A 114,658-nucleotide genomic window follows, 5' to 3' on the forward strand; every position below is an offset into this window, starting at 1 on the left:
CGGCTCCACGGCCGGTGACGCCGCGGCGGGCGCGGGGAGGACGGCCATCACGGCCCGGACGGCCCGGACGGCCCGGACGGCGCGGACGACCGGGGCGACCGGGGCGACCGGGGCGACTGGGACGAGCGGCAACGGAGGTTCGGCCGGTGCGCCGGGCGAGGCCGACGGGGCCAGGAGGGCCGGGGCCGACGGGGCGGGAGGGCGCGGCACGCACACGCTGCACGGCCTGCTCGGGCTGGCGCTGCGGCGCAACCCCAGGCGGGCCCATCTGCTGGTCTCCCAGGTTCTCGGCAAACACGTGCCGCAGCGCCCGGACATCGTCCACGGGGCCGGGCTCGGCCTGGGCCGCCGGGTGCGGCGGCTGCTCGGCGAGGAGGCGGCCCCGCGCGCCGTCGTCCTCGGTTACGCCGAGACGGCCACCGGGCTCGGGCACAGTGTCGCCGACGGGCTGGAGCCGGCGGCGTATCTGCACTCCACCAGACGGCCGGTTCCGGGCGTCGTACCGGTCGGTGGCTTCGAGGAGGAGCACAGCCACGCGACCTCCCATCTGCTGCTGCCGGAGGACCCGGACCTGCTCGGCGGGGACGGGCCCCTGGTGCTCGTCGACGACGAGTTCTCCACCGGCCGCACGGTGCTCAACACCGTCAGGGCGCTGCACCAGCGGTTCCCGCGCGACCGGTACGTGGTGGTCGCCCTCGTCGACCTGCGGACCGCCGAACACCGGGACGCCCTGCGGAAGGCCGCGGCCGACCTGGGAGCCCGGGTGGACCTCGTGACGCTGGCCTCCGGAACGGTCCGGCTGCCGGAGGACGTCCTGGAGCGGGGGCAGGCGCTGGTGGCGCGGTACGAGGTGGCCTCCCCGGCGGCCGGGGCCGAGGCGGTTCGCGCGCCGGCGACCGGCGTGCCGGCCGGCGGTGCGCGGCCCCCGGGGGGCGCAGTCCTGGACGATGGCTCCGCCACGGCTGCCGCGGCCACTGCCGCCGGGGTCTCCGCCACCACGAACACAGCTGCCGTCGCCGTCTCCGACACGACCGCTGTAACGACCGTCCCCGGGAACGGTGTTGGTGCCCCTGCCCGGGTGACGCCCGCCCCCGGGGGGCCTCCGGCGGCAGTACGGCGAGTGGAGCTCGGCTGGCCGGACGGGCTGCCGGACGGCGGGCGGCACGGCTTCACGTCCGAGCACCGGACGCGCCTGGAGTCGGCGCTGCCGGCGATGGCGGGCCGGATCGCGGAGGCGCTCACGGCGGCCGGCGACGCGGCTCCCGCCGCGCCGGACGCCGTTGCCGCCGTACCGGGATCCGGCCCGGCCGTACCGGGGAAGCCCGTCTCCGTTCCGGCGCAGGGCGGCCAGACACCCGGACATGCCTCCGCACCCGGGGCTACGGCCGCACCGGGGCCGGACTCCGTTCCGGGGCACGCCGCCCTCGTTCCCGGGCGGGCCCCCGTACCGGGGCACGACGCCGACGCCGACGCCGACGCCGACGCCGACGCCGCTCCGGCCGGGCGGGCGGAGCCGGGTGCTCCGGGGCGCGTACTCGTCCTGGGTTGCGAGGAGTTGATGTACGCGCCGCTGCGGCTCGCCCAGGCGCTGCAGCGCGCGCTCGGCGAGCGGACCGAGGTGCGGTACTCGACGACCACCCGCTCGCCCGTCCTCGCCGTCGACGACCCGGGCTACGCCATCCGCACCCGGATCGTCTTCCCCGCGCACGACGCGCCGGCCGACGGCCCGGGGGAGCGGTACGCCTACAACGTCGCGCCCGGCACCGACCCGTCCCGCCGCTTCGACGCCGTCGTGGCGGTCGTCGACTCGGCCGCCGACACGCCACAGTTGCACGCACCGGGCGGACTGCTGACCGAACTGGCCCGCCACACCGACCGGGTGCTGCTGGCCGCCGTCCCCTCCTACGTGCCGCGCCCGCACCCGGCCCCGGCGGGGGACGCGGCCGGGCCCGTCGCGGGCACCAGGGCGCCGGGGGCTTCCTTCCCGGCCGCGTCCGGGCCGGAGAGGCCCGGCAGGACCGTGCGGGCCGCTGTCCCGGCGGCACGGCCGGCCCGCGCCCCGGAGCCCCCGGACACGGGCCGCCAGGGGGCGACCCCGGGTTCCGGCTCGGCGGAGGCCCCCGCTTCCGGCCTGCGGAGGACCGGGGACCACGGCCCGGGGACGAACCCGCGCCCGGGCGGGGGGCCGCGCACGGTGCTTCCCGGGCCGCTGCGCGGGCCCGCCTTCTCCTCCTACCGGCCGGACGAGGTCGGCTGGCTGCTCCAGGACCTCTCGGACGTCCCCCTCGAAGCCCCCGTCGAGGAGCGGGAGGAGGCCGTCCAGCGCGGCGGCGCGCACTACGCCGAGTCGCTGCCGGTCGAGTACCAGCCCGGCGAGGACTACCAGCGGCTGTTCCGCTCCGCCCTCGACACGTCCGCGGCGCGGATCGCCCGTGCCGTCGGCGCCGTCACCGAGACGCTGCTCGCCGAGCGCGCGGCCCGGGGCACCGGCCGTCCCGTCCTGGTCTCGCTCGCCCGCGCCGGCACCCCCGTCGGCGTCCTGATGCGCCGCTGGGCGCTCCACGCGCACGGGCTCGACCTGCCGCACTACGCCGTCTCCATCGTGCGCGGCCGGGGCATCGACACCACCGCGCTGCGCTGGCTCGCCGAACACCACGACCCGGCGGACGCCGTCTTCGTCGACGGCTGGACGGGCAAGGGCGCCATCACCCGTGAACTCGCCGCCGCCGTCGAGGACTTCACCCGCACCACCGGCATCACGGGCTTCGATCCGGAGATCGCCGTGCTGGCCGACCCGGGCGGCTGCGTCCGCACGTACGGCACGCGCGAGGACTTCCTCATCCCCTCCGCCTGCCTCAACTCCACGGTCTCCGGGCTGGTCTCGCGGACGGTGCTGCGCGCGGACCTGGTCGGGCCGGACGACTTCCACGGCGCCAAGTTCTACCGGGAGCTGGCCGGGTCCGACGTCTCCGGGGACTTCCTCGACGCCGTCTCCTCCCGCTTCGGCGAGGTCGCCGGGCAGGCCGCGGAGGACGCGGCGCACCTGCTGTCGGCCGGCGGCCGGGCGCCGACCTGGGAGGGCTGGGCGGCGGTCGAACGGATCAGCGAGGAGTACGGCGTCCACGACGTGAACCTCGTCAAACCCGGGGTCGGGGAGACGACACGCGTGCTGCTGCGCCGGGTTCCCTGGCGGGTCCTCGCGCGGCGGGGCGCGGGCGCGGACCTGGACCACATCCGGCTGCTGGCCGAGCAGCGCGGGGTGCCGGTGGAGGAGGTCGGCGACCTGCCGTACAGCTGCGTCGGACTGATCCACCCGCGCTACACGCGCGGCGCGACGGGCGCGGACGGCAAGGCGGTGACGTCCGCGTGAGCCCCGACGAGACCGCCGGGCCGGACGGAACCACGGACCCGGACAGAACCACGAGGCAGAGCACGGTCATGAGCCAGGACGAGACCTTGAGCACCGGCAGCACCCCCGGCGCGGGAGGGCACGCGAGCCCGCGCCGGACCGCGGGCCGCGCCGACGGCACCCCGGACACGGGCCGGCGCCCCGGCTCGGACGGACGGGTGAGCACCGGCGGAACGCCGACGCCCCGCACCGCCTTCCACACTGCCTCCCCCACTGCCCCCCGCCCGGCCTCGCACCCGGCCCGGGCGAGGCCCGCCGGCGCTCGGACGCCCGGCCCGGCGGGGGCACGGCCTCCGGCCGACGCGTCCCCGGACGCGGCCACCGCGCCCCCGGCCGAGACGTCCCCGTCCGGCCCCGTCCTCGTCGCCAGCGACCTCGACCGCACCCTGATCTACTCCGCGGCCGCCCTCGCCCTCGACATGGCGGACGCCCTCGCCCCGCGCCTCCTCTGCGTCGAGGTGTACGAGCGCAAGCCGCTCTCCTACCTCACCGAGACGGCCGCCGGGCTCCTCGAACACCTGGCGCGCGAGGCCGTGTTCGTCCCGTCCACCACCCGCACCCGGGCGCAGTACGGGCGCATCCGCCTCCCCGGGCCCCCGGCCCCGTACGCCGTCTGCGCCAACGGCGGGCACCTGCTCGTCGACGGGGAGTCCGACCCGGCCTGGCAGCGCCGGGTGCGCCGCTCGCTCGACGAGGGCTGTGCCCCCCTCGCATCCGTCCGCGAGCACCTGCTGCGCTCGGCCGACCCGGAGTGGCTGCTCAAGGAGCGGGTCGCCGAGGACCTCTTCGCGTACCTGGTCGTCGATCGCGCACTGCTGCCCGACACCTGGGTCAAGGACCTCGCGGACTGGGCCGACGGGCAGGGCTGGACGGTCTCGCTCCAGGGCCGCAAGATCTACGCCGTGCCGAAGCCGCTCACCAAGAGCGCGGCCGTCGCGGAGGTGGCGCGGCGCACCGGCGCCTCCCGGGTGCTCACCGCGGGCGACTCCCTCCTCGACGCCGACCTGCTGCACGCGGGCGACGAGGGCTGGCGGCCCGGCCACGGCGAACTGGCCGACACCGGCTGGACCGCGCCGCACGTCACGGCACTCACCGAGCGGGGGGTGGCGGCGGGGGAGGCGATTCTGCGGTCCCTGGTGCGGGCGGTGGCGGCGTGACCGAGGATGGCGCCATGGCTGATACGAACACCACCACGGGGGCGGCGGCGCGCGAGGCGGGGACGCGCAGCCCGCTGGACCCCGACCAGACCACCCCGCTCACACCCGGGCTCTACGACTACGTCCTGCGGCACAACCCGCAGCTGGACCCGGTGCGCCGGGAACTCGTCGACACCACGTACGAGAAACTGGGCGGCCGCGCCCGGATGCAGATCTCCGAGGAGCAGGGGCCGCTGCTGGCCTTTCTGGCGAAGCTGGTCGGGGCCCGGCTGATCGTCGAGGTCGGCACGTTCACGGGGATGTCGGCGCTGTGGATGGCGGAGGCCCTGCCGGCCGGCGGCAAGGTGATCACCTGCGACATCTCGGAGGAGTGGACGGCGTACGGGCGCGAAGCGTGGGCCAGGGCGGGCGTCGCGGACCGCATCGACCTGCGCATCGGCCCGGCCCTGGACACCCTGCGCGCCCTGCCCGCCGAGCCGGGGATCGACATGGCGTTCATCGACGCGGACAAGGAGAACAACGGCCGCTACTGGGAGGAGCTGGTGCCGCGGCTGCGTCCGGGCGGTCTGATCGTCGTGGACAACGTCTTCTTCCACGGCGAGGTGACGGACCCGCGGGCCACCGGCGGGGGCGGCGCCACCCGGGAGTTCAACGAACAGGTGCTGGCCGACGACCGGGTGGACTCGGTGATGCTGACGGTCGCCGACGGCCTGACCCTGGCCCGCAAGCGCTGAGCCGCGGCCGGCCCCGGCCGGGGCGGACGCCCTGCCTGGACGGCCGCTGCGGCCGGGCGGGCCCCGGGACCGCGGACTGCCGTGTCGCGCCGACTCCCGCCCCGGGCCGGGCCGTTCCCGGGCGGGTCCGGCCCCGGCGGAGTTCCGGCCGGCGCGGTCGTCACGGTGCCGACCGCGCCGGGACCGCTCGGCCCGGAGCCGGCCGCAGCGGCGTCCGCGGGTCCCGCCGCGCCGGGACCGCTCGGCGACGGAAAGCGCCGGGCGCGGAGCCGGGCGCGGCGGCAAGGTCCGGACCGGGCGGGTGCGTGCCGAGAGGGCCGACCCGGGCAGACCGGGTCGGCATGCTCCGCCGGGCGTCAGCCGCAGCAGCCGCCACCGCAGCAGCCGCCACCGCCGCCACCGGCAGGGGCGGCAGGGGCGGCAGGGACGGAACCGGAGGACGTGCCTCCGACCGCCACGGTGGAGAGCAGCTTGACGGTGTCCTCGTGGCCTTCCGGGCAGACGGCCGGGGCGGAGGACTCGGCCATCGGACGGCTCAGCTCAAAGGTGTCGCCGCAGGACCGGCAGCGGTACTCGTAACGGGGCATGCGGCCAGATTAACCGCCCGCCGGACGCGGTGGGCGGGCCCCGGGTTCGCCGTCGGCCGTATCCCCGGCCCGAGACCCGTCCCCTGCCCTGCCGGCCGGGTGTCCGGCGGCTCCCCGGCCGCGACGGGCCAATGGCCGAGCACCCGTCACGGGCTCTTGCCGCACGGGCGACCGCGGGGGCGGTCACTCAGGGTTCGGCCTGCCGCCCACCGTGCCGGCACCCTGTCGTCCGGTCCGCCGCTCCGAAAGCCTGCCGGCCGGCTCGCCACCCGCACCCCGCCGCCCCGGCCCGCCGCCGGAGGCGCCTCAGCGTCCGGCGCCCAGTTCCTCGCGGATGTCGCCCACGACGCGCGCGACCGTGCGCCGCACCGCCTCCGTCTCCAGCAGGAAGTGCCACCAGTCCGGGTGCCGCCCCTCCAGCCCGTCCACCGCACGGTCCAGCCGGGCGACCGCGTCGTCCAGGGGGCGCGCGTGCCGGGGGTCGGGGGTGTCGCGGCCGGCCATCGCCAGCCGCTGCGCGTCGCGGATGGCGAAGCGGGTGCGTTCGATCTCCTGGGACGGGTCGGCGGAGACCTCGTCCAGCCGGCGCAGCCGGTCACCGGCCGCCGAGACGGCCTCGTCGGCGTCGTTCAGCAGGGCCCGCACCGTGCTGAGCCGGGCCGTGGCGTCCGGCCAGCGCTGCTCGCGCCGGGCCCCCTGCGCCTCGCGCAGCTTCTCCCCGGCCTGCGCGACGGCGCGGGCGGCTTCCTCCGGCACCGGCTGGAGGTCCTGCCAGCAGGCGGCGCTGTAGCGGCGGCGGAGCTCGCTGAGGACCGGGCCGACGCCTTCCGTGCGGGTGACGATCGCCTCGGCGCGGGTGCGCAGGGTGACCAGGCGCCGGTCGATCTCGGCGGCCCGGGCGGGCAGTTGCTCGGCCTCGCTCCGTATCGCCTCGGCCTTGCGCAGCACGTCGTCCGCGCGCCGCAGCGTGTCCTGCACGCCGTGCTGCCCGGCACCCTGGTTCAGCTTGGTCAGCTCGGGGGAGAGGGCGGCGAGACGGGCGGCCAGGTCATCGGCCCGGAGGCCGGCGGCCCGTACGGAGTCGAGGGCTCCAGTGGCGGCGAGCAGGGCCTGCCGGGCGCGTTCGACGGCGGGAGCGAGCCGGGCGAGCTGGGTCTCGGCCTTGTCGAGCAGCGGGGCCAGACCGCTCGCGAAGCGGTCGAGCTCCGCCTTCGCCCGCCGGAGGTCGTCCTGTGCCCGGTCGAGATCGGCGCGGGCGCGGGAGGCGGTGGCCGAGTCCAGGTCGTCGCGGTCGAGGTCGTGGGCGTCGACGGCGGTGATGTAGCGGTGGCTGACCTCGTCGATGCGCTGCCCGAGGGCCTGGAAGTCGGCGGCCGCGCGCCGGGCGGGCGCGGAGCTGTCCACGGCGGCGATGGTCTCGATGGAGATGCGCAGCTCGCGCTGGGCGGAGTCGAGCTCGTAGAAGGCGTCGGCGGCGGCGTCCTTGGCGGCCTGCGCCCGCGCGCGCTGGTCGTCGCGCCCGCCGCCGAACCAGCGCCGGGTGCCGCCGCCGGAGAAGGCGAGCGGCGCGGCGGCAGCCAGGAGGGGAAGGAGCGGAAGCGGCAGCAGGACGAGCCCGAGGAGCGGCCGGAGCGGCCGGACCGGGCCGCTGCCGGGCGGAAGGCGGCGGTCCGTCGCCGGCCGCCCGTACGGCTGCGCAGATCTCGCCGTCACATCCCTCTCCCGTGCCGCGTCCGCCCCCTCCGGCAGATCACTGCCGGGTAGGGACATTGTCCCACCAGGGATGAACGAATACACGGCCCGAATCGTTCGCGATCTTGCGCGGCCGGCCAGCGACTCGGCCGTGCGGACGGCGATGCCGCCGTTGCCGCCGCGGACGGTGATCAGATACTCGCTCGCGGTGTCGCAGAGCGCCGCGATGTCCGTGTCCCCGTTGGCGCCTCGGCGTCGGCCCGGTAAGCGCCGCGCGGCAGGACCCGTAGCCGCTGGTGACGCGCACCCGGTCCGGCACCCGCGCAACCCGGGCTCCACCGCCCGTTGCGGGCCCGCCCGGGGCTTCGGCCCCCTACCGTCATGTTTAGGGGCAGAAGCCATCGGCCATGTAGTCTGTCCCATCGTTCCCGAGGGCGCATAGCTCAGTGGTAGAGCGCTGCTCTTACAAAGCAGATGTCGGCGGTTCGAACCCGTCTGCGCCCACCAGCCCCCGCGCACCACGAAGGCCCAGGCCATCCGGCAGAGAACCGGAACCCTGGGCCTTGTCCGTGCCCCCGCTGAGAGGGGCCGGAAGAGGCGGCGTGCCACTTACGTGCCAGATGGGCCGCCTTGATCTTGCACCTTCCTGATCTGCCGGTCGACGTGATCGGCGATCTCGTGGTCCCGGCCGTTGACCAGATGCTGGTAGATCAGCGCGGCCCGCACCGACGAGTGCCCCATCCGGTGCATCAGCTCGCGCGTGGTCGCGCCGCCGGTAGCCGCCAGGGTGTTGCCGGTGTGCCGGAGATCGTGGAAATGCACGTCACGCAAGCCGGTCTCCGCCAGGGCACGCAGCCAGAGGCGGCGGAAGTTGTTGCGCCGCAGGACGCCGCCACGCGGCCCGACGAAGACGAGCCCGTTCCGGCCGGCCTGCGCGTGCTCGGACAGATGGGCTTGCAGCTCCCCGACGAGGGAGGCCGGGAAGGCGACCGTACGAATGCCCGCGGCGCTCTTCGGTGCCTTGACGAGCAAGCCGTCCGTCCGAGTCTCGGCGGCGGCCCGGCGGACGGAGACGACGCGGCGCTCCAGGTCCACGTCATGGCGCTGGAGCGCGGCCAGCTCACCGAACCGGAGCGACGTGAACGCGGCCAGGAGGACCAGCATTCGGTAACGGGCGGGCACGGCGTCGGCCAGGTGGAACACCTCGGCGACCGTCAGGAAGGGACGCTCAGCCGTCTTGGTGACGCCAGCGCCCTTGATCCGGCACGGGTTGCGCTGGATCAGCCCGTCGTCCACGGCCGTATTCATGATCGCGCGAAGGATCTGGTACGCCTTGACCACGGTCGGCTCACCAACGCCGCCGTCGAGCAGAGCGGTACGCCAACGCCGGATCTGCGCCGTGTTGATGTCGCCGATGTTCACGTCGCGGAACGTCGGCAGGATGTGCAGCCGCAGAGCGCTGCCGTTGCGTTCCCGCGTCGTCGCGGCGTAGTCGCGTTCCTTGAACCACGCCTCGGCGTAGGTCCCGAACGGGATCTTGTCGTCAGGGTTCTGCCAGCGACCTTCGATGATCTCGGCTTCCTTGCGGACCAGCCAGCGGTCGGCGTCCGTCTGCGTCGCGAAGGTCTCCGGCGCGGTGCGGAGAACCCCGTCGGGGTCCCGGAAGCGAGCCTGAAAGCGCCCTGACGGCAGCTTGCGGATGGAGCCGAACCGGCGCTTCCTGCCCTTGCTGTTCGCCATCAGGCCACCGCCCGGAGCGCGGTCCCACGGCTCGCGGTGATCGGCTGCACGGTGTTGGTCGTGACGTACGACTCCAACGCGCTTGCCGGTATCCGCACATGACGGCCGACCTTGACGAACACGATGCGGCGCTCCGCGATCAGGCGGCGCGGGAAGCGCTCCGAGGTTCCGAGGTACTCGGCGACTTCGGGAACGCTCATCAGTCGGTCCTTCATGCTGCGGCTCCTTCCAGTGCGAGTTGGTCAAGCAGTGCTTCGCGCGCGGTTTCGCGGTTGAGCTGTAGGCCCCGGGCGATGGTGGCCGCCAGGACGGATTCGCCCGGGGTGTGGCCGTGGCCGGCGTATTGCCAGTCGGCGAGAACGAGCACGGTGTCCGGCGTGGAGGCGTCGAGGTTCAGGACGGCGCGCTCCTGGGCGGCGCGGAAGTCGGCGCGCTCCTGGCGCAGGGCGCCGAGGGTGGTCGAGTAGCGGCGCGACTTTGTCGAGAAGTGGCCACGAAAGCCGATCATGTGCGCCCAAGCCCACAGGCGGCGGTCGGGGTAGAGGGGATCGAGCGCCTTGCAGGCCGCGACGAGCCGCCGGGCGTGGTCGGGTGCGCCGTGGCGTTCGAGTTCGGCGAGTTCGCCGATGCGGCGGTCCGGGGTGCCGGTGTTCTCGGCGGCCTTGGTGGCGTACTTGGCGACGTACGAGGCGACGGCCTGTTCGGTGATGTCGGAGCCGTCGCCGAACGCCTTGACCGGCCGCACGTCGAGCTGTGTCCCCCAGCGGAACGTACGGGCCGGTTCGTCCTCGGCGGCCGGGACACTGACGCTGGTGTAGGAGTGGCGGGCGGCGGCGCGGATCGCGTCGGCCAGGAGGTCCACGGTCGCCCAGGACGGCGGCGGGGAGTCGGGCCCGTCCGGACCGTCGAGGCGCATCACGGCGTGGAAGTGGACCGCGCCGCGCTTCTGGAACTCGGCGACCTTGCCGAAGGAGACCCGCAGGACCTCGGCGAGGGCGCGTTGGGAAAGGCCGGCCCGCGCGGCCAGCTCCCGGCGGAGCCGAGTGGTGAAGCGCTGCCACAGCTGCCCGGCGTGGTTGTTGAAGAGGACCGTCCCGGCGTAGTCGTACGTCTCTGGGTCGAGGGCGGAGCCCAACGCCGGATCATCGGCAGCGTGCCGGAGGCCGCAGCGGCAGACGCCCCGGTCGGGCCGGTTGTGTACCGGGCCGAACGACGGGGCGGTGAGGGTGAGGAAGACCCGGGGGTGTTCGCGGACGGTGGCGGGGATGTCGCGGCGGTCGTCACCGGCCAGGCCCGCGCGGATGAGGTGGTACGTGTCGCCCGCGTACGTCCAGGCGCAGGACGGGCAGCGGGAGGCCCGGCGGTTGCCGCAGGCGACGCGGAGCCGTCCGCCCGGTTCGTGCTCGGTCGAGTAGTGGTGCAGGGTCTCACCGGTCACCTTGTCCTTGGTCAGCGTCCAGCCCCGCAGGTGGATCGGGTCGGAGCAGCCTCCGGTGCGGCGGATCTGGTCCTGCCAGCGGTGGAAGTCGGAAGCCGAAGCCACCCTCAGCAGGTCGCCGAGGGTGGTCGGGTCGAGCTGGGCGTCAGGCACGAGCGCCCTCCGGCAGCCGGGCGAGGCGGCGGGTGCCGGTGCCCTGGCAAGCCGGGCAGTGCGCGGTGATGGTGCGCAGCCGACCGTGCCGGTCCCGGCCGCCGAGGGTGATGGCGACGGAGGCGAAGCCGTCGCAGGCCGGGCAGATCCTCGGCGCGGGCGGGGTGCGGTGGGCCATGATGGTGGTTCCTTTCGATTGCGGTTGGAAGGGACGGCCCCGGGTGGCGGCGTGCTTGGCGGCTTGTGCGCCACCCGGTGGCCGGTCAGCGGCGGTTCTGCTGCGACATGAGCGAGCGGAGCACCAGGGCGCACACGGCGACCGACGAGGCGGTGACGGCGACCGCGAGGAGCATCGAGACCAGGACCGTGCCGACGACCAGGACCACGGCCGTTCCGCCGCCGATGACGGTGAGCAGGGCGCCCGGGGTGAGCTGGACGGTGGGCCGGGCCGGTGCCGAGGGAGGCTCGGCGGCCGGGGCGACCGGGGCGAGCGTGTGGGCCGGGGTGTGCCGCTCGACGGCGGTCGGCTCGACCGGGAGCGGGATCACAGCGCCGGTCGGCGTCGGGTTGGTCGGGATCTTCGGACGGAACACGGCGGAACTCCTCACTTGATGGCGGTGTCGATGACCGGGGCGAGCAGGCTGTCCGCGATGAGGTAGCCGCCGAGGAGCAGCACCAGGACCAGCCAGAGAGGCGGGCGGATGAGCTTGCAGCCGAGGTAGCCCACGGCGATGAGGGCGAGCCAGAGCGGAACGTCCATGACGAGGGCTCCTATCGGATCGTGCAGCGGTGGGTGCGGGCGGCGAGCTGGGCGGCGCTCTGGCTGGAGTAGTCGGAGGACCAACCGCACCGGTCGTTGGTGCACACGGCGGCGTGCTTGGTGCGGCCGTGCCGGTCGCGGTGGGTGCCGATCTGCACGAAGCCGATCCGCATCAGGGCGTGGAAGAAGTCGCGGGCAGGCATGGGTTCAGTCCTTCAGTCGGTCGGCGAGGTGCTGGGGCGTGCGGATCGCTCACGGTCGTCGACTTCGTCGCGCAGAAGACGGGCCATGATCGGATGGCCGGTGGCGTCCATTTCGTTGGCGGCGTCGCGGAGTTCAGCGGGCGTCGACTCGTGTCCGGGCATGGGGTCCTCTCAAGCGAGTTGGGCGGCGATGGCGTCGGCCAGCGGCGGCGGGACGCCGAGCCGGGCTCGCAGGGTGTCGGTGTCGATCCGGTCGCCGGTTCGGGTTCGGTGTTCGTCGGCGACCTTGCGGGCGTGCTCGACGAGCGCGGCCGGGACCGGGACCGGGGACGGCTCCGGCGCCGAGGCGGACAGGGCCGGGACAGGCTCGGGGCTCTCGACTGCTTCCGGCTCCGGCTCCGGCTCCGGCTCGGGCTCGGGATCCGGCCTTGATGCGAGGTCCGGCACACGCTCGACATCGGCGACCTCGGCCGGTTCGGCAGCCGCGGTTTCCTGCCGCTCGTTCACCGGACCCGGCGAATGGACCAGGAGCGTGCCGCCGAGGAAGGCCAGCGCTGGCCACCCGGCGACGAGGATGCGCAGCCAATCGGGCACATTCCCGAGGTCGAGAAGGCCGGCCGTTGCCACGTTGGCGCCCAGGGAGGCAGCCAGGGCGACGGCGAACCAGAACCAGGCGGCTCCCACGGGCTCACCGGCCGGGCGGAGTGAGCGGAGCCGTCGCCAGGCAGCGACCAGGAGCAGGTCGACGCTGATCGGGTAGGCCCAGGCTTTCCAGCCGTCCTGTCCGGCAGCGGCGGCGAGGTCGTGGAGGTGAGCGAAGGACAGGGCACCGGCGATCACGGCTTGGACCAGTACGGCGTCGAGCCGGAGCTTGGCCAGCATCGTCGGTCTCCTTCCTGCTGGTAGATCGGGTAGCGGAGTTGGTGGAGCGGTCCGCCGACTGATGGGGGAGCGAGGCTCAGGCCGCAGCCGGGGCGGCCTCGATGGCCGGTTCAGGGACCGGCGCCAGAGGTGACAGGACGGGCCGGAACTGGGCGAGTTCGGGCACGTTCGGGGTCAGGTGGGCGTGCCGGTTGCAGGCGTTGACGGCCTGCCGCAGGGAGGTGTGCGGAGTCCGGATACGGCCCCAGCCGCCGGAGGAGTCGCCCGCCACGGCGATTCCGGGGGTCTCGGGTGAGATCTGGATCGTGGCGAGGACAGCATCCGGAGCGATGTCACCGAAGGCCATGTTCGCCGAGGGCTCGTCGTTGACGCGGTGGGCCGTACGGCCGGTGAGTTGGGCCCGGAGCATCGTGATGCCCTTACCGAGTTCGGAGCCGAAACGCTGCCCGCAGATCTCCAGGTAGATGCCGGCCGCGCGGCCGAGCTGGGCGAGCCGCGCGAGCGCGGTGATGATGCGGTCCCGGCGCTTCTCCTCCTCCTTAGTGCTGAACAGGGCGAGTTCGGCGACCTCGTCGACAAGCAGCACGACCGGAACCGGGCGCAGATGCTTGGGCAGGTCCCAGATGTCGGCGGCGATCTCCGCGTCCGGCACATCGGCGGTGATGCGCTGTTCGGCGCGGATGAGCTGGTAGACGGCTTCCATTCGGGACACCAGCGCATCGAGGAGTTCGGCGGCGGTGTCGGGGTTGTCGGCCAGTGCGGAGAACCGGCGAGCCAGCGGGAACAGCTCGACTCCCTGCTTACAGTCGATGCCGACGAGGGCAACAGGCTGTGTGGCCAGTTCTGCGACCAGGTTGCGTTGGTACACGGACTTGCCGGACTCGGTGGCCCCGATGGTCAGGGCGTGCGGAACGGTGCGGTAGTCGCGGTAGTGGACGGCTCCGTCCTCCCGCAGGGCGACCGGGACCCGCGTCGGCGTGCGGTCGACCCTGGCGGGCATCTGAACCCGCTTGAGCACGTCGTATCCGGTCATGCGCAGTTCGACCACACCGGAGCGCAGCTCACGCGAGGTCACGCCGTACATGCCGAACGAGTGCCGCAGCCGGTCGCAGGAGGCGGCGACCTCGAAGGCGTCCTGACTCGGGCGCAGGCCCAGCCGAAGGACCAGGCCGGTACGGGTCGGGCGGAGCCGCAGGATGCGCGGGGTCCGGGAGTTCGGCACCGGCCGGTTGGCGATCCGGGCCAGGGCCAGGCGCCAGCGGGACGGCGGAACGGTCAGCCCGCACGCCTCCATGACCGAGCTGTAGCGGAAGACGACCCGCAGCACCGCGAGGGCGATACCGAAGGACAGCCAGTACCAGGCGGGACGCCGCCACCGCAGAACCAGAGCGGTGGCGACGACCAGCAGCAGCGCGACCGTGAAGTCGGTCATGATCAGGCCGCCTTCGCCTTCGCGGCGACCAGGGAGGTGACCGCGACGGCGCGGAAGCTGATCCCGTGGCGGGCCTGCCCGTTGAAGGTGTTCTCCCACGGCCGGGCGACCAGACCGGTCAGGGCGACCGGGGTACCCATCTCCAGCTCACCGGAGATTCCCGTCTCCGGGACGGCCACGGTCAGGATCTCCGCGTCGCCGTTGGCCGCGAACATCACGCCGACGGTCATCATCGTCGCGCCGGTCTCGGCATCGGTGGCGATCTCGCCCGTGCGGCGGTCGCGGATCTTCGGCTGCGGGGGCTGGGCCACCATCACGGCGGCGGCGGAGGTGTCCACGGGAATCTGACGCATCGTCTTGTCTCCTGAGTGATGGGTTTCTGTCCGGCGTCCGGCCGGTGAGATCAGGAGACCGCGAGAGGGCATGGACGCATCACGGTCCGTATGGACGTTTGGGGACGTCTGAGTTATCGTCAAAACGTCCCCATCGTCCTACGGGAAGGCCCTGTGATGGCGAACGAGCGTCTGCGCGCGGCGATTTCAGCGAAGGGCGAGACCATCCAGTCCGTGGCCCAGCATGTGGGAGTGGACCCCAAGAGCGTCGAGCGGTGGATCACCACGAACCGCACACCGCACCGGGGACACCGCTGGAAGGCCGCGAGCTTCCTGGGGGCCGATGAGGTCTACCTCTGGCCGAGCGTCGAGAAGCAGGCGGAGACGGCGAGCACGTCAGAACTGATCACGTACTACCCGCACCGGGGAGCCGTCCCGGCGGCGCTGTGGTCGTCCCTGATCGAGAAGGCCACGGACCAGGTCGGCATCCTCGTTTACGCGGGACTGTTCCTGTTCGACAGTCACCCGGACCTTCCGGACCAGCTCGCCGAGAAGGCGAAGGCCGGCGCACAGGTCCGCATCCTGCTCGGAGACCCGGACTCGGAGGCGGTCCGCCAGCGTGGCGAGGAGGAGGGGATCGGCGACGACTTGGCGGCCCGAGCCCGGATCACCCGCCGCTACCTCCAGCCCGCGATGTCGACACCCGGCGTCGAGGTCCGGCTACACGACACGATCCTCTACAACTCGCTCTACCGGTTCGATGACGACATGTTGGTGAACCCGCACGTTCTCGGAGCTCCCGCCGGGCAGAACCCGGTGATGCACTTCCGCTACATCCCCGGCGCCCGGACGTTCCGGCACTACATGCGGAGCTTCGACTACGCATGGGAGCGCGGCCGGGAGGCGTGACGCGACCCAGGCCGGGGACGTGCGACGCTGAAGACATGGCCCGCGTCGACTACTACAACGATCCGAACGCCCCAAAGGCGAACAGCCTTGTCCCCTCAGTGACCGCCGTAGCGCGCAACGAGGCCGGGGAAGTCCTGCTGATCCACAAGACCGACAACGACCTCTGGGCCCTGCCCGGCGGCGGGGTCGACCTGGGGGAGTCGGCGCCAGATGCCGCCGTGCGCGAGACCAAGGAAGAGACCGGATACGACGTCGAATTGACCGGACTGGTCGGCTTGTACACGAACCCCGGGCACGTCATGGCGTACGACGACGGCGAGGTCCGACAGCAGTTCTCGATCTGCTTCCGCGCCCGCATCGTCGGCGGGGAGTTGCGAACCAGCAGCGAAAGCAAGGAAGTCGCGTTCGTGCCGCCGGGCAGGCTGGACGGACTGAACATCCACCCGTCGATGCGCCTGCGGATCGACCACGGCCTGGCCGAGCGGTCCGAGCCCTACATCGGCTGAGCGGCCATCCGGGCATGGGTGCGCTCGACAGCGGCCCCGAGGTACGGCCGTGCCTTGCTGATCGCGTTGTGCACTTCGCTGCCCGGTTCGTAGCGGACCAGGATCTCGTCGATCCGCCGGTCGAAGTCGAAGGACTCTCCGGCCGGCCCCGTCGTCATGTCGGCGAAGATGAGGGCATCGAGGACGGGGGAGTCCTCCCGCTCGTAGACCGCCAGCTCTGCGGAGAGCCCGCGCTGCTCGGCTTCGTAGACAGCACCCGAGTGGTGAGCGACCAGGCGCACGAGCCGGGAAGGCGCACCCAGCGACTCCAGGTGCCGAGCACCGTCGAGGGGATGAAACCCGGTCTCGCGCAGCTCCGGGGCATAGCCGATGTCGTGCAGCCAAGCGGCAGCGACGAGGAGATCCCGGTCGTCCTCGGACACAGCCGCGGTTGCCTCACGGGCCCGAGCTGCCACAGCCTGAGTGTGCAGCCAGCGGTTCCCGAGCGGGGGCAACAGGGACTCGGCGAGCGCGGCCGCTCCCTGGGGCGTGTCGAGTGCAGAAGGCATGAATCGCACGGTAGCCGAGACGAGTGTCGAGCCGACAGCCCAGGAACTGTGGACCCTGGATCTTGGCGCGGTAGAACTTTCCCTACTCCATCAAGGCCCGCGCACGGCGCGGGCGCGCGCCGCCTTTTCGGCGCGGCCCGCCTCCTGTCTCCGCCCCGGCTGGCCGCGCCCGGCGGCGCGCTGGCGGCTGCGGGCATGGGATGGGGGAGAAACCCTCTGTGGCTGGGGCGGCCGGCTCCACGGCTTTAGGCAGCCACTTTGGGGCGAGCCTCTAAGATCATGGCCCCAACGTCGTGCTTTACCGGGCAGGTCCACAGACTGCCCGACGCGCCACCAGCTTACGGGGCCATGATCACTCGCCCCAAAGCAGCTCCAGCCCAAAGCCGCTCCACCGACCTACGCGGCTAGTGGCCACGTTGCTGTCCTGGAAAGGCATGGCTGTCACTGCTCCAGCCCCCAATCGCGCACTCGCTGAAGTTCGCGTTTTACATCCTTAGCTACTCTAATTGCCGCCCGCAGCTCATCGTCTGAGACTTCCTCGCTGTGTGCGTGCACTAGCTTATTTCGCGTGTCGAGAAGAGAATGCAGCTGCTCCATCGTTTCGCGTGATACCGGTGCTCGGCGCTCGTAGTGGCGGAAGATTGTTCCTAGTGAGACCGGGCTCTTTCCGTCATCATCTTCAAGTGGCGCAAAACCCCGCATGAAGCGTTCAACATCGGACCATTGGTCAATAACTTCAGTAACGAGAAGGGCCCTCTCCGGCACAGACTCTGTTCTCTGCTCGCGTTGATAATTAATGACGAATATTGTGATCGAAATAGCCGCTATGAGGGGGATGATGCTGTTGGGTGTGCCCATTGCTTGTGCGATCACTGTGATCACTGCGATCGCAGTGATCGCGGATGCTGCAACTACTATAGGGGTCAATTTATCGATACTGCGGCGACTTTTGGGGAGTCGCTTCCAAGAGCTCGACTCGGCAGAGGCTACAACATCGCTTCGGGAAACCAGGTTCGCGCCGCGGGCGTCGGCGTAAATATTAGCTCTGATTTCCAACTCAGTGCGCCATTCTTCCGCGAGTGCATCAATTGCTGCACGAGCGTCTTCGCTGAGTCGGTCGTCACCCTCGGATGTATTCATTGCATTCACCTTCGCCCCGCGAGAAATGTGAAGATGCCAATCAATACCGATGCGGTGAAACCTATGGAGCCGGTTGGGGTTCCGATGTTTTCCCCGAAGACTCCTGCCATCGCGGCTGCTATGTACGGAACGACTGAGATCGATGTCTTCCACTTGGAAACTCTCGGTTGAATGTGGCCGCGTCGTCCAACCAGGTCTGCTTCTTGGATCATGCTGCTTGTGACCATGGGTGCCCCGGGACCCAGGTGAACGCTGGCTTCGATGCGCTCAGCCTCGCGCAGCACGTCTTCGCCGTACCTCTGGACGCATGCCTCAAGCGCCTGCCTGGCGTCGGGGACGAGCGAAGAGCTCCCGGCTACCTGGATGTCAAGATCATCGGATGCCACACCATCACACTATCGACCCTGAAGGTCATGCAACAAACCCTTCCCTGGGTGGACTTACAGGGCAGGAATCGGACGACGCCCGTGTGCCACACTCGTGCCAGATCGAACGGACAACCACGGTTACTCGGGGTCCGTGGTGGTGCAGAGGGCCGCCGGTGGGCTTGGCGCCGTCGCCTGCTCGGTGACCAGGCAAAACCCGTCGGTGAGCGGCGCCAGGCTTACAAAGCAGATGTCGGCGGTTCGAACCCGTCTGCGCCCACCAGCCCAAGCTCACGCGTCCCTGTTCTCTCGTCCGTGGAGCCTTCGCCCCAAGCCGCTGAGGCCCGGCACCCTGAAGTCGCGGAAGGGCCCGCTTCAGGGAGGGAAGCCGCTGAGGCGGTCTTCTCCGGCCGCCCGGATGCGGCCGCCCGCCGACTGGGTGACAGTGGTGGAAGTGCCCGTCCCCAGAGATCAGGGAGACCCACGATGATCCAGAAGCTTCACGACAAGGGCCTGCGCAGCGAACACGCTTACACCGCGGGCTTTGTGTCCATCGGCCTCTCCGTCGCCGCCTGGGCGGCATCACTCGCAGCAGAACCAGGGCGCGGACTCGATCGCGCCGACCGATGGGGCATCTTCGTCGGCGAATGGGCCCCCACGTTCTTCGGCCTCGGGGTGGCGCTCTCCCAGTACGAGCAGCAGGACGGCTCCCTTGCTGCCGAGATGCGCAGCCTTCAGGAAAGGGAACGGCAAACCGTGTAATGCGGCCGCCCGGTCCGACGCGTTTTGCGTGACGGGTACGGGTGCGGGTACCGCGATTCCGCGGCGGGTGACCTGAGCGCGTGCCGTATCCGTACCGGACCGAGCCGCCGGCCCCGCCCGGCGGGGCGCGTGAAGGGTGGCCGGCTCTGGACCGCCCAACGTACCGGACCGCTGGTGACCAGCGTGGAACGTTCTGCGGACGGGTGCCGGGCCCGTGCAGCAGAGGTGGGCGGTTCCCCTCCGCCTGTGCCCGTCAGTACGGAGCCCCCGTCGATTGCGGCGGGGGCTCCGTCATGCCGTGGCGGCGGGATTCCGCCCGTGTCACCTTCCGTGCCGGCTCACGGGACAGCTCCTTCGGCGCGTGTGTGCCGCGACCGCGGCCGGTGGCCGCCCCCGGACGGCGGGTCCGGACCGCATCCGCCCCCGGGGAGCCCGGCTCGTTCCCACCGTGCACATGCACAATCCGGCGCCCCGATCCGGCTTCCCCGCTCCATCGACCGCGCCGCGGCGGCTCCCGCAGACTGCCCGGAACATCCCGCCGAAACCTTCTGAGCAGGAGCCCGGGTCATGACGTCGTACACCAAGCATTTCATCGGCGGGGAGTGGACCCCGTCCGGGGGCACCGAGACGATCGATGTGGTCAATCCCGCCGACGAGCAGGTGATCGGTTCGATACCGGCCGGCACCGCCGAGGACGTGGACCGCGCCGTGCGGGCCGCCGCCCAGGCGTTCGAGAGCTGGTCCCGGACCTCACCGTCGGTGCGCTCCGCGCACCTGCTCCGGATCCAGCAGGTACTGGAGGCGCGGGGCGAGGAGATCGCGCGGCTCGTGGCCGGCGAGGTCGGCACCCCGGTGCAGGAGAGCCGGGTGCTCCAGGCCGGGCTGCCCGCGTTCACCTTCGGGCAGGCGGCCGACCTGGCGTCCGGTTTCGACTACGGGCCGGCAGAGGTCGGCAACTCGCAGGTCGTGCGGGAGCCGGTGGGCGTGGTCGGCTGCATCACCCCGTGGAACTTCCCGCTCCACCAGGTCTCCCTCAAGGTGGCGCTCGCCCTGGCCGCCGGCTGCACCGTCGTTCTCAAGCCGTCCGAGGTCGCGCCGCTCTCCGCGCTGCTGCTGGCCGAGATCGCCGAGGAGGTCGGGCTGCCCGCCGGGGTCCTCAACGTGGTGACCGGGTACGGGCCCGTCGTCGGTGAGGCCCTGGTGGCCCACCCCGAGGTGTCGATGGTGTCGTTCACCGGCTCGACCCGCGCCGGCCGCCGGGTAGCGGCGCTCGCGGCCGACACGGTGAAGAAGGTGGCGCTCGAACTCGGCGGCAAGTCGCCCAACATCATCCTCGACGACGCCGATCTGCGGGCCGCGGTCACCGACGGCGTCGCCAAGTGCTACCTCAACTCCGGGCAGACCTGTATCGCTCTCACCCGCATGCTCGTCCCGCGCGACAAGCTGGAGGAGGCCGGCCGGATCGCCGCCGAGGTCGCGAGCGGCTACCACGTGGGCGACCCGCAGGCGGAGGAGACGCAGATCGGCCCGATGGCCAATGACGCCCAGCTCAAGCGGGTACGGGACTACATCGCCGCCGGGATCGCCGAGGGCGCCACGCTGCTCACCGGCGGGCCCGACGCCCCGCTGGAGGGCCCCGGCTATTTCGTCGCGCCCACGGTGTTCAGCGATGTCAGCAATGACATGACCATCGCCCGGGAAGAGATCTTTGGTCCCGTGCTGTCCCTCATTCCCTACGACACCGAGGAGGAGGCCGTCGCCATCGCCAACGACACGCCTTACGGCCTGGCCGGCGGCGTGTGGTCGGGCGATCCCGAGCGGGCGAAGTCGGTCGCCCGCCGGATCCGGGCCGGCATGGTCGACGTCAACGGCGGCGCCTTCAACCCGCTGGCGCCCTTCGGTGGCTACAAGCAGTCGGGCGTCGGCCGCGAGGCCGGGCGGATGGGCTTCGAGGAGTTCCTGGAGACCAAGGCCATCCAGCTCTGACACCCGGGGGGCGCTCCGGCGCCCGCCGGGAGCGTGATGTCCGTACGCACGCCGGGACACGAACCCGGAGGTGCGGCGGGCGCAGGGTCCGGACCGCAGCCGGACCGAGGGACGCACGCCGGCGCCGCAGCCGGCGCAGCATCCGGCCGGGGACCCACCGGGGATCCCGGTCGTACCGAGCAGGCACCTGCCGGGCCGCCGGGGGACGGCGGTGGCCCGGCAGGTGCCGGAGGGCAGCCGTCACGCGGCAGCCGCAGAGAGAGGACGCGCAATGTACGACTTCATCATCGTGGGTGCGGGATCGGCCGGCTGCGTACTCGCCGCGCGGCTCAGCGAGGATCCGGACGCCCGGGTGCTGCTGCTGGAGGCCGGAGGGCCCGACGACGCGCAGGAGATCCACATCCCGGCGGCCTTCGGCAAGCTCTTCCGCACCAAGTACGACTGGGACTACCTGACCGAGCCCGAGCCGGGCCTGGGGAACCGCCGCCGCTATCTGCCGCGCGGCCGCATGCTCGGCGGCTCGTCGTCCATGAACGCCATGATCTACATCCGGGGCAACCGGCGGGACTACGACGGCTGGGCCGCCGCCGGGGCCGAGGGCTGGAGCTGGGAGGACGTTGTGCCGTACTTCCTGCGCTCCGAGGACCACCACGCCGGCGCATCGGAGTGGCACGGGGCGGGCGGGCCCCTCCCGGTCAACCCGGGCCGCTCCCGGAACCCGCTGATCGACGCGTTCGTCGCGGCGGCGAAGGAGGCCGGCCACCCGTACAACCCCGACTTCAACGGCCCCGAGCAGGACGGCGTCGGCTACTACGAACTCACCCAGCGGGGCGGCCTGCGGTGCAGCACCGCCGCCGCCTATCTGCGCCCCGCCCTGGACCGGCCCAATCTGGAGGTGCGCACCGGCGTCCAGTGCAACCGGATCCTCCTCGACGGCGACCGGGCCGCCGGGGTCGAGATCGACCTGGGCGGCGTCACCGAGGAACTGCGGTGCGCGCGGGAGGTCGTCCTCTGCGCCGGGGCCTACAACTCGCCGCAGCTCCTCATGCTCTCCGGCATCGGCCCCGCCGGCGAGCTCACCGCCCACGGCATCACCCCGCGGACCGACCTGCCGGTCGGCGAGAACCTCCAGGACCACCCGCACCTGGCCGTCGTCCACCTCACCGACACCGAGTCCCTGCTGACCGCCGAGACCCCGGACAACGTGCGGCTGCTGGAGACCGAGGGACGCGGACCCCTGACCTCCAACGTCGGCGAGGGCGGCGGCTTCTTCCGCACCACCGCCGGCCTCGACGCCCCGGACGTGCAGATCCACGCCGTCCCCGCGCTGTTCCACCAGGAAGGACTGGGAGCGATCACCGACCACGGCTTCCACCTCGGCGCCGTGCTGCTCGCCCCCACCAGCCGCGGCAGGGTCCAGCTCCGCTCCGCCCTGCCCAGCGCCAAACCGCGCATCCTGCACAACTACCTGACCACGGAGGAGGACCGGGCGACGGCCGTCCGCGCGCTGCGCCTGGTCATGGACATCGCCGGCCGGCCCGCGATGCGGGCGCACCACCGGGCGGACTTCCTCGCCCCCGACCCCGGCTGCGGCGACGACGACCTCCTCGCCTACGCGCGGCGCGAGCTGCAGACGCTGTACCACCCCGCCGGCACCTGCGCGATCGGGCCGGTCGTCGACCCGGAACTGCGCGTGCACGGGGTGACGGGGCTGCGGGTGGCCGACGCCTCCGTCATGCCGACCGTCGTCCGCGGCAACACCAACGCCCCCACGATCATGATCGCCGAGCGGGCGGCCGATCTGATCCGCGGCACCGCGGGCCCGGCCGGTGCGGCCACGTCCGCGGACGGCGCCGACGCGGCGGTGCACGTGGTCCGTACCGTGCCCCAGGGGCAGCCCGCCGATTCCCCCGCGCCCGTCCGTTCCGTGCGTCTGGTCGATCCGGCGTGACGCCGCCCCCCTTCCCGGCCCGCGGGGCCGCCCAAGCCGCCCGGCGGGGGCCGGTGATCGCACGACCTCTCGCCACGACCGGCACCCGTGGTTACTCTGCGAGTGGCCCGCCTTCCGGAACCGGGCCACGGCCCGACGCGGCGGGAGCCCTTATGACCGTCATCTCCCACGACTCAGGAGTGCACCGGCTGGCCGACGTCCTGCTGCCCGGGGTCGACCGGTTCGCCGGCCTGCTCGCCGACCGGATCGCGGTCGAGGAGGAGGCGTACCACGAAGGCGTGCCCGTCCCGTACGGCGAACTCCGCACGGCCTGCGCCGAGAACCTGCACTCCATGATCACCCAACTCGGCCGGGACACCCTGGACCTGCGGGTCCCCCGGGACACCGGCCGCTTCAAGGCCGAGCGCGGCGTGCCGCTGTCGGCGGTCACCCACGCCTACCGGCTCGCCGGCCGCTTCCTCTGGGAACGCGTCCTCGACGAGGCCGGGGACTCCGTTCCCCGGGAGATGCCGTACGCGGCCTCGGCGGTGTGGACGGTCAGCGATGCCTTCACCGACGCCGTGACCGGCGCGTACCGCGAGACCATGGCGGAGCGGGCCCACTGCGACCGCCAGGTGCGGAGCCTGCTGCTGGCGGCGCTCCTCGACGGCCGGCTGGACGAGGGCGCGCACCTGTGGGAGTGCGCCGAGGCACTGCGCCTGCCGGCCCGCGGCATCTTCGCCGTGGTGAGCTGCGAGAAGGCGCCGCCGTCGGCCGCCGGGCCCGGTCCCCGCCGCCTGCCCGCCGGCCGGCCGCCGCACGGCACGGCGGGCGCGGGCGGCGCGGGCGGCGCGGGCGGAGCCGGAACGGTGGAAGGAACCCTGCGCGCCCTCGGCGTCGCCTCGGTCTGGCGGCCGGAGGGCGATGCCCTGGTGGGACTGCTCTCCCTGGGGTCACCGCAGGCCCTGCCCGAGGTCGCCGGTCTCCTCCGGCGGCGCGGCACCGGCCGGGCCGGGGTGAGCGCCCTGTTCCACGGCCTGGAGCACGCGCCGGCCGCGCTCCGCCAGGCACGCCTGGCCTGTGCCTGCGCCGCGCCCGGCACCCGGGAGGTGTCCTTGTACGGCGACTCCCCGGTCGGGCTGATGGTCGTCAGCGCCCCCGACTCGGCCGAGCACGCCGTGCGGGAGGTGCTGAGCCCGGTCCTGGACCTGCCCGCGCACGAGCGGGAGGTACTGCTGGAGACCCTGGCCCAGTGGTTCGCCGTCGGCGGCTCCTCCACCGAGACGGCCGCCCGGATGTTCTGCCATCGCAACACCGTCACCCACCGGCTGCGCCGCGTACAGGAACTCACCGGCCGGTCCCCGGCCGACCCGGTGGGTGCCAGCGAGATCCATCTCGCTCTGGAGGCACGGCGGTTGCTGGCCGGACTGCCGAGCGGGCCGCCGGCGGTGGCGGTGGCGGATCCCGCCGGTTCCCTGCGTTCCGCGGATCCCGCCGGCCCGGCGGGTGCGGCCGGCCCGGCGGGAGCCGCGGGGCCGGTCGGTCCGGTCGGTCCGGGTTCGGTCAGTCCGATCCGTCCGGTCGGCTCGGACCGTTCCGGTCGGTCTCCGGGTCCGGCGGGGCGCTGACGCCCGGCCCGCGGGCGGGCCGGGACGCGGTACCCCGGAGGCAGATGTTCTTCCATGGGCTGCCGGGCTGCCGGGCTGCCGGGCTGCCGGGCTGCCGGGCTGCCGGGCTGCCGGGCTGCCGGGCTGCCGGGCCGCCGGGCCGCCGGGCCGCCCTGGGGCTGCCGGGCCGCGGGGCTGCGGGGCCGCCGGGGGCGACCGTCTCCCGGCCGGCCGGTCACCGCCGTGCCGGTCGGAGGCCGCCGGGCCCCGTGGCTCCCGGGCGGTGCGGGCGGCCGCCATCCGCGTGGGCGGCCCGTACGGGAGCGGTTCCGTACCCCGAGTTCCGTACCGCGGGCCCGAGCCGGTCCAGTCCGGGCCGCCCTCCGGCATCCGCGTGTGCCGCGCCGCGGCCCCGCGTGTCAGCCCCCTGCTCGTCCACCTCCCACACCACCGTGAACATCCCGAGCGAAAGAAGGCCCCGTCATGCCCACCCTCTCCGTCAACGGCACCACGCTCGCCTACGACGACGTCGGTCCGCGCGACGCCACCGCCCTCGTCTTCAGCCACTCCCTCTTCTTCGACCGGACGATGTTCCGCCACCAGGTCGAGCGTTTCTCCCGGGAGTACCGCGTCATCACCTACGACCACCGCGGACAGGGCGGGAGCGCGCCGTCCGCCGCCGCGTCCCTCGACATGGAGACCCTGTCCGAGGACGCGGCAGCGCTCATCGAGGCGCTCGGCGCCGGCCCCTGCCACGTCGTCGGGAACTCCCTCGGCGGCTTCATCGCCCTCCGGCTGGCGGCCCGCCGCCCCGATCTCGTACGCTCCGCGGCCGCGCTGGGATCCTCGGCGGAGGAGGAGCACAAGATTGCCGAATTCGACCCGCTGGTCCAGGAACTGCGGGCCAACGGCACGCGCAAGGTCGTGGACGCGGTCATGTACATCATGCTCGGTGACGCGACGCTGGCCGACCCGGAGAAGAAGGAGCTGCGCGAGCACTGGCGCGGGTACATCGAGCGGCTTCCGCCGTCCATCGGGGACGCCGCTCACGCGGTGGTGCACCGCAGGAGCGTGCTGGACGAGCTGAGCCGGGCGCGGGTGCCGGTCCTCGCCGTCGCGGGCGAGGAGGACCACGCGTACCCTCCGCCGCTCTCCGAGCGGATCGCGGAGACGGCGCCGGACGGCCGCTGCGCGGTGGTGCCGCGGGCCGGTCACTCGGTGGCGCTGGAACAGCCGGACCCGGTCAACGCGCATCTCGCCGCGCACTTCGCCGCGGTGGACGGCGCGTCCGGCCCGGGCGGCCGTCCGGGCGGCGTTACGCGCCGCCGTCGACCGGGCCCGCTCCGGCGCCGGTCAGGATGCGGACCTCCGCCTCGGTGAAGTCCGCGCCGCCCCGTTCGCGGGTGTCGAGGACCGACCCGAGCCAGCCCAGCAGGAAGCCGAGCGGTATCGAGACCACCCCGGGGTTGCTGATGGGGAAGAGCGCGAAGTCCGCGTCGGGCAGCAGCGAGGTCGGGGCACCCGACAGGGCGGGGGAGAACACCACCAGCAGCACGGAGGAGCCCAGGCCGCCGTAGATGCTGCACAGCGCGCCCTTCGTGGTGAAGCCCCGCCAGTACAGGCCGTACAGCAGGGCGGGCAGGATCGCGGACGCGGCGATGGCGAAGGCGAGGCCCACCAGGAAGGTGATGTTCAGGCCCTGCGCGAACAGCGACAGGCCGGTGGCGGTGAGGCCGATCAGCACCACCGCCGTTCTGGCCACCAGCAGTTCGCTTTTCTCCGACGCCTTTCCGCCGCGCAGGCCGATCTGGTAGAGATCGTGCGCCACCGCGGTCGCGGCGGCGAGGACCACGCCGGCGACCACGGCCAGGATGGTGGTGAAGGCGACGCAGGTGATCAGGGTGAGCAGGAAGGGGCCGCCGAGGAACTCGGCGAGCAGCAGCGTGGCGGAGTTTCCCGAGGCGCTGTCGGCCGTGACGGTGTTCCGCCCCAGCAGCGCCACCGCGCCGAACCCGATGAGCCCCGCCGTCAGGCAGAAGGCGCAGGTCAGCAGAGTCGCCCACAGGACCGAGCCGCGGGCCGCGCGGGCCGTCGGCACGGCTCCGAGCCGCATCAGCAGGTGCGGCAGCCCCGCGGCCCCCAGCACGACCGCCAACTGCAGGCTCAGCGCGTCGAGTTTGCTCACGCCGTTGTCCCCGTACCGCACGCCGGGCGCCAGGAAGTCAGCCCCCAGGCCGCTGTGCTCGGCGGCCCGGCGCAGCAGGCCGCCCGGATTCCAGCCGACCTCCGCCATGACGAGCAGGGCCAGCAGCCCGCCCCCGCCCAGCAGCAGGACGGCCTTCACGAGCTGCACGACGGTGGTCGCCCGCATCCCGCCGATCACCACATACGTGACCATGAGCAGGCCGAGCACGGCGACCACGATCTGCTGGGCCCCGGGGCCGGACAGGCCCAGGATCGGCGCGGCCAGCGCCCCGGCGCCGACGAGCTGGGCGACCAGGTAGACCAGGCAGACGGTCACGGTGGCGACGCCCGCCGCCCGGTGCACACGGCGTGGCCGCAGCCGCCGGGCCAGGCTGTCGCCGATCGTGAACCGCCCGGTGCTGTGGAACGGTTCGGCGATCAGCAGCGCGATGAGGATCCAGGCGACGATCGGCCCCAGCAGGTACGGGAGGCCGTCGTACCCGGTCAGGGCGACCAGACCGGGCGTGCCGAGCAGGGTCGCCGCCGACATGTAGCCGCCGAAGAGGGCGACGCCGTTCCCGGCCGGGCTGAGCCGACCGTCGCTGACGTAGAAGTCGCCCGGGGTGACCCGGTCCGTCGTCACCCAGATCGCCAGGAACAGCGCGCAGGAGACGAAGGTCGCGAAGACGGTCAGGACGGGGAAGGAGCCGGAGTCGGCCACGTTGAGCGCAGTGGTCACCGGACCTCCCCCTGACCCTGGTGGAAGGCGCGCAGCCGGTCGGCGTCCGGGTCGAGTTCGGTCCGGGCGTACCGGGTGTACCAGAGGGCGGCCCAGACGGCGGTGGCGCACTGGGCCAGACCGAGGAGGAGGCCCACGTTGAGCGGTCCCGCGACCTGCGTGCCCATCAGATCTCGGGCGTGGTTCGCCAGGAGCGCGGTGAGCAGGTAGAGGGCCGTGACGGTTCCGGTCACCCGGAACAGCGGGCGCCGGCGGGCGGCCCGCAGCCGGGCCATCCGCGGATCGGCCTGGAGCTGCTCGTACACCGACGGGCGGCCGTGGCGGCCCGCCTCGCCCACGGGGGCGAACGCGCCGGCCGGGCCGAAGCCGCCGGGGCCGTACGCGGTGCCCGGGCCGTACGCGGGTTCACCAGGACCGGAAGTGCCGCCGCGGGCGGAGCCGCCGCTGTGGGCGCCCCCGTCCCCGCCGCCGTACCCGCCGCCCGGTCCGTGACCGCCGTCGCGGGGTCCGCCGCCCGGTCCGGACGCGCTGTCGTAGGGTCCGCCGCCCGGTCCGGACGCGCTGTCGTAGGGTCCGCCGCCCGGTCCGGACGCGCCGCCGCGCCAGTCCTCCGCGCCGCTCCCGCTCCGGCCCGCGGACCCGCCGCGTCGGGGCGGCGGAAAGGCCGCCGTCACGCCTCTCTCCCCCGCGGCGCGGCGGTACGGGTGGCGGCCGGGCGCGACTCCGGGCGCCCGCCGACGAGGTCCGCCTTCAGCACACCGTCCGCGTACCGCTTGCGCAGCTCCTTCTTGTCGAACTTGCCGACCGAGGTCTTGGGCACCTCCGCCAGCACGACCCAGCGCTCCGGGAGCTGCCACGCCGCGACCTTCCCGGCGAGGAAGCCGCGCAGCTCCTCGGGCCCGGCCGTGCCGCCCTCCCGGAGCACGACCGTGGCCAGGGGACGCTCGCCCCACTTGTCGTCGGGGACACCGACCACGGCGGCCTCGGCCACGCCGGGGTGCGCCATGAGGTGGTTCTCCAGCTCGACGGAGGAGATCCACTCCCCGCCGGACTTGATCACGTCCTTGACCCGGTCGGTGAGGGTGAGGAAGCCGTCCGGGGTGATCGTTCCCACATCGCCGGTGCGCAGCCAGCCGTCGTGGAACTTCTCCGGGTCGTCGTCGAGGTAGTACGAGCCGGTGATCCACGGGCCGCGGACCTCCAGCTCGCCGACGCTCTTCCCGTCCCAGGGCAGCTCGGACCCGTCCAGGCCGGTCAGCCGCGCCTCCACCGGAGCCGGGAACCGGCCCTGGCTGAGCCGGTGGCGCCAGGCCTCCTCGCCCTCGGCCCCCTCCGGCTCACGGGCCAGCGCGCCCAGCGGCGACACCTCGGTCATGCCCCAGGCGTGCAGCAGCCGGATGCCCAGCTCCTCCTCGTAGGTGCGCATCAGCGAGGGCGGGCAGGAGGAACCGCCCACGACGGCCTCCTCCATGCTGGAGATGTCGGCCTCGGGGTGCTGCTGGACGTGCGTGGCCAGGCCCTGCCACACCGTGGGCACACCGGCTCCCTTGTTCGGCCGGGAGGCGGCGATGAACTCCGCGAGGGGCGCCGGGGCCAGGAACCGGTCCGGCATGGCGAGCGAGGCGCCGGTCAGGAACGCCGCGTACGGCAGGCCCCAGGCCTGGGCGTGGAACTGCGGGACGATGACCAGGAGGCGGTCCCGGCCGGAGATGTCCATGGTGTCGGGCAGGCTGATGCCCAGGGAGTGCAGGTACAGCGACCGGTGGCTGTAGACGACGCCTTTGGGGTGACCCGTGGTGCCGGAGGTGTAGCACATGCCCGCCGCCCGGCGCTCGTCCAGGTCCGGCCAGTCATAGGTCCCGGGCAGGCCCTCCAGCAGCCGCGCGTAGTCGTGCACGGTCACCCCGGCGCCGGACAGGGCCGAGGTGTCCCCCTCGCCGTTGACGACGACATGCCGCACGGTGCGCATCTCCGGCAGCAGCGGGGCGAAGACCGGCAGCAGCGAGGCGTCGACGATGACGACGGTGTCCTCCGCGTGGTTGGCGATATACGTGAGCTGCTCGGGGAAGAGACGGATGTTCAGCGGGTGGATCACGGCGCCCATGGCGGGCACGGCGAGATATGCCTCCACGTGCTCCTGGTTGTTCCACATGAAGGTGGCGACCCGGTCGCCCTCCCGCACGCCGAGGGCGGACAGGGCGTGGGCGAGCCGGGCCGCGTTCCGGCCCACCTGCGCATACGTGGCGCTCCTGGTGCCGGTCCCGGTGGCAGTGGCGGTGGCAGTGATCACCTCGCTGCCGCCGTGCAGTCGCGTGCCGTTCTCCAGCAGCCTGCGGATCAGCAGCGGGACGTCCTGCATGGTGCTGGTGACGAGGGGATTGGGCATGTCCGTGGGAATCCTCGGCTCGGTGGTGTCGAATCGTGCGGTGGCGTCACGCGGCGTCACGCGTCCGCCGGGGTGGGTGGCGTGATCCTGCGTTCCGGGCCCGCGGCCGCGTAGCTCCAGGGAGAGGTCTGACTTCGGAGGTCTCCATCCGGAGATGTCTGCCGGCGGGGCTCCGGGTGACGATGTCGTCAGCGGAGGAGAGGGCGGTGCTCGCTCCTGGTCCGTTCCACGGGGAGCGACTTAGCATGAAAAATGTGGCAGTCAACAAGCGGAATCCGCCGTCGCCGGATCTTCTGTTCGAGCTCACCGAGGGCTACAGCCAGGTCCTCGCGCTGCTCGACCAGTCGCTCGCGATGCGCCGGATCGCCGATGACGTGCCCGAGCTCAGCGGCGTCGACGTGGCCTGGGTGGGCGAACCCGAGGGCGACGGCCAGATCGTGCTGGGCCACTGTGTGAACACGCGGACGCCCGCCGTGAACGGCCTGGTCGTCCCGGCGGGCTGCGGACTCGGCGGACAGGTCATGATCCGGCGCCGCCCGCTGTGGGTCAGCGACTACCGCCACTCCGACACCATCACCCACCACTTCAACGCCCAGGCCGAGACGGAGGGGCTGGGCGCCATGATCGCCGTGCCGGTGTCCCACGAGGGCCGCCTGCTGGGCGTCCTCTACGGGGCCAACCGGGAGACCGCCCCGTTCGGCGACCGGACGGCGGAGGCCCTCCAGCAGGCCGCCAGCCGGGCCGCGGCCGCCGCCGTGGTCGCGGAGCGGGCCCGCCACGCGGCCGAGGTGGCGGTCCACGAGGAACGGCGCCGGCTCGCCCTGGAGCTCCACGACACCGTGGGGGCCATGCTGTTCTCCATCGGCGCCGGCATCCGCACCCTCGTCGACGAACTCCCGGCGGAGGACGCCCGGCACGCCCGCCTCAGCGACTTGGAGGACCAGGCCCTCCAGGCCACCGCCGCGCTGCGCGGCTCCCTCGACATGCTGAGCGCGCCACCGGAGCAGGTCGCCCTCGGCGTCACGCTGCGCGGTGACTGCCGTGCCTTCCAGGAGCGCACGGGGATCATCGCCCGGCTCATCACCGTGACCGAGGTGCCCGGCCTGTCGTCCGCACAGATCAAGGCGCTGGCCGACGTCACCCGGGAGGCGCTGCTCAACGTCGAGAAGCACGCGCGGGCCCGCTCCGTCGTGGTCAGCGTCTTCACGCTGTCCGGGGGCGTGTGCGTGACCATCGCCGACGACGGCGTCGGGTTCCCGCCGGGCGGGCGGGGCTCCGGCGGCCTCGGGCTGTCCACCATGTCGGAACGCCTGGAGCGGCTCGGCGGCCGGGCCCACTTCGGCCGCAACGAGGACGGCGGCGTCACCGTCCGGGCGTGGGTGCCGGCGTGAGCGATCCCACTGTCCGGGTGCTCGTCGTGGACGACCACCCGATCGTCCGCGACGGGGTCGCCCTCGTCCTGGGCACCACCTCCTGGATCACCGTCTCCGGCTACGCCGGCTCCGGACGCGAGGCGGTCGTCGAGGTCGAGCGGCTGAAGCCGGACGTCGTCCTGCTCGACCTGCGCCTCCCCGACATGCTCGCCCCCGAGGTGATCCGCGAACTGCGCTCCCGTGTCCCCGGCGTCAAAGTGGTGATCTTCACCGCCTATCCGGAGCACGCCGCGCTGGAGGACGCGCTGGAGGCCGGGGCGCACGCCGTCGTCGTCAAGGACGCGGAACGGTCCGACCTCGTGGACGTCATCCGCCGGGTCAACGCCGGTGAACGGGTCGTGCGGACCAGCCCCGACCGCCTCCTGGAGGTCCTGCTGGCCGGCCGTCTCCAGAAGAGCGGACTGACCCGCCGCGAGTACGAGATCCTGCGCAGGGTGGCGATGGGCGAGACCAACCCGGAGATCGCCGGCGCCCTCGGACTGACCCGCAACACGGTCAAGACCTATCTTCAGCGGACCCTGGAGAAGCTGGGCGCGCGCAACCGGATCGAGGCGCTGGCCCGCGCCAGTGAGCGGGGGATCCTCTAGCGCGGGGCCTCCCTACCCGGTGACCCGGCCGCGCCCGTCCGCGGACGCCGATCGCCTGCGCGGTCGTGCGCCTGCGGGCGAGATCCCTGATCTCCTCCGGCAGCGCGGCGGCGGCCGGCAGCCGTGGCAGCAGCTCCGGTTCACGCGTCACGGCGCGGAGGACGAGCGCGGCGGTCACCTCGTGGGCGGGACGGTGCACGCCGCACCGCGGAGTCTCAGACGGTACGGTTCGGCGCCCCCGGTCGCGACACCTTTCCCGGGCACCGCCCCGCCCCCTGCCGCACCGCGGAGTCTCAGCGGAAGACCTTGGCGAGGCGGAGCAGTCCCTCGCGGATCTCCTCCGGGGTGTGGGTCGTGAACGACATCCGCAGCGTCGCCGGGTCCGGCGGGCCCGCGTGGAACGGGGCCCCGGGAACGTAGGCGACGTCGTGGGCCACGGCTTCGCGGAGGAGGGCCGTCGCGTCGTGGCCGCCGGGGAGCCGGACCCAGAGGAACATGCCGCCCCCGGGACGGTTCCAGGTGCTGCCGTCCGGAAGGGCGGAGGGCAGCCCGTCGAGCAGGGCGTCGCGGCGGGTGCGGTAGGCGGCGCGGACACGCGCCAGATGGGCGTCCAGATCGGCGTCGGCCAGGTAACGCGCCGCGGCCGCCTGGTCGACGGTGGAGGAGTGCAGGTCGAGGGCCTGCTTGGCGATCACGCAGGCGCGGCGCAGCGCCGCGGGGGCGCGAAGCCAGCCGAGCCGCAGACCCGGAGCCATGATCTTGGAGAAGCTGCCGAGCAGGACGGTGCGGTCGGCGGCCGCGCCGAGGGACGCGATCCACGGCACGGAGCTGCCCTCGAACCGCAGCTCGCCATAGGGGTCGTCCTCCACGATCCACAGGCCGTGGCGCCGCGCGGTGTCCGCGACGGCCTGCCGGCGCCCGGCGGGCAGCGTGCGGCCGGTGGGGTTCTGGAAGGTGGGGACGAGGTAGAGCGCCTTCGGCCGCTCGCGGGCCACCCGTTCCTCCAGCGCGTCCGGGTCGACGCCGTCCTCGTCGGAGGGCACCGGTACCACCCGCGCGCCCGCGAGGCCGAAGCACTGCAGTGCCGCCAGGTAGGTGGGGTCCTCGACGAGCACGGTGTCCCCGGGCTCCAGCAGTGTCGTCGCGAGGAGCGTCAGCGCCTGCTGGGAACCGGCCGTGATCAGCAGGTCGTCCGGCCCGGTCGGCAGTCCGCGGACTCCGAGCCGGTCCGCGACGGCCGCGCGCAGCGCCGGGTCGCCCTCGGTCGTCGAGTACTGCAGGACGCGCTGCGGCGCCTCGGCCAGGACGTGGTCGTAGGCGGCCCGCAGCCCTTCGGCGTCGAAGAGCTCCGGCGCCGGCAGCCCGCCCGCGAACGAGATCACCTCGGGCCGTGCGGTGAGCGCGAGGATCTCGCGCACGGGCGACGAGCCGACCGACGCGGCGCGGCGGGCGAGGGCGGGAGGCGGGGCGGGGGACCGGGCTGCTCGGCTCGTCATGGCCGAAGCGTAGGGGGGATCGGTGTGGTGTACAGCTACTTTCCGGTATGTGGACGGCTTCCGGTTTCCGGCCCCTGGCCCGGGGCCGTCGCCGGCTCCGGCTCGGGTCCGCGGCGGCTCTCGGTCGCCACCGGTGTCCGGGTTGCCGCCCGGCGTCCGCCCGGCGACCGGCCCGGCGCCCGGTGCGGGCGCTCCCGCCGCGGGCGGGACCCTTGCCGGGAAAGGGGCCCGGAAGACCCATGTGCCGGGTGGGCGCGCGGGCTACGGTCGCGCGGGTGGGGGAGAGAACGAGTGGTCGAAACCCCGAGGAGGAGACGGTCCCGGTGAACCGCCGACGTGATCTGCCGCTGGTGTACTCCTGCTCCGGCTGCTCCAGCGCCGCCCAGATGACGAACTGGCTCGCCGTTCAGCTCGACCGGCGCGGGATCGCCGAGATGTCCTGCATCGCGGGTGTCGGCGGTGACGTGCCGAGTCTGGTGCGGAAGGCCACGAGCGGGCGCCCCGTCATCGCCATCGACGGCTGCGTGCTGCAGTGCGCCCGGAACTGCCTCGCACGGCACGGGGTGACGCCCACCGTGCACCACCTGCTCAGCGACGACGGGGTGCGCAAGAGGCTCGGTGAGGACTTCGACCCCGAGCAGGCCGAGCGGGTGCTGGCCGGGCTCGTCACCCGGCTCGCTCCGGCACCGGCGGAAGAGAGGGAATGCGATGCGTACGGTGCGGAAGCCGGCCGGTAGCGCCGGGACGGGCCGGACGGGGAACCCGGGGGCCGTGGTGCCGCGGGACGCGGACCCCGCGGCCACGGCCCGCACGGGTACGGCCCCGGAGGGCCGGGCCCGGACAGGGCCGGGCCCGTCGGACCCGGCCAAGGCGGCGGGCTCCACGGCGAGGCCGGACAGGACCGGGCCGGAGGGAGCGGCGCCGGGCAGGGCGAAGCCGACGGCGGCCCGGCCGGCCCCGGCCGGTTCCGTCCCCGCGCGCCACGGGCCGCGGCCCCGGCGGAAGAAGCGCGGGCAGTGGGTGCCGCCGCAGCACGGCGCGTGGGCGATGCTCCTGCTGCCGTATCTGGCCGGGCTGCTCACGGCCGGATACGCCTGGCCGGACCTGCCGCTGCTGGTCGCGTGGATCGCCGGCTATCTGCTGTCGTACTTCGCCCTGCTCGCCGTGAAGACGCGCCGCCCCGCCCGCTATCGCGACCAGCTCCTCGCCTACGGGCTGACGGCCCTGGCCGCCGGAGCCGTGGTCCTCGCCGCACGACCCCAACTCGTCTTTTACGCACCCGTGTTCGCGCTGGCGCTCGGCGTCAACGGGTTCTTCGCCTCCCGCCACGACGACCGCGCCCTGGTGAACGGACTGGTCTCCGCCGCGGCCGCGACGCTGATCCTGCCCGTCGTGGTGAGTGTCGCGGGCGGCTCCCCGTGGGAAGCTGGCGGGACGTTCACCGTCGTCCTGCTCTACCTCGCCGGGACCGTCCTCTTCGTCAAGAGCTGCATCCGCGAGCGGGGCAACCGGGCGATGTACTCCGCCTCCGCCGCCTTCCATGCGATCGCCCTGGCGGTGGCGGCCTGGATCGCCCCCGTGCACGCCGTGGTGTTCGGCTGGTACCTGCTCCGTGCCGTCGCCCTGCCCCGGCGCCGGATGACGCCGTTCCGGCTCGGCCTGGTGGAGATCGCCGGCTCGCTGCTGATCCTGCTCTCGGTGGCCCTGGCGGCCTGACGGCCGGCACCGGGGCCGCGGCGGTGCGCCTTCGCGTACGGACCCGCGGCGGGCGGGCCGGGTGAGGCGCCCGGTGGCGGAGGAACCCGGGAGGCGGACCGGCGGACCGGCGGACCGGCGGTCAGGGCTGGGGAGCTGCCGCGCGGTCCAGGTCCATGCTCAGGTCCAGGTGCGGGAGGTGGTGCCCGAAGCGCTCGCGTTTGGCGACGAGGTACGCCAGATTCTCCTCGCGCGGCGGTATCAGCAGCGGGACCTGCTCGGCGATCCCGATGCCGTGCCGGAGCAGGGCGTCGCGCTTGAGCGGGTTGTTCGACATCAGGCGGACGGAGCGGACGCCGAGGTCCTGCAGCATCTCCGCCGCCGCCCGGTAGTCGCGGGCATCGGCCGGGAGGCCGAGGGCGAGGTTCGCCTCCATGGTGTCGAGGCCCTCCGCCTGCAGGGCCATCGCCTTGAGTTTGGCCAGCAGGCCGATGCCGCGGCCCTCGTGTCCCCGGAGGTAGATGAGCACACCCCTGCCCTCGGCCACGATGGCGCGGAGCGCGGCGGAGAGCTGGTCACCGCACTCGCAGTGCTTCGAGCCGAAGGCGTCTCCCGTCAGGCACTCCGAATGCAGGCGGGTGAGGGCGCCCTCGCCCTCGATATCGCCGTGGACCAGCGCTATTTGCTCGTCGCCGCGAATGCGGTCCAGGTAGCCGACGGCGAGGAATTCGCCGTGCTCGGTGGAAAGCTGGACCTGTGCCACACGTTCGACACCGGGAGCGAGAGCACTGTCGCGGTATGCGACATCACTGTCTGTCATGGCTCGATCCTATCGGTAAGACCCTGGCGGTGGAATCGGAAACGGTGAGAAAGTATCAACTGGTTTTGTTGTTCGTCACGTTCGGTCGTTGGATTCGTGATTTCCGCGTAGGCTGCTCGCGTTGACGGCACGCGGTGTCCGTTCCGTGCGGTGCGGGTCCGTCCCGGACCGGGGTTCCGCCGCGGCCGTGTGGTGCCGGAGGAATACTGAAAGGGCCGGGAAACATGAGTGGTTCGAGGACGGGGCTGCCCGCTTCGGGACTGTTGCCGCTGGACACGACGGAGGACGTGGGGAACCGGGGCGCGGCCGTCGCCGTGCTCCCCGTCGGGAGCTTCGAGCAGCACGGACGCTTCCTTCCCCTGGTCACGGACACGGTGGTGGCCTGTGCCGTCGCCCAGGAGATCGCGGCCGCGCACCCGGTGCGGCTCCTGCCGCCGGTGACGGTCTCCTGCTCGCACGAGCACGCCGACTGGCCCGGCACGGTGAGCATTTCCGCCGCCACGCTGTACGCCGTGGTGAAGGACATCGCGGAATCGCTGCGCCGTTCCGGGGTCACCCGGCTGGTACTTGTCAATGGGCACGGCGGAAATTATGTGCTGCGCAACGTCGTTCAGGAGTCGGCCGGCAGCGGCACCCGCATGGCGCTTTTCCCCGGCCCGGGCGACTGGGACGCCGCACGGGAGAGGGCGGGGATGGAGACCTCCTCGCGCAGCGATATGCATGCGGGCGAACTCGAGACCTCCATCCTTCTGCATGCTCATCCGGAGCTCGTGCGCCCCGGTTATGAGAGTTCTGATTGGCTCTCCGATGACCGTCAGCATTTGCTCACTCTCGGTATGCGGCCTTATACCGGTTCCGGTGTGATCGGCCGGCCCTCAAGGGCTTCGGCGGAGAAGGGGAAGAAATTGCTGGCCGGGCTTGTGGATTCCTTCGGTGAATACCTTTCGGTGCTGGCTTCCGGGGAATGGGCCGCCGAGCCGCCGAGTCCGGCGCAGCCCCGGCCCGGTTCCGGGGAACGGTCCGGTGACGGCGCCGGGGCCGGGCGGGGGGCGCTGTGACGGCGGCAGGCGCGGACCGCGGCGCGGAGCGGGGCGGAGAGCCGGGCGCGGGCGCGGGTGTGGGCGCGGGTGTGCTGGACGCATCAGAAGCCTGGCAGCGGTTGTGCGGTGTCCGGAGTGAGGCGGACGCCGAAGCCGCCGGACTGGTCGCGGACGCGGACGGCCTGCGCCGGTGGCCGCACGCCTCGCCCGGCGCGGCCCTCCTCGCCGAGCGCTATCTGCCGCTCTGCCTCGCCGGTCCCCGCTTCACCTTCGCGCAACTGGGGCAGAGCCTGGACGGGTTCATCGCCAGCCGCACCGGCGACGCCGACTACGTCACCGGCGAGGAGGACCGCGCCCACCTGCACCGCCTGCGCGCGCTCGCCGACGCCGTGGTCGTCGGCGCCGGCACCGCCGCCGCGGACGATCCCCGGCTGACGGTCCGCGCCTGCGCGGGCCGCAACCCGGTGCGCGTCGTCCTCGACCCGCACCGCCGCGTGCCACCGGGGCTCCGGGTGTTCACCGACGGCGAGGCGCCCACCCTGTGGGTGGTGGGCGGCGACGGGGAGCACGGGGAGTACGGGGGGCACGGGGAGCACGGCCATCCCGGCGGCGGCGGCCAAGTGGATGTGCTCGTCCTCCCCGACAGCGCCGCGTTCGCCCCCCGCCGCCTGGTGCACGAGCTGGCGCGGCGCGGGCTCGGCCGTGTCCTGGTCGAGGGCGGCGGCGTCACCGTGTCGCGGTTCCTCCACGAGCGCGCGCTGCACCGGCTCTATGTGACCGTGGCGCCGGTCCTGCTCGGCGACGGCGTCCCCGGTCTCCGCTTCACCGGCCCGGAACTGATGCGCGACGCGCTCCGCCCGCCGGTCCGGCGCGCCGTCCTCGGCGAGGACACGCTCTTCGAACTCGACCTGCGGGCGCCGCAGTCCGGCCAGCCACTGGGCCAGCAGCACTCCGACACCGGGCAGGCTCGCGGCGAAGGACAGCAGCCCGTAGACGACGGCGACCGTCAGGCCCTGGGCGGCGCCCAGACCCGCGGCACCGAACGCCCATGCGGTGGCGCCCTCACGGGGACCCCAGCCCGCGACGTTCAGCGGTAGCGCCATCGCGAGCAGCGCCAGCACCATCAGGGGCAGCAGCTCGGCCGCCGGGGCCGTCGCCCCGGCGGCCCGGGCGGCCAGCAGGAACATGCCCAGATACCCGGCCAGGACGACGGCCGACGAGACCACCACACCCGGCCAGCTGCGGCGGCTCAGCAGTCCGAGCCGCGCCTCCGTCAGCGTGGTGCGCAGGGCACGGCCCCAGCGCGAGCCGCCGGCCCGCGCCCCGCCGCCGGCGAGCGTCCCGCCGGACGCCGCACCCGCACCCGCCCCCGCGTCCGCGTCCGCCGTGCCGCCCGGCCGGAGCCGGCGCCGGAGGACGACCGGCACGATCACCGCTCCGGCCACGCAGAGCGTCAGCACGGCTTCCGGCGCCGTGACCACGCGCCAGGCGGACCGGCCTGCCTCGGCCAGGGCCGCGGACGGCTGCGCGATCAGCAGCGCCACGCCCACCGCCACCAGCACGCCCTGCCCCGCGCACCGTTCGAGGACGACCGCGCGGACGCCCCGGCCGACGTCGCCGGAGCTCCGCCCGTGCCGCACCGCGCGGTGCACGTCGCCCAGGACCCCGCCGGGCAGCGCGGCGTTGAGGAACAGCGAGCGGTAGTAGTCGGCGACCGCGTGGCCCAGCCGCAGCCGGATGCCCAGGCCCCGGGCCACCAGACACCAGCGCCAGGCACTGAACACGGTGGTCAGCAGGCCCAGGCCGAGCGCGGCCAGCAGCGTCGTGCCGTCCAGCCGGCGCAGCCCGTCCAGGAAGGCGCCGGTGCCCAGCTGCCACAGCAGGACGGCCAGGATGGCCAGTCCGCCGATCATGCCGAGGCGGCCCCGGACCGCGCGGGGGATCACGGCGTGCCGCCCGTCGGCGGGGCGGGGAGCGCCAGCAGATCGCCGTGGTGGACGACGGCCCGGAGACCGTCCGCCGCGCACAGCTCCAGCCGGTCCCGCAGATACGTATCGGCGGACTCCGCGAGCTCCGGGCGCTGTTCGACGGCCGCGCCGACCCAGCCGCGCAGCCACTCCGCCGCCAGCGCGGCACCGTAGCCGCCGGGACCCAGCCGCCACGGGCTGGCCTCGGTGCGCACGGTCAGGCCGTGGCGCGTGAAGGCGTCGGCGGCCTCCGCGACGGCGTCGGGGCCGAGGAGCCGGCGGCCGTCCACGGCGCGGCGCTGATGGGCGTTGAACGCCTCGGTGATCCGCTGGTCCAGCGGGTCGGCCGGGGTGAGCTCGACGCGCCCGGCGACCGACAGCACCAGCAGCGCCGGGCAGCCGGCGGCGGCACAGGCCGCGGCGAGCGCGTCCAGCTCCTCGCGGGTCAGCAGGTCGAGCAGGGCGGAGGCGGTGACGAGCGCGGTGCCCGCGAGGACATCGGCGGTCAGCAGGGTGGCGTCACCCTGCCGGGTCTCGACCGTGACGGGACTGCCGTCGGCGGCCGTGCGCGGCATCCGCGCGGCGGCCAGCTCCAGCAGCTCCGGGTCGTGGTCGTGGAGGATCCAGTGCTGCGGGCCGGGCAGCCGGGGGGCGAGCCAGCGGCTCATGGAGCCGGTGCCGCAGCCGAGGTCGCGGATCACCACGGGGGCGCCCGGCCCCGGGCCGGCGCCCGGCCCCGGGCCGGCGCCCGGCCCCGGCTGCCCATCCTGCTCCGGCCGTCCGGACCGGCCCCGGTCCCGGTCTCCGTCCCAGTACCGGCGCAGCGGGACGAGGAGTTGCTGGGCCCGTGCGGCGGCATCGGCGCCCTCCCGCAGGGCCAGCCATTCCGGGGCGTAGCGGGGTGTGCAGTCCCCGTCCCCGTCCCCGTCCCCGTCCCCGTGCCCGGTGCCGGGCCCGGCACCGTCCAGGCTTCCGTTGCCGGTGGGGCCCGCCGGCGCCGTGTCAGCGGCTGCTGTCGTGTCAGCAGTCGTGTCAGCGGCCGTGGTTTCGCGCACGCTCTCCGTCTCCGTCTCCGTCTCAGCAGGCATGGACCCTCCGGGGTTCCGTGCGGAGCCGGAGCTCCTCCAGCACCGCGGCCAGACTGCGCGCGGTCGTCTCCCACCCGGCCAGCGCGGTGCGCCGGCGTCGCGCGGCTCTCCGCCACCGGTCGCGCACATCCGGCTCGGAGAGCCAGCGCCGCAGGGCGGCCGTGAGCACCGCGGGTTCGTCCGGCGGGACGAGAGCGCCCGGCCGGCAGCCGTCGGGCGTGTGGCCGACGGCCTCCGGCACGCCGCCGACGGCCGTCGCCAGGACGGGCACACCGCGCCCGAGCGCCTCGGTCACCGCCATGCCGTACGTCTCGGCGTACGAGGTCAGGACGAACAGGTCGGCGGCGGCGTACCGCGCGTTCAGCGCGGCGCCGGTGCGGGGGCCGGTGAGCCGCACCCGGCTGCCGAGGCCGAGGTCGGCGATCAGCTCCCGGAGCCGGGCCACATAGCCGGGGTCGTGGTCCAGGCCGCCGACGAGTTCGCAGCTCCACGGCAGGTCGGTGACACCGGCCAGGGCCTCGACCAGCCGGTGCTGCCCCTTGCGCGGGGTCACCGAGGCCACGCAGAGCAGGCGCGGGGCGCTCGCCTCCGCGGCGCTCCCGGCGCTCCCGGTGCTCCCTGCGCCCCCGTCACGCCCGGCCTTCCCGGCCTTCCCGGCCTTCCCGGCCTTCCCGGCCTTCCCGGCCTTCCCGGCCCGCCGGCCGTCGTCCGTGCCCGGCGCCAGGGGAGCGATGTCCGCCCCGGGCGCGGCGGCGTGCACGCGGGCGGGCGCGAGCCCGTGCTGCTCCACCAGCCTGCGGGCGGCCCACTCGCTGGTGGCGACGACGGCGGACACGGCCCGCAGGGTCTCCCGCTCCCCGGCGTCCAGGGCGGCGGCCGTCTCCGGGGCGAGCCCGGTCTCGTCGCCCAGCGGAAGGTGCAGCAGCACCGCCAGGCGCAGCCGTTCGGCCTCCGGGACGACGATCTCGGGCACGGCGCAGGCCACCAGCCCGTCCAGCAGGACGAGGCCGCCGTCCGCCTGTTCCCGCAGCAACCGGGCGAGTCCGGCGCGCGCGCCGGGGCCCGGCCGGGGCCAGCCGCCGTCGACGGCCCGGGGGTGCACCTGCCAGCCGAGGCGGGGCAGATCGCGGCAGATCCGGAGGTCGTAGACGTTGCCCCCGCTCGGCGCGGAGGAGTCGGCCACGCCTCCGGGCATCACCACGTGGACCGAGCGCGCGGGCAGCGTGGCGGTGGCGGCCCCGTTCACAGCGCACGCTCGTAACTCGCCCAGGCGATATGGGATTCATGGAGGGTGACGGAGATGCCGCTCAGGCCGCGGGCGCCCTCGCCGAGGGCCCCGGCGTGCACCTTGGCGGCCAGCCGGTCGGCGATGACCTTGGCCAGGAACTCCGTGGAGGTGTTGACACCGGTGAACTCGGGCACCTCGTCGAGATTGCGGTAGTTGAACTCCCCGACGACGGCGTTCAGTTCGCGGGTGGCCAGGCCGATGTCGACGACGATGTTGTCGGCGTCCAGGTCGGTACGGCGGAAGGTGGCGTCCACGAGGAACGTCGCTCCGTGCAGACGCTGGGCGGGTCCGAAGACCTCGCCGCGGAAGCTGTGAGCGACCATCAGGTGCTCACGGACGGTGACGCTGAACAACGACCGACCTCCAGGTCCTCGGGGCTGTGCGGCCCGCTGCCGGGCTGTGCCATGCAGTACGGCCGGAGCGTAACTCCTGTTCAAAGCCGGGGACGAGGAGAATGCGGCCGTCACCGCACGGCGGCGGCGACGCCGCGCGGCGACGGCGACGGTGACGCCGGGCGCCCCGCGCGCGAGGGCGCGCGGGCGGTTGCACGGCGCGGCTCACACGGGACGGTTCACGCGGGACGCTTCACGCCGGACGGTTCACGCGGGCGTGTCGTACCGGACGCGGTGGCACAGCCCCGGCAGCTCACCGGACGCGATGCGCGCGAGCGTGGACGGCAGGTCCTCGAAGGCGCATTCGCCGGAGACGAGGGCGTCGAGGGCCGGGTCGGCGAGGAGGTCGAGCGAGAGGGCGAGCCGGTCGGCGTAGGTGCGGCGGGAGGCGCGGGCGGGCGAGACCGTCCCCACCTGGCTGCCGCGCAGCACCAGCCGGCGGGAGTGGAACGCCTCGCCGAGCGGCAGGGCGACCCGCCGGTCGCCGTACCAGCTGAGCTCCAGCACCGTGCCCTCCGGGGCGAGGAGTTCCAGGGCGCGCGTCAGCCCGGCCTCGCTGGCGCTGGCGTGGACGACGAGATCACAGTCGCCCAGGGCGTCCCCGGGGAGGGCGAACCCGGTGCCCAGCGCTTCGGCGACGGCGGCGCGCGACGGATCGGCGTCCACCAACTGGACGCGGACGCCCGGGAAACGGGCGAGCAGGGCGGCGACGGAGCAGCCGACCATACCGGCCCCGATGACGGCGATCCGGTCGCCGACCAGCGGTGCCGCGTCCCACAGGGCGTTCACCGCCGTCTCCACCGTGCCGGCCAGCACGGCGCGGGCGGCGGGGACCGTGTCCGGCACCGGGGTCACGGCGCTCGCCGGGACGACGTACCGGCTCTGGTGCGGGTAGAGGCAGAACACCGTCCGGCCGAGGAGGCGCTCCGGCCCCTCCTCGACGAGGCCGACGCTGAGATAGCCGTACTTGACGGGCCCGGGGAACTCGCCCTCCTGGAACGGTGCCCGCATCGCGGTGTGCTGGCTCTCCGGCACACCGCCGCGGAAGACCAGGCTCTCCGTGCCGCGGCTGACGCCCGAGTAGAGGGCCCGCACGACGACATCACCGCGGCCCGGCTCGGGCAGGGGGACGTCCCGTATCTCCCCGTGGCCGGGCGAGTTGAGCCAGAAGGCGCGGGCGGTGCGCGGCATCGGCGTCCTCCTGCTGAACGCTGGGGGTTCGGCTCACGTTGTTAAACGCGAGGCCGCACACGGTACGCGGCCGCCCCGACTCTGCCACAGGGTCATACCCGGGCGACCCGGCCGCGGCGGTCACGGACACAGTGGGTACGGCAAACCAGCAGATACAGCGGATACAGCGGATACAGCGGGAGGATGCGCGGTGGCCCTGAGCGACCTTTGCGAGACGAGGCTCTTGCGCCAGGAGACGACCGCGGGGGCGGGCGCGCAGATCCTTCTGCTGGTCCTCCTCGACACGGCCGTCGGACTGGGGCTCGCGGGCTGGCTGGCGGGCCTCGCCGTCACAGCCGGCACCTGGGTCCTGCTCACCCGCGCCCTGCACCGGTCCTGGCCGCCGAGGCCCTTCGGCCCGGCCAACGCCGTCACCCTGGCCCGTACGACGCTCGTCGGGGGCGTCACCGCCCTCGTCGCCGACGCCTTCACCGGGCCGGTCCCGGTGGCCGCGCTCGTCGTGCTGACGGCGGTCGCGCTGAGCCTGGACGCGGTGGACGGGCAGGTGGCCCGGCGCACGGGGACGGCCTCGCCCCTCGGGGCGCGTTTCGACATGGAGGTCGACGCCTTCCTGATCCTGGTGCTCAGCCTCTACGACGCCATGGCGCTGGGCGGCTGGGTCCTGCTGATCGGCGCCATGCGCTACGGCTTCGTCGCCGCGGCGCGGGCCATGCCGTGGCTGAACGGGCCGCTGCCGCCGAGCATGGCCCGCAAGACGGTGGCCGCGCTGCAGGGCGTACTGCTGCTCGCGGCGGCCTCCGGACTCCTTCCGTACGCGGCCGCGTACGGAACGGTGCTGGGGGCGCTGGCGCTGCTCGTGTGGTCCTTCGGCCGGGACATCGGCACGCTGTGGCGGTTCCGGGTCCGCGAGGGCGACGCCCCGGTCGGGGAGAACGGCGGCGGCGCGGCGGCGAGGGGCAGGGCCCGCAGCGGCGCCCGGCCCGTGGCCGTACGGGGCGCGGCGGCGGAGAGCGTCTGAGACCGGATTCACCGGGTTGTGATCTTCCGAGGTCAGGGCTGTAGCGGCGGATGTCCGCCATGACGCGGTAGTGGCCGCATCGTTGCGCCGACTGCCGAGCCGGGTGGAGGGGAAAGTCAGTACGTGATGACCAGACGGACGGATGGCTTGTCGATGACGTGTCCGCCGACCAGCCCCTCGTCGGGCGTTCCTGTCGGATAGGCGATGACCGACGGCGGCTGGGTGCGGTCGTCGTTCCAGGCGCGCAGCTGTACCCCGAGTCGCTCGGCCAGTTCCTGGCCGGCCGGCCCGTACCCGGCGGCGCCCAGCCGATACCGCTTGCTGCCCTGAACGTCCACCGGTTCGAGAACCAGGTACGCCAGGGAGTCGCCTTTGACCAGGGCAGGGCTCAGTGCGGGGATGGCCGGGCGATGGAGGCCGGCGGCGCCGGCGAAGGCCTCGGGGCGGACGGTGATGCGGCAGGTCGCCGGGTCCACGGCGCTGAGGCGGAGCCAGATCCCGTCGAGCGGTTCGTCCGGTGCGACGGCGGCATTGGTCCACAGGAGGTGTTCCTTCGCCTCGGCCAGGCTTTTGCGCAGGCTGGGCGCATGGATGGGCTGGTCGGCGTCCCAGTACAGCTTGACCAGGTGGTCCTCGTCGACGTAGCCCTCACGCTCGCCGTCCTGGCCGATCATCGGCAGGAAGCCGCACGTGGCCAGGGACTCCGAGCGCAGGCGGTCGGCTTCGCGGACGAAGGCGATGCTGCGGGTCAGGCCGCGCCAGCGCAGCGGAAGCACCAGGCGGCCACCGATGGCCAACTGATCCCACCACGGTGCGGGCAGGTCCCAGACGCCGACGGTGGCGATCAGCCGGTCGAACGGTGCGTATTCGGGGGCTCCGAGGGCGCCGTCGCGGGTGAGGACCCGCACGTCGCTGAAGCCGGTCGCGTCGAGCCGCTGCCGTGCGTGGGCGGCGACGTCCTCGTGGTAGTCCAGCGTGGTGACGTTCCCGGTCGGGCCGGTGAGGTGTCGCATGAGCGCGGCGTTGTAGCCGGTGCCCGCGCCGGCTTCCAGGATGTTGTCGCCCGGCTGGATGCCCAGCTGGGCGAGCATGAAGAAGACAACGTCGGGTTGTGAGGCGCAGCTGAGGGGCAGGGCGTCGGGGTCCGGGTTGTCCTTGATCGTTACGGCCTGGTTGGCGTAGGCCAGTTCCAGGGATGTCTGGGGAATGAAGTCGTGCCGGGGGACCGTGCGCATCGCGTCCTCGACCCGGGCGTCGTAGAGGCCGGGGAGGCCGGCCTTCACGATCCGGTCGACCAGGCGGTTGCGCACTTCCTGCGGAGTGCTGTGCTCAGTCATACATGTCCTTCCGGGAGGCCCCGGCTCGTCCTGGGCGGAGTGCGGGCAGAGCCTAGCTGCGTCGTGGTGGTGGGAAGTGGTGGTGAATCGGGTCAGCCGCTCAACAGCAGGCAGAGATCCCAACTCACTTCGGGCGTGGCGCACTTGGAGTTGTCGAGGCGGACCAGGTCGAGTCCCGCGGTGCCCTCCATGAGCGTGGAGCGGGCCGGTGGCCCGTGCTCTTCGATGTGCGTCGCGAGCCCGGCCCGGAGCCTTGGGAGCAGGTCGGAGAGCTGTCCGTCCTTCTCGTCCTCGGCAGCACGCCGGGCCGCCTGTGTGAGCCCCGACCACCCATGGCACAAGGAAGCATCGGTCAGCAGGGCGAGCTGCTGCGGGTCCAGCAGACATCCGGCGAGTGCCTGTTCGGCCTGCTCCTGGAGCGCGGTGTCGCCGAGCGCGCGCCCGGCGAGCTGCAGCGCACGGGCGATTCCCGGGGTGCCGTAACACCACGACGGCCGCTTCGGGACCGTGCTCGCGGTACTGCCGCGTCGCTGCTCCCGCAAGTCGATCCACTCCGGCCAGTGGGAGGAGCGCCCGTCGCCGGTCCTCCAGTCGTCCAGCCACTGGCAGATGCGAGTCATGGCGCGTTCCTGGCCGGGCACGGTGTACCCGCGCAAAGAGGAGGTGGCGAGAAGCGCGAGGGGACCGGTGATGCCGTGAGCGAGACCGAAGTTGCCGTGTCCGCCGGCCGGCCACGCGGTCCCCGCTTCGCTGATGCTCCACCAGCCAGGCAGCGTCTGCCCACCGACGGTCATGGGCTCGCAGAGCTGAACGAGGTAGGACAGGATGCCGTGCAGTTCACCGGCGTTGCCCCGGCGCAGGTGGTAGACGCCGAAGCCGGCCAGTCCGCTGATCAGGTCGAACTCGGCCGTCTGCACCGCCTGCCCGCTCTCCAGCCGGGCGCGGGCGGCTTCCAGCCGAGAGGTCGTCATGCGCCGTACATGGCCGTCGAGGGCAGACAGGAGCCGCTCGGTGGAGGGGGTGTCCGTGAAGGTGAGGACGTAGGCGACGGCTGGTGCGCCCTCGTACAGGCCCAATCCCTCGGAGCCCGCCATGATTGGCATACGGAACATGGACTCGGCGCATGCTCGCATCGCTTCCGTATCGGCCACGCCCACAAGCTGCTTAACCGCTTGTAACAGGGTGATGCCGGCGGCTCCCGAGTAGAGGGACTGCGGCCGGCCGGGCGCTGCCTCGGCCGTGGGGTTCACCGGTGCGCCCCAGACCATGCGAGGCACGCGATGGCAGTCTGGCGGGCGATGCGACGGCAGGTCTTCTCGTCGTCGCGGTTGACCCCGCGCATCCGGTTGTGGTGCATGTGCAGCAGCGACTCCAGCACCGCATCGATGTCCATACCCTCGTCCAGAAGCTCGCGGTAGCGGGCGAGGGCCTCACCGCGGCGGTGCCACGCGTCGGCGAGGGCCGCGGACCAGCCGCGTGCGGCCGGGTTTCCGGCTCGGATGAGATCGATGGCCTGGTCGGTCGCGGCGCGTTCAGCGACGGCTGATACCCGGTGTTCGGCCAGTCGGCGCAGGCCCTCGTCATCACCCAGCAGGCCGCAAGCGATGTCGACCATGCCGACGGCCGTGAGCGCGTGACCGTGGGCGCCCGGAGCTGTGGTGCCTTCGAGGGCCGTGGCTGCGACGTACGAATCGGCGACGAACACGGCTTCCGCGCCCGCCAAGGTACGACCGCTGCCGTAACGGCCGATTTCGGGGGTGTAGGTGGTGAACGCCAGGTCACTGATCACGTCGCGGTGGTGCAGTGTCGCCGCCCAAGTGCCGATGGCCTCGGTGTAGGCGCTGCGCCGGCCGGCGCTCACGGCGCGGACGCGGAGGCGGATGTGGTCCGCACCGTGCGGGGTCCGATATCGGATGAACCACCAGTCGGGGTGATCCTGCAGACGCGGGGCGAAGGTGGCCATGCCCTGGGCGATCAGCTCGTCATGGAGATCGGGGTGTGCGTACAGCTGCACGTTCACCCAGGGCGCGGCGGGTGCGGCGGGGAGGGGGCCGAGCGTGCTGTTGCGCTGCACGGGCAGGCGACCGGCGAGGGGATTGGGTGAGGGCGGCCGAGTGTTGATCATGGGCACGGCCACCTCGTGGACACGGCCGCCGATCCAGCCGAATCCGTCCTCCGGCGGTGCCTCGGTGAGTACGGCCTGCCCGTTACGGTCGAGGTGCTCACGCAGGATTGCGGCATGCGCGGGCACGTCGAGCATCAGTCGGAGGGCGCGGTCGTCGTCGCGTAGCTCGACGGGCCCTTGGCACTGCCACAGCTTCCGCCAGGAGGTGAGGGCGTCCATCCACTGGCCGCTGTCCTCCTTGGCAGGGGGAAGGCTGTCTGCGGACAGGTACCAGCGGGCCGGCGACAGGATGGTCTTGTCGTAACGCACGCGCGGCAAGAACGGCAGCCGCTCGGCTTGCGGGCCCCAGTCGAACCCGGTCCAGGCGGGGCCGAAGGCCCGGGTCAGGTGGGCGAGGAAGCGGGCAAGGAGCGGCGGCTGCTTCTCCAGCGCCATCGCGTGGAAGACCTGCGGGTCGATGACCCGGCGGCGCGAACGGCTGACGAGGTACAGGCGGTTGGCAGCGGCGGTGACGGCGAGGTCGTCGACGTCGATGACCTCGGCCTTCTCACCGGCGGGGCGGTGTTCTCCCAGGGAGATGACGCGAGGCAGGTACGCAGGGATACGCGTGATGTTCTCGATGTGGGCGTACAGGCCCGGGAAAGAGAGCTGGGCAGTGAGCGAGCCTTCGATACCGGGCGGGACTTGGCGGTACACCTCTTCGAGGCCGGAGCCGGTGGCAACCGGGGTGAACCGGGAGGTGAGCGTCCCCGCGCTTCGTGCCGGTGTGACCGTGACCGTGAAGTGGCCAGCCTGCAGGGCCTGCAGGTCGCGGGCGTGGATACGGGCGCACATCTCGACGGAGGAGGGTGCGGCATCGCTCACCGCGGGCGCCCCCGCGATCTGGTCGACCAGCTCGTCGGTGAGCACGATCTCGCGGCTGCCGGCAGTAGCTGCCTCCCATGCCGCGGCGAGCAGGCGCCCGTCCCGCTCGGACACCACCGGGCTCGCGGCAAGTCTCCGGCTGCCCGGGTACTCGGCCGGGTAGCCGAGCCCGGCCACCGGGTCGATGACGTCCTTGACCGGCACGAGGGTGCCGCTGCCGTAACGCTCCCAGAACGCGGCGTGGTAGTCCCGCCACACGCCTTGGCCGGCCGGCTGTCGCGTGAGTCGCAGCAGCGCGTCGGCGGCCCGTTCCATCTGCCGTACGACGCTGCGGGGGATCCGTACGGCGGCGTCCAGGATCAGGTCGACGGCGATCGGGCTGCGTGCCGCGGCGGAGATGTTGCGGGAGTTCCTCACGGCTGCCTCGCGCGCGATGCGCTGGTCGCGGGCGGGGGCCGTGTTGTGCTCCCGGAAGGCTTCTCGCACGGCCAGGAGACCATCGAGGATGCCGGCCGCGGAGGGCACACTGTCCGCGTCGACGGCCTTGAGCGCGCCGACGAGGTGGCCCAGCGGGTCGGTCTCGGTCATCGGGGCCCGCAGGTTCGTCAGGAGGAACTTCTGCGCCATGAGGGAGGCGAGCAGCGCACGCGCACGTGCGGGGTCGGCTTCCGGGAACACCCTGTCGAGCTCCGCGAGCAGCGCGGTGACGCGAACAGCGCGAGTGGTGTGCTCCTCGATGAGTCGTACGACGCGGCTGCGCCGGACGGAGGCGCCCCTCGGACCCCCGTGCTGGACGTGCAGTCGGTCCCCGCGGGGCATGGCCAGGGAGCTCAGAACGACGCTCAGGCGGTCCAGGAGCTCCGGGATGGACTCCAGGCGGGTACAGACGTCGTCCAGCCATTCGGTGTCTGCCCGGATGACGGCACGGTGAGCGTCGCCCCACCGCACGTGCGGCTCTCTGCCGATTCCGGCAGCCGCTACTCCAGCGAAGAGACCGAAGGGCGTCGGGCGCCCGGTGGCGCGCAGAACGTAGGAGACGGTAGCGAGGTAGGCACGTCGTATCTGCTTGGGGTGCACGGGGCGTCCGCTGCAGATGTCGTTCAGCCGCGCGGCAAGATCGCCGCTCGCTTGCCGGATCGCGTCGGCGAACACCCGTTGGCGGCAGACGTCTCGCAGCCAATCGCTCACCGCGTCCATGTCGTGTGGGTCCGGCCATGACGAGGGGAGCGCCGTCAGCGGTGCCGCGGCGGCGCGCAGCAGCGCTGCCCCTGTGTGCTGGTAGACCCTGGTGTGTTTGCCCATCGGTGCCTCCGCCGTTGTGTTCGGAAGGGTGTGGGGCCGGGGAGTGTCCCCGGCCCCACGTCAGCGGCCGTACGTCACACGGCGCTGGCGCACGAGGACGCGCAGGTGGACTTGCAGCCGTCGCCGGTGCCGCAGGCCTGCGGCAGCTGCTCGGCGTCGATCTCGGTGACGACCTCCACCTGGACGTCGAACGGGTCCTCCGCCAGAGCCGTGGTGGTCTCCGTGGTCGGCTTGGTCAGAACAGCAGTAGGAGCCATGCCTTCGTCCCTTCTGGGTGGTGATTGCTGCCGGCCGGCTGGCCGGTGTGCAGCCCTTCCCCGGCCGGCCCGGACCCGTGGGGGAACGAGCCGGATCGATGGCCAGGGAGGGGGGCTTGATGCCCGTTGAGCGGGCTACCGCGGGTGGCCGAGATACAGGGCCGTGAGGAGGCTCCCGGTCGTCACCGCGGGCAGAATGAGGATCTGGAACGTGCCGAAGCCGCACCGGCAGGCGTACCAGCGGGGGCGCCGCAGCACATGCCGGAGGCGGGCCAATGTGGTCAGTGAGGCAGCCGCCGGTTTCCCCGGGTTCACGCTGCCCCCTGTGCCTGCAGGCACCGTGGCTGTCCGGCCTGTATCGCTCTGCTGGTCATTCGGTGCTGCCTCCGCCCGGCGTGGACTGTCGTGTGGTGGAGAGTGGATGCGGCAGAGCGCCGTCGGCATGCTCACGGGGCGGTCTTCGGCTCGCGAGGGCTCAGCAGGGTGAGCCAGATGTCCTTGCCGCCATGGGGAGTGCGGGACACGCCGAACTGGTCCGCGATGACCCGGACGAGTTGGAGACCGCGGCCGTCCTCGTCCTCATCGCCGGCGCAACGGCGCTGCGGCAGCGACGGGTCGTCGTCGTGCACGCAGAGCGCCACGCCTTCGGGAGTGCGGGTGACGGTGATGAGAGCGCTGCGGCGCCCATCGCGGTCCGGCCGAGCGTGGTGCAGGACATTGGTCAGCAGCTCGGAGACGACAAGAGCCCCTGTGTCGACCAGCTTCTCCATGCCCCACAGGCGCAAGTGCGCGCTCACTATGACCCGCGCGATCCGCACCGACAGCGGCGTCACGTCGTAGTCCATCTCCAGCATGCCCGCAGTAGCGCGCGTCGTTCCGCGCACGCCGGTTGCAGCGGTGGGGTGAGCAAGGAGACTGGCCATTCCAGATCCACTTCGTTCTGGGCGAACCTCACGCGAGAGGCCCGACTGCGGTGTGTACTGGTGCGTGATCGGTCAGCAACCATTGAGTCAGGCCGAAGCCCGAACGTGCAGATGCAGAAACGGAAAGCTCGACTTTCCGTTTCAGGACCCAGGGAACCCCCGTCATGCCACGACCCGAAAAGCAGCTGACTCCCGACGCCTCGCCGCGCGACTGGTTCGGCCACGAGGTGCGGTACTGGAGGAAGAAGCGTGGCCACTCGGCGTCCTCGTTAGGCCCGTTGGTGCAGGCCAGCCCCTCCCTCATCGAGAAGGTGGAGAAGGGCCGGGCCTCGTGCCGCCGCGACCTGGCGGAGCGTTTGGACGAGGTGTTGACGACCGGCGGCGTGCTCACCCGCGCCTGGGGGATGGTGTCCGGCGAATCGGAAAAGCGCCGTCGTGAAACGGAAAAGAACGCCGGCCCCTCGATGGAGGGCACCGCTCAGGCACACCAAGGCCGCATCCTGGGCAGAGAGACTTCGTCGCCGCTGGGGAGCACCGAGCCTGTGGACCGTCGCGCCTTCCTGGCCAACAGCAGTCTGGCCGCCATCGCATCGATAGACCTCGCCGCGCTCGTCGCCTCCACCACCCCGCACGAGCCACCCACCAGGATTCGCCCTAAGGACATCACGGCAGTCCTGAGCGTGGCGGAAGACATCCACCGCCGGGACAACGCTCACGGCGGCGGAGGGCTCGTTGGCGTTCTCGCCGGCCGAGCCATGGAGTGGGCAGTCCGTCTGCTCACCGTCCCCTGCCCCGAGCAGCTCCGCGCCCCGCTCTACACCGCTGTCGCACGCCTGGGCGTCGTGGTCGGCGCATCCCGTTTCGACGCCTACGCACACGACGACGCCCGCATCGCTTTCAAGATCTCCGCAGACTGTGCCGAAGAGGCCAACGACTGGCACCTACGCGCCAAGGTGTTCTCCTTCCTCGCACGACAGGCCGTCTGGATCGGCGACCCGGACACCGGCCTCACCTACGCGGAGAAGGGCCTCGTCCGAGCCGACCGGCTCACACCGACCATCCAGGCCATGCTGCACACAGCCCGCGCTCGCGCCTTCGGAAAGATGGGCGACATCGGCGGCGCCATGGCGGCCGTCGGCGCCGCCGACGACGCCTTCGCCCGGTCCAACCCGCAGGACGATCCACCCTGGATGGCGTACTACAACGAAGCCCAGCACCATGGGGACACCGCACACGCGTTGTACGACCTGGTCCTGTTGAAGGACCAGACCCCCGGGCAGGCCAGTCGGCGCTTCGAGACCGCTATCGAAGGCCACGACGACGCATACGCCCGCTCGCGCGCAATCTCCGGTACGAAGCTGGCGAGCCTTCTGATGGCCAAGGGCGACCCGCAACAGGCCACAGTCATCGGCCACCAGGCCCTCACGGACGCCGGCCACCTGACCTCCCGGCGGGCTGCGGATGACCTGAAGGAACTCCACCGGTTCGCCGCCCGGCACCGTGGCACCCCCGAAGTGGCGTACCTGCGCGAACGAATCGGCGCTACGTTGCGGGCGTGACAATCTCGGCCCACGCTTCATCCGCGGTCTTGGCCGCAGCCTGCTCTGCGGCCGGGCTCGATCCTTCTGCCGCCGAGCCGATCCGCATCGCGGAGAACGAGATATGGCGTCTGCCGGGTCAGCGCGCCATCGTACGCATCGCGCGCCCCGGTCAGTGGGCGGCAGCCGTCCGAGAGGTGAACGTCGCACAGTGGCTGGCCGACCATGACGTCCCAGCCGTTCGCGCGCTGCCGGCCGACCAGCCGGTAGAGGTCAACGGGCACCCGGTGACGTTCTGGGAGGAACTGCCAGCGCACACGAACGGCACCGTCCGCGACGTGGTGCAGTTCCTCAAGCGGCTACATCCGCTACCCGTTCCAGACTTCCCCCTGGGCGAGCTCGACCCATTCGTCCGTGTGCCGGAAAGGATTGACGCCGCCACGTCCCTGGCCGAGGACGACCGGTCGTGGCTCCGGCAACGGCATGAGGAACTGCAACGCCAGTGGGGCCGGCGTCCTTCCGGACGTCCCGACTGCGTCGTGCATGGCGACGCGTGGGTGGGCAACGTCGCCCGGACGGCCCGCGGTCCGATCCTGCTGGACTTCGAGCGAGTGTCTGTGGGCCCACCGGAGTGGGACCTGGTCTCCACTGCGGTGAAGCTCACCACGACCGGCACCGTGAGCCTTCCCGAGTACGCAGAGTTCTGCGACGTGTACGGCGTAGATGTGACGGAGTGGCAGGGGTACGAACTGCTTTCAGGCGCTCGTGAGTTGCGTATGGCCACCTACGCAGCCCATCACGCTGCCACCCGACCGGAGTGGACGAAGGAAGCGCAGTATCGCGTGGACTGCCTTCGCGGCCGGCGTGGGCCGCGCCCGTGGAAGTGGACGGGGATCATGTAGTGCCGTGGCTTGGACGCAGTGCGGTTGGCATGGCTTCGGTTGGGCGAGATGACGGCGGGGGTGGCTTCGGCGCCGCCATATGCGCCCGAACTGACGGGGGTCGGTGCGTTGACGAGCACGGGAGCCCCGGGCCGTGGGGGCCCGGGGCTCGCCTGTGCTGACGCGGAGCCGGTGTTCACCGGTCGGTGGTCACCGTTTCGTCGGCTTGTCCGGGTCCGGGGCCGGGGCCGCGCCGGAGTCCCGGTTCGCGTCCCCGCCCGCGTCCGATTCCGCGTCCGGCGCGGACGGGGCATCGTGCTGCGGGCCGTACGACGTCAGGAAGCGGTCGCGGAAGGTGTCCATCCGCCAGACCGGGGCCTCCGGGCCGGGCTTGAGGCCCTCGTCCCACTCCCAGTCGGAGATGCGGTCCAGCACGGCCTTGTCGTGGGCGACGATCGAGATCGGCACGTCCCGGCTGGCCTCGTCACCGGCGACGGTGGGGACGGGCTGGTGGTCGCCGAGGACGACGAGCACGGTGTCCTCGTCGCCGTACTCCTCCAGGTACGAGACCAGGCTGTCCATCGAGTACTCGACGGCGCGCTGGTATTCGGTGCGCACCTGCTCGGGATCCTTCCAGACCTCCTTCGGGTCCTTCCCCTGCTCCTTCATGGCGTGGTAGACGGACCCGTCGCCGACCTCGTCCCAGCCGATCATCCGGGGAATGGGGGCCCAGGGGTTGTGGCTGGTGGCGAGGATGATCCCGGCCATCAGCGGATCGCGGTCCTTCCTGGCGTGCTCCAGCCGCTCGAAGGCGGACAGGGTGTACTGGTCGGGGACCGGAGACCAGCTGAACTTCGGTCCGTGGTAGCCGAGTTCCTTGGAGTCGTAGATGGCGTCGAAGTCGTAGAACTTGCCCTCGGGCCAGGCCCGGGTGACGCCCGGCATCATGCCGACCGTCCGCCAGGCGCCGGAGCGCTGGAAGGCGCCGGTGAGGGTGAGGCGGTCGCTCGCCGTCACGGTGCGGTACCGCCGCTGGTTGTCGACCCACAGGCCGGACCACAGGGTGGAGTGCGCCAGCCAGCTGCCGGCACCCGTGGTGGGGGAGCGGAGGAAGCCGCTCCGGGAGGAGAACCCGGCCTTCTCCAGCCGGCCGGTGTCCTCCGCGAGGGCCGCGCTCATGCGGCGTGACATCTCCGGGTTCTCGTCGATGGCCACCCGGCCGTAGCTCTCGATGAAGGCGAAGAGGACGTCCTTGCCGCGCAGGGCGGTCAGCAGTTCGTCGGGCGGGGTGTCCCGGAAGTCGTCAATGGCGGCCACCTTGGCGAACTTGCGTTCGTCCTTGATGCCCGCCTCGACCCGGTTCACCCGGTCCTTGGCGAGCCTGGCCGCGGCGCTGGAGGCCACCGGCGTGCTGCCGATCTGGAGGCCGAGCGCGGAACACGTGATCCAGACGATGGCGACGGTGAAGGTCGTACGGGTGGCCGTGGCACGGTGCCGGACCAGGAGCTCGCTCAGCCGGATCACCGCCAGCGTCATCAGCACGGGCACGGCGGCGGCCAGGGCCACCACGCCGATCACGGCCGCGACGGCGCCGGTCCCGCCGATCGTGGATTCCAGGAAGGCGTGGGCGTCCTCGAAGAGGATCCAGTCGAGCACCAGGTCGAACGGCCGGCTCAGCACCGCGTAGAAGCCGATGTCGGTGAGCTTCAGGACGAGCAGCAGGCCGAGGCCCGCCCCGGAGAGCGCCGCGACCCACCGGCGGGCCCTCGGCGGGAGGAAGAGCAGGACGGCGGCGGCGACGACCGCCTCGCCGGGGATGCGCGTGAAGGCAGAGGGCTTGAAGCGGGTGAGCCCGTTCGGCAGGACGAGGGCGGTGTAGACGAGGAGGACGGCCAGGGCCGTGACCGTGTACGCCACGGCACGGGCGGCGGCCGGGTACTTGGCGCGCAGACCGCGCAGACCGCGCGGGCCGCGGCGCTCGCCGCCGGTTGCGGCCGGGGCCCCGGCCGCGGTGCCGTCGGCGGTGTCCCCGGTCGCGTCGTCGGCGGGGCTGCCAACCGCGCTGCCAACCGCGCTGCCAACCGCGCTGCCCGGGGAGGGGTTTCCGGGATCGGCCGGACCCGGACGGGCGGCGGCGCTCCGGGCCGGAGCGGACTCCCGTGCGGCGGGGGTTTGTTCAGGGCCGCTGTCCGTGCCGCCACCGGCGGGGGTCTCGTCGCCGGCCCCGGTGGCAGCACTGCCGTCAGCACTGCCACCGGTGGCGTCGGCCGGGGCGGAGTCCCCTGCCGCGGTGGGCTCGCCCGCGGCCTCGACAGCGGCCTCGCTCCCCGTGCCGCCGCCCTGGTCGTCGCCCGCGCCGCCGCCGGTGCCGGCGTCTCGCCGGGCCGTGGGTTCCGCGGTGGGGTCCGCGGCGGGGGCGGCGGCCCGGGGCGCCGAAGGCTTCGCCGGAGCGTCACCGCCGGGGGCGGGTGCGGCAGCGGCCGGGGCGCCGCCTGTGCCGGCGCCGTCCCGCTCGTCGTCACCGCCTCCGGTGGCCGCGGTGTCCTCCGGGTCCGCGGCGCGGTCCTGGCCCGTGGGGCGGTCCTGGTCCGTGAGGGTCGTGTCGTCCGGTGCGCGCTCCCCGGAGTCGTCCGGCGCCGGGCCGTCCTCCGTGGTGGCGTTGTCCGTGTTCGGAAGCTGACGAGAGAGCGGCAACCCGAAGGTCCTTCCATGCGAAGCCCGGTAGTGGCAGGGCGGGCCGGGCCGGGAGCGGGGCCCGCCCTCATGGGTACGGCCGGCCGGCGCCAACCACTCAATCACCGGGCGGGCCGGGTGAGGAAAACCGCCGGTCATGACGGAACGGCGCGCCGCCCGCACCCCGGGCCCGGCGGACCCGTGGTCCTTCCGTACCGGGTTGCCGCCGGCGCGGCGCGGGGCGAGTCTGGAGGGAGAGGCGCGGTGGCGACCGGACCGCGCGCGGGGCGTCACGGAGAGGCGGTGACGTGGAGGACGGTACGGAAGACCTGGGGCGGCCGCGCGGCAGCGGTCACCGGACCGTGCCGCACACCGCCGACCTGCGGGTGGAGGCCTGGGCGGAGACGGTGGAGCGGTGCATCGCCGAAGCGGTGCGCGCCGCGGTGGAGAGCTTCGCGGACGTCTCCGGGGCCGTGGCCGTGGCCGAGCGCGAGTTCGAGGTCACGGCGGCGACCGATGAGGATCTGCTGGTCTCCGTCCTCGACGAGGCCGTCTACCGTCTGGACGCCGACAGCGAGATCCCGCTGGAGACCGCGGTGGGCCCGATCCGGGCCGAGGACGGCCGCCGGGCCGCCACCGTCCGCTGCCGGATGGCCGACGCCGCCCGCACACCGCTGGTCGGGGCCGTGCCCAAGGCCGTCTCGCTGCACGACCTCCGGCTGCTCGGTGACTCCGGGGGGTGGACCTGCGCGGTGACCCTCGACGTCTGAGACCGCCGCACGGGGCACGGCCGCCCGCGGGAACGGACGGGAGACGGGGAACGGACGGGAGACGGGGAACCGGCGGTGCCGCGCCACCGCCCGGCGAGGCCCCGGCCCGCGGCTGCCCGGCCGGCCCGGAACGCTCCGGCCCGGGCCGCCACCGAACCGGAGGTGAGGATGTGGAGATCGAACTGACGGAGGAGACCCCGTACCGCTTCCGGATCGAGGAGCGGGAGGCGATGCGCGTACCGGGAGTGGTCTTCGCCTCGCGCGAGCTGCTGCCGCAGGCGGCCGGTGACAAGGCCCTGGAGCAGGTCGCGAACGTGGCCACGCTGCCCGGCGTCGTCCGCGCCTCGTACGCGATGCCCGACGTGCACTGGGGCTACGGCTTCCCGATCGGCGGGGTCGCCGCCACCGACATCGACGAGGGCGGTGTCGTCTCGCCCGGCGGCGTCGGCTTCGATATCTCCTGCGGTGTGCGGCTGCTGGCCGCCGGGACCACCCGCGCGGAGCTCGACCCCGGCGCCTTCGGCCGGCTGATGGACATCCTCGGCCGCACCATCCCCCGGGGCATGGGGCGCGGCGGGCTGTGGGAGCTGCCGGACCCGGACGCGATGGACGACCTGCTGGTGGGCGGCGCCCGGTACGCCGTCGAGCACGGCCACGGCGTGCCCCGGGACCTGGAACGCTGCGAGGACTCCGGGATGCTGGAGGGCGCGGCGCCCGGCGAGGTCAGCCGGCGGGCCGTGGAGCGGGGACTGGGGCAGGTGGGCAGTCTGGGGTCCGGCAACCACTTCCTGGAGGTGCAGGCGGTCGGCCACCTCTACGATCCGGACGCGGCGGCGGCCTTCGGCCTGCGGCAGGACCAGGTCTGCGTCATGATCCACTGCGGCTCGCGCGGCCTCGGGCACCAGGTGTGCACCGACCATGTGCGGGTGATGGACCAGGCGCTGCACCGCTTCGGCATCGGCCTGCCGGACCGTCAGCTCGCCTGCGCCCCCGTGAACTCGGCGCCCGGCCGCAACTACCTGGGCGCCATGGCGGCCGCCGCCAACTACGGCCGTGCCAACCGGCAGTTGCTCTCCGAGGCGGCCCGCCGGGCCTTCACGGCCGCCCTCGGGACCGGTCTCGACCTCGTCTACGACATCTCCCACAACATGGCCAAGGTCGAGACCCATGAGGTGGACGGCGTGCGGCGCCGGCTCTGCGTCCACCGCAAGGGAGCGACCCGGGCGCTGCCCCCGGGCGACCCGGACCTGCCGGAGGACCTCGCCGGCGCCGGGCAGCCCGTGCTCGTTCCCGGCACCATGGGCACCGCCTCGTACGTCATGACGGGCCTGCCCGGCAACGAGGCCTTCCGCTCCGCCTGCCACGGCGCCGGCCGGGTGATGAGCCGCCATCAGGCGCTGCGCTCGGTGCGCGGCGAGCGGCTGCGCGCCGACCTGGAGTCGCAGGGGGTGGCCGTCCGGCCGTCCTCCTGGCGCGGACTGGCCGAGGAGACCCCGGAGGCGTACAAGGACGTGGACGTGGTCGCCGACGTCACCGAGGGCGCCGGCCTCGCCCGGCTCGTGGCCCGCCTGGTACCGCTGGGCGTCGTCAAGGGCTGACGAGCCGGCGGGCGCGTCGGCGGGCGCGCCGGCGGAGGGGCCGGCCGCGGGGGCCGGCGCGGTACGGCGGAGCCCCCCCGCCAGTGGCGGTGGCGGGGGGACTCCGGGGCCGGTCCGACACCGGTGGAGGTGGTCAGCCGGGGACGTTCAGGGTCGCCGGCCGAGGGGTGTCGGCCCGGTGCGGGGGGTGCGGGACAGCTGCCGGGCGCGGAGCCGGGGCCGGGCCCGGGCACTGCCCGCGGTCACCGACGGCCGTGGCCCCAGTGGCCGTGCCCGTGCCCGTGGCCCCGGCCGTGGCCGCGGCCGTGGCCCCAGTGCCCGCGGTGGTGTCCGCGGCCGTGGCCCCAGTGGCCGTGGCCGTGCCCGTGGCCGCCGTGCCAGCGGCCGTGGCCGTGCCGGTGTCCGCGGCCGTGGCCGTGCCCGCGGCCCCGGCCGTGCCCGCGGTCCTCGGCGTACCTGTCGTTGTCGTAGCTCTGCTCGTAGCGGTGGGACTGGCGCTCGGACTGGATGTCCGACTGGGCCAGGGCGGTGCCGGTCCCGAGGAACCCGATGGTCCCCAGCATGGCCATGGTCATGGCGGCCTTCTGCAGCATGCGCATGAAGTCTCCTCATTCTTCAGTGATGTCACCCGGTGAACCGGATGAGGTGGATAGAGGCTAACCGCCCTTTTATCTCCTTAGTTGGCGCATAGTCCGGATAGGGGTTTTTCAGTATGTCTGTTCGTTCCCGCGCTGTTCCGGGGCGCTGTTTCGGGGAGGCCGGGGCCCGCGTGGGACCCGTGCGCGGATCCGTTGCGGCAAGTCGCGGACAGACCCGCCGTCCCGTGGTTTCTTGGTCCCCGGAAAGGCGCCCGGTCGACGCTTGAGGGGGAGAGATGGGGCAGGCCCCCGCGACGGTCTTCCAAGTGGCCGTCCTGGTGCTGTTCGTGCTGCCAGGGGTCGTCTACCAGTTCCTCAGGGAGCGATGGCGCGGCCCTGTCCCGGGTGAACAAGTCTTGAGCGAGCGGGTGTTGCGGGCTCTGTCCGCCTCCGTGGTGCTGGACGCCGTGTACATGCTCGTGGCCGGGCCCGAATTGCTGCGGCTGGTCCGGGGGACTCCTGGGGAACCGGTGCGGTGGGACGATCCCGGACAGCGGGTACGCCTGGTGGGTTTCGTGGCACTGATGCTGTTCGCGGCCGTGCCCGCGGCCGCCGCCGGGGCCGTCTCGGTCTGGCAGCGCCGGCGGCTGCGTGCCCGCTACCGGGTGACGCCGACCGCCTGGGATCACATGTTCCGCGACCGCGGCTCCTGCTTCGTACGGCTGAGGATGAAGGACGGGACCTGGGTGGGGGGATGGTACGGAGGGCAGTCCTATGCCACGGCGTATCCCCAACCGAGGGAACTGTTTCTCGAGTCGGCGTGGCGCATGGATCCCGCCGGCGCGTTCACGGGGCGCGTCGCGCACAGTGCCGGACTGCACGTGCGGGCCGACGACGCGGATCTCCTGGAACTCCTCGAACCGGACCGGGGCGCGTCACGACACACGAGAGGTGGAGGAAGCCATGACCGAGCCGTCCCCGGACGAATCCGAACTGACTCCGGATGAGCGGGAACTGCTTGAGGAGCCCGGCGGTGTGCGGGGAGGCTACGTCCCGCACGACAACGTCGTGGAGCCCTCCGAGGCACCTGGGGGGCCTGCGGGCGTCTCGCCCCGGCCGGCCGGGACGGGCACCGACGATGTACCGGCGCCGCCGGGCGTGCAGCCGCCTGCTGCGGAGTGAGCCGGGGCCGCACGCCGAACTCAGCCGCGCTCACACCCCCACGTGCACGTGTCCCGCCCATACGGCCGGAATGTGCGGGTAGCGTTCGCGCGCCCGGTGGGTGGCGCGGTGCAGCGCGGTGGAGGCCGGCAGCCGGGTGTCCGGCGCGTACCGGCGACGGATCTCGCGGTAGAAGTCCTCGGCGAAGCTCACGGCGGCACGGTCGGCGAGAGGCCACAGGGTTGCCACCACCTGGGGGAACCCTGCCACTTGGAACGCCGAGGCGAGATGGATGGCCTCGTCCACGAGCGCGGGGGCGGGCCTGGCGCTGTCGCAGACGGACAGATACGCCAGTCCCGGTCTGGCCGGGGCGTGGCCCGCTCCCTTTCGCCCGGAGCCGTTTTCCGGTGAAGCGAAGGCCGCTCCGGGCCGCAGGGCCGACACGTCCGCGACGGCGAAGTCGCTGGTCTCGTGGTCGTGCAGCAGCAGACGGCTGCGGGACGGGGAGCGGAGATCGCTGACGGAATGGCAGGCGAAGTGGACCCAGGTCCGGTCCGCCAGCCGCGCGACCACGCTCCCGCGGGTGGCCTCCGGACCGCTGAGGACCTGGGCGTCCGGGAAGAGCGACTCAATGAACGCGGCCTCCGGTGCGGCGTTGCGGAGCGGGCGTCCGCCGGGCGTCTCCGGCAGGGACACGACGAGGGGACGGGGCCGGGGTTCGGCGGGCGGGATGTGCCCGGCCCGGGCCGCGGCGAGCGCTCGTACGGTCGGCGTGTAGGAGGATTCGACGCGGTCCAGAACCGTCGCCGGACACCGCTCGTGCCGGGTCTCGTGGTGTCCGGCCGCGTGGATGGGCAGGAACGACATCGGGCCCGTCGGTACCCACCACACGCGCGGTCTCCCCTCCCCGTCTCCCGGCACGGGCAGGTCGAGGGCGTCGAGAACCGGCTGCGCGACGGCGTCCCAGAGCCAGGCCAGCACCTGGGAGGCCTTTCTCTGGGCCGCGAGGTCTCCGATGTGGTTCACTTCCACCGCGTTCCGGATCGTCGAGACGTGGCCGGAAACCACCTCCCACGACGCGTCCCGCAAGGGTGTTGTGCGGATGCCGTCGTGGGTGACGAGGACGGCGTCGGATCCGCGCCGCGTGCAGTTGAGGTAGACAATCGGACCCTCGGAGGCCTGGGCGAGAAGTTCGGCACGCGACGGAGCCCGTCCGAAGTCCTCGAACCCCCGCTGTTCGCGGATGCGCCGGAGCACGCTCTCCTGCCGCTCGCGCAGGGCCCGGTGCTCGGCCCGGCGGTCCGCTTCCCGGGCGTGGTGTGATCCCGGTCCGCCGGCGGCAGGGTCCGGTTGCCCACGGAGTTCCTCCCACTCCGCCGCAAGGCCCGTGTGCCGCCGCCGGAGTTCATCGAGCCGGGAGGGGCCGCCCAAGGAGCGTGAGAGGAGAACGCCCCGCCCCCCTTCGAGGAGCCGGGCGGCCTGCTCCGGCATACCGGCGGCCACCGCGCAGGCCGCGGCGGTTCCGGCCGTGCCGCCCCAGTGGCCGAGCCGGTATTCCTGGTCCTCCCGGGCCAGGCCGGGGTCCGCCACCCGGGGCAGCAACTCGATGGCGCCCTCGAAGCCGGCCACGGCTTCGCGGTGGCGGTGGTGGTCGGCCGCGGTCTCGGCCCAGATGAGTCCGGCGGCGACGCGGGCCTCGGCACCAACCGACTCCGTGCCGGCCGCGGTGCGCGCCAGGTCCAGTGCGCGCTCCAGATCGACGGGTCGCCCGTACCTTGCGTACCGGTAGCCGAGGGCCCCTGCCAGGACGCAGGCGCTGGCGACCCGGGGAGGGTCGCCGGGCGAGAAGCCGCGCAGCGCTCGCTCGGCATGCCGGACGGCTTCGTTGACGTCGGCGATGTCTCCGCGGCGCTCAAAGCGGGCGAGGAGGGCGCTCGCCAGGTGGTTGCGCGCCAGGTGCCGGTGCGGGTGCCCGCCCGGTGATGTGCGCACGGCGTCGGAGCCGAGGGCGACGGCGCGGTCCAGGTCGTGCAGCCACCGGCTCTCCCTGGCGCGCCAGAGATACCACTGACTGAGCATCAGCACATCATCCGCCCGGCCCCGGTGGCTTCGCGGTAGGCCCTCGGCGTACCGCTCGAGAAGGCTGATGGCCTCGTCGGCGTCCGCCCGTTCCCCGAAGCGCAGATAACGGCTGTACAGGGCCGCTCCGAGTTGACGGAACGCCGGGCGGGGGTCCCTGTGGCTCTCCTCGGCGGCGCCGACCGCCGCTGCTGCCGCGTCGACGGCCCGGGTGAGGTCGGTGGCGTCGCCGAAGCGGGCGAAGCGCAGCCGCAGCGCCTGGCTGAGCACGGTGAGGGCGTCGGCGGACCGCGGCGCCCGGCTTCGTGCTGCGGCTTCCACGGCCCATTCCGCTGTGTCGACCGCCGTGTCCAGGTCCGCGGGGTCTCCGAGCCGGCCGTACCGGGTGACCAGCGCTTGTGCCAGGTGTCCCGCATGGTGGAGCCGCCGGGGGCCTGTGGCGCTTTCGGTGGCCGAACGGAGCATGGCGATTCCGCGGTCCAGCGTTTCGCTGCCCCGTTCGTAGCCGAAGCGGGCGAGCAGGGTGCGTCCTTCCGCGGCCCGGTCCTCCGCGGCCCCGGCCCCCGCTTGGCCGGGAGAGCCCCACCTTCCCCGGTCCTTCAGCCGCCGGTACCGCCACCGCGCGGACAGGGACGCCGCGACTGCGAGGACGATGACGAGGACACCTGCCGACAACGTCACGGAATCCGTGGACTCGACGTTCCGGATCGCCGTGCCGAGAAGAGTCAGCCCGGCGAGGCTCCCCCAGACGCGCTGCCGCATGTCGACGTCGCGCCCGCTCATCACCCAGGGCAGCACGGCCATCAGGCCGCCCCACGCAAGAGCCAGTTGCCACCACACTGGAGGCACCTCAGTCCTGCCGGACAACGTGCGGCGGGCACGGACGAGCGGGAGGGCCGGACCGATGACACCTCACGATGCCGGCAGTCCTCCGTCCGGTCCTGAAGGGTTCTTCGTGGAGGGCCATCTGCCCGGCGCCGCCTACGCGTGCTACGTGCCCCTGCTGCGCGGAGAAATCGCGGGCACCGTCCGAGGGCTGCTGCCCGGGGCGTCCCGTGCCGCGCCGTGGCTGCGGGCGGCGATCCTCACCCAACTGGAGACTCTCCCCGAGCTGCTGTGCGGGCTGGAGCCCATGGCGGCCCTCGGGCATCTGCACGCCGCCACGCTGACGGCGCACTACCTCTGGCCGGTGTGGTACGAGCTCGACGTCGGAACCGGGCCCCGGGCACCGGACCACCGGACGAGTGCGCAACCGTCGCCCACCGGGGAGCTGCGTACCGTCCGCGGCACCGCTGAACGGCAGGTGTCCCGACTGCTCGGGGGCTATTTCCCGGAGGCGCACGGCGTGCACACGCTGTGTGCGCGGCAGGCGGAGCACGCACGTGCCGCCGTCCCCCCGTCCGAGGCCGGTCACGGACCGGGTGCCGGCGGCTGGTTGCTCCTCGCGTCCGTCTACGCACTGCACGGTCATCCCGTCCTCCCCCGGCCCGGGCGGAGACGCCGCAGACTGTCCCGGAACAGACAGCGGGCGGCCCGTGCGGGCATGGCGTTCGAGTTCGGTGAGGCCCTTGCCCTCGCGACGGCCCTCGGCCTGCTGAGGGCCGTCGAGCCCGAGGGCTGACGCTCCCGGCGGGGCCGCACCGCCCTCACCACTCGTGCGGATTCCGCTCGTGAACCCCGGACGGTGCCCGGTGCCGTCGGCGTGCCGCGAACAGGCCCGTGAGTCCGACCAGAAGCAGGCCGGCCGGAAGAAACCACCAGCGAAAGGACAGGGCCCACTCGCCGAGCGCGGAACGCTGCCAGTAGCCCACGATGCCAAGGGCCAGCCAGCACCCCCCGATCAGCGAGGTGGTTCCGTAGCCGATCTCGGCGAGCAGCAGCATCGCTGCCAGGAGCCACATCGCGCCCAGAAGCGCCACGACGGGGGAGGCAGCCGTCGCCAGCGCCACGGTTCCGGCGACGGTGGCGATCACCACGAAGTCCTTCTTCAGGCCGGTACGGTCCCCGGAACCGACCGGGCTGCCCCGCCCGTCCCGTCGGTGGGCGCGTGCCGTCCGTCTGATCCGTTCCATGGACGCGTGCCAGCGCAGGTACTCCGCGACTCCCAGGTTCGTCCGGTGCGTGACGGATTCGCCCGCGGCCAACGGGACGTCCAGGATGGCTGTGGTGTTGATCAGCAGTTGCCGGGTCTCCCGCTCGGCCCTGGACCTCAGTTCGGCGATGGCGCGCTGCGCCTCGACGCTCAAGGCCTGCCGGTGTTCGCGGTCGAGGTCTGCCAGCACGCCCCTGCCGAGACTGCGGATGGAGTCGGTGCTCACCCGGCCGCGCACAACCGACTCGTGGAGAGCCCGACGCCACCGACGCCGCACCGGATCCGTCAGCAACTGGAGCAGCACGTCCGTCCTTCCCTCCCCTTCCGGCGGCCATGCGCGGTCAGTTCGGCCAGACCTGGGCCTTGAGGTAGCTGTTCTCGACCGTCACCGGCTCCTCGCCGTTGTGGGCGATCTGGAGTTTGATCCTGCGGTCCCTGCGCGCCTTGCCCGAGAAGGGGAAGGCCAGGAAGGTACTGCCGGCGGTGCCGACCGCCTCACCGATCGGATGGTGCTGCACGGTGTCGCCCGAGGTGTTGTCCTCGACGATGCGGGCCTGGAGCTCCCGGCCCGGGGTGAGTCCGCGGACCCGTATCGAGGCCACGCCGTTGTACTGGCAGTTGGTCGCGAAGGTGCGGCCGCCCGCGGCGTGGTGCTTGAGCGGGTCCGACCACTCCTGGTCCCAGGCGACCGAGTACCAGGTTCCGGGAACCATGGTGAATTCCCTGTGCATACCGAGACTGAGGTAGAGCGGCACGTCGTCCTCCGGGGCGTCGTTGTCCTGGCCGGGCGGGCGGGAGAGCAGGGCTTTCACGCGCGACCGGAAAGTGCTCATGGTGAAGCCGCGCGGATCGACCTTTCCCGGCTGCCACTCCAGATGCCCGATGACGGAGCGTTCGTTCCAGCCGTGCGCGCGGCAGATGGCGGCGGCCCAGCGGGCCGCGGCGTCGAGCTGGGGTTCGGGCCAGGGGTCGCGGCCGTTGCCGAGGTTGATGAGCTCGATGCCGTAGAAGTGGCGGTTGCCGTCGGTGTTGGACTCGTTGTCGGCCGGCAGGGCCCGCTCGTCGATGACGGCCCGCAGGACGTCGTCGTCCCCGGAACCGGCGTGGTTGGCCCGGCCGTTGCCGACCATGTAGAGCGTGCCGTTCTTGGCGCCGACGGTGTGGCAGAGCGGTCCGGGCAGCGAACTGTGCCCGTTGTAGCAGAGGGCCACGGACGCGTCGGTGCCGGAGGTGACGGTGTGGTGGATCATCACGCCGTACACCGGCCCCCAGGGGCCCTTGTGGTTGCGGTTGTGGGTGCGCCAGCTCCTGTACTCGACGACCTTGCAGCCTTCGGCCTTGATCGCTGCGAGTAGCCGGCTCGCGGAGAGGGGTGTGGCCATGGGCAATCCCTTTGGACAGCTCGATGGAGGGGAGCACGCCGTGGGGGCGGGACGTGCGGGGAACACAGAAGGTAGCCAACTATCATTAATATCAACGGACTTCGAGAGTCTCGGCGTGTTGGCAGAGTGGTGATGCCCGTGGTGTGCCGGTGCGGAAACACCCCGCGGGCAAAACGCCGGGAAATGGCGGGTAACGGGGCTTGACGCGGCTGACGGTGACTGAGCGTCACTCGGGCAGGCGCAGCCGGCTGACCGTCGTCAGGGGATGGCGGGTCGAACTCTGCCGCACCTCCACCGTGAGCACCGGTGGAACGGGCAGATACGGCGTGCCGTCCGTGGTCACGGCCCCGCCCGCCGGAGGGGCCGCACCGGGCGGCAGTCCCGCCAGGGCCCCGGCGAGCTGCGCGCGCACCGCCGGGGCCAGCGGGGAGGTGAGCACCGGGGTGTCGTCGCCGGGCAGGATCACCGCCAGTGCGCGCGGATGCGTGCGGGAGCCCGTCACCCCGGCGACCACCGCGTCGCGGGTGTCGGAGTGCCGCAGTTTCAGCCAGTCGCGCCGGCCGCCGCGATAGGGCCCGTCGAGCCGTTTGACGACCAGGCCCTCGACCCCGTTCGCGGTCAGCGTCTCGTACCAGAGGGCGGCCAGCTCCGGATCGGTCGTCATCGGGACCGCCTGCACCGGCGGGCCGACCGCGGCCAGCAGGTCGGTCAGCGCGGCGCGCCGCCGCCTGTACGGCAGGGGCCGGAGGTCGTCCGCGCCGGTGGCCAGCAGGTCGAAGGCCGCGTACGAGGCGGGGAGCCGCCGGGCGAGCTCCGCGGCGCGGCCGCGGCCGGCCAGGGCGCGCTTCTGCACGGCGGCGAAGTCCGTGCGCCCCGCCGTCCAGACGACGACCTCGCCGTCCAGCACCGTTCCGGCGGGCAGCGCCTCGGCCGCCGCCACCAGATCGGGGAAGGAGTCGGTGACGATCCGGCCGGAGCGGGCCTGCAGGAGGACGCGGTCCGGGTCGCGCAGCAGGACGACCCGGTGGCCGTCGAACTTGGGTTCGTACGCGAGTCCGGCTCCCCGGGGCAGCCGCTCGACCGGCCGGGCCAGCGCCACCTCCACCGGAGGGCGCAGCGCGGCCCGGCCGGCCCGGCCGCGCGAGCCGCCGGAGCCGGAGCCGTCCCCGGAGCCGGAGCCGGAGCCGTCCCCGGAGCCGGAGCCCGCGGGGCCCGTGCCGTCCCCGGCGCCGCCTCCGGGGACGGCTCGGGGCGCGGCCTCCCCGCCCCGCCCGGCTTCCGCTCCCGCCCCGCTCACGGCGCCCGCAGATCCGGCAGCGGCCGGCCGCGTTCCGGATCGAGGAGCCCGGCCAGCAGGTCCCCGTGGGCCGCCAGCCGGTCCGGCAGGTCGCCGGCGCGGAAGACGAGCTGCTCCGGGTCCGTGCAGGCGCTGATCTCCGTCCACTCCACCGGAGCCGAGACGGTCGGGGTGTCGCGGGCCCGCAGGGTGTACGGCGCGGCGGTGGTCTTCGCGGCCGCGTTCTGGCTGAAGTCGACGAAGACCTTCCCCGGCCGCAGCGAGCGGGACATCCGGTGGGTCACCAGCCCCGGCAGCGCCCGTGTCGCCTCCACCGCCAGCGCCTTGGCGTAGGAGGTGACCTCGCGCGAGGGCGCGGGCGGGTGCAGCGGGACGAGCAGGTGCAGGCCCTTGGAGCCGCTCGTCTTGGCGTGGGCGCGCAGCCCGTCCTCGGCCAGCCGCGCGCGCAGCCAGTCCGCGACGACGCAGCACTCGACGACCGTCGCCGGAGCACCCGGGTCGAGGTCCAGGACGAGCCGGTCGGCGAGGGCCGGTTCCGCCGCCCTCCACTGCGGGGTGTGCAGCTCGGTGACGAGGTTCGCCACCCAGACCAGCGTCGGCAGGTCCTGCACCAGGATCTGCCGGGCCCACTTGTCCTCCGAGCGCGGGACCTCGGCCGTCTTCACCCAGGCGGGGGCACCGGGCGGCACGTTCTTGGCGAAGAAGTGCTCGCCCCCCGCGCCGTCCGGATAGCGCAGCAGGGACAGCGGGCGGTCGCGCAGGTGGGGCAGGAGCGCCGGCGCGACGGCGGCGTAGTAGTGCAGGACCTCACCCTTGGTGAAACCGCTCGGATAGAGGACCTTCTCCAGATTGCTGAGCGCCAGCCGCCGGCCCTCCACCTCCGCGATGATCGACATAGCATGGATCATCACATGAAGGCACGAAAGGTGTGAATCGTGCGATCCATCTGGAAGGGTTCCATTTCCTTCGGCCTGGTCAGCATCCCGGTCAAGGTCTTCGGGGCGACGGAGAACCACTCGGTCTCGTTCCGCCAGGTCCACGCGGCCGACGGCGGGCGCATCCGGTACCGCAAGGTGTGCGAGCTCGACGAGGAGGAAGTCCCCACGGAGGAGATCACCAAGGCCTTCGAGGCCGCCGACGGGACGACCGTGCCGCTCAGTGACGAGGACCTCTCCGCGCTGCCGCTGCCCACCGCCCGCACCATCGAGATCCTCGCCTTCGTGCCGGCCGACACCGTGGACCCCCTCCAGCTCGACCGCTCGTACTACCTCGGTGCCGACGGCGGCGGCGCGGTGAAGCCGTACGTCCTGCTCCGCGAGGCGCTGAACCGCAGCGAGAAGGTGGCCATCGCCAAACTGGCCCTCCGCGGCCGGGAGACCCTGGCGATGCTGCGGGTCGTCGACGACACCCTCGCCCTGCACACCATGCTGTGGCCGGACGAGATCCGGCCCTCGGCCGGGGTCGCGCCCGACACCGAGGTCGGCATCCGCGACGCGGAACTCGACCTCGCCGACACCCTCATGCAGACCCTCGGCGAGCTGGATCCGGAGGAACTGCACGACGAGTACCGGGAAGCCGTCGAGGCACTCGTCGCCGCCAAGCTGGAGGGCGTCGAACCGGAGGAGGCGCGGGAACGGGTGGAGGCCGGGGGCAAGGTCATCGACCTGATGGCCGCCCTGGAGAACAGCGTCCGCGCGGCGCGGGAGGGCCGCGGCGAGCAGACCGCGGAGGCCGCGGGGGAGGGCGGAGGCGGCGGGAAGGAGGACGGCGGGGCGGAGGGGGAGCTGCGGGAGCTGCGCTCCGGGAAGGGCGCCGGGAAGGCCGGGGCCGGAGGGACGGCGGCGAAGAAGAGCGCCGCCAAGCGCGGTGGCGCGGGGGAGGAGGAAGGGCCGGGGAAGGCCGGCAAGAAGGCCGGTGGCGGCCGGAAGAGCACGGCGCGGAAGAGCGGGTCGGAGGCGAAGGACTCCCGCGGCCGGAGGAGCACGTCCGGGACGGCGAAGAAGACGGCCTCCGCCAAGAAGCGGGACCGCGCGGGCTGAGGGCCGGCCCGGCCCCGGCCGGAGTCAGCGGCCCGGGGCCGTGCGGGCGCGGCGGCGCAGACGCAGACCGAGCGCGGCGGCCGCCAGCAGCAGGGCACCGCCCGTCGCCGTCGCCGCCGTCGCCGTCCCGCCGAAGCCGCCCGCTCCGGCCTCCGCCGCCTCCCGCGACACGGTGACGCGCGTGGCGGCCGAGCGGCCCTCGGGCCCGCCGCACCGCACGCTCACCTGCTGGGCGCCGGTCCGGGCGTGGAGGTGGACCGTGGCAATGCCGAAGAGATGACCGGCCTTCAGATCACCCGGTTCGAGCCTGATGCTTCCGAAGGCGGGGGACGAGGCCGTGCCGGTGCGGCTCTCACACCCCGTGGCCCGCAGCCGGAGCGTGCCGCCCGGCGCGACGGTGGACGGCTCCGTCTCGACGGACGGACCCGGCGGGGCGCCGTCCGAGATGGCTGCCGCGGCGGGGACGGACAGGGCCGCCGCCGCGGGCGGGGACGCGCTCAGGACGGCCGCTGCCAGGACGGCCGCCCCGGCGAAGTGTGTGCTGCGCATGGGCCGGTTCTCCTCCACTCCACGTCCACGGCGGATTCCGGGCCCGCCGGTGTGCGGCCGGAGGCCCGCGCTCCTTGGGGAACGCTAGAAGCCCCGCCCGGACACGGCGATCCGGGCCGAGCGAACGAGTGGCCGCACGCGTGCAGTGGAGGGCAGGCGGCCCGCGGACGGACGGCCGCGCGGGTGACGGCCGCCGCGAGCGGACCCCGGGGCCGTGCGCGGCAGTGCTCGGGCGCCGTGCCGGAGCGTGGCCGCGGGAACAGCCGTCCGGAGCGCGGCGGCCGGGGGACCCGGCGAAGAGGCGTGACGCGTTTCCGGGTTACGCCGTCCCGCCCGGCCGCGGCCCCGCCGTGCGGGCGGGGCGGCGCAGGGCGTACGCGGCCGCCGCCCCCGCCGCGAGCAGCGCCAGCACCGAGACGGCCGCGCCGAACCAGGACGCGCCCAGCCACTGGCCGCCGAGATAGCCGAGGCTCACGCTGTAGACCGCCCACACCAGGCCCGCCAGCGCGGACCAGGGCAGGAACTCGCGGACCGCGCGGTGCGCGGCACCCGCCCCCAGGCTCACCACCGACCGTCCGGCGGGCGCGAACCGGGCGAGCAGCACCAGGGGCCCGCCGCCCCGGACCAGCGCGGTGCCCAGCCGGTCCTGCGCCGAGGACAGCCGCCGGGACCGGGCGATGGCGCGGTCGAACCGCGCACCGCCGCGCCGCGCCAGCCGGTAGGCGGCCAGGTCGCCGAGGACGGAGGCGGTCGCGGCGCACAGGGCGAGCACCAGGAGGTCGGGCACGACGGCCGCGGAACCGGTCGTGCCGGTGGCGGCCTCGACGGCGTCGGCCGCGCCCGCGCCGGCCGCCGCGGTGGCGGCGGCGACGACCAGGAACCCGCTCGGCAGGACGGGCAGGAAGACATCGAGCAGCACCGACAGCATGACGATGACGTAGATGCACGGGGCTGCCGCCAGCGACCCCAGTCCCTCCAGCACGGCTTCTCCCATCCCGGCCCCCGACCGCGCGTCGCGGGGGTGCGGCAGAAGCGGTCATGTACCGCCGTACAGCGTACGCCCGGGAAGCCCCGGATGATCTCCGGACACCGGCGCGCCGACAGGTCCGGCGGACCATCCGTACGGCGGGCGCGGAACGCCGGCGTGCCGGGAAAGGATGGTCGCCCGGCAACCGGAAACCGAAGAGCGCCGCGTGCGGGAGGAGTGCGATGACAGCGAGGAGCACGGTGAAGAAGGGCCGGACGGCGCCCCGTTGGGCGTGGCGGCGGAGCCGGGCGGCGGCGGGCGGCGGCAGGACCGTCCCGGCCCTGCTGCTCGCCCTGGTGCCGGCGCTGGCCGGCGGTGTACCGGGCGCGGCGCCGGCCGGAGCGGCGGAGCGGGGCCCGGAGCGGAGTGACGGACGCCATACCGCCGGGTACGACGGTCCGCTGGACCGCTGGCTGCGCGACGTCCTCGGCCCCCGCCCGCAGGAAGGCCCTCCACGCCCCGGCCCGCACGCCGGGACACCGGAGGAGCCGGGGCCGCGGGCGCTGCGGGGCGCGTCCTGGTTCCCCCGGGTCAACGCGGTGTCGCGGTTCGCCCCGGCGTCCCCGCACCGGACCGCGGGCGCGGTCACCTACGACACGGAGGCCGTGCCGCCCGGTGCCCTGATCGGCGTGCGCCAGTGGACGGGCCCGGAGGGCACGACGGTGCGGCTCCGGGTGAGCGGTGCCGAGCCCGGCCGCGCGTACGGAGCCCATGTGCACACCCGGCCCTGCGGCCCCGAACCGGACTCCTCCGGGCCGCACTACCAGCACCGCCCGGACCCGGACCAGCCGTCCACCGACCCCCGGTACGCCAACCCGGACAACGAGGTGTGGCTGGACTTCACGGCCGACGGCTCCGGCGACGGCGTGGCGAAGGCCCGGCAGGACTGGAACTTCCGGCCCGGTGAGGCCCGTTCCGTGGTGCTGCACGAGCACCACACGGCGACGGAGGACGGCGCGGCCGGAGCCGCCGGTGCCCGGCTGGCCTGCTTCACGGTCCCGTTCGCCCCGCGGCGCTGAGGACGCGCCACCCGGGCCGTCCCGACCGGCCCGGTGTGGTGCGGTCCGCGTCACCCACCTCGTCCGCAGGGCCCCGGACGGTCGTGGTCATGCGCCGGTGTCCGGGCCGGTCAGGCGGCGGTGCAGGACCGTGGCCAGCCGTGCGCCGCCGGGGCCGCCGGACTCGGCGCGGTGGAGGGTCAGCTCGGCCTCGCGTCCGCGCAGCGTCAGGGTCATCAGCTGGTTGCCGAACCACGGGCCGCCGGCCTTCCGCCAGCTCACGACCGGGCGCACGACCCGCCCGTGCCGGGCCAGGACACGCCCCAGCAGGCGGCCCGCCCGGCTCCAGCCGAAGCGGAAGCCGAGTTTGATCGCGGCCGGGACGCTGTTGTGCAGCGGGGAGCAGGTCAGCTGGAGCACCCGGGCCGACGGCCGGACCGCTCCGTCCGCCCCGGCCCCGTCCGGGCCGCCGGGCGCGTCCGTCCCGGTGCGCCGCTCCGTCCCGGCTCCGGCGGCGGCCCCGGTCGCCCGCCCGCCCCGCCCCGGCCGTCGTCCGGACGCCTCCGGCCAGTGCGGCTCGGCCACGTACGCGTGGTGTACGTCGCCGGAGAGGACGCACACCGTGGCCGGCGCCTCCGGGCCGCTGCCCGCGCGGGCGACCAGGCCGGTCAGTTCGTCGAACGAGGCCGGGAAGGCCGCCCAGTGCTCCAGGTCCGCGCCCTGCCGCACCTTCTCGCCCCAGCGCGCCCAGCGGGCGCCGCGTTCGCCGCCGCACAGGGCGGTGTTCCACTGCTCGGCGTCGTGGACGGCGGGCGGCAGCAGCCAGGGCAGCGAGGTGCCGATCAGCAGATGGTCGCGCGAGCCCGGGTCGGCCAGCGCCTGTTCGCGCAGCCAGTCGGACTCCTCCTTGCCGAGCATGGCGCGCCGCTGCTCGGGCAGGACGCGGGCGGCGCGGGTGTCGACCATGAGGAGCCGGGTCCGGCCGAAGTCGCGGCGGTAGCTCCAGCGGACGTGGGTCGGGTCGGCGTAGGCGGCGGCCGCGAACTCCCGTACGAGCGCGGTGCCGTCGGGCGCCTCCCGGACGGCGGTGAAGAGCGGGTCGGACTCCAGTTCGGCGGGGGAGAGGTTTCCCAGGTGCTGGTAGACCCAGTAGGACATCAGCCCGGACAGTACCCGCTCGCGCCACCAGCCGGTGGCCTCCATCCCCTCCAGCCACGCCTCGCTGGTGTTCCAGTCGTCGATGACGTCGTGGTCGTCGAAGATCATGCAGCTGGGGACGGTGGCCAGCAGCCTGCGCAGCTCGGGGTCGGACCAGGACTCGTCGTAGAGGCGGGTGTACTCCTCGTAGTCCGCGACCTGGTCGCCCGGCGGCTCCTCCGGGCTGCGCCGTTCCGCGATCCAGCGCCGGGTCGCCTCGGAGGTCTCGTCCGCGTACACCTGGTCGCCCAGGAGCAGCAGGACGTCGGGGCGCTCGGCCTGCGGGTCGGCGGCCAGCCGGAGGGAGAGGGTGTCCAGCGCGTCCGGGCCGAGACCGCCGGCCGCGGTGGCGGACGGCGGGGCGGCCCAGCGGCAGGAGCCGAAGGACACGCGCAGGGGCGCGCCGTCCGTGCCGCCGGTGCCGGGGCGCGGAAGGGTGCGGATGACCGGGGCCGGCTCGCCGCCGCCGGGCGGGGGCCAGACCTGGCGTCCGTCGAGCAGCACCCGGTACGGAGTGGTGCTCTCGGGGGGCAGGCCGGTGACGGTCACCAGCGCGTAGTGGTGGCCGCCGACCCGCCAGCTGCGGGCCGTGCCGCCGGGGGCGCCCGGGGACGCCGTGCCCGCCGTGCCGCCGGGGGCGGCGGCGCCCGCGCGTGGAGCGCCGCCCGTACCGGTGCCGGGCGCGCCGTCCGTATCAAGCGTCCCGCCCGTGCCGGGCGCGCCGCCCGGGCGGGCTGTACCCGGCGCGCCGCCCGCACCGGTCGCGGCGTCCGCGCCGTCCGCGCAGCGGACCTCCGCCTGGCACGGGCCGTCCGTCTCGATCCAGACGGTGGCGCTGTGCTCGTCCACGTACCGCAGAAGCGGGCCCAGCCGCAGTCCGGTCATGGTGATCGCCTCCCTCCGTCGTCCCGCAACGGTACGGAACGACGGAGGGAGGCGGGGAGCCCCGGGGCGGCGGGCGTTCCGGGCCGGCGGACGCCCCGGGCCCGGGCAGGGGCACCGGCCGTCTCAACCCCGTTTCGCCTGCGGGCCTTTGGGCGGTGTGCGGTTCAGCAGCCGTTCAGGACCCCGCTGAGTGCCGACTTCTCGGCGGAGTCGACCGACAGGTCGTAGTGGTACTTCACCTGCACCCACATGCGGGCGTACATGCAGTGGTAGCCGGAGGAGGGCGGCATCCACTCCGCCGGGTCCCTGTCGCCCTTGGACTGGTTCACGTTGTCCGTGACGGCTATCAGCTGGGCGCGGGTGAGGTCGTTGGCGAAGCCCTCCCGCTTGCTGGTGGTCCAGGAGGAGGCTCCGGAGCGCCAGGCCTCGGCGAGCGGCACCATGTGGTCGATGTCGACGTCCGAGGCGGCGGTCCACACGCCGCCGTCGTACGGAGAGCGCCAGGTGCCGCTGACCGCCGCGCAGGAACTGTTCTGCTGGACGTTCTCGCCGTCGCGCTTGAGCACGACCTCGCGGGTGTTGCAGCTGCCGCTCTGGGTGCTCCAGTGCGGGAACAGATCGCGGCTGTAGCCGCTGCTGGAACCTTCCGCCTTGACCGTCAGCTGGGAGAGATAGCTGCGGGCGGTGGAGGCGCTCGGCGGAGTGGGGGGCGCCGCCTGCGCGGAGGGCCCGCTGAGCACCACCGTGCCGAGCAGGGCGGTGAGCGCGGCGGCCAGACCGGCGCGACGCGCGTAGACCCTGCCGCGCGGGGTGGGGGCGGAGTGGGTACGGGACATGGGAACTCCCTGGGGATGGGGGGACGTTGGCCGGTGGGGAATCGGCCACAGGCTGCCGCCGCCAGATGTCCTGGGGTGGGGCGCCGGGTTACAGGTTGACGACATGAGCACGTCAGATCAAGGGCTTGACGTGTCCGTGCCCGATAACCGGACGGACGAACAGGGGCACATCCGTGCGATCGGGGCGCGGAGTTGCTCGCTCGCTCCGGATCGCTTCGGACCGTCCGGGGGTCGTTCGGGGCCCGCCTGCCCGTCCACCCGCGCCCGCGCCCGGGGCGGAGACCGGCGAGAGCATCGCTTAGGCTGTACGCGTCTGAAGGGGAGTAGCTCTTCGCCGGACCGTCGACATACTGCTCGGCCGCCTCTCGCGGCCGGGCCGGCGCCCGGAGGCAGGCGGCGCACGACGGTGCGCGGCCCGCCCAGCGAGACCTTCGGCCGCAGTGTCCAGACGCTGCCGGGCCGAAGCGACCCCTGAAACACAGCCAGGTCACCGGTCGGGCGGCTCAGTCAACCGATCGACAGAGGGAAACACCGCTGTGCTCAGCATCGGCACCATCGCACTCGTCTTCGGCGTCGTGTTCCTCGCCGAACTGCCCGACAAGACCGCGCTCGCCGGTCTCCTGCTCGGCACCCGCTACCGCGCCTCGTACGTCTTCGCGGGCGTCGCCGCCGCCTTCCTTGTCCACGTGGTGATCGCCGTCGCCGCGGGCAGTGTGCTCACGCTGCTGCCGCAGCGGATCGTGCAAGCCGTGGTGGGCGTGCTCTTCCTGGCGGGGGCGGCGGTCCTGCTCTTCAAGAAGGGCGGTGAGGAGGACGGCGGGGAGAAGAACGCCGAGCCGGCCGGCCAGAGCTTCTGGAAGGTCTCGGGCGCGGGCTTCACGCTGATCCTGGCCGCCGAGTTCGGCGATCTCACCCAGATCATGACCGCCAATCTGGCCGCCCGCTACGACGACCCGGTGTCCGTCGGCATCGGCGCGGTGCTGGCGCTGTGGGCGGTGGCCGGCATCGGCATCCTCGGCGGCCGCACCCTGATGAAGTACGTGCCACTGCGGCTGATCACCAAGATCGCGGCAACGGTCATGCTGGGGCTCGCGGCGTTCAGCCTGTACGAGGCCGCGACGGGCTGACGGCCCGCGACCCGCCGGGCCGGCCGGCGGGGAGGCGCCGGTGGCCGGTGGCCGGGAGCGGGCCGCGGGGCCGCGGGGCCGCCTCCCGGCCCGGGCGTCCGGTCAGGCCCTGAACGTCAGGACCAGCCCGGTGCCCTCGGCGGCGACCCGTACCGGCTCCAGGTGCGGCACGTGGGCGGTCGGTTCGCAGGCGGCCGCGCGGGCACCGACGCCCACCACCCGCATTCCGGCCGCACGCGCCGCCGCGATGCCCACCTTGGAGTCCTCGAAGGCCACGCAGTCCGCCGGGTCGAACCCCAGCTCGGCCGCGGCCTTGAGGAAGCCCTCCGGGTCCGGCTTGCTCGCTCCCACGCACTCGGCGGTGACGAGCACCGGCGGCGACGGCAGCCCGGCGGCCGCCATCCGGGCGTCGGCCAGGCCGCGGTCGGCGGACGTGACGAGGGCGTGCGGCAGTCCGAGAAGCGCCGCCATCAGGGCGGCGGCGCCGGGCACCGGGACGACCCCGTCCATGTCGGAGGTCTCCTGGTCGAGCATCCGGCGGTTGTCCGCGTGGTTGAGGGCCTCGGGGCGGTCGGGGAGGAGCAGCGCCATGGTGGCGTGGCCCTGCCGGCCGTGCGCGTGCCGCATGACGTGGTCGCCGTCGAGTCCCTGCTCCGCCGCCCACTGCCGCCAGCACCGCTCGACCACCGCGTCGGAGTTGACGAGAGTGCCGTCCATGTCGAGGAGTACGGCGCGGGCGGTGAGAGGCGCGGCGGGGGTGGCCGTCATGGGCTGCTCCTGGGCGCGGGGCGCGGGGCGCGGGGCGCGTGACGAGGGAACGCGGGGAACAAGGCGGCTCCGCCCGCCGGTCAGGGAATGCGGGCGGAACCACTTTGTTCCTCAACCATACAAAATAGTGAGCGGGGACGCCAGCCTTCCCGGGAACGGGATGGGAATTCCGGCGGAGGACGCCGCCGGCCGTCGCGGTGCTCGCGGCCGTGCTCGCGGCCGGGGACGTGGAGTGCTCCGGGTGCGCGGGTGCGCGGGCGCCTCCGCCGGGCGCGGGGCCGCCGAGTGGATGGGATCGGCTGCGGGGGCATGGTCCGTCCCCGGCCGTGGCGCGCGGGGGGAGTGACCCGCCCGGCGCGCGGTCCGGCCGGGGACGGCGGGGGACGGCCGGGGGCGGGGCGCGGGGCCTGCGCGGTGTTGCGACGTGCGTCCGGCGTGCGGGTGTGGCACCTCGTGGCAGCGCCCGGACCACCGGGTGGCCGGCGGGCGGCGGGACCCTGCCCCGTTCTCCGGCCGAGTCCGGCCGGTGCGCGTGCTGGGACCGAAGGGTCACCGGCTCGCGGCGTCCGGCACGGCACGGCGCGGTCCCGGCCTCCGGCCGGGCCCCGTGCCGCGTTGCCGCATCGCCCGCGTACGTCCAGTACGGGGGCGGCCCCCCGCCTTGCGGTGCACCGCGCCGGACGCCGCGGGCTTCCCGGCGGCGCTTCCCGGTCACAGCACGAGCGGCAAGGCATGCAGAGGCGTGCCGGACGCCCTGGATGCGCCGGGTGTGCGGGGGTGGCGCCCGGGCCGGCGGGCGGGTGCGCCGCCGCCGGCTACAGCTGGGTGCGGCTCTCCAGCGAGCTGCGGGTCGCGGGGCCGTAGACGCCCTGCGGGTCGCCCTCGACCCCGTACATGTTCTGGTAGCGGCTGACCGCCCGCGCCTCGTTCCCGCTGTACCGGCCGTCCTCGTCCACCTTCAGCGACCGGCCGAGCTGGTTCAGCCGCCGCTGCATCTCCAGGACCTCGGGCCCGGACATCCCGCTGCTCAGGACCGGCGCCGTCTCCGGCCGCTCCTCGTCCAGGGTTTCGGCGCCCTGCTCCGCCGTCCGGCCGGCTTCCGGGGAGCCGGAGGCCGAGGACCTTCCGGCGGACGGGCTCCCGGACCGTGACCGGCTCGGCCCGGCCGTGGGTCCGGTGGCCGAGGCCGAGGCCGAGGGCCGCCCGCTGCCCAGCCAGGCGTCGCCGGTGGGCAGAACGGCGGTGGGCGCCCGGGGGTTCTCGTCCGGCAGCGCGCGGTCGCTCTCCTCCGTGTCCGTCAGGCCGGCGGCCAGCACGCCGGCGCAGACGGCGGTGACGGCCACTGCCGCCGCCGCCACGGCCGCCCCGCGGCGGCGGCGCTCCCGGAGCTCCCGGCGTTCCGCCCGCCGGTCCGCCCGTGGATGTCCCGTGCTGTGCGGATCCCGGGCCCCGTGCCCGGCGGGTTCGGGGGGTTCGACGGGTTCGGGGGGGCCGGGGGTTCCGAAGAGGCCCAGGTCCTCCTCGCGGGGGCCGGCGACCGGGGCCTCCGGCATCGTCACCCGCGAAGCCGCTGGGGAGGCCGGCCGGCGGGGTGGTGTGATGCCGTCGCCGGTGCCGGGTGTCTCCGAGGTGTCCGGGAGCGCCGCGCCGGGCGCGGCGTCGTCGGAAGGGGGGTGCTCTCCATGCGCTCCGGGGGACGCCCTCCAAGGGTGCGCGTCCGGGGCCGGGACCGTGTCCGCGTCCGGGGCCGTGTCCGCGTCGGGGGCCGTGGCCACGTGGGCGCCGGCGTCCGCGTACCCCGGATCGCCCGTGTGTGCAGGGCCGGCCGCGGGGAACCCGGCGCCGTCGTCCTCCGGCCCGCTCCGGCCGTCCTCGCCGTCCCGGTCGGCCCCGGCGAACGGGATGCGGGGCAGCGGGGCCGTGTCCCCGGCCGTGGGCGCCGTCCGTCCCGCGCAGTCGCAGCGGAGGCCGCCGTCCGTGGTCCGCTCCAGCCCGCAGACCGGGCAGAGATGTGCCGTCACCTGGTGGATCCCCTCATCGCAGTGTGAGCGATTATGCAGACAACGACGCGAGGCGGAACGGACAGGTCCCCAACAGCGCGCCGGCCGGGGGGAGTCACAACCCGGCAAAACCGGCACGGGGGGACGACTGGGGCGGCCCGAGAGTCTCCCACCGGGCGCCGGGCCGTGGTCACGCCTGCGGACGGTGTCGCGTGGCCGCGGCCACGGCCACGGCTGCGGCCGGGGCCTGCTGTCCGGCCCGGCCCGGCCCGGCCCGGCCCCCGGCTCACGCGGAGACGGGACGACGGGGACCCGGAGCCCGGCGAAGGCGGCGCCGGGGCGGGCCGGGTGCCCCTCGCACGCCCCGCCACCACGGCAGGGGGCCCGTTCCCGGGACCCGCGCGTCCGGGCACCGGGCTCCGGCGATTCCCGGGGCCGCTCTTTCGCGCGTTGCCGGGCCGGCCCGCGTACGTCCACCACCCGGGCGGCCCACGGCCGGGGACGCGCGGCCCCGGGCACCGCGGCCCGGTCCGGAGGGCATGGCCGGACAGGACCCTAGGGCTCCTCGGTCCGGCCCTCCAGGGAGCGGCGGGTCGCCGGGCCGTAGACGCCGCTCGGGTCTCCCTCGACGCCGTTCCAGCGCTGGTAGTTGGCGATCGCCCGCTCGTCCTGATCGTCGTACGTGCCGTCCTCGTCCACCGAGGTGAACAGCCCCACCTGGTTGAGCCGCTGCTGCATCTCCAGGACCTCGGGCCCCGACATCCCCTTCCGCAGGACCGGCGGGTCCCCCTGCCCGGAGCCGGATCCGGACCCGTCGCCCGGCTCGCCGGGGGCGTCGGAGACGGAGCCCGACGCCCGCGTGGGCTCCGGGGTGCCGCCGTCCGGTGCCGGTGACCCCGCCGATGCGGAACGGCTCGCGCTCGGGGACGGGGCCGCGGCGGAGGCCGACGGGGAACCACCGGAGGCCGACACCGATGCGGAGGGGGAGGGGACGCCGCTCGGCGAAGGGCCCACGCCGTCCGTGGGGCGCACGGCCGTGGGCACGGCGCTGTTCTCGTTCGGCGCCGCGCGGTCCTCCTCGCCGCCCCCCAGCAGCCCGGTGCCGAAGACCCCGGCGGAGACCGCGATCACCACCGCGGCCGCGCCGGCGATCACGGCCGTACGGCGGCGGCGCCCGCGCCGGTCCGGCCCCGGGCGGCCGGAGCCCTCCGGGATGCCGGCCGCGGAGGTGTCCTCGTGGAAGAGCCCCAGGTCCTCGGCGCGGGGGCGGGAGTCCGGGCCGTCCGCCGCGGCGACGGCGGAGGTGACGGGGGAGAGGGGGCGGGTGGCGTCCGGGACGCCGTCCTCCCCGGACGGTGCGCCGGTGCCGCCGCCGGACTCGGAGGCCGCGGCGGGCGCGGGCGCGGGTCCGGACTCCGGGGTGGCAGGGCCGGAAGCGGAAGGCGGGGTGGACGCCGCAGCGGAGTGGTCGGGGCCGGGAGGGCCGCCGGCGGTCCGGTCCGGGGAGCGGACGGGACCGGAGTCCGGGGCGGGAGCCGGTTCCGGGGCCGCCGCGGGGTGCGGGGCGGCGGAGACGCCCGGGGAGGGGCCGCCGGCCCACCGCGGGGCGGAGCCGTCCGCGTCCGGCGGACCGCCGGGCTCCGCGGCCGGGGGCCGCTCCGGCATGGGCGCGGCGGCCGGTTCGCGCAGTTCCACGTACGGCCGGATGCGCAGCGGGTCGAAGTCCTCGGCGGCAGCGGTCTCCCGGGCCGCGCACGCGCAGCCGGGTCTGCCGTTCTTCTGCCGTCCCGCCCCGCAGTCCGGGCAGACGTATGCCGTCACGGTGGGTCCCCTCCCTCGCAGTGGGAGCGATTATGCAGACAGTTGTGCGACGAGCACAGGCTGGGCTCCGCCGACGGGCCCGCCCGGCGGGCCATAACGCGGCAAAACCGCCAGGATGGGACGGGTAGCCGCGTACAGCGGCCGCCGGACCGCGCGGGCAACGGCGGCGGCCGCGGCCCGAACCGAGGAGGCGTCCATGGCCGAGGACGCGACCCCGCCGCCCGCGGAGGGTCCGGGGCCGCCCGCCGGCCCCGGCGGGTCCCGGGAACCGCGTGCCCCCGGGACGCCGGTGCCCGGCCCCTCCGGCGGAACCGGGCCGGGCACCCCCGGGGCCGTCCGGACGGCCGGTCCCGCCGCCCCGGGGCCGCCCCCTACCCCCGCACGCGCGCCGCGCCCGGGAGAGGACCTGCCCCGGCGCACCGTGCGCCTGGCGATCGGGGCGCTGCTGTTCGGCATGCTGCTCGCCGCCCTCGACCAGACGATCGTCGCCACGGCCCTGCCCGTGATCGTCAGCGAACTCGGCGGTCTCGACCACCTCTCGTGGGTCGTCACCGCCTATCTGCTCGCGGCCACGGCCGCCACCCCGCTCTGGGGCAAACTCGGCGACCAGTACGGCCGGAAGAAACTGTTCCTGCTCGCCATCGGCATCTTCCTGCTGGGCTCCGCGCTCTGCGGGGCCGCCCGGGACATGCCGCAGCTGATCGTCTTCCGCGCGCTCCAGGGACTGGGCGGCGGCGGGCTGATGGTGCTGTCGATGGCGATCAGCGGCGATATCGTCCCGCCCCGCGAACGCGGCCGCTACCAGGGCCTGTTCGGGGCGGTCTTCGGTGCGGCCAGTGTGCTGGGGCCGCTGCTCGGCGGCCTCTTCACGGAACAGCTCAGCTGGCGCTGGGTGTTCTACGTCAACCTCCCGATCGGGCTGGTCGCGCTGTTCGTCATCGCCGCCGTGCTGCACATCCCGGCGCGTCCCGTCCGGCACACCATCGACTATCCCGGCATCCTCCTGATCGCCGGTGTCGCGGCCGTGCTGGTCCTGCTCTCCTCCCTCGGCGGGACCGTCTGGCCCTGGGCCTCGTGGCGGATCGCCGGGCTGGCCCTGGCCGGCGCCGTCCTCCTGGCCGCCTTCACGGCCGTGGAACGGCGGGCCGTCGAACCGGTGCTGCCGCTGCAGCTGTTCCGGATCCGCACCTTCACCCTGGGATCGGTCATCGGTTTCGTCGTCGGCTTCGCCATGTTCGGGACGATGATCTACCTCCCGACCTTCCTGCAGGTCGTCCGGGGGCTGAGCCCGACACTGTCCGGGGTCCGCATGCTCTGGATGGTGGCCGGGCTGCTGATCGCCTCCACCGTCTCCGGGCAGCTCGCCAGCCGCACCGGGCACTGGAAGGTCTTCCCCGTCGCGGGCTGCGCGGTCACCACCCTCGGGCTGCTGCTCCTGCACCGGCTCGACCGGTTCAGCCCCGGCTGGGAGATCAGCGCCGTCTTCACCGTCTTCGGCCTCGGCCTCGGCCTCGTCCTGCAGATCGTGGTGCTCGCCGTGCAGAACGCCGTCGCCTACGAGGACCTGGGCGCCGCCACCTCCGGGATCACCTTCTTCCGCTCCATCGGCGCCTCCTTCGGGGTCGCCGTCTTCGGCACCGTCTTCACCGGCCGGCTGGGTGACAAGCTCAGCGCCGCGCTCGCCGGCGAGCGGCTGCCCCCCGGAGCCGGGCCCGCCGACCTGGCCTCCGATCCGCGCACCATCGACCGGCTCCCGGAGCGGCTGCGTCCCGAGGTCCTGGACGCCTACTCCGCGTCGATCACCGATGTGTTCCTCTACGCGGCGCCGGTCACCCTGGGGGCGCTCGTCCTGGCGGTCCTGCTCAAGGAGGAACCGCTGCGCGGCTCCGTCACCACCCCCGACATGAGCGAGACCTATGCGAGCAATCCCGTCGAGCGCTCCTCCCGCGAGGAGGTGGCCCGCGCACTGACCGCTCTCGGCGTCCGCGAGGGACGCCACGACCTCTACGAGGACATCACCGCCCGGGCCGGCTACAGCCTCGACCCCGCCGCGAGCTGGCTGCTGCTCCGCCTCCGCCGCGACTGCGGGGCCGACCCGGCGGTCCTCGCCGGGCACGGCACCCTTCCGCTGGGCGTGCTGACCTCGGCCGTCCGGCAGATCGAGGGCCGCGGCCTGGCGGTACGGGACGGGCCCCCGCTGCGGCTGACCGCGCGGGGGCGGACGGTCGCCGACCGGCTCGCCGCGGCCCGCGAGGAGCATCTGGCGGCGCTGCTCGGCGACTGGTGGGGGCCGGACCGGCCGCGGGACCTGGTGGAGCTGGTCCGGGAACTGAGCGGCGAGCTGTGCGGCTCGGACGGGGAGTGGCCGTACCGCGGCGGTGGGGTGCCGCACGGCGGCGGCCGCCGGAACGGGCCGGGGAACGGCCGCCGGAACGGACGGAACGGGCACGGGAACGGACGGAACGGGCACGGCGGCCGGCCGGGGCCCGGCGCCCGGCGCCGCGCGGGCGCCGGGGCACGGGGACACCCGGGCTGACGGCGGTGTCAGCCGAGGTGCTTGGCGAACCAGTGGTCGGCGTACGGGTCCGCGTTGTGGGCGGGCACTTCCGCGTAGCCGTGCTTGGCGTACAGTGCCCGCGCCTCGACGAGATCGTGGCGGGTGTCGAGCACGATGCGCTCCGCCCCCAGCTCCCGGGCCGCCGTCTCCACCGCCGCGAGCAGGGCACCGCCGCCGCCCCTGCCCCGCACCTCCGGGCGGACGTAGAGCCGGGTGAGCTCGGCCGTGCCCGGCCGCAGGAGGCGCAGCCCGCCGCAGCCGGCCGGCTCGCCGCCGAGGCGGGCGACGAGGAAGACGCCCGTGGGCGCGGTGAGGTCGTCGCTGTGGTGCACGGCCAGCCCGTCGTCGATCTCGGCCTCCGTCATGGCGCGCCCGTGGTACCGGCCGGCGACCTCGGCGTAGTAGGCCCGCAACAGCCGCCGGGCGACGGGCGATCCGACGGGTTCGGGGGAGGCGGTCCAGGTGGCGGTGGGGTGGGCGCCGGTTCGGGTCATGTGCGCATTCTGTGACGGCCGCCGGGCCCGGGGCAGCTCAATTTCCGTGCGCCGCGGCCGGTTTGGCGGCGTTTGCGGTCCGTGGCCGGGGCAACACGCGGTGATGAAAGCCTCGCACGAGGGGAGCTCAGCGAAAGGCACGACATGTCCACAGGCGTGATCATCATCCTGGCCGTGGCGGCTCTCGTCATCGTCGCGCTCGTGCTCGCCCCGCGTGTCATGCAGAGTGGCGGCGGCGGTCTGAAGCGCCGTTTCGGTCCCGAGTACGACCGCACCGTGGCCCAGCACGACGGCGACCGGAAGGCCGCGGAACGGGAACTGTCCGAGCGGCTGCGGCGCCACGGCGATCTGCGGACGCGCCCGCTGAGCGCGGAGGCGCGGGAGCAGTACGTGGCCCGCTGGGCCGGTGTGCAGGAGCAGTTCGTGGACTCGCCCGCGCAGGCCGTCGACGCCGCGGACCGGCTGCTGGGCGAACTCGTCCGCGAACGCGGTTTCCCGGCCGGAGCGCACGACGAGCAGGTCGCGGCCCTGTCGGTGCACCACAGCCACCACGTCGACGGCTACCGGCACGTGCACGCCGTCGCCGCCAGGGCCCGCGACGGCCGGGCGGAGACCGAGGAACTGCGCGAGGCCGTGGTCCACGCCCGCGCGCTCTTCGAGGAACTCGTCACCGCGCACCCGCAGGACAACGTGCGGCACCGGGCCGGTGACCGCGGTGCCGAGCGGCACGGCACGCGCACCCCGGCCGCCGGTGCCGCCAGGCAGCGGCTCGCCGAGCGCCTGCACGGCCCCTGGGCCGCCCGGCACCACACCGGAACGACGAAGGGCGGTGCGTGATGGTGCAGTTCGGCAGGAACCGGCACGAGAACGAGCACGGTCAGGACGACGGCCACCGGAGGGGACCGGAATCCCGCCCGGACCCGGCAGCGGAGAGCCGCCCCGGGGAGACCCGGACGGGCCGGCCGGCGGCAGCGGACGACGGCGGGGCCACTACCGGCCAGGACTTCCCCGCCGCCGGGTCCGCCCCCGGAACCCCCGGAACCCCCGGAACCCCCGGAACCCCCGGAACCCCCGGAACCCCCGGAACTCCCGGAACCCCCGCAGCCACTGCGGGCCCCGAGGACCCCACGCCGCGTTCGGCCCCCGCGGGCCCGGGCGGCCCGGGCGGCCCGGGCGGCCCGGGCGGCCCGGGTGGCCCGGCGGCCCCCGCCACCCCGCCCGACCCGGCCGGCACGGCGACCACGGCGGCCCCCGCCACCTCGGCACCGGCCCCGTACAACCCGCCGGACCCGGGCGGCGGCAGCGCTCGGATCGACCCGGCCACCGGCCTTCCGGCCCGCCCGTACACCGGTCCCGGGGACAGCCCCGGGGACTTCGCGCAGCACGGCCGCCCGGCTCACCACGACGGTGCGGCGCACAGCGATCCCGCGGCGCGCAACGGGCTTTCGGCGGACGGCCTTTCGGCGGACGGCCGTCCGGCACACGGCGAGGACGCGGCGTACGACGCCGGGACGGCGTCGCGCCGGGCGGGCACCGCTCTCCGGTCCGCGGCCGCTCCCCTGCTGCCGCAGCACGCGTGCGACCGGCTCTCGGAGCGGCTCCAGCACACGGTGACGGGCTTCGTCGACAGCCCCCGGGATGCGGTCCGCGAAGCCGACGCCCTGTTCGAGGAGGCCGCGGAGAGCCTGGCCGAGGCACTCGACGAGCAGCGCCGCACGCTGCGCGCCGCGTGGGAGCGGACCGGCGGTCAGGGTGACGGCGGCGGAACGGGCGGGGACGGGGCGGCCCACGCCGGCACCGAGGAGCTGCGCACGGCCCTGCGCGACTACCGCGATCTGATGGAGCGCCTGCTGCGCGTCTGAACCGCCGCCTTCGGACCGTCCGTTGGGGAGCAGCGCGGTACGGCCCGGTGAGGCCCCGGAAGCCACGGCTTCCGGGGCCTCTTCGCTGTGCGCCCGCGTCATCCCGGGTGGCGGGCGCGCGGCGAGGGACGTTCCGGCGCGGCGGAGGGGTGCGCGCCGGTGGTGCGCGGGAGCCCCCGCGGTGGTGCGAAAGAGCGCGTACTATAAGCAGTTTGCTGCTGAATAGCAAGAATTGAGGACATTGCCCCGGTTATGCCGATCCGCGGCAGGGGATCACCACAGGGTCCACAGCGGGCGGACACGTCCCCGGCTCGGGCCGGTCCGCCGACCGCTTCACGGTGGGGCCCCCGGAAGTTCCGGAGGTGCGGGACCCAGGGGGTCCGCGGGCACCGACGCCGCACCGCACTCCACTCCGGGCCGGCTGCCCACCCTCCGTACCCACACGGGAGAGATCCACATGGATGCGCACACGCACCAGTCCCAGCAGCGAGCGGGGCGTCTGCCCCGGCAGGCGGGCGGGCGGCCACCCCTGACACCCGGGGCCCCGGCGGCGGCCGCGCAGGCCCGCGTCCTGGCGACGTCCACGATTCCGGTCGGCACGTCACCCTCCGCCGTGGAGATCACAGCGAGCGGCAAGGCCTACGTGGTCAACACCGGCTCGGACGACATCACGGTGATCGACACGGCCACCGGAGCGGTGCTGACCACCATCACGCTGCCTCCCGGCAGCGCGCCGATGGCGGCCGCCGCGATCAGCGGCAAGGTCTATGTGGCCAACTTCAACACCAGCACGATCTCGGTGATCTCCACGGCCACCGACACGGTCACGAACACGATCGCGCTCCCGGCCGGCTCCGCGCCGATCGGCGTGGCGGTGTCCAACAACAAGGTGTATGTGAGCAACTTCCTGGGGAACAACGTCACGGTCATCGACACGTCGACGGACGCGATCCTGCCCGTGTCCCCCCTTCCGGCCGGCACCCTGCCGTCCGCGGTGGCCTCCACCAACGGCCGGGTCCTCGTGGCCAACACCGGCTCCGACAACGTCACGGTGATCGACAGCGCCACGGACACGGTGGCCGGCACCGTCCCGCTCCCGGCCGGTTCCGGGCCCTCCTCGGTGGCCGCGGCCGGCGGCTTCGCCTATGTGGTGAACTCCGGCTCCGCCACGGTGTCGGTCATCGATGCCACCTCGCTGGCGGTCGTGGGCACCATCCCGCTCCCGGCCGGCACCCAGCCGGTCGCGGTCGCGATCGCGGCCGACGGCCGGGCCTATGTGACCGACAACGCCGGAGGCGTGGTGGTGGTGATCGACACGGCCACCAACACCATCCTGTACACCGTCCCGGCCGGCACCACGCCCTACGGCATCGCGGTCGCGCCCAACGGGGACATCTACGTGACCGACTACACGGCGAACCAGGTCACGGTCCTCTCCGTGCCCGTGGTCTCGGGCATCAGCCCGGTGTCCGGGCCCACCACGGGCGGGACGGCGATCACCATCACGGGCAGCGACTTCACCGGGGCGACCGGGGTGACCATCGCGGGGGTGCCGGCCGCCTCCTTCACGGTGAACAGCGACACGAGCATCACCGCCGTGACCGCCCCCGGGACGGGCAGCGGCCCGGTGATCGTCACCACGCCGGAGGGCACCGGCACCAGCGTCGGCACGTTCACGTACATCTTCGTCGCCACCTCGACCACGACGACGCTGGAGGTGATTCCGGATCCGGCGGGGTGCGGTGAGGACGTCACGCTGCGGGCGACGGTGGTCACGGGCACCGGTGCTCCGGTGACGACCGGTTCGGTGACGTTCATCCTCAGCGACGACGGTCCGGTGCAGACGGTGGCCCTCGACGCCTCCGGGCAGGCCAGTGCCGTCTTCTCCGGCCTGGATGCGGGCGGGCGGCAGGCCGCGGCGTTCTACACGCCGGCCGACACGAGCACGACCGCGTCGAACTCCCCGCTGACGCCGGTGACGGTCCAGCAGGTCACCACGACCACGACGGTGGTGGCCGTTCCGGCCTCCAGCACCCAGGGGCAGCCGGTCCAGTTGACCGCGACCGTCGCTCCGGCGACGTCCGGGTCGGCGGTGATCAGCGGCACCGTCACCTTCACCGGCCCGGGTGGTTTCAGCCAGACCGTTCCGGTGAACGCCGCCGGGGTGGCGACCGTGACCACCAGCGCACTGCCCGTCGGCGCCAACACGGTGACCGCCACCTACAGCGGCGACGGCTGCTTCACCGGCTCCACCGGCACCGTCACCGTCAACGTCACCGCGCCCACCACCACCGCCACCAGGCTCGTCGCCGTACCGGCCGCCATCCGGATGCGGACCAACGGCACCTTCGTCATCCCGACGCTGCGCGCCACCCTCACCAATGCGGTCACCGGGGCACCCCTGCCCGGCCAGACCGTCACCTTCACCGCCGAGCCCACCACCGGGCAGGTCACCCTGGGCACCGCCGTCACCAACGCCTCGGGTGTCGCCACCGTCAGCAACGTGCCCGTCCAGTCCACGCTGGTCACCGCGGACTACTACCGGGCCAACTTCGCCGGGACCGCCGTCTACAGCCCGTCCACGGACAAGGCACCGCTGGACTTCCAGCCGCTGCCACTCCTTCCCTGAGCAGCGCGAGCCGGGGGCCGTTCCGGGTGGAGACCAGCAACCCCGGTACGGCCCCCTTCCACGCCGTGCCCGCTCCGGAGCGCGGCGTCCCGCCCCCTCTGCGTGCAACGGAGACGCGTATGAACCCGCAGCAACTGCGGCGGCCGGGCGGCCGGGTGCCCCGGCCCGCCGGCCGGCTCCCGGCCCCGGCCGCCGCCCGCCATCCGCAGGCGGCCGCCGCGCCCGGCATCCTCACCGCCCTCACCATCACGGTCGGCACCAACCCGTTCGGGCTGGACGTCGGCAACGGCAAGCTCTACGTGGCCAACAACGCCGCCAACACGGTGTCGGTGATCGACACGGCGACCGACACCGTCGTGGTCCCGGCCATCCCCGTCGGGGAGTGGCCGTACGACGTCGCGGTCGCACCGAACGGCAAGGCCTATGTGACGAACTCCTCCGCCGGCACGGTGTCGGTGATCGACACGGCCACGGACCAGGTGCTCACCACCGTCGCGGCCGGCGACTTCCCGGCCGGGGCGGCGGCCGCCGGGGACAAGGTCTATACCGTCCTCTCGGCCGGGAACGCCGTGGCGGTGATCGACACGGTCACGGACCAGGTGGCCGACGAGATCCCGGTGGGCGAGAACCCCATTGCGGTGGCGGTCGCACCGAACGGCAAGGCCTATGTCACCAACTCCGGGGACGGCACGGTCTCCGTCATCGACGCCGCCACCGGCGAACCCGTGGGCCAGCCCGTACCGGTCGGCTCCGGACCGTTCTGGGTGGCCGCCGCTCCCAACGGCAAGGTGTACGTCACCGGCAGCGACGAAACGGGGACGGTGACGGTGATCGACTCGGCCACGGACCAGGTCCTGGCGGTGATCCCCGTCGACGGCGTTGCCTGGGGTGTGGCGGCCGGCGCCGACGGCACGGTCCGTGTGGCCGTCCCCGGACCCGTCCCCTCGATCCTGCTCATCGACTCGGCCACGGACCAGAGCGTGGGGCAGATCGCGACCGCCGACCCTCCGTACCTCCTCGCGGTGGCGCCCGGGAACAAGCTCTACGCGACCAACGCGGAGTCCGACACCGTCACCGTGCTCATCCCGCCCGTGGTCGCGGATTTCACCCCGAGCACGGGCTCCGAGGCGGGCGGTGAGACGGTCCTGATCACGGGCAGCGGCTTCACCGGGGCGACCGGGGTGACCATCGCGGGGGTGCCGGCCGCCTCCTTCACCGTGAACAGCGACACCGGCATCACCGCCGTGACCGCCCCCGGTTCGGGCAGCGGCCCGGTGGTCGTCACCGGTCCGGAGGGCGCCGGCACCAGCAGCGGCACCTTCACGTACACGCTGCTTCCGGCCACGACCACGACGACGCTGGAGGTGATTCCGGATCCGGCGGGGTGCGGTGAGGACGTCACGCTGCGGGCGACGGTGGTCACGGGCACCGGTGCTCCGGTGACGACCGGTTCGGTGACGTTCATCCTCAGCGACGACGGTCCGGTGCAGACGGTGGCCCTCGACGCCTCCGGGCAGGCCAGTGCCGTCTTCTCCGGCCTGGATGCGGGCGGGCGGCAGGCCGCGGCGTTCTACACGCCGGCCGACACGAGCACGACCGCGTCGAACTCCCCGCTGACGCCGGTGACGGTCCAGCAGGTCACCACGACCACGACGGTGGTGGCCGTTCCGGCCTCCAGCACCCAGGGGCAGCCGGTCCAGTTGACCGCGACCGTCGCTCCGGCGACGTCCGGGTCGGCGGTGATCAGCGGCACCGTCACCTTCACCGGCCCGGGTGGTTTCAGCCAGACCGTTCCGGTGAACGCCGCCGGGGTGGCGACCGTGACCACCAGCGCACTGCCCGTCGGCGCCAACACGGTGACCGCCACCTACAGCGGCGACGGCTGCTTCACCGGCTCCACCGGCACGGTCACCGTCAACGTCACCCAGCCGGTCATCACCGCCACCCGCCTCGTCGCGGACCCGGCCACCATCCGGCTCCGCCGGGACGGCACCTTCGTCATTCCCGTCCTGCGCGCCACCCTCACCAACGCGGTCACCGGCGCACCCCTGCCCGGCCGGACGATCACCTTCACCGCCGCGCCGCTGCCGGTCTTCACCGTTTTCGGCAGCGCCGTCACCGACGCCAATGGAACAGCCGTCCTCACCGACATCCCCGTCCCGGCCACCATGGTCACCGCGAGCACCTACCAGGCCGTCTTCACCGGGACGCCGTCCCTCCGCCCGACCATCGCCCTGGCACCGCTCGTCTTCCGGCCCGTGCCGCTCCTCTGACGCCCTGCCGGACAGCCGGCCGCACGCTCCCCCCACCCTGTGTCCCGTTTCCGCCCGGGTGGCGTGATCCGGTCATCGCCCCCGCGGCCGGCCCGGTACGGCCGGAAACACCCGGACACGTCGCCCGCCTCCACGGAGGACCCGGACTAATCTGCGGGCAATGGGCGGCGACGGTCAGGTGGCCGCCCGGTGTCCCGCGTCTTGCCGGGCGCAGGAGGACACGGACACCCACGGGCGGAGAAGGCGGGGGCGGGCGGACGGTGGCGAATCCGGAGAGAAACGGACCGGGGGCGGTCGCGGAACCGGCGGCATCACGGACGATCCTGGCCGCCGGCGCGCTCTGGCTGGTGGTCGCCCTGCTGGCGGCCCGTCAGACGGCGGCCGTGCTGCACCTGCCCCCGCAGCGCCGGCTGGCCGACCTGGCGGCCTGGATCGGGGAGAACGGCGTCCTGCGGGCCGGGCAGCCGCTGTACGGCGACGGGGCCGGCGCCTTCACCGGGACCCCGTTCGCGGGACTCGTCCTGAAACCCTTGACCCGGGCGGCCGAACAGGCCCTCGGGATCGGCTGGACCTTCGGCACCCTGCTGCTGGTCGTCGCCACCGGACTGGTGACCTCGCGTCTGCTGCCGGGACCGCGCTCCCGGCACGCCGCGCTGTTCGGCGCACCCGTCGCGCTGGTCCTGCTGGTCGTCTCGGTACCGGTGCGCAACACCTTCACCCTGGGCCAGACCAGCGTCCTCCCCGTCCTGCTCGTCCTCACCGCCTTCCTGCCGCGCTGCTCCGCCCGCGCGTCCGGCGTGCTCATCGGCATCGCGGCGGCGCTCCAGCCGACCGTGCTGCTGTTCGCCGCACTGCTGTGGGCGACCGGCCGGCGGCAGGCCGCGGCGACGGCCGCGGGAACCTTCGCCGCCTGCTCGGCCCTGGCCTGGGCCGCGTCACCGGACGACTCCTGGACGTACTGGCTGCGCCACGCCGCGGGCGCCGGCCTCGGCGGACCCGCCGACAGCCCGGCCAACCAGTCCCTGCACGGACTGCTGCTCCGGCTCGGCGCGCAGGGCCCGCTGGAAGTCGTGCTCTTCCTCGCCCTCGCCGCGGCCGTCGCCGTGCTGGGGCTGCGCCGGGCCGCGCGGTACGCGGCCGACGGCCAGTGGCTGCTCGCCGTGGCGCTGGCCGGCTGCGTCGCGGTGGCCGTCTCGCCCACCGCGTGGCAGCACCAGCAGCTGTGGATCCTGCTCGCCGCCGTCGGGCGGGTCGGGCGGCGCCGCGCCGACCGGCTCGTCTGGCCCGCCGTGGTCGTCCTGGTGATGACGCTGCACCGGGACGCCCTGGTACCGAAGATCGAGTGGATAGGGCTCATCGGGGAGAACGCCCCGCTGCTGGCAGCCCTGGCCGCCGCCTGCGCGGTGCCGTTCCTGAGCCGGGCGGAGCCCGAGTGGCGGCGGCCGCGCCCGGCGCCGCAGCTTTCCCCGGCGGCCGTCGCGACCGGGCGGCTGCCGCTGCTGCGGTCCTGGCCCCAGCCGCTGGCCCGGCCCAATCTGCTGCTGGAACTGCTGCTCATCCGGGTCGGCTACTGGGCGTACTCCTGGGTCCGCGGGCAGGCGCCCGACGGGCGGTGGCTCGCGGAGCACCACGGCCGGCAGATCCTCGGCGTCGAGAAGGCCCTCGGCATCGACGCCGAGCTGTCGTTCAACCTGCTGGTGGCGCGGACCGGCTGGCTGGAGAACGCCATGAACTTCTCCTACACGACCTTCCACTTCCTGGTGCCGCTGTCGCTGCTGGGCTTCATGTATCTGCGCCGCCCGGTGCTCTACCGCTGGGGGCGCACCTCGCTCGCGCTGGCCACCCTGCTGGCCCTGATCGGCTTCTGGGCCTACCCGCTGGCACCGCCGCGGCTGATGCCGGGGCTCGGCTTCGTCGACACGGCTCACGGTCCGCAGGACCTGGACCACCCCGACTTCGGCGCGCTGACGGGGATCTCCAACCAGTACGCGGCCATGCCGTCGCTGCACGTGGGCTGGTCGCTGTGGTGTGCCGTGGTGGTGTGGCGGCTGACGCCCGCGCTCTGGCCGAGGGTGCTGGGCGTGCTGTACCCGGTGCTCACGACGGTGGTGATCGTCGGCACCGCCAACCACTATCTGCTGGACGCGGCGGGCGGGGTCGCGGTGGTCGCGGCGGGCTTCGGGCTGCGGCAGCTGCTGATCGGGCGTCCGGCGGAGGCACCGGGGGGTGCGGAGGCGCCGGGCGGTGCGCCGCGGAAGCGTGCCGCGGACGATGCGGTGCCACGGGCCGGCGGAGCGGGGGAGCGGCCGGCGGAGGAGCGGACGGCGGGTGCGGATCCCGGCCGGGATGCCGCTCCGGAACTCGCGGGGAGAACGGCGGGCGGGGAGAAGGCCGCCGCGTCCGGGGAGAGCTGAGCGGGACCGTGCCCGGAGCGCCGGAGCGCCGGACCCTCCGGCGGGGCGGCGGGCGGTCGCCGTCGCCCCGCGCCGCATTCCGCGAAGAGGGGAGCACGGGCCATGGCCGGGCACCTGCGTGACCATCAGCCCGAGCCCGAGCCCGAGCCCGAGCCCGAGCCCGAGTCCGAGTCCGAGTCCGAGCCCGAGCCCGCGCCCGAGCCCGAGCCCGCGCCCGAGCCCGAGCCCGAGCCCGCGCCCGAGCCCGAGCCCGCGCCCGAGCCGGAGGCCGTTGCCGCGTCCCGGTGGCCCGGCCGCGGCGGCCCGGCACCGGCCGCCGAGCGGAGGGCCCGTACGGACCGGGCGCGCGACCGGTCCGTACGGGCGCCGGCCCGCAGCCCGGCGGAGGGGACCGGCCCGGGCCGCGGGGGCTGGTGCGGGTCAGCCGGTGACGGTGATCTGCGAGGCGGGGTCGGTCACGTCCGTGATGTCATAGGTGGCGTTGAAGTCCGACGTCTCGGCGCTGGTCGGGCAGCCGAAGCCGCCGGTGGCCGACACCGGGACCTGCGCGTCGGTGAAGGTGAGCTGCGAGGGAGCGCCGTTGGCCCAGGTGCCGGTCACGGGCGCGGCACCGTCGGGGGCGGCGGTCACCGTGCAGGAGGCGAGGCCGCTGGTCTTCAGCACGAAGCCGCCCTGGGGGATGGTCAGGGTCGCGCTGCTGGGGTCTCCGTGCTGCATCGAGACACCCCAGACGCCGGTGGTGGTGATGGAGACGGACACACCGGGGAGGCTGGAGCGGCAGGAGCTGTAGGTCGGGGCGTTGATGACGCTCTCCACCGGGCCCGCGGCGTTGGTGTTGCCGGGGGCGTCGGGGACCTGGTTGGCGTTGGACGTGCCGTCCGCGTCGGGTGCGGAGCTGGAGACGGTGCAGGTGACGGTCACCGCGCCGGCCGTGAAGGTCGCCGATCCGTTGAGGGTGGCGGCGAACCGGTGTCCGGCCGGGGAGACGGTGGTCGGCCCGGCCGCGGTGGTGTCCGCCGGGGCCGCTGTGGCGGAGGCGGCGCCGGTGAGGGCCAGGGCGGCGGCGGTGGCGGCTCCGGTGCCGCAGGCGACGAGGGCACGCAGGGCTAAGGCTCGCGTCATGGTGGGGGTTCTCCTTGTGAGGGTCGGGGTGGAACTCGGGGTGAGAGGGGGTCGTACGGGGGTGCGGGGGACGTGCCGGGGACGGGTTCAGCTCCCGGGGCCGGCCGCCGGTGCGGGCCCGCTTCCCGGCGCCGGGGGTGGGGGCCGGTCTCCGGCCGCGTCCCCCTTCGCCTGCCGCGGCACGGGCCGCCAGGCGAAGATCATGGAGCCGCCGACGATGCCCAGCACGGTGCCGGCGAAGAAGCCGCCGAGGTTGGACATCACCAGTGCGGCGGCGGCGAGCAGGACGGTCACAACGCCCGCGAGGCCGCGGTAGTGGGGGGCGAACCAGGCGCTCAGTCCCATCACGATCATGATGAGGGCGAGCAGGACGGAGGGCAGGCCCGCGATGCCCTGGTGCAGCATCATCTCGAGGGGGGCGAGCGGGATGACACTGATCTCCAGACCGGCGAGGACGGTGACGAGACCACCCCAGAAGGGCCGGCTCCGCCGCCATCGCCGCCACCGGGCCCGGGCACCGGGCCGGGTGGCGGCCCGGTCCCCGTGCTCCGGACCGGCGGTGCGGCGGACGGGGCCGGACGGGGCGCTGCCGGGCACGTCAGAAGCACTCCGTCCGGCCCTTGTGGATCTTCATGTGCAGTCCGGCGAGCTTGAAGGTCCCGGCGGTGGTGGCCCAGGCCGTCTGCCGCAGCTTCGTCATCCGGATGTCGTCGGCCTGCTGGGAGAAGAGGTCCTGCATGCCCCTGGCGCCGTCCGGTCCCTTGTCGAGGGTGGAGGCGTCCCGGCCGATCTCGATGTTGTTGAAGGAGGCGTCGCCCGCGAGTTCGGTGGCGTCCAGGAGCAGGTCGGTGGCCTCGACCTTCTTCTTCCCGGTGCCCGCCGAGAGCTTGAGCGAGATGTCGCCGACGACCGGCAGGCTGGTGACGACGGACTGGCAGAGGTTGGTCATCTCCGCCTTCCGCAGGCCGGTCACGGCCACGGGCAGCAGGTCGTCCCGGACGTTGGTGTCGAAGCTGCCGTACTGGACGAAGCCGTCGCCGGTGAGTTCGTCGGCGGAGACCTTGAACTCCTGGCCGGATACGGCGAATGAGGCGGCGAGCGCCCCGTTGGCCAGCGCGACGGCGAGCGCCGCGGTCGCCGCGAATCCCGGGACCGCGAGTAACGCGAATCTCCGCAGTCCGACCCGGCCGGAGATGGTTCCGTCCGCGTCGTCCGTGTTCCGAATGTCTTCCATGGTCTGTCCCCTTGTGCTGGTGAGCGGTGGAGAACGGGGTCAGCGCCTCGGACTGCGCGTCAGCGGTGCGTGGGGGGAGGTGGTGCGGCTCTGTGCGCGGTACGAAGGGGCGCAGTGGTGCAGTGTTGAGTGCATGCCAAGCCGTGGGTTACCGAGGGTATGACTCGTCAGTAACCTTGGCAAGACCGCTGCGGAAGGGGATTCCCGGAGCCCCCGGAGCCGCCGGGACGGCCGGGAGCCACCGGGCGGGGAGTACACACCGGGCCACCGCGCAGCCGGGCCACCGGCGGCCCGCCGCTGCCGGTCAGGGCCGTTCGAAGGCCACCGGGACCTCGAAGGCGGCACGGCGGGTGGCGCGGCGGAGCGCCGCCAGGACGGTGGAGCCGAGGGTGAGGGTCAGCACCACGGTCAGCGCGGCCCGGGGCAGGTCCCAGCCGAGGGAGGTCGCCAGGCAGTACGCGGCGAAGCGGACGAGGTTCTCGTGCACCGGGTCGCCCGGGACGAAGGAGATGCCCGTCGCCAGACCGCCGATGTACGGCCACCCCTGGAGGTTCATCACCGTGCCGTAGAGGACGGCCGTCGCCCCGCCGTACGCGGCCAGCATCCACCGCTCCGCCCGGCCGCGCAGCCGCTCCGCCCCCGGCAGCAGGCCGGCGCCCATCGCCACCCAGCCCATCGACAGCATCTGGAACGGCATCCAGGGCCCCACCCCGCCGGTGAGCAGGGCCGAGGCGAACATCGTCACCGCGCCGAGGACGAAACCGAAGCCCGGGCCGAGTACCCGGCCGCTCAGCACCATCAGGAAGAACATCGGCTCCAGCCCGGCCGTGCCGGCGCCCAGCGGCCGCAGCGCCGCCCCGGCCGCCGCGAGCACGCCCAGCATCGCGATGGCCTTGGCGTCCAGCCCCGTGTCGGCGACCGTCGCCACCACGACGGCCACCAGCAGTGGCAGCAGCGCGGCGAACAGCCAGGGCGCGTCGCCCGAGTGGGCCAGCCCGGAGGCGGAGTCGGCGAGCAGCGGCCAGCCGAAGGCCATCACGCCGACCGCGCCGACGAGGACGAGCGCCGCGACCGAGCGCGGGCCCAGGCGGACCGCCCGCACCCGGCGGGGCCCCGGCCGCGCGGCGTTCACCGGGCGTCCGGTGGGTGCCGGTTCGTCCGCGGGCGCCGGCCGCCCGGGAGGCACCCGCCGTTCCGGACTCACCGGCCCGCCTCCGTCCGGGAGGCGGCCGGCGGGGCCGCCGCCGGCAGGGCGTTCCGCACCTGCGAGACGGTCAGCCACGGCTGCGGGGCCAGGATCTTGGACACCTGCGGGGAGAAGGCCGGGGAGGCGGTGACGACCTCGGCGGTCGGGCCGTCCGCGACCAGCTCGCCGTCCGCCAGGATCACCACCCGGTGCGCCAGTTCGGCGACGAGCTCCACATCGTGGGTGGCCAGCAGGACGGCGTGCCCGTCCGCCGCCAGCCCGCGCAGGATCTCCACCAGCCGGGACTTGGCGGCGTAGTCGAGCCCGCGGGTCGGCTCGTCGAGCAGCAGCAGCGGCGGGCGCGCCGTCAGCACGACGGCCAGCGCGAGCGCGAGCCGCTGGCCCTCGGAGAGGTCGCGCGGGTGGGTGGTGTCCGAGACGTCCGGCAGCAGGGCGGTGACCAGGGCCCGGCAACTGCCCGGCGCGGCGTCCGCGTCCCCGTCCGCCGCCGCGCACTCCGCCGCGACCGTGTCGGCGTAGAGGAGGTCGCGCGGCTCCTGCGGTACCAGCCCCACCCGGCGGATCAGTTCGCGCGGGGGCGTGCGGTGCGGGACGGCGCCGCCCACGACGGCCGAGCCGCCCGCCGGGCGGTGCAGCCCGGCGAGGGTGTTCAGCAGCGTCGACTTGCCCGCGCCGTTGCGGCCCATGAGGGCCACCGTCTCGCCCGGCCGTACGGTCAGCCCGATCCGGCGCAGCACCTCGGTACGGCCGCGCCGCACCGACAGCCGGGACAGCTCGGCGGTGGGTCCGGTGGGTCCGGCGGGTCCGGCGTCCGTGATGACGGCCGGTGCGGTGTCCGGGGCCGTACCGCCGGCGGCGGCCGGGCGCGGGGCGGGCAGCGGGCCCGCGTCCGGGATCGGGGCCGGGTGCGGCTCCGGGGCGAGCCCCGCGAGCCGTTCCCGCAGCGGGCCGGCCATCCGGCGCGCGTCCCGCACCGACAGCGGCAGCGGCGACCATCCGGCGAGCCGGCCCAGGGAGACGACCGGCGGCGTGACCGGTGACACGGCCATGATCTCGGCCGGTCCGCCCGTCACCGGGGGAGCGCCGGGCGCGGGCAGCAGGATGATCTGGTCCGCGTAGTGCACGACCCGCTCCAGCCGGTGTTCGGCCATCAGCACCGTCGTCCCCAGGTCGTGCACCAGCCGCTGGAGGACCGCCAGCACTTCCTCGGCGGCGGCCGGGTCGAGCGCGGAGGTCGGCTCGTCCAGCACCAGCACGCGGGGGTGCGGGGTCAGCACGGAGCCGATCGCGACCCGCTGCCGCTGGCCGCCGGAGAGGGTGGCGATGGGGCGGTCGCGGAGCGCGGCGAGGCCGAGCAGATCGAGGGTCTCCTCGACGCGGCGGCGCATCACGGCCGGGGCGAGGCCCAAGGACTCCATGCCGTACGCCAGTTCGTCCTCGACGGTGTCGGTGACGAAGTGCGCGAGCGGGTCCTGGCCGACGGTGCCGACGACATCCGCCAGCTCGCGCGGCCTGTGGGTGCGGGTGTCGCGCCCCGCGACGGTGACCCGGCCGCGCAGGGTGCCGCCGGTGAAGTGCGGGACGAGACCGCTGACCGTACCCAGCAGGGTCGACTTGCCGACTCCGGAGGGGCCGACGAGCAGGCACAGCTCACCCTCGGGGACGGTCAGGTCCACGCCGGCGAGCGCGGGCCCGGCGGCGCCTTCGTAGCGGACCGACACATCGTCGAACCGGATCACGGGTTCTCCTCCGGTGGGGTGGTGGACGCGGTACGGCGGCGCTCCGCGTGACGGGGCGGGCCGGAGTGGTCCGGCCCGGTGGCCGCGGGGGAGGCCGGACGGTCCGGCCCGCCGGTGCCGCTCCGCCGCTCGGGCCCGAGGTGGCCGGTACGGCGGCCGGGAGCGGGCGGGTCGCCCGCCGAGGGGCCGGCGGCGGTGCCCGGGGCGGGGCATCCGGCCGTGCGGTGCGGCCGGCCCGGCCGCTCCGCCGGGCCGTCGGCCGGCCCCTCCCGGCCCGGGCGGGACGGCGGGGCGGAAGCCGCGGGGGCGCCGTCGCCCCCGGCGGTGTCCGTGGCGTCGGCGGCGCCGCCCTCCGCGCCGTCGTCGGCGTCACCGCCGCCGGAGAGCTCCCGGGTGCCGGAGGGGCGGGACGGACCGGACGGGCCGGACGGGCCGGAAGACCCGCCCGGGGCACCGGGCTCCGGTGCCGTGGCCGGTACCGTCGCCCCGTCCGTCCGGCCGTGGCCGGAGCCGCTTCGTCCCGGGCGGAGGCGCCAGGCGGCGACGGCGCCTTCCGGGACGGCGTCCGGGTCCGGGCGAGGAGGGGAGGACGGGCCCGGGGACCGGCCGTCCCGGCCGTCCCGTTCGTGCCAGTCGTCCCGGCCGTCCCGCTCGTCCGCCGGACCGCCGGCTTCCGCGGACCGCGCGCCGGGGGGCGCTCCGGACCCGTCCGGGCGCTCGCGGCGGGTGCGGGACGCGGGCGCCGGGGCGGCCACGGCCGGAAGCAGGCCCAGCAGCACTCCGGCCGCGGGCCACAGCGGGAGGGCCGGCGCCGTCAGCGGGACGACCGACGGGTGCAGGTCCGCCGTGCCGGACGGGGCGGAGGCGGACCAGATCATCACCGCCGCCACCGCCGCCCCGGACCCGGCGACCAGCCAGGAGCGGAGGCCCCAGCGGTCCGGCCGGTAGCGGCTGCGCACCGAGCGGCGGCCGCCCAGCCACAGCCCGGCCAGCGCGGCGAGCAGCCCCAGCAGCAGGACGGGCAGGCCGAAGCCCGCCCCCTCCGCGGCCAGCAGGCCGTAGGTGCCGGCGCAGACGCCGAGCAGTCCGCCGAGAGTCAGCGCCGTCGTGGTGTGCCGTACGGCGGCCGGGACCCGGGCCGTGCGGCCGTAGCCGCGCGCGTCCATCGCCGCGGCGAGGGCGACGGACCGCTCCAGCGCGCCCTCCAGCACCGGCAGCGCGATCTGGAGGATCGCCCTGACGCCCCGGTCGGCGCGCCCGCGCAGCCGGCGGGCGGCGCGCAGCCGCACCACGTCGGCGACCAGGTTGGGGGCGAAGGTCATGGCGACGACGACGGCCACGCCCGCCTCGTACAGCGCGCCCGGCAGCGACTTGAGCAGCCGCGCCGGGTTCGCGAGCGCGTTCGCCGCGCCCACGCAGGCCAGGAGGACGGCCAGTTTGAGGCCGTCGTAGAAGGCGAAGACGAGTCCCTCGGCGGTGACCCGGCCGCCGATCCGCACCCCGCGCGCCCACTCGGGCAGCGGCACCTCGGGCAGCGTGAAGAGCACCCGGCTGCCGGGGATCGGCGAGCCGAGGAAGACCGAGAAGACCAGCCGGATGGCGATCACCACCAGGCCGAGCTTGAGGAACGCGCTGTAACTGCGCGCCCAGGGCGCGTCGGTGCGCCGGGCGGCCACGACGTAGCCGGCGACGGTGGCCAGCAGGGCGAGCAGCAGCGGATTGGTGGTCCGGGACGCGGCGGTGGCCAGGCCGAGGGCCCACAGCCACCAGGCCCCGGCGTGCAGGGCGTTGCCGCGCGCGGCCTCCGGCGCCCGGGCGGTGAGACGGCTCCGCAGCCGCCTCACCGCCGACGGCCCCGCGGTCCGGCCCGTGACGCGACCCCGGCGCACGGGACCGGCCACACCGTCGCCCGGGCTCGCGCCGTCGCCTCGGCCCGCGTCTGCGCCCCGGCCCAGCCCCGTGTCCGCGTCTGCGCCGTGGCCCAGCCCCGTGTCCGGGGTCGCGCCCTGGCTCAACCCGGCGGTCCGTGCCGCGTTCCGGCCCGGGCCGGGCTTCCGGCTCGTGTCGCTCGCGTCGCCGCCCGCGCCGCGTCGCGGCTGCCGCCGTGCGCGCGGTACGGCGGCAGCCGCGGGGCGTGCGGGAGCGGCACCGCGGTCCGCTGCCGGCCGGGTGCTGTCGCGGGGGCCGGGACGGGGCGTCCCGGGGCTGCCGGTGCTCATCCGCGGCGTCGGCGGGCCTGCCAGGCGGCGCCCGCGGCGAGGACGGCGACGACGGCGGCACCCGCGTAGAGACCGGTGGACGGGCCGTCGCCGGATCCGTCCGCCGGTGCGTCGCCGGCACGGTCGCCGGCCGCGCCGGCGTCACCGGAGCGGTCGGAGCCGCTTCCGCCGGACGGGTCCGCGCCACCCGCCCCGGCACCCGCGTCGCCGGACACCTGTTCGCCGCAGCCGCGTTCCGGGTAGCCCGCGATCGCGCACAGCAGGGCGGAGGTGTTGTAGCGGAGCGGCTTCGCCACGGCGGCCAGGGCCTCGCCGCTGGTCGCGTCCTCCGGGACGGACGCGCACTCCGTGCGGGGCTCCGGGGGCCGCTCGCCGTCCGGCGCGTCCTCGGCGGTGCCGAAGTCCAGCAGCAGGGCGACCCGCTTGCGGCCGTCCTCGGCGGGGGTGCCGGCGCAGACCGTGCCGAAGTCGGCGGTGCCGCGCGGCTTCGCGCCGTCCTGGGTGTTGACGCTCACGGAGAAGCGGAAGCCCTCGACATCGCCGTCGGCGGGCCGGGCGGTCGCCGGCCCCTCGGTGGCGTAGCTCCAACTGCCGCCGTCCCGTTGCCAGAAGGACCAGTAGCGGTACCCCTCGGCCCGCGCGGGCCCCGCACCGAGCGCGGTGACGGCGGCCGCGAGCAGCAGCAGGGCCGCCCCGCGCACCCCGGGGCGCGCGGCCGGGCGCCGCCGGACGCCGGCCCGGCGCCCCGCGTCCGGCACCGGCCCGCCGGAACCCGCCGCGCCCCGGCACCCCGCACGGGGGCGCGCGGCCGGGGGACGGCCGGCACCGCTCGGACCGGTGCCGCGCTCGGCGCCCCGCGCGGTGCGGTGCGCGTCCGTCCGGCCCGGTGCGGCGGCCCGCGGCCCCGTCCGGCACGGCTCGGTGCCGCGCCGGCCCGGGCCGCCCGGCTCCCGCCGCCCGGCGGTCTTCCGCGGCCGCCCGCTCACGACCGCTTCTTCCGGGCGCCGGCCAGCAGCAGGGCGGCGCCGATGACCAGACCCGCGAGCACGCCCGCGCCCAGCACCCACCAGAGCGCGGAGACGTTCCCGGACCCCGACTTCTCCCCGTCCTCACCGGTGTCCGCGCCGGCCGCCCGCACCGACTCCGGCTCCGGACCGGTGGCGTTGAGCTGCTTCACCAGGTCGGTGCCGCCGAAGGAGCGCGGGTCGCCGCCCGCGGCGTGCGCGGCGAGGACCAGCGTGCCCAGCCCGGCCGGGTTGTCCGCGGCCCACTCGGCGCTGTTCTTCTCCAGCCAGGCCAGCGGGGCCTCCGCCGCCTCCGGGTGGCCGGCCGCCGCCAGGGCGATCACGGCCTCGGCGGTGTTGCCGTGGTCCGGCACCGGCTTGTCGGCGCCCGGCGCGAGCGAGGTGAGGTGCCCGTCCTTCTCCAGCAGCGCGGTGAGGTACGCGGCGGCTCCGGACGCGGCCTCCTCCGGCGTACGGTCGGCCTCCGCGCCGGAGCCGCACTCCAGCGGCTCGGGGGCGCCGCCGCCCTTGCCGCCCTCGCCGCCGTCCCCGGCGGCCGGGTCGGCCAGGAGGCCCTTGCCGTGGCCGGCCAGGACACCGGCCACCGTGGCGTCGGCGTTGGCCAGGAGGCGGCCCTTCTCGTCGGGCTGGAAGGCGTAGGCACCGCGGTCACCGCTGTCGGCGTCGCAGCCGAGCTGGAGCTCCGTCAGCGCGTCGTACGGGGACTTGCCGCCCGCCCGGGTCTTCGCCGGCTTCTCGCCCGCGGCAGCGAGCGCGCCGACGACCACGGAGGTGGAGTTGGTGTCGCTGGGGGTCCCCGGGAGGTAGCCCCAGCCGCCGTCCTCGTTCTGCACGGACTTGAGCCAGCCGACGGCCTTCCCGACCTCGCCGGTGTGCCCGCCGAGGGCCGCCAGTGCCTGGACGGCGATGGCGGTGGCGTTGCTGTCCACCGGCGTCTTGGCGTCGCACTCGGCCGAGGCGTCCGCGCGGTACGCGGCGAACGCGCCGGAGTCGCACTGCTGTCCCGTCAGCCAGTCCACGGCTTCGGCGGACGGGGTGACACCCGCGGTGTCCTGGGCGAGCAGGGCTATGGACTGCCGCCACACGGCGTCGTACGTGGGGTCCTTGTCGCCGTGGAGCCCGGCCGGGAGCTTCGGGGAGGCGGAGGGCGCGGCGGTGCCGGCCGAGGCGGCGGGTGCGGCGAGCGCACCCAGCACGGCGGACGCGGCGAGGGCCGCGGCGGTACGGCGTACGTTCATGGTTCGGTGCCTTCCGTTGTGGTTCTCGTGGTGGGGGGCAGCCGGGCACGGCCGACCCCGGCCGCGCGGACCGCACGCGGAGGGCACACCGGGCTCGTCTTCCGTATACCTCGACGGTGCCGTCCGGGGGCGGGCGCCTCTGGGGCGCCGCACCGGCGGACGGGAGCCTGTTCGCGCCCCGACAGGTGCTCCGGCTCGTACGGCCGCGCGGGAGCGCGGGTTGTACTCACGGTTGCGGGTCAGCGCCGGATTCGCACCGGTCTTCCCCTGTCAGGGCACGGATGAAGTTGTCGGGAGACACCATAACCGGCCGGTGGAAGATCATCGAACGGGCGTCCGCCCGTCCTGCCGGGAGGGGTCGGGCGCGGGGCCCGCGGGCACCGTTCGACGGCAATCGAACTGCCGTAACTTACTCGTGCGTTCCGCACATCAGGGTCGTGACAGCTGTGACTGTTCCGCCGGCGCCCCCGGTGACAGCCTCGAATGCAGACCGAGAGGCCCGCACCACTGACCGGGACGAAGGAGCGTCATGGACCTGGGGTACGCCGTGTACTGCGACGCGGACCGCACGTTCTACGACGCCCCGCACCGTCTCTCCGCCGGCGCCGGTGACACCCCCGGAGCGCCCGGCGCCCTCTACGAGCACGCCCGCCGCGAGGCCCCCGAGGGCTGGCAGCGGCACAGCAACGGCGACTGGCTGGCCTTCCGCCCGCTCGACACCGCGCTGCCCGCCCAGGGCTGGAAGATCCACGTCTCGGCCACGCTCGACAACGCCGAGAAGATCCTCACCCGGGTCTGGGACTACTGCGTGCCGCGGTCGGTGGCCTTCAAGTTCATCCCGGGCCGGCACCTGCTCCGCACCCGCAACGCCAAGTACGCGGACCGCGGCGCCAGCGGCAAGTTCGTCACCGTCTACCCGGAGAACGACGAGCAGTTCGGGACCATCGCCCGCGAGCTCGGCGAACTCCTCGACGGGGAGCCCGGCCCGTACATCCTCAGCGATCTGCGCTGGGGCGCCGGCCCGGTCCACGTGCGCTACGGCAGCTTCACCGAACGGCACTGCTACGACGACCAGGGCGTCCTGCGCCCCGCCGTGGAGAACACCGAGGGGAAGCTCGTGCCCGACCGCCGGGACCCGGCCTTCCACATACCCGAATGGGTGGCGCCCCCGGCCTGCCTCACCCCGCACATCGAGGCCCGCACGGCCACCCGGACCACCGGCCTCCCCTACCGCATCGAGAAGGCCCTGCACTTCTCCAACGGCGGCGGCGTCTACGCCGGAACGGACACCCGCACCGGGGAGAAGGTCGTCCTCAAGGAGGCCCGTCCGCACGCCGGCCTCGCGGCCGACGGAGCCGACGCCGTGACCCGGCTGGAACGCGAACGCGCCGCCCTGGAACGCCTGTCGGGCCTCCCGTACACGCCGGAGGTGCGCGACTCCTTCGTTCTCGGCGACCACCACTTCATGGTGCTGGAGTTCCTGGAGGGCAAGCCGCTCAACACCTTCTTCGCCCGGCGGCACCCGCTCATCGAGCCCGATCCCGCACCGGAGGCGCTCGCCGAGTACACGGACTGGGCGATACGGATGCACGGCATGGTCACCGAGGCCGTCGAGGCGGTCCACGTCCGGGGTGTGGTCTTCAACGACCTGCATCTGTTCAACGTCATGGTCGCGGAGGACGAGTCCTCCGTCGCCCTCCTCGACTTCGAGGCCGCCGCGCACATCGACGAGGGCCGCAGACAGGTGGTCGCCAACCCGGGCTTCGTCGCCCCCGCCGGACACCGCGGCTTCGACGTCGACCGCTACGCGCTCGCCTGCCTCCGCATCGCCCTCTTCCTCCCGCTCACGAGCCTCTTCGCCGTCGACCGGAACAAGGCCGCGCACCTCGCGGAGATCGCCGCCCGGGAGTTCCCGGTGGACCGCGGGTTCCTCGACGAGGCGGTGGCCGAGATCCTCCGCGACCCCGCCGCGGAACCGGCGGCGGCCGGCGCGCACGCTTCCGCCCCGGCGGCCCGGGCCCCGTACCTTCCCGTCGAGCCCGCGGACTGGCCGCGCAGCCGGGACTCCATGGCCCGCGCCATCCTCGCCTCGGCCACCCCCGACCGCCACGACCGCTGCTTCCCCGGCGACATCGCCCAGTTCCGGGCCGGCGGCGGCCTCTGCTACGGCTACGGCGCGGCCGGCGTCCTGCACGCGCTCGCCGAGACCGGCGGCGGACGGCACCCGGAGGCGGAGGAGTGGCTGCTGCGCCACACCGAACGGCCCGCCCCCGGCACCCCGCTCGGCTTCTACGACGGCATCGCCGGCATCGCCTGGACCCTGGACCGCCTCGGCCACCGCGAACGCGCCGTGGAACTGGCCGGGCTCACCCTCGCCGAGGACTGGTCCGGCATGGCCCCCGACCTGCACAGCGGACTCGCCGGCATCGCCCTCGCCCTGGACTCCCTGGGCGCGAGCACGGGCGAGACCGCCCTGGAGGACGCGGCCGCGCGCTGCACCGCGATGGTCGCGGACCGCTTCGCCCGCTCCGACGGCACCGAGGCCGCCACCGGTGGCGGAACCGGACGGACCGGCGGGGGAGTGCCCCGCGCCGGACTCCTCCACGGCGGCGCCGGCCAGGCCCTGCTCTTCATCCGCCGGTACGAGCGCACCGGGGACCCCGCACTGCTGGACCTCGCGGCGGAGGCCCTGCGCCGCGACCTCGCCCGCTGCGTCACGGGGGCCGGCGGCGCCCTCCAGGTCGACGAGGGCAAGCGCACCATGCCCTACGTGGGCGCCGGCAGCGCCGGCATCGGCATGGTCCTCGACGACTATCTGGCCCACCGCCACGACGAGGACTTCGACCGGGCGCGCGGCGGGATCGTGCAGGCCGCCCAGGGCAAGTTCTACGCCCAGCCCGGACTGTTCCGGGGCGCGGCCGGCATGGTCCTCCACCTGGCCCGCACCACCACCGGCGGGCCCGGCACGGACGACACCGCCCTGTGCCGCCAGATCACCTCCCTCACCTGGGGCGCCGTCCCCTTCCGCGGGGAACTCGCCTTCCCCGGGGAGCAGATGATGCGTCTCTCCATGGACCTCGCCACGGGCACCGCCGGGTGCCTGCTCGCCCTGGGCAGCGCGCTGCACGACTCTCCCGTGCACCTGCCCTTCCTCCCGCCGCCCGCCGGGCGGCCCCACGAGCCGGTCTCCGCCGGAGGCCGTACCCAAGAAAATCCCGTCCCCACGGACATCAAGGAAAGGACAGTGTCATGACCCTTCTCGACCTGCAGACCCTGGAGACCCCCGCCGAGGAGCTCACCGGCGAGCTGGCGACGGGCGGCGGCTCCCGCGCCTCCCTGCTGCTCTGCGGCGACAGCTCCCTGAGCGTCACCACCTGCAACTGATCTGAGCCTCTTCGGAGGCAGTCAGGTCGGTTGGCGCGGCCCCGGACGGCGACACTCCGCCCGGGGCCGCGCGCCCACCGTACGCGCCGCCTTCGCCCGCGCGTCAGCGCAAGGAGGGAGAGACCGCAGCCCATGGCCACCGAGCCGGCCGGCACCGGCCCCTCTGCCGAAGCCCAAGACGCCCGGGACCGCTCCCCGGGCGCACGGGCCGCCGGCCCGGGCGGGGAAGCCCGCCGTGCGGAAGCGCGCGGCGCGCGAGCCCGCAACCGGCCCCGCACCGGCACGGCCCGGACCGCCGCTGCCCGCCGCGACGGCGGGGTCCGCACCCCTCCTTCCGCCGACGGCGCCGTTCCCGCCGCCCCGCCCCCCGGCGCCCGCCGGCTGCTGGCCGGCGCCGCGCGCCGCAGCACCGGCCGGGCCCTCCTGATCCTCCTCGCCACCACGGCCTCCGCCGCAGCGACCATCGCCCTGCCCGCCGTGCTCGGCCACACCCTCGACCTCCTCCTGGACCGGCGGGACGGCGCCCGGCCGTGGGTGGCGCTCTGCGGCGTCCTGCTCGCGGCCGAGGTGCTGCTCGACGCCCTCACCGCCCATGCCACCGGCGTCACCAACGCCCGTTCCACCGCCTGGCTGCGCAATCTCGGCACGGCCCACCTCCTCTCCGTCGGCCCGCGCCGCGCCGCCCGCTTCACCCCGGGCGACGTCGTGACCCGGCTGACGGGCAACGCCGCCGAGGCGGGCACGGTCCCCGCGACCGCGGCCGCCTCGGTGGCCTCGGTGCTCACCCCGGTCGGCGGCATCGTCGCCCTCGTCCTCGTCGACGCCTGGACCGCCGCGGTGTTCCTCGCCGGGGTGCCCGTTCTGCTGTTGCTGCTGCGCGTCTTCGTGCGCAGCTCCTCCGACAGCGTGACGCGCTACCAGCGCATCCAGGCAGATATCGCGGCTCGGCTGATGGAGGCACTCGGGGGCGCGCGGACCGTCGCGGCCGCCGGTACCGCCGGCCGCGAGCGGGACCGGGTGCTCGCACCCCTCCCCGACCTCGACGCCCAGGGACGCCGGATGTGGCAGGTCTACGGCCGCGCCGTCACCCAGGGCGGCATCCTCGTGCCGCTGCTGACGACCGCCGTCCTGGCCGTCGGCGGGGTGCGGCTGGCCGCCGGGCAGCTCAGCGTCGGAGACCTCCTGGCCGCCTCCCGCTACGCGGGCCTCGCCGCCGGGATCGGAGCCGTCGTCGGCCGGCTCAACGCCCTGGTGCGGGGCCGGGCGGCGGCCCGCCGCACCGCCGAACTGCTGTCCGCGCCGCGCATGCGCCACGGCACCCGCCGGCTGCCGCCCGGCGGGCCCGGCCGGCTCGAACTGCGCGGCGTCACGGTCGTCCGGGGCGGGACCCCGGTACTGGACGGCGTCGATCTCACCCTTCCGGGCGGTGTCACGGCCGCCGTCGTCGGGCGGTCCGGTGCCGGCAAGTCGGTCCTCGCGGCCGTGGCCGGGCGGCTGGAGGACCCGGACGACGGCGACGTCCTGCTGGACGGCGTACCGCTGCCCGAACTCGACCGGGCGGAGCTGCGCCGCGAGGTCGGCTACGCCTTCGAACGCCCCGCGCTGTTCGGCGGGACCGTGGGCGCGGCCATCGCCTTCGGCGCCGGCGAACCCCCGGAGGAGGCCGTGCGGGCCGCCGCCCGCACCGCGCGCGCGGACTCCTTCATCCGGCTGCTGCCCGCCGGGTACGGCACCCCCCTCGCCGACGCGCCGCTCTCCGGCGGCGAGCTCCAGCGCCTCGGCCTCGCCAGGGCGTTCGCCCACGCCGGCCGGCTGCTGGTGCTGGACGACGCCACCTCCAGCCTGGACAGCGTCACCGAACTGGAGGTGGGCCGCGCCCTGACCCGCGACGTGCGGGCCGGCACCCGCCTGCTCATCGCCCACCGGGTGTCCTCGGCGGCCCGTGCCGACCTGGTCGTCTGGCTGGAGAAGGGCCGCGTCCGCGCGGTGGGGCCGCACGAGGCCCTGTGGGAGCGCCCCGCGTACCGCGCGGTCTTCGCCGGCACGGCGGACCCGGCCGGCGCGCCGCTCTCCGGCGGCCCGCCCCGGACGGCGGGTGCGCCGTGACCCGGCCCGGGCCCGTGCCCGCGGAGGGCACCCCGCCGGAGCGGCGGGCCGGGCGGGGGGCGCTGCGGCGGATCCTGCCGCGGGCCCGCCGGTTCCTCGCGGCGCGGCTCCGTGTCCTGGCGGCGCTCGGCGGCTGGTCGCTGCTGGAGTCGGCGCACACCTTCCTCGGCGGCTACAGCGTGGCGCAGGCCCTGGACCGCGGCTTCCTCGCCGGGGACACCCGCACCGGCCTGCTCTGGCTGGCGGTGGCCGCCGCGGCCGTCGTCGTCGGAGGCTTCGCCAACCAGGGTGTGTTCTGCGGTCTGGCCGGTCTCGTCGAGCCCCTGCGCGACGGACTGCTGCGCCGGGTGGTGTCGGCCTCCCTGCACGAGGCGGTCGCCGACCCGGCGCGGGCCGACAGCGCGGTCGTCTCCCGGATCACCCACCAGACGGAGACCGCCCGGGACAGTTTCGCGGGGCTGGTGCTCGTCGCCCGCTCCTTCCTCTTCACCGCCGCCGGAGCCCTGCTCGGGCTGGCCTCCCTCGCCCCGCTGCTGCTGCTCGTCGTCGGGCCGCCGCTGCTGCTGGGCCTGGCACTGTTCCTCGGCACGCTGATCCCCATGGCCGCCCGGCAGCGCGACTACCTCCGCGCGGACGAGGCGCTCGCGGAGGAGTACGGGGCGGTCGCCGGGGGCGTGCGGGACGTCGTGGCCTGCGGCGCCGAGGACCGTACGGCGGCACGGGCCGCGCGGCTCGCCGACGCCGAGGTGGGCGCCGCGCGGTCGCTCGCCCGGTGGGCCGCGGCGCGCACCCTGTCGCTGGGCGTGGCCGGGCAACTGCCCGTCGCCCTGCTCGTCGTCGCCACGCCCTGGCTGCTCGACCGGGGTGTCACGGCCGGTGAACTGCTGGGGGCGCTGACCTATCTGACGCAGTCGCTGCTGCCCGCCCTGCACACCCTGATGACGGCCCTGGGCGCCGCGGGCACCCGGCTGCTGGTGATCCTGGACCGGCTCACCGGCGGCCACGGCGCACCCCGCGGCTCCGGAACCCCGGGTCCCGCGGCCCCGGCCGGCCCCGTGCCCGGCCGGACGGGAGGCCGGGCGGAGCCGGCCGGGGCCGTACCGGGCGATTCCGGGCTGCGGCCGGCCGGGGCCGTACCGGGCGCGCCGGCCGTCGAACTCCGCTCGGTCACCTTCGCCTACGGTGCCGGCGCGCACCCCGTGCTGCGCGATCTCGACCTCACCGTCACGGCCGGGGAGAGCCTGGCGGTGGTGGGGCCCAGCGGCATCGGGAAGTCCACCCTGACCGGCCTGGTCGCCGGGCTGCTGGTGCCGGACCGGGGCGAGGTCCGGGTGCTCGGCCGCCCTGCCCGGTCGTGGCCGGCCGGCGAGCCCGCGCGGCTGCGGGTCCTCATCCCCCAGCAGGCGTACGTCTTCACGGGCACCCTGCGGGAGAACCTGCTCTACCTCTGCCCGGAGGCGGCGGCGCCGGACGCGGTGACCGCCTCGGCGGAGGCGGTGGGCCTCACTCCGCTGGCGGACCGGCTCGGCGGCCTCGACGCGGTCGTCGACCCCGCCGTCCTGTCGCAGGGCGAGCGGCAGTTGATCGCCCTGGCCCGGGCGCACCTGTCGCCCGCCCCGGTGGTGCTGCTGGACGAGGCCACCTGCCATCTGGACCCGGTGGCGGAGGAGCGGGCGGAGCGCGCCTTCGCGGAACGTCCGGGCACGGTGATCACGGTCGCGCACCGGATCAGCTCGGCCCGCCGGGCCGACCGGGTCCTGGTGATGGACGGGGTCCACGCGGTCTGCGGCAGTCACGAGGAACTGCTGGACCGTTCCGGGCTGTACCGCGACCTCGTGGGGCACTGGCAGACCGTGCGGGTCTGACCGGTTCCGCGGCGGGACCGGCCACCGCCTCTGCCGCCCCCGCTCGTCTCGTCCCGCAGCGTGTCCGCGGTCCGCCGCCCGGCCTCGCGGCGGGGGCGGCGGACCGACAGGGCTCAGACCCAGCCGGCGCTCTGCGATATGCGCACGGCGTCGATGCGGTTTCTCGCGCCGGTCTTGCGGATCACCGAGGCCATGTAGTTGCGCACGGTCCCGTTGCACAGATGCAGACTCTTGGCGATCTCGGCGATGGGCGCCCCCTCCGCGGCCAGCGACAGCACGCTCAGTTCGCGGGCCGTCAGCGGCATCTCCGCCGCCTGCATGAAACCGAAAGCGAGCGATTCGTCAACGAACCGCTCGCCCTTGGACACCTTGCGGATGGCGTGCAGTAATCGCTGCGGAGTCGCGTTCTTGCTCACGTATCCGAGGGCGCTGGCGTCGAACGCGCGGCGGAGCGCACCGGGCCGTCCGGCGGTCACCAGGGCGAGCAGCGCGCTGCGGCGGCCGCGCCCCCCGGGCTCCGCGGCTGCCCCGGACTCTCCCTCCGCGGCTTCCAGCACGGTGGAGAGCGTGTCCGAGGCCGGGTTGTCGGCGTCCACCACGCAGACGTCCGGACGGGTGGCCCGCGCCTGCGCCGGGAACCTGTCCCAGGTCGCCGCCGTGACTTCCAAATCCTGTTCCCTCCCCAGCAATGCGGCCAGCGCCGACCGCAGAAGCCCGATGTCGTGCACCAGAAGTACCCGGATCACTTGCCCGTCCCCTCCAGACTCGTGTGCACCGGTGGTCTCCGATGTATCCGTCGGAACATCTGAACAGTTGAGTCGTCCAAAAGCGCGTTCCCACAACCGGCAAGAGGGAACGGCCAAAACGGCACCAGCCGTACCGACTTGCCCTACGCCCCGTGCTGTAGTCGAATCAGCGGGCGCGTTCCGGAGCTCTTCCGGGGTTTCGCGCGCCCCCCGCGTGCGCCTCCTCCGGGCCCGCCTCCCCCGGGGCTGTGAGGTCGATGAGCCGGCAGGCCGTCTCGATGTCGGTGCGCACCCTCTCCGTCGAGGACCGGCCGGCCAGCCAGGCCACGAGCGTCGCGTGCCAGGTGTGCTCGATGACGCGGACCGCCGAGAGCCGCTCGGGGCTCGGGGCGCCGGTCTGTCCCACGGCGTCCAGGATGATCGCGGTGGTCAGCCGGGACACGGCGGCCACCTCCTCGCTCACCGACCGGTCGGCGAAGGTCAGCGCCCGCACCATCGCGTCGGCCAGCAGCGGCTCGCGCCGCATCGCGCGGAAGGCGCGCAGCACCGTTTCGGCGACCCGTTCCGAGGGCGCCTCCGCGGTGAGCGGCCGTCTCGCCGGTGTCGCGTGGAGTCGCTGGAGCTGGTCCCGCAGCGTGGCCACCAGCAGGTGGATCTTGGACGGGAAGTAGCGGTAGAGAGTGCCGAGGGCGACCCCGGAGCTCTCCGCCACCTCGCGCATCTGCACGGCGTCGAAGCCGCCCCGGCTCGCGAGTTCGGCGCTCGCCCGCAGGATCGACCGGCGCCGAGCTTCCTGACGCCCCGTCAGGTGAGACGGTGAGGGCTGTGACGCTGTTTCCGTGGCCATATGTCCCGATCCATGACGTCTGAGGCGTACGCCGCCATCCGCGTGAACACCTCACCGTGCCCGAGTGCTCACAGCGGGCGCAAGCTCGGGCCATGAGTTGTGAGGTGCGGAAATGCCCGGCGGCGCGCCGACCGTGGTGCGAATCACCCGGCCCGGACCGGCGGTCCGTACTACCTGCCGGTAGATTCGGACACCTTCCCCATGGCGGACGACCACGCGGCCGGCACACGGACGGACGGGCGGACAGCCGGGCGGGTGGACGGACGGGCGGCCGGGCGGCCGCCAATTTTTGAAACTTGTTCTAAATCGGCGCGAGCCGCTACGCTCCGGCAGAACTGAAGTGAGAAGGGGCCCGAAGAGTGACCGCTGAGGCCGCACCGGCAGCCGCATCGAGCCCCTCCGCCGGGACCGCCGGCCCCCTCGCGGCCGACGGCGGACGCCCGCTCCGCATCGCCCTGCTCACCTACAAGGGCAACCCGTTCTGCGGCGGCCAGGGCGTCTACGTCCGGCACCTGTCCCGCGAACTCGCCGCACTCGGCCACACCGTCGAGGTCATCGGCTCCCAGCCCTACCCCGTCCTCGACGAGATCGCCGGCCCCGGCCGGGCCGGCCTCACCGAACTGCCCAGCCTCGACCTCTACCGGCAGCCCGACCCGTTCCGCACCCCGAGGCCCGGCGAGTACCGCGACTGGATCGACGCCCTCGAAGTGGCCACCATGTGGACCGGCGGCTTCCCCGAACCGCTCACCTTCAGCCTCCGCGCCCGCCGCCATCTCGCCGCCCGCCGGGGCGAGTTCGACGTCGTCCACGACAACCAGACCCTCGGCTACGGCCTGCTCGGCGGCCCCGCCCGGCTCGGCGCCCCGCTCGTCACCACCGTCCACCACCCCATCACGGTCGACCGCCGGCTCGACCTCGACGCCGCCACCGGCCTCTGGCGCCGCGCCTCCGTCCGCCGCTGGTACGGCTTCACGCGCATGCAGAAGCGCGTCGCCCGCCGGCTGCCGTCCGTGCTGACCGTCTCCGGCAGCTCCCGCGACGAGATCACCGAGCACCTCGGCGTGCCCGCGGACCGTGTCCACGTCGTCCACATCGGCGCCGACACCGACCTGTTCTCCCCCGACCCCGCCGTCCCCGAGATCCCCGGCCGGATCGTCACCACCTCCAGCGCCGACGTTCCCCTCAAGGGCCTGGTCCACCTCGTCGAGGCGCTCGCCAAGCTCCGCACCGAGCACCCCGGCGCGCATCTCGTCGTCGTCGGCAAGCGCGCCGAGGACGGACCCGTCGCCGCCGCCATCGAACGCTACGGCCTCACCGGCGCCGTCGAGTTCGTCAAGGGCATCAGCGACGCCGAACTCGCCGACCTCGTGCGCGGTGCCCAGATCGCCTGCGTGCCCTCCCTCTACGAGGGCTTCTCGCTGCCCGCCGCCGAGGCCATGGCCACCGGCACCCCGCTCGTCGCCACCACGGGCGGGGCCATCCCCGAGGTCGCGGGTGAGGACGGCGAGACCTGCCTGGCCGTACCGCCGGGCGACGCGGGCGCCCTCGCCGCCGCGCTCGGCCGGCTCCTCGACCCCCACGACGGCCCCGAGCTGCGCCGCCGCCTCGGCCGGGCGGGCCGGGAACGGGTGCTCTCCCGCTTCACCTGGGCCCGCGCCGCCCGCGGCACCGTCGAGCACTACCGGCGGGCCGTGGAGCGGCAGGGCGCCGGCGCCGCCCTCCCACCCTGAGCCGCCGCCCCCACCGCCCCCTCCACCGGCCGTCCGCGCGGCTGGCCGGACCGGACGCACCCCCGACCGAAAGAGGCAGACCCCGAGTGCTGACCGTCGACTTTTCCCGGTTCCCGCTGGCCGCGGGCGACCGCGTGCTCGATCTGGGCTGCGGCGCGGGCCGGCACGCCTTCGAGTGCTACCGGCGCGGCGCGCACGTCGTGGCGCTCGACCGCAACGCCGAGGAGATCCAGGAGGTCGCCACCTGGTTCGCCGCCATGAAGGAGGCGGGCGAGGCCCCGGCCGGCGCCACCGCCACCGCCATGGAGGGCGACGCGCTGGCCCTGCCCTTCCCCGACGACAGCTTCGACGTCGTCATCATCTCCGAGGTGATGGAGCACATCCCCGACGACAAGGGCGTGCTTGCGGAGATGGTCCGCGTCCTGCGGCCCGGCGGCCGGATCGCCGTGACCGTGCCCCGCTACGGGCCGGAGAAGGTCTGCTGGGCGCTCTCCGACGCGTACCACGAGGTCGAGGGCGGTCACATCCGCATCTACCGCGCCGAGGAACTGCTCCGCAGGATCCGCGAGGCCGGACTGCGCCCGTACGGCAGCCACCACGCGCACGGGCTGCACTCGCCCTACTGGTGGCTGAAGTGCGCCTTCGGCGTCGACAACGACAAGGCGCTGCCCGTCCGCGCGTACCACAAGCTGCTGGTCTGGGACATCATGAAGAAACCCCTGCTCACCCGGGTCGCCGAACGCGCGCTCGACCCGCTGATCGGCAAGAGCTTCGTCGTCTACGCCACCAAGCCGCAGCTCCCGCCGGCCGGCTCCGGTGACCCGGCCGGCGGCGGGACCACCACCGCGACCGGCGAGGGCCGGGCGTGACCAGCCCCGGCCGCACCGAACGCCTGGTCCTGCCCGGGGTCCTCACCGCCGAGCAGGCCGCCGCCACCGTGGCCGGCATCCTCGCCCACCAGCGCGAGGACGGCGCCATCCCGTGGTTCCGCGGCCACCACCTCGACCCCTGGGACCACGTCGAGGCCGCCATGGCCCTGGACGCCGCCGGCGAGCACGAGCACGCCGAGGCCGCCTACCGCTGGCTGGCCGAACACCAGTTGCCGGACGGCTCCTGGTACGCGGCCTACGCCGACGGCGACCCGGCGGCGCCCACCGACCGCGGCCGGGAGAGCAACTTCGTCGCCTATGTCGCCGTGGGTGTCTGGCACCACTACCTCTCCACCGGCGACGACACCTTCCTCGACCGGATGTGGCCCACCGTCTACGCCGCCGTCGAGTTCGTCCTCGCCCTCCAGCAGCCCGGCGGGCAGATCGGCTGGAAGCGCGAGGCCCCGGAACGGGACGGCGCCGCGGGCCGGGCCGTCACCGACGCCCTGCTCACCGGCTGCTCCTCCATCCACCAGGCGCTGCGCTGCGCCCTCGCCATCGCCGAGCACCGCGAGGACCCGCAGCCCGACTGGGAACTGGCGACCGGACTGCTGCGCCACGCCATCCGGCACCACCCGGAACGCTTCCTGGACAAGTCCCGCTACTCCATGGACTGGTACTACCCCGTTCTCGGCGGGGCGCTGACCGGCACCGCCGCCAAGGAGCGCATCGAGGAGGGCTGGGACGCCTTCGTGGTCCCCGGCCTCGGGGTGCGCTGCGTGCTGCCGAACCCGTGGGTCACCGGCGGGGAGAGCGCCGAACTGGCGCTCGCCCTGTGGGCCATGGGGGAGTCGGACCGGGCCGTGGACATCCTCCGCTGGATCGGCCACCTCCGGGACGGCGACGGGATGTACTGGACGGGCTACGTCTTCGAGGACGGCGCCTTCTGGCCGGAGGAGCAGACGACCTGGACGGCCGGCTCGGTGCTGCTGGCCGTGGCCGCCCTCGGGGGCGACGAGGCCACGACGGCCGTCTTCGGCGGCGAACGGCTGCCGGCAGGGCTGGAACCGGACTGCTGCTGAGACGGAGGCGCGGCCGGCCGCAGCCGTTGGCCGGGCCGCTGCCGTGGCCGGCCGCTGCCGGAGCCGGGGCCGGCTCCGGGTCCGGAGTGCGGGGTGCGGGCCCCGCCGGGCGGAGCGGCCGCCGGCCCTGGCATCCGGCCGGGGACCCCGGTCGCGGCGGGGTCCCCCGGCCGGACGGCGGAGGGGCGCGGGGCCTGCGGGGGCGCGGGGCCTGCGCCGACGGGGGGCCTGCACCGGGCGGGGGCGTGCCGTATCCCGGCTGTCCCGTGCCCGGCCTACCGTGCCCGGCTGCTGTGGGCGGGGGATCGGACCCCGC

Annotated in this window: 92 protein-coding genes, 1 tRNA gene, 3 pseudogenes and 1 riboswitch (1 of these 97 running past the window's edge); of the genes and pseudogenes, 40 read left to right on the forward strand and 56 right to left on the reverse strand. The window is 74.3% G+C overall.

Annotated features, from left to right (window positions below):
• The 3 genes from KBZ10_RS10345 to KBZ10_RS10355 form a co-directional block, all read left to right on the forward strand.
• Window positions 1–3,370: the 3' portion of a phosphoribosyltransferase domain-containing protein gene (locus tag KBZ10_RS10345; RefSeq protein ID WP_247702129.1), read on the forward strand. The gene continues 95 nt to the left of window position 1, outside the view; 3,370 of the gene's 3,465 nt are visible here — the last part of the coding sequence; its start codon lies off the left edge, out of view; its stop codon occupies window positions 3,368–3,370.
• 458 nt (window positions 3,371–3,828) lie between these two features.
• Window positions 3,829–4,566 (forward strand): HAD family hydrolase, encoded by a 738-nt coding sequence (locus KBZ10_RS10350; protein ID WP_247702165.1) that lies wholly within the window; start codon window positions 3,829–3,831, stop codon window positions 4,564–4,566.
• Between the two features lie 14 nt (window positions 4,567–4,580).
• Window positions 4,581–5,300, forward strand: a complete 720-nt coding sequence (locus KBZ10_RS10355; RefSeq protein ID WP_210987239.1) for an O-methyltransferase — start codon at window positions 4,581–4,583, stop codon at window positions 5,298–5,300.
• 356 nt (window positions 5,301–5,656) lie between these two features.
• Here the strand turns inward: KBZ10_RS10355 and KBZ10_RS10360 are convergent, their stop codons facing one another.
• Both KBZ10_RS10360 and KBZ10_RS10365 read right to left on the reverse strand, forming a co-directional pair.
• The gene (locus KBZ10_RS10360) at window positions 5,657–5,887 is read right to left on the reverse strand and encodes a zinc ribbon domain-containing protein (protein WP_210987240.1); all 231 of its coding nucleotides are present in this window, start codon (window positions 5,885–5,887) and stop codon (window positions 5,657–5,659) included.
• A gap of 306 nt (window positions 5,888–6,193) precedes the next feature.
• Window positions 6,194–7,600, reverse strand: a complete 1,407-nt coding sequence (locus KBZ10_RS10365; RefSeq protein ID WP_210987241.1) for a hypothetical protein — start codon at window positions 7,598–7,600, stop codon at window positions 6,194–6,196.
• Between the two features lie 411 nt (window positions 7,601–8,011).
• Here KBZ10_RS10365 and KBZ10_RS10370 point away from each other — a divergent pair.
• Window positions 8,012–8,086: transfer RNA gene (locus tag KBZ10_RS10370), tRNA-Val, on the forward strand.
• A gap of 102 nt (window positions 8,087–8,188) precedes the next feature.
• On the opposite strand, the gene KBZ10_RS10375 is transcribed toward KBZ10_RS10370, so the two are convergent.
• The 11 genes from KBZ10_RS10375 to KBZ10_RS10425 form a co-directional block, all read right to left on the reverse strand.
• Window positions 8,189–9,319: a site-specific integrase gene (locus KBZ10_RS10375; protein ID WP_210987242.1), complete on the reverse strand. Its 1,131-nt coding sequence runs from the start codon at window positions 9,317–9,319 to the stop codon at window positions 8,189–8,191.
• Window positions 9,319–9,534 carry an excisionase family DNA-binding protein gene (locus tag KBZ10_RS10380; protein ID WP_210987243.1) on the reverse strand — a complete coding sequence of 72 codons (216 nt, stop codon included), beginning with the start codon at window positions 9,532–9,534 and terminating at the stop codon, window positions 9,319–9,321. Before KBZ10_RS10380 ends, KBZ10_RS10375 begins: the two co-directional genes overlap by 1 nt.
• Window positions 9,531–10,910 carry a replication initiator protein RepSA gene (gene repSA, locus KBZ10_RS10385; RefSeq protein ID WP_210987244.1) on the reverse strand — a complete coding sequence of 460 codons (1,380 nt, stop codon included), beginning with the start codon at window positions 10,908–10,910 and terminating at the stop codon, window positions 9,531–9,533. The genes KBZ10_RS10380 and repSA overlap by 4 nt, the downstream gene beginning before the upstream one ends.
• The gene (locus KBZ10_RS10390; RefSeq protein ID WP_210987245.1) at window positions 10,903–11,088 is read right to left on the reverse strand and encodes a hypothetical protein; all 186 of its coding nucleotides are present in this window, start codon (window positions 11,086–11,088) and stop codon (window positions 10,903–10,905) included. Before KBZ10_RS10390 ends, repSA begins: the two co-directional genes overlap by 8 nt.
• A gap of 85 nt (window positions 11,089–11,173) precedes the next feature.
• Window positions 11,174–11,503, reverse strand: a complete 330-nt coding sequence (locus KBZ10_RS10395; protein WP_210987246.1) for a SpdD-like protein — start codon at window positions 11,501–11,503, stop codon at window positions 11,174–11,176.
• 11 nt (window positions 11,504–11,514) lie between these two features.
• Entirely contained in the window at window positions 11,515–11,670 is a 156-nt protein-coding gene (locus tag KBZ10_RS10400; RefSeq protein WP_210987247.1) for a hypothetical protein, read from the reverse strand.
• Between the two features lie 11 nt (window positions 11,671–11,681).
• The gene (locus KBZ10_RS10405; protein WP_125623337.1) at window positions 11,682–11,873 is read right to left on the reverse strand and encodes a mobile element transfer protein; all 192 of its coding nucleotides are present in this window, start codon (window positions 11,871–11,873) and stop codon (window positions 11,682–11,684) included.
• 12 nt (window positions 11,874–11,885) lie between these two features.
• Window positions 11,886–12,035: a hypothetical protein gene (locus KBZ10_RS10410; RefSeq protein ID WP_210987248.1), complete on the reverse strand. Its 150-nt coding sequence runs from the start codon at window positions 12,033–12,035 to the stop codon at window positions 11,886–11,888.
• Between the two features lie 9 nt (window positions 12,036–12,044).
• Complete coding sequence (locus KBZ10_RS10415) at window positions 12,045–12,755, reverse strand: DUF2637 domain-containing protein (protein ID WP_210987249.1); 711 nt, start codon at window positions 12,753–12,755, stop codon at window positions 12,045–12,047.
• Window positions 12,756–12,831: 76 nt separating this feature from the next.
• Complete coding sequence (locus tag KBZ10_RS10420; RefSeq protein WP_210987250.1) at window positions 12,832–14,187, reverse strand: FtsK/SpoIIIE domain-containing protein; 1,356 nt, start codon at window positions 14,185–14,187, stop codon at window positions 12,832–12,834.
• 2 nt (window positions 14,188–14,189) lie between these two features.
• Complete coding sequence (locus KBZ10_RS10425; RefSeq protein ID WP_210987251.1) at window positions 14,190–14,540, reverse strand: hypothetical protein; 351 nt, start codon at window positions 14,538–14,540, stop codon at window positions 14,190–14,192.
• 156 nt (window positions 14,541–14,696) lie between these two features.
• Here KBZ10_RS10425 and KBZ10_RS10430 point away from each other — a divergent pair, with 156 nt between their 5' ends.
• Window positions 14,697–15,428 (forward strand): XRE family transcriptional regulator, encoded by a 732-nt coding sequence (locus KBZ10_RS10430; RefSeq protein ID WP_210987252.1) that lies wholly within the window; start codon window positions 14,697–14,699, stop codon window positions 15,426–15,428.
• 35 nt (window positions 15,429–15,463) lie between these two features.
• On the forward strand, window positions 15,464–15,934 hold the full coding sequence (locus KBZ10_RS10435) for an NUDIX hydrolase (protein ID WP_210987253.1): 471 nt from the start codon (window positions 15,464–15,466) through the stop codon (window positions 15,932–15,934).
• On the opposite strand, the gene KBZ10_RS10440 is transcribed toward KBZ10_RS10435, so the two are convergent.
• The 3 genes from KBZ10_RS10440 to KBZ10_RS10450 form a co-directional block, all read right to left on the reverse strand.
• Complete coding sequence (locus KBZ10_RS10440) at window positions 15,922–16,482, reverse strand: HD domain-containing protein (RefSeq protein ID WP_210987254.1); 561 nt, start codon at window positions 16,480–16,482, stop codon at window positions 15,922–15,924. The two genes, KBZ10_RS10435 and KBZ10_RS10440, sit on opposite strands and share 13 nt — an antisense overlap.
• 441 nt (window positions 16,483–16,923) lie before the next feature.
• The gene (locus tag KBZ10_RS10445) at window positions 16,924–17,622 is read right to left on the reverse strand and encodes a hypothetical protein (protein WP_210987255.1); all 699 of its coding nucleotides are present in this window, start codon (window positions 17,620–17,622) and stop codon (window positions 16,924–16,926) included.
• A 5-nt stretch (window positions 17,623–17,627) separates the two neighbouring features.
• On the reverse strand, window positions 17,628–18,008 hold the full coding sequence (locus KBZ10_RS10450; RefSeq protein ID WP_210987256.1) for a hypothetical protein: 381 nt from the start codon (window positions 18,006–18,008) through the stop codon (window positions 17,628–17,630).
• Between the two features lie 465 nt (window positions 18,009–18,473).
• Between KBZ10_RS10450 and KBZ10_RS10455 the strand changes: the two genes are divergently transcribed.
• The 5 genes from KBZ10_RS10455 (at window position 18,474) to KBZ10_RS10475 (ending at window position 25,652) form a co-directional block, all read left to right on the forward strand.
• Complete coding sequence (locus KBZ10_RS10455; RefSeq protein WP_210987257.1) at window positions 18,474–18,749, forward strand: hypothetical protein; 276 nt, start codon at window positions 18,474–18,476, stop codon at window positions 18,747–18,749.
• A gap of 567 nt (window positions 18,750–19,316) precedes the next feature.
• Complete coding sequence (locus tag KBZ10_RS10460; RefSeq protein ID WP_210987258.1) at window positions 19,317–20,735, forward strand: aldehyde dehydrogenase family protein; 1,419 nt, start codon at window positions 19,317–19,319, stop codon at window positions 20,733–20,735.
• A gap of 271 nt (window positions 20,736–21,006) precedes the next feature.
• Window positions 21,007–22,686: a GMC family oxidoreductase gene (locus KBZ10_RS10465; RefSeq protein ID WP_210987259.1), complete on the forward strand. Its 1,680-nt coding sequence runs from the start codon at window positions 21,007–21,009 to the stop codon at window positions 22,684–22,686.
• 152 nt (window positions 22,687–22,838) lie between these two features.
• Window positions 22,839–24,293 (forward strand): CdaR family transcriptional regulator, encoded by a 1,455-nt coding sequence (locus tag KBZ10_RS10470; protein ID WP_210987260.1) that lies wholly within the window; start codon window positions 22,839–22,841, stop codon window positions 24,291–24,293.
• A gap of 462 nt (window positions 24,294–24,755) precedes the next feature.
• Window positions 24,756–25,652, forward strand: a complete 897-nt coding sequence (locus KBZ10_RS10475) for an alpha/beta fold hydrolase (protein WP_210987261.1) — start codon at window positions 24,756–24,758, stop codon at window positions 25,650–25,652.
• Here the strand turns inward: KBZ10_RS10475 and KBZ10_RS10480 are convergent.
• The 3 genes from KBZ10_RS10480 to KBZ10_RS10490 all read right to left on the reverse strand — a co-directional run bounded on the left by KBZ10_RS10480 (window position 25,588) and on the right by KBZ10_RS10490 (window position 29,581).
• The gene (locus tag KBZ10_RS10480; RefSeq protein ID WP_307847326.1) at window positions 25,588–27,195 is read right to left on the reverse strand and encodes a cation acetate symporter; all 1,608 of its coding nucleotides are present in this window, start codon (window positions 27,193–27,195) and stop codon (window positions 25,588–25,590) included. The genes KBZ10_RS10475 and KBZ10_RS10480 overlap by 65 nt on opposite strands.
• Complete coding sequence (locus KBZ10_RS10485; protein ID WP_210987262.1) at window positions 27,192–27,533, reverse strand: DUF485 domain-containing protein; 342 nt, start codon at window positions 27,531–27,533, stop codon at window positions 27,192–27,194. The genes KBZ10_RS10480 and KBZ10_RS10485 overlap by 4 nt, the downstream gene beginning before the upstream one ends.
• Window positions 27,534–27,865: 332 nt before the next feature.
• The gene (locus tag KBZ10_RS10490; RefSeq protein ID WP_210987263.1) at window positions 27,866–29,581 is read right to left on the reverse strand and encodes a long-chain fatty acid--CoA ligase; all 1,716 of its coding nucleotides are present in this window, start codon (window positions 29,579–29,581) and stop codon (window positions 27,866–27,868) included.
• Between the two features lie 254 nt (window positions 29,582–29,835).
• Here KBZ10_RS10490 and KBZ10_RS10495 point away from each other — a divergent pair, with 254 nt between their 5' ends.
• Both KBZ10_RS10495 and KBZ10_RS30260 read left to right on the forward strand, forming a co-directional pair.
• A complete protein-coding gene (locus KBZ10_RS10495; RefSeq protein WP_210987264.1) occupies window positions 29,836–30,972 on the forward strand; it encodes a GAF domain-containing protein in 1,137 nt (378 codons plus the stop codon).
• Complete coding sequence (locus tag KBZ10_RS30260) at window positions 30,969–31,601, forward strand: response regulator transcription factor (RefSeq protein WP_210987265.1); 633 nt, start codon at window positions 30,969–30,971, stop codon at window positions 31,599–31,601. The genes KBZ10_RS10495 and KBZ10_RS30260 overlap by 4 nt, the downstream gene beginning before the upstream one ends.
• Window positions 31,602–31,894: 293 nt before the next feature.
• Here the strand turns inward: KBZ10_RS30260 and KBZ10_RS10505 are convergent, their stop codons facing one another.
• Window positions 31,895–33,097 carry a PLP-dependent aminotransferase family protein gene (locus KBZ10_RS10505; protein ID WP_210987266.1) on the reverse strand — a complete coding sequence of 401 codons (1,203 nt, stop codon included), beginning with the start codon at window positions 33,095–33,097 and terminating at the stop codon, window positions 31,895–31,897.
• Window positions 33,098–33,420: 323 nt separating this feature from the next.
• On the opposite strand from KBZ10_RS10505, the gene KBZ10_RS10510 reads away from it, so the two are divergent.
• Window positions 33,421–33,834: a putative zinc-binding protein gene (locus KBZ10_RS10510; protein ID WP_210987267.1), complete on the forward strand. Its 414-nt coding sequence runs from the start codon at window positions 33,421–33,423 to the stop codon at window positions 33,832–33,834.
• 283 nt (window positions 33,835–34,117) lie between these two features.
• Window positions 34,118–34,813, forward strand: coding sequence for a YwiC-like family protein (locus KBZ10_RS10515; RefSeq protein WP_210987268.1), 696 nt, complete (start codon window positions 34,118–34,120; stop codon window positions 34,811–34,813).
• Window positions 34,814–34,934: 121 nt separating this feature from the next.
• Here KBZ10_RS10515 and ribA read toward each other — a convergent pair whose 3' ends face one another.
• On the reverse strand, window positions 34,935–35,612 hold the full coding sequence (gene ribA, locus KBZ10_RS10520) for a GTP cyclohydrolase II (RefSeq protein ID WP_210987269.1): 678 nt from the start codon (window positions 35,610–35,612) through the stop codon (window positions 34,935–34,937).
• A 224-nt stretch (window positions 35,613–35,836) separates the two neighbouring features.
• Here ribA and KBZ10_RS10525 point away from each other — a divergent pair, with 224 nt between their 5' ends.
• Entirely contained in the window at window positions 35,837–36,670 is an 834-nt protein-coding gene (locus tag KBZ10_RS10525) for a creatininase family protein (protein WP_210987270.1), read from the forward strand.
• A gap of 71 nt (window positions 36,671–36,741) precedes the next feature.
• A pseudogene (locus KBZ10_RS29280) lies at window positions 36,742–37,401 on the forward strand (RibD family protein); the annotation flags it as partial.
• 168 nt (window positions 37,402–37,569) lie between these two features.
• Here KBZ10_RS29280 and KBZ10_RS29285 read toward each other — a convergent pair.
• The 5 genes and pseudogenes from KBZ10_RS29285 to KBZ10_RS10550 form a co-directional block, all read right to left on the reverse strand.
• A pseudogene (locus tag KBZ10_RS29285) lies at window positions 37,570–38,565 on the reverse strand (lysylphosphatidylglycerol synthase domain-containing protein); the annotation flags it as partial.
• Between the two features lie 29 nt (window positions 38,566–38,594).
• On the reverse strand, window positions 38,595–39,707 hold the full coding sequence (locus KBZ10_RS10535; protein WP_210987271.1) for a class I SAM-dependent methyltransferase: 1,113 nt from the start codon (window positions 39,705–39,707) through the stop codon (window positions 38,595–38,597).
• Entirely contained in the window at window positions 39,697–40,902 is a 1,206-nt protein-coding gene (locus tag KBZ10_RS10540; protein WP_210987382.1) for a glycosyltransferase family 4 protein, read from the reverse strand. The genes KBZ10_RS10535 and KBZ10_RS10540 overlap by 11 nt, the downstream gene beginning before the upstream one ends.
• 47 nt (window positions 40,903–40,949) lie before the next feature.
• On the reverse strand, window positions 40,950–41,348 hold the full coding sequence (locus tag KBZ10_RS10545) for a 6-carboxytetrahydropterin synthase (protein ID WP_210987272.1): 399 nt from the start codon (window positions 41,346–41,348) through the stop codon (window positions 40,950–40,952).
• Window positions 41,349–41,594: 246 nt separating this feature from the next.
• The gene (locus KBZ10_RS10550) at window positions 41,595–42,578 is read right to left on the reverse strand and encodes a zinc-binding alcohol dehydrogenase (RefSeq protein ID WP_210987273.1); all 984 of its coding nucleotides are present in this window, start codon (window positions 42,576–42,578) and stop codon (window positions 41,595–41,597) included.
• Window positions 42,579–42,768: 190 nt separating this feature from the next.
• Here KBZ10_RS10550 and KBZ10_RS10555 point away from each other — a divergent pair, with 190 nt between their 5' ends.
• Complete coding sequence (locus tag KBZ10_RS10555) at window positions 42,769–43,596, forward strand: CDP-alcohol phosphatidyltransferase family protein (protein WP_210987274.1); 828 nt, start codon at window positions 42,769–42,771, stop codon at window positions 43,594–43,596.
• 116 nt (window positions 43,597–43,712) lie between these two features.
• On the opposite strand, the gene fxlM is transcribed toward KBZ10_RS10555, so the two are convergent.
• From fxlM to KBZ10_RS10580, 5 genes are all read right to left on the reverse strand, one after another.
• Window positions 43,713–44,933: a methyltransferase, FxLD system gene (fxlM, locus tag KBZ10_RS10560; RefSeq protein ID WP_210987275.1), complete on the reverse strand. Its 1,221-nt coding sequence runs from the start codon at window positions 44,931–44,933 to the stop codon at window positions 43,713–43,715.
• Between the two features lie 92 nt (window positions 44,934–45,025).
• Window positions 45,026–46,201, reverse strand: a complete 1,176-nt coding sequence (locus KBZ10_RS10565; RefSeq protein WP_210987384.1) for a lanthionine synthetase C family protein — start codon at window positions 46,199–46,201, stop codon at window positions 45,026–45,028.
• Entirely contained in the window at window positions 46,180–49,224 is a 3,045-nt protein-coding gene (locus tag KBZ10_RS10570) for a lantibiotic dehydratase (protein WP_210987276.1), read from the reverse strand. Before KBZ10_RS10570 ends, KBZ10_RS10565 begins: the two co-directional genes overlap by 22 nt.
• Window positions 49,225–49,298: 74 nt before the next feature.
• Complete coding sequence (locus tag KBZ10_RS10575; RefSeq protein WP_210987277.1) at window positions 49,299–49,481, reverse strand: FxLD family lanthipeptide; 183 nt, start codon at window positions 49,479–49,481, stop codon at window positions 49,299–49,301.
• 446 nt (window positions 49,482–49,927) lie between these two features.
• On the reverse strand, window positions 49,928–50,335 hold the full coding sequence (locus KBZ10_RS10580; protein ID WP_247702130.1) for an ATP-binding protein: 408 nt from the start codon (window positions 50,333–50,335) through the stop codon (window positions 49,928–49,930).
• A gap of 233 nt (window positions 50,336–50,568) precedes the next feature.
• Here KBZ10_RS10580 and KBZ10_RS10585 point away from each other — a divergent pair, with 233 nt between their 5' ends.
• Together KBZ10_RS10585 and KBZ10_RS10590 are read left to right on the forward strand one after the other, a co-directional pair.
• Window positions 50,569–51,963, forward strand: a complete 1,395-nt coding sequence (locus KBZ10_RS10585; protein ID WP_247702131.1) for a helix-turn-helix transcriptional regulator — start codon at window positions 50,569–50,571, stop codon at window positions 51,961–51,963.
• Window positions 51,960–52,844, forward strand: coding sequence for an aminoglycoside phosphotransferase family protein (locus KBZ10_RS10590; RefSeq protein WP_210987278.1), 885 nt, complete (start codon window positions 51,960–51,962; stop codon window positions 52,842–52,844). Before KBZ10_RS10585 ends, KBZ10_RS10590 begins: the two co-directional genes overlap by 4 nt.
• A 189-nt stretch (window positions 52,845–53,033) precedes the next feature.
• Here the strand turns inward: KBZ10_RS10590 and KBZ10_RS10595 are convergent, their stop codons facing one another.
• A complete protein-coding gene (locus tag KBZ10_RS10595) occupies window positions 53,034–55,517 on the reverse strand; it encodes a sulfatase (RefSeq protein WP_210987279.1) in 2,484 nt (827 codons plus the stop codon).
• A 287-nt stretch (window positions 55,518–55,804) separates the two neighbouring features.
• On the opposite strand from KBZ10_RS10595, the gene KBZ10_RS10600 reads away from it, so the two are divergent.
• On the forward strand, window positions 55,805–56,266 hold the full coding sequence (locus KBZ10_RS10600; RefSeq protein WP_210987280.1) for an archease: 462 nt from the start codon (window positions 55,805–55,807) through the stop codon (window positions 56,264–56,266).
• A 170-nt stretch (window positions 56,267–56,436) separates the two neighbouring features.
• On the forward strand, window positions 56,437–57,864 hold the full coding sequence (locus tag KBZ10_RS10605) for an RtcB family protein (protein WP_307847329.1): 1,428 nt from the start codon (window positions 56,437–56,439) through the stop codon (window positions 57,862–57,864).
• A 242-nt stretch (window positions 57,865–58,106) separates the two neighbouring features.
• On the opposite strand, the gene KBZ10_RS10610 is transcribed toward KBZ10_RS10605, so the two are convergent.
• Complete coding sequence (locus KBZ10_RS10610) at window positions 58,107–58,463, reverse strand: hypothetical protein (RefSeq protein ID WP_210987281.1); 357 nt, start codon at window positions 58,461–58,463, stop codon at window positions 58,107–58,109.
• A gap of 275 nt (window positions 58,464–58,738) precedes the next feature.
• On the opposite strand from KBZ10_RS10610, the gene KBZ10_RS10615 reads away from it, so the two are divergent.
• Window positions 58,739–59,449, forward strand: a complete 711-nt coding sequence (locus KBZ10_RS10615; protein ID WP_210987282.1) for a DUF6338 family protein — start codon at window positions 58,739–58,741, stop codon at window positions 59,447–59,449.
• A gap of 205 nt (window positions 59,450–59,654) precedes the next feature.
• On the opposite strand, the gene KBZ10_RS30265 is transcribed toward KBZ10_RS10615, so the two are convergent.
• A complete protein-coding gene (locus KBZ10_RS30265) occupies window positions 59,655–62,531 on the reverse strand; it encodes a CHAT domain-containing protein (RefSeq protein WP_210987283.1) in 2,877 nt (958 codons plus the stop codon).
• A 55-nt stretch (window positions 62,532–62,586) separates the two neighbouring features.
• Here KBZ10_RS30265 and KBZ10_RS10625 point away from each other — a divergent pair, with 55 nt between their 5' ends.
• Entirely contained in the window at window positions 62,587–63,303 is a 717-nt protein-coding gene (locus KBZ10_RS10625; protein WP_210987284.1) for a hypothetical protein, read from the forward strand.
• Between the two features lie 25 nt (window positions 63,304–63,328).
• Here the strand turns inward: KBZ10_RS10625 and KBZ10_RS10630 are convergent, their stop codons facing one another.
• From KBZ10_RS10630 to ligD, 4 genes are all read right to left on the reverse strand, one after another.
• Window positions 63,329–64,000: a hypothetical protein gene (locus KBZ10_RS10630; protein WP_210987285.1), complete on the reverse strand. Its 672-nt coding sequence runs from the start codon at window positions 63,998–64,000 to the stop codon at window positions 63,329–63,331.
• A gap of 115 nt (window positions 64,001–64,115) precedes the next feature.
• A complete protein-coding gene (locus KBZ10_RS10635; protein WP_210987286.1) occupies window positions 64,116–65,156 on the reverse strand; it encodes an N-acetylmuramoyl-L-alanine amidase in 1,041 nt (346 codons plus the stop codon).
• Between the two features lie 226 nt (window positions 65,157–65,382).
• Window positions 65,383–66,261: an RNA ligase family protein gene (locus KBZ10_RS10640; RefSeq protein WP_210987388.1), complete on the reverse strand. Its 879-nt coding sequence runs from the start codon at window positions 66,259–66,261 to the stop codon at window positions 65,383–65,385.
• Window positions 66,262–66,449: 188 nt separating this feature from the next.
• Entirely contained in the window at window positions 66,450–67,349 is a 900-nt protein-coding gene (gene ligD / locus KBZ10_RS10645; protein ID WP_210987287.1) for a non-homologous end-joining DNA ligase, read from the reverse strand.
• 39 nt (window positions 67,350–67,388) lie between these two features.
• Between ligD and KBZ10_RS10650 the strand changes: the two genes are divergently transcribed.
• Complete coding sequence (locus tag KBZ10_RS10650) at window positions 67,389–68,492, forward strand: Ku protein (RefSeq protein WP_210987288.1); 1,104 nt, start codon at window positions 67,389–67,391, stop codon at window positions 68,490–68,492.
• A gap of 24 nt (window positions 68,493–68,516) precedes the next feature.
• On the opposite strand, the gene KBZ10_RS10655 is transcribed toward KBZ10_RS10650, so the two are convergent.
• Both KBZ10_RS10655 and KBZ10_RS10660 read right to left on the reverse strand, forming a co-directional pair.
• Entirely contained in the window at window positions 68,517–69,041 is a 525-nt protein-coding gene (locus KBZ10_RS10655; protein WP_210987289.1) for a hypothetical protein, read from the reverse strand.
• A gap of 319 nt (window positions 69,042–69,360) precedes the next feature.
• Window positions 69,361–70,023 carry a DedA family protein gene (locus tag KBZ10_RS10660; protein WP_210987290.1) on the reverse strand — a complete coding sequence of 221 codons (663 nt, stop codon included), beginning with the start codon at window positions 70,021–70,023 and terminating at the stop codon, window positions 69,361–69,363.
• Window positions 70,024–70,250: 227 nt separating this feature from the next.
• On the opposite strand from KBZ10_RS10660, the gene KBZ10_RS30270 reads away from it, so the two are divergent.
• On the forward strand, window positions 70,251–71,087 hold the full coding sequence (locus KBZ10_RS30270) for a superoxide dismutase family protein (protein WP_307847331.1): 837 nt from the start codon (window positions 70,251–70,253) through the stop codon (window positions 71,085–71,087).
• An 87-nt stretch (window positions 71,088–71,174) separates the two neighbouring features.
• On the opposite strand, the gene KBZ10_RS10670 is transcribed toward KBZ10_RS30270, so the two are convergent.
• Complete coding sequence (locus KBZ10_RS10670) at window positions 71,175–73,148, reverse strand: alkaline phosphatase D family protein (RefSeq protein ID WP_247702132.1); 1,974 nt, start codon at window positions 73,146–73,148, stop codon at window positions 71,175–71,177.
• Window positions 73,149–73,312: 164 nt separating this feature from the next.
• Window positions 73,313–73,984, reverse strand: a complete 672-nt coding sequence (locus KBZ10_RS10675) for an HNH endonuclease family protein (RefSeq protein WP_210987291.1) — start codon at window positions 73,982–73,984, stop codon at window positions 73,313–73,315.
• A 536-nt stretch (window positions 73,985–74,520) separates the two neighbouring features.
• Between KBZ10_RS10675 and KBZ10_RS10680 the strand changes: the two genes are divergently transcribed.
• Window positions 74,521–75,111 carry a TMEM165/GDT1 family protein gene (locus KBZ10_RS10680; protein WP_210987292.1) on the forward strand — a complete coding sequence of 197 codons (591 nt, stop codon included), beginning with the start codon at window positions 74,521–74,523 and terminating at the stop codon, window positions 75,109–75,111.
• Between the two features lie 102 nt (window positions 75,112–75,213).
• On the opposite strand, the gene KBZ10_RS10685 is transcribed toward KBZ10_RS10680, so the two are convergent.
• The 3 genes from KBZ10_RS10685 to KBZ10_RS30280 form a co-directional block, all read right to left on the reverse strand.
• Window positions 75,214–75,879: an HAD-IA family hydrolase gene (locus KBZ10_RS10685; RefSeq protein ID WP_210987293.1), complete on the reverse strand. Its 666-nt coding sequence runs from the start codon at window positions 75,877–75,879 to the stop codon at window positions 75,214–75,216.
• An 815-nt stretch (window positions 75,880–76,694) separates the two neighbouring features.
• A complete protein-coding gene (locus tag KBZ10_RS30275) occupies window positions 76,695–77,900 on the reverse strand; it encodes a peptidoglycan-binding protein (RefSeq protein ID WP_210987294.1) in 1,206 nt (401 codons plus the stop codon).
• A gap of 534 nt (window positions 77,901–78,434) precedes the next feature.
• Complete coding sequence (locus KBZ10_RS30280; protein ID WP_210987295.1) at window positions 78,435–79,700, reverse strand: peptidoglycan-binding protein; 1,266 nt, start codon at window positions 79,698–79,700, stop codon at window positions 78,435–78,437.
• Window positions 79,701–79,896: 196 nt separating this feature from the next.
• On the opposite strand from KBZ10_RS30280, the gene KBZ10_RS10700 reads away from it, so the two are divergent.
• Complete coding sequence (locus KBZ10_RS10700; protein ID WP_210987296.1) at window positions 79,897–82,236, forward strand: MFS transporter; 2,340 nt, start codon at window positions 79,897–79,899, stop codon at window positions 82,234–82,236.
• Between the two features lie 8 nt (window positions 82,237–82,244).
• Here KBZ10_RS10700 and KBZ10_RS10705 read toward each other — a convergent pair whose 3' ends face one another.
• On the reverse strand, window positions 82,245–82,751 hold the full coding sequence (locus tag KBZ10_RS10705; protein ID WP_210987297.1) for a GNAT family N-acetyltransferase: 507 nt from the start codon (window positions 82,749–82,751) through the stop codon (window positions 82,245–82,247).
• 144 nt (window positions 82,752–82,895) lie between these two features.
• On the opposite strand from KBZ10_RS10705, the gene KBZ10_RS10710 reads away from it, so the two are divergent.
• The 5 genes from KBZ10_RS10710 to KBZ10_RS10730 all read left to right on the forward strand — a co-directional run bounded on the left by KBZ10_RS10710 (window position 82,896) and on the right by KBZ10_RS10730 (window position 91,929).
• Window positions 82,896–83,588 carry a preprotein translocase subunit SecG gene (locus tag KBZ10_RS10710; protein WP_210987298.1) on the forward strand — a complete coding sequence of 231 codons (693 nt, stop codon included), beginning with the start codon at window positions 82,896–82,898 and terminating at the stop codon, window positions 83,586–83,588.
• On the forward strand, window positions 83,588–84,613 hold the full coding sequence (locus tag KBZ10_RS10715) for a hypothetical protein (protein ID WP_210987299.1): 1,026 nt from the start codon (window positions 83,588–83,590) through the stop codon (window positions 84,611–84,613). The genes KBZ10_RS10710 and KBZ10_RS10715 overlap by 1 nt, the downstream gene beginning before the upstream one ends.
• A 457-nt stretch (window positions 84,614–85,070) precedes the next feature.
• Window positions 85,071–87,242, forward strand: a complete 2,172-nt coding sequence (locus KBZ10_RS10720; protein ID WP_210987300.1) for an Ig-like domain repeat protein — start codon at window positions 85,071–85,073, stop codon at window positions 87,240–87,242.
• Window positions 87,243–87,361: 119 nt separating this feature from the next.
• Entirely contained in the window at window positions 87,362–89,515 is a 2,154-nt protein-coding gene (locus KBZ10_RS10725; protein ID WP_210987301.1) for an Ig-like domain repeat protein, read from the forward strand.
• A gap of 260 nt (window positions 89,516–89,775) precedes the next feature.
• Window positions 89,776–91,929, forward strand: coding sequence for a bifunctional glycosyltransferase 87/phosphatase PAP2 family protein (locus KBZ10_RS10730; RefSeq protein ID WP_210987302.1), 2,154 nt, complete (start codon window positions 89,776–89,778; stop codon window positions 91,927–91,929).
• Window positions 91,930–92,349: 420 nt separating this feature from the next.
• Here the strand turns inward: KBZ10_RS10730 and KBZ10_RS10735 are convergent, their stop codons facing one another.
• The 8 genes and pseudogenes from KBZ10_RS10735 to KBZ10_RS10775 form a co-directional block, all read right to left on the reverse strand.
• On the reverse strand, window positions 92,350–93,051 hold the full coding sequence (locus tag KBZ10_RS10735; protein WP_210987303.1) for a hypothetical protein: 702 nt from the start codon (window positions 93,049–93,051) through the stop codon (window positions 92,350–92,352).
• 87 nt (window positions 93,052–93,138) lie between these two features.
• Entirely contained in the window at window positions 93,139–93,648 is a 510-nt protein-coding gene (locus KBZ10_RS10740; RefSeq protein ID WP_307847332.1) for a DUF6114 domain-containing protein, read from the reverse strand.
• Between the two features lies 1 nt (window position 93,649).
• Window positions 93,650–94,285 (reverse strand): DUF6230 family protein, encoded by a 636-nt coding sequence (locus KBZ10_RS10745; RefSeq protein ID WP_210987304.1) that lies wholly within the window; start codon window positions 94,283–94,285, stop codon window positions 93,650–93,652.
• A 304-nt stretch (window positions 94,286–94,589) separates the two neighbouring features.
• Complete coding sequence (locus KBZ10_RS10750) at window positions 94,590–95,417, reverse strand: ECF transporter S component (RefSeq protein WP_210987305.1); 828 nt, start codon at window positions 95,415–95,417, stop codon at window positions 94,590–94,592.
• Window positions 95,418–95,485: 68 nt separating this feature from the next.
• On the reverse strand, window positions 95,486–97,231 hold the full coding sequence (locus KBZ10_RS10755) for an ABC transporter ATP-binding protein (RefSeq protein WP_210987306.1): 1,746 nt from the start codon (window positions 97,229–97,231) through the stop codon (window positions 95,486–95,488).
• Between the two features lie 725 nt (window positions 97,232–97,956).
• A pseudogene (locus KBZ10_RS30515) lies at window positions 97,957–99,075 on the reverse strand (CbiQ family ECF transporter T component); the annotation flags it as partial.
• Window positions 99,076–99,446: 371 nt separating this feature from the next.
• On the reverse strand, window positions 99,447–100,208 hold the full coding sequence (locus KBZ10_RS10770) for an SCO2322 family protein (protein ID WP_374223330.1): 762 nt from the start codon (window positions 100,206–100,208) through the stop codon (window positions 99,447–99,449).
• Between the two features lie 224 nt (window positions 100,209–100,432).
• Window positions 100,433–101,713, reverse strand: a complete 1,281-nt coding sequence (locus KBZ10_RS10775; RefSeq protein ID WP_210987307.1) for a prenyltransferase/squalene oxidase repeat-containing protein — start codon at window positions 101,711–101,713, stop codon at window positions 100,433–100,435.
• 162 nt (window positions 101,714–101,875) lie between these two features.
• Window positions 101,876–102,023: riboswitch (cobalamin riboswitch) on the reverse strand.
• Window positions 102,024–102,242: 219 nt separating this feature from the next.
• On the opposite strand from KBZ10_RS10775, the gene lanKC reads away from it, so the two are divergent.
• From lanKC to KBZ10_RS10795, 4 genes are all read left to right on the forward strand, one after another.
• Window positions 102,243–104,966, forward strand: a complete 2,724-nt coding sequence (gene lanKC, locus KBZ10_RS10780; protein WP_210987308.1) for a class III lanthionine synthetase LanKC — start codon at window positions 102,243–102,245, stop codon at window positions 104,964–104,966.
• Window positions 104,963–105,097, forward strand: a complete 135-nt coding sequence (locus KBZ10_RS10785; RefSeq protein ID WP_210987309.1) for a SapB/AmfS family lanthipeptide — start codon at window positions 104,963–104,965, stop codon at window positions 105,095–105,097. The genes lanKC and KBZ10_RS10785 overlap by 4 nt, the downstream gene beginning before the upstream one ends.
• Window positions 105,098–105,229: 132 nt before the next feature.
• On the forward strand, window positions 105,230–107,203 hold the full coding sequence (locus KBZ10_RS10790; protein ID WP_210987310.1) for an ABC transporter ATP-binding protein: 1,974 nt from the start codon (window positions 105,230–105,232) through the stop codon (window positions 107,201–107,203).
• Complete coding sequence (locus KBZ10_RS10795; RefSeq protein ID WP_307847333.1) at window positions 107,200–109,068, forward strand: ABC transporter ATP-binding protein; 1,869 nt, start codon at window positions 107,200–107,202, stop codon at window positions 109,066–109,068. Before KBZ10_RS10790 ends, KBZ10_RS10795 begins: the two co-directional genes overlap by 4 nt.
• A 113-nt stretch (window positions 109,069–109,181) precedes the next feature.
• On the opposite strand, the gene KBZ10_RS10800 is transcribed toward KBZ10_RS10795, so the two are convergent.
• Together KBZ10_RS10800 and KBZ10_RS10805 are read right to left on the reverse strand one after the other, a co-directional pair.
• Entirely contained in the window at window positions 109,182–109,814 is a 633-nt protein-coding gene (locus KBZ10_RS10800; RefSeq protein ID WP_210987311.1) for a response regulator transcription factor, read from the reverse strand.
• Between the two features lie 166 nt (window positions 109,815–109,980).
• The gene (locus KBZ10_RS10805; protein WP_210987312.1) at window positions 109,981–110,661 is read right to left on the reverse strand and encodes a TetR family transcriptional regulator; all 681 of its coding nucleotides are present in this window, start codon (window positions 110,659–110,661) and stop codon (window positions 109,981–109,983) included.
• Between the two features lie 359 nt (window positions 110,662–111,020).
• On the opposite strand from KBZ10_RS10805, the gene KBZ10_RS10810 reads away from it, so the two are divergent.
• From KBZ10_RS10810 to KBZ10_RS10820, 3 genes are all read left to right on the forward strand, one after another.
• Window positions 111,021–112,391, forward strand: coding sequence for a glycosyltransferase family 4 protein (locus KBZ10_RS10810; protein WP_210987313.1), 1,371 nt, complete (start codon window positions 111,021–111,023; stop codon window positions 112,389–112,391).
• Between the two features lie 86 nt (window positions 112,392–112,477).
• A complete protein-coding gene (locus tag KBZ10_RS10815; protein ID WP_210987314.1) occupies window positions 112,478–113,260 on the forward strand; it encodes a class I SAM-dependent methyltransferase in 783 nt (260 codons plus the stop codon).
• The gene (locus KBZ10_RS10820; protein ID WP_210987315.1) at window positions 113,257–114,342 is read left to right on the forward strand and encodes a prenyltransferase; all 1,086 of its coding nucleotides are present in this window, start codon (window positions 113,257–113,259) and stop codon (window positions 114,340–114,342) included. Before KBZ10_RS10815 ends, KBZ10_RS10820 begins: the two co-directional genes overlap by 4 nt.
• The last annotated feature ends 316 nt before the right edge of the window (window positions 114,343–114,658 follow it).

Source organism: Streptomyces sp. F63, assembly GCF_018070345.1.
Taxonomy (GTDB): Bacteria; Actinomycetota; Actinomycetes; order Streptomycetales; family Streptomycetaceae; genus Streptomyces.

What these genes read in the sequence shown, in the direction of transcription:
- KBZ10_RS10400 (WP_210987247.1), bottom strand. Translation starts at nt 11,670, where the DNA reads ATGGACGTTCCGCTCTGGCTCGCCCTCATCGCCGTGGGCTACCTCGGC.
- KBZ10_RS10610 (WP_210987281.1), bottom strand. Translation starts at nt 58,463, where the DNA reads ATGCGCATGCTGCAGAAGGCCGCCATGACCATGGCCATGCTGGGGACC.
- KBZ10_RS10710 (WP_210987298.1), top strand. Translation starts at nt 82,896, where the DNA reads ATGTCCACAGGCGTGATCATCATCCTGGCCGTGGCGGCTCTCGTCATC.
- lanKC (WP_210987308.1), top strand. Translation starts at nt 102,243, where the DNA reads ATGGACCTGGGGTACGCCGTGTACTGCGACGCGGACCGCACGTTCTAC.
- ribA (WP_210987269.1), bottom strand. Translation starts at nt 35,612, where the DNA reads ATGACAGACAGTGATGTCGCATACCGCGACAGTGCTCTCGCTCCCGGT.
- KBZ10_RS10465 (WP_210987259.1), top strand. Translation starts at nt 21,007, where the DNA reads ATGTACGACTTCATCATCGTGGGTGCGGGATCGGCCGGCTGCGTACTC.
- KBZ10_RS10410 (WP_210987248.1), bottom strand. Translation starts at nt 12,035, where the DNA reads ATGCCCGGACACGAGTCGACGCCCGCTGAACTCCGCGACGCCGCCAAC.
- KBZ10_RS10705 (WP_210987297.1), bottom strand. Translation starts at nt 82,751, where the DNA reads ATGACCCGAACCGGCGCCCACCCCACCGCCACCTGGACCGCCTCCCCC.
- KBZ10_RS10460 (WP_210987258.1), top strand. Translation starts at nt 19,317, where the DNA reads ATGACGTCGTACACCAAGCATTTCATCGGCGGGGAGTGGACCCCGTCC.
- KBZ10_RS10775 (WP_210987307.1), bottom strand. Translation starts at nt 101,713, where the DNA reads ATGAACGTACGCCGTACCGCCGCGGCCCTCGCCGCGTCCGCCGTGCTG.
- KBZ10_RS10535 (WP_210987271.1), bottom strand. Translation starts at nt 39,707, where the DNA reads ATGCCTGCTGAGACGGAGACGGAGACGGAGAGCGTGCGCGAAACCACG.
- KBZ10_RS10375 (WP_210987242.1), bottom strand. Translation starts at nt 9,319, where the DNA reads ATGGCGAACAGCAAGGGCAGGAAGCGCCGGTTCGGCTCCATCCGCAAG.
- KBZ10_RS10440 (WP_210987254.1), bottom strand. Translation starts at nt 16,482, where the DNA reads ATGCCTTCTGCACTCGACACGCCCCAGGGAGCGGCCGCGCTCGCCGAG.
- KBZ10_RS10505 (WP_210987266.1), bottom strand. Translation starts at nt 33,097, where the DNA reads ATGACGAGCCGAGCAGCCCGGTCCCCCGCCCCGCCTCCCGCCCTCGCC.
- KBZ10_RS10670 (WP_247702132.1), bottom strand. Translation starts at nt 73,148, where the DNA reads ATGACCGGACTGCGGCTGGGCCCGCTTCTGCGGTACGTGGACGAGCAC.
- KBZ10_RS10490 (WP_210987263.1), bottom strand. Translation starts at nt 29,581, where the DNA reads ATGCCCAATCCCCTCGTCACCAGCACCATGCAGGACGTCCCGCTGCTG.
- KBZ10_RS10655 (WP_210987289.1), bottom strand. Translation starts at nt 69,041, where the DNA reads ATGCGCAGCACACACTTCGCCGGGGCGGCCGTCCTGGCAGCGGCCGTC.
- ligD (WP_210987287.1), bottom strand. Translation starts at nt 67,349, where the DNA reads ATGTCGATCATCGCGGAGGTGGAGGGCCGGCGGCTGGCGCTCAGCAAT.
- KBZ10_RS10470 (WP_210987260.1), top strand. Translation starts at nt 22,839, where the DNA reads ATGACCGTCATCTCCCACGACTCAGGAGTGCACCGGCTGGCCGACGTC.
- KBZ10_RS10415 (WP_210987249.1), bottom strand. Translation starts at nt 12,755, where the DNA reads ATGCTGGCCAAGCTCCGGCTCGACGCCGTACTGGTCCAAGCCGTGATC.
- KBZ10_RS10790 (WP_210987310.1), top strand. Translation starts at nt 105,230, where the DNA reads ATGGCCACCGAGCCGGCCGGCACCGGCCCCTCTGCCGAAGCCCAAGAC.
- KBZ10_RS10805 (WP_210987312.1), bottom strand. Translation starts at nt 110,661, where the DNA reads ATGGCCACGGAAACAGCGTCACAGCCCTCACCGTCTCACCTGACGGGG.
- KBZ10_RS10350 (WP_247702165.1), top strand. Translation starts at nt 3,829, where the DNA reads ATGGCGGACGCCCTCGCCCCGCGCCTCCTCTGCGTCGAGGTGTACGAG.
- KBZ10_RS10700 (WP_210987296.1), top strand. Translation starts at nt 79,897, where the DNA reads ATGGCCGAGGACGCGACCCCGCCGCCCGCGGAGGGTCCGGGGCCGCCC.
- KBZ10_RS10625 (WP_210987284.1), top strand. Translation starts at nt 62,587, where the DNA reads ATGACACCTCACGATGCCGGCAGTCCTCCGTCCGGTCCTGAAGGGTTC.
- KBZ10_RS10575 (WP_210987277.1), bottom strand. Translation starts at nt 49,481, where the DNA reads ATGGCTCCTACTGCTGTTCTGACCAAGCCGACCACGGAGACCACCACG.
- KBZ10_RS10720 (WP_210987300.1), top strand. Translation starts at nt 85,071, where the DNA reads ATGGATGCGCACACGCACCAGTCCCAGCAGCGAGCGGGGCGTCTGCCC.
- KBZ10_RS10785 (WP_210987309.1), top strand. Translation starts at nt 104,963, where the DNA reads ATGACCCTTCTCGACCTGCAGACCCTGGAGACCCCCGCCGAGGAGCTC.
- KBZ10_RS10675 (WP_210987291.1), bottom strand. Translation starts at nt 73,984, where the DNA reads ATGTCCCGTACCCACTCCGCCCCCACCCCGCGCGGCAGGGTCTACGCG.
- KBZ10_RS10745 (WP_210987304.1), bottom strand. Translation starts at nt 94,285, where the DNA reads ATGGAAGACATTCGGAACACGGACGACGCGGACGGAACCATCTCCGGC.
- KBZ10_RS10585 (WP_247702131.1), top strand. Translation starts at nt 50,569, where the DNA reads ATGCCACGACCCGAAAAGCAGCTGACTCCCGACGCCTCGCCGCGCGAC.
- KBZ10_RS10685 (WP_210987293.1), bottom strand. Translation starts at nt 75,879, where the DNA reads ATGACGGCCACCCCCGCCGCGCCTCTCACCGCCCGCGCCGTACTCCTC.
- KBZ10_RS10715 (WP_210987299.1), top strand. Translation starts at nt 83,588, where the DNA reads ATGGTGCAGTTCGGCAGGAACCGGCACGAGAACGAGCACGGTCAGGAC.
- KBZ10_RS10430 (WP_210987252.1), top strand. Translation starts at nt 14,697, where the DNA reads ATGGCGAACGAGCGTCTGCGCGCGGCGATTTCAGCGAAGGGCGAGACC.
- KBZ10_RS10390 (WP_210987245.1), bottom strand. Translation starts at nt 11,088, where the DNA reads ATGGCCCACCGCACCCCGCCCGCGCCGAGGATCTGCCCGGCCTGCGAC.
- KBZ10_RS10735 (WP_210987303.1), bottom strand. Translation starts at nt 93,051, where the DNA reads ATGACGCGAGCCTTAGCCCTGCGTGCCCTCGTCGCCTGCGGCACCGGA.
- KBZ10_RS10570 (WP_210987276.1), bottom strand. Translation starts at nt 49,224, where the DNA reads ATGGGCAAACACACCAGGGTCTACCAGCACACAGGGGCAGCGCTGCTG.
- KBZ10_RS10445 (WP_210987255.1), bottom strand. Translation starts at nt 17,622, where the DNA reads ATGAATACATCCGAGGGTGACGACCGACTCAGCGAAGACGCTCGTGCA.
- KBZ10_RS10455 (WP_210987257.1), top strand. Translation starts at nt 18,474, where the DNA reads ATGATCCAGAAGCTTCACGACAAGGGCCTGCGCAGCGAACACGCTTAC.
- KBZ10_RS10435 (WP_210987253.1), top strand. Translation starts at nt 15,464, where the DNA reads ATGGCCCGCGTCGACTACTACAACGATCCGAACGCCCCAAAGGCGAAC.
- KBZ10_RS10380 (WP_210987243.1), bottom strand. Translation starts at nt 9,534, where the DNA reads ATGAAGGACCGACTGATGAGCGTTCCCGAAGTCGCCGAGTACCTCGGA.
- KBZ10_RS10475 (WP_210987261.1), top strand. Translation starts at nt 24,756, where the DNA reads ATGCCCACCCTCTCCGTCAACGGCACCACGCTCGCCTACGACGACGTC.
- KBZ10_RS10550 (WP_210987273.1), bottom strand. Translation starts at nt 42,578, where the DNA reads ATGCCGCGCACCGCCCGCGCCTTCTGGCTCAACTCGCCCGGCCACGGG.
- KBZ10_RS10355 (WP_210987239.1), top strand. Translation starts at nt 4,581, where the DNA reads ATGGCTGATACGAACACCACCACGGGGGCGGCGGCGCGCGAGGCGGGG.
- KBZ10_RS30270 (WP_307847331.1), top strand. Translation starts at nt 70,251, where the DNA reads ATGACAGCGAGGAGCACGGTGAAGAAGGGCCGGACGGCGCCCCGTTGG.
- KBZ10_RS10565 (WP_210987384.1), bottom strand. Translation starts at nt 46,201, where the DNA reads ATGGTCTGGGGCGCACCGGTGAACCCCACGGCCGAGGCAGCGCCCGGC.
- KBZ10_RS10580 (WP_247702130.1), bottom strand. Translation starts at nt 50,335, where the DNA reads ATGCTGGAGATGGACTACGACGTGACGCCGCTGTCGGTGCGGATCGCG.
- KBZ10_RS10425 (WP_210987251.1), bottom strand. Translation starts at nt 14,540, where the DNA reads ATGCGTCAGATTCCCGTGGACACCTCCGCCGCCGCCGTGATGGTGGCC.
- KBZ10_RS10725 (WP_210987301.1), top strand. Translation starts at nt 87,362, where the DNA reads ATGAACCCGCAGCAACTGCGGCGGCCGGGCGGCCGGGTGCCCCGGCCC.
- KBZ10_RS10635 (WP_210987286.1), bottom strand. Translation starts at nt 65,156, where the DNA reads ATGGCCACACCCCTCTCCGCGAGCCGGCTACTCGCAGCGATCAAGGCC.
- KBZ10_RS10615 (WP_210987282.1), top strand. Translation starts at nt 58,739, where the DNA reads ATGGGGCAGGCCCCCGCGACGGTCTTCCAAGTGGCCGTCCTGGTGCTG.
- KBZ10_RS10420 (WP_210987250.1), bottom strand. Translation starts at nt 14,187, where the DNA reads ATGACCGACTTCACGGTCGCGCTGCTGCTGGTCGTCGCCACCGCTCTG.
- fxlM (WP_210987275.1), bottom strand. Translation starts at nt 44,933, where the DNA reads ATGACTGAGCACAGCACTCCGCAGGAAGTGCGCAACCGCCTGGTCGAC.
- KBZ10_RS10405 (WP_125623337.1), bottom strand. Translation starts at nt 11,873, where the DNA reads ATGCCTGCCCGCGACTTCTTCCACGCCCTGATGCGGATCGGCTTCGTG.
- KBZ10_RS10360 (WP_210987240.1), bottom strand. Translation starts at nt 5,887, where the DNA reads ATGCCCCGTTACGAGTACCGCTGCCGGTCCTGCGGCGACACCTTTGAG.
- KBZ10_RS10540 (WP_210987382.1), bottom strand. Translation starts at nt 40,902, where the DNA reads ATGCCCGGAGGCGTGGCCGACTCCTCCGCGCCGAGCGGGGGCAACGTC.
- KBZ10_RS10525 (WP_210987270.1), top strand. Translation starts at nt 35,837, where the DNA reads ATGAGTGGTTCGAGGACGGGGCTGCCCGCTTCGGGACTGTTGCCGCTG.